The sequence below is a fragment of the Aporhodopirellula rubra genome (assembly GCF_014192335.1).
Classification (GTDB): domain Bacteria; phylum Planctomycetota; class Planctomycetia; order Pirellulales; family Pirellulaceae; genus Rhodopirellula; species Rhodopirellula rubra.
On record NZ_JACHXU010000007.1, the window covers coordinates 1 to 115,343 of the forward strand.

The 115,343-nt window shown below is 57.0% G+C and carries 92 protein-coding genes and 1 tRNA gene (1 of these 93 running past the window's edge); 43 read left to right on the forward strand and 50 right to left on the reverse strand.

What is annotated here, in order from left to right; translation table 11 throughout:
* Positions 1–771: 771 nt before the first annotated feature.
* The 3 genes from FHS27_RS11170 to FHS27_RS11180 all read right to left on the reverse strand — a co-directional run bounded on the left by FHS27_RS11170 (position 772) and on the right by FHS27_RS11180 (position 1,726).
* Positions 772–845: transfer RNA gene (locus FHS27_RS11170), tRNA-Val, on the reverse strand.
* A gap of 105 nt (positions 846–950) precedes the next feature.
* On the reverse strand, positions 951–1,145 hold the full coding sequence (gene rpsU / locus FHS27_RS11175; protein ID WP_044256699.1) for a 30S ribosomal protein S21: 195 nt from the start codon (positions 1,143–1,145) through the stop codon (positions 951–953).
* A gap of 344 nt (positions 1,146–1,489) precedes the next feature.
* Positions 1,490–1,726 carry a hypothetical protein gene (locus FHS27_RS11180; protein WP_009103067.1) on the reverse strand — a complete coding sequence of 79 codons (237 nt, stop codon included), beginning with the start codon at positions 1,724–1,726 and terminating at the stop codon, positions 1,490–1,492.
* On the opposite strand from FHS27_RS11180, the gene FHS27_RS30785 reads away from it, so the two are divergent.
* Positions 1,715–1,966 (forward strand): hypothetical protein, encoded by a 252-nt coding sequence (locus FHS27_RS30785; RefSeq protein WP_009103069.1) that lies wholly within the window; start codon positions 1,715–1,717, stop codon positions 1,964–1,966. The genes FHS27_RS11180 and FHS27_RS30785 overlap by 12 nt on opposite strands.
* Positions 1,967–2,071: 105 nt before the next feature.
* Here the strand turns inward: FHS27_RS30785 and FHS27_RS11190 are convergent, their stop codons facing one another.
* Together FHS27_RS11190 and FHS27_RS11195 are read right to left on the reverse strand one after the other, a co-directional pair.
* Complete coding sequence (locus FHS27_RS11190) at positions 2,072–3,562, reverse strand: hypothetical protein (RefSeq protein WP_184305051.1); 1,491 nt, start codon at positions 3,560–3,562, stop codon at positions 2,072–2,074.
* Between the two features lie 171 nt (positions 3,563–3,733).
* Positions 3,734–4,630 (reverse strand): penicillin-binding protein activator LpoB, encoded by an 897-nt coding sequence (locus tag FHS27_RS11195; RefSeq protein WP_246419546.1) that lies wholly within the window; start codon positions 4,628–4,630, stop codon positions 3,734–3,736.
* A gap of 318 nt (positions 4,631–4,948) precedes the next feature.
* Between FHS27_RS11195 and FHS27_RS11200 the strand changes: the two genes are divergently transcribed.
* Entirely contained in the window at positions 4,949–5,383 is a 435-nt protein-coding gene (locus tag FHS27_RS11200) for a hypothetical protein (protein WP_184305053.1), read from the forward strand.
* A 226-nt stretch (positions 5,384–5,609) separates the two neighbouring features.
* On the opposite strand, the gene FHS27_RS11205 is transcribed toward FHS27_RS11200, so the two are convergent.
* Positions 5,610–6,662, reverse strand: coding sequence for an efflux RND transporter periplasmic adaptor subunit (locus FHS27_RS11205; protein ID WP_184305054.1), 1,053 nt, complete (start codon positions 6,660–6,662; stop codon positions 5,610–5,612).
* 111 nt (positions 6,663–6,773) lie between these two features.
* Between FHS27_RS11205 and FHS27_RS11210 the strand changes: the two genes are divergently transcribed.
* The gene (locus tag FHS27_RS11210; protein WP_184305055.1) at positions 6,774–6,989 is read left to right on the forward strand and encodes a hypothetical protein; all 216 of its coding nucleotides are present in this window, start codon (positions 6,774–6,776) and stop codon (positions 6,987–6,989) included.
* A gap of 355 nt (positions 6,990–7,344) precedes the next feature.
* On the forward strand, positions 7,345–8,571 hold the full coding sequence (locus tag FHS27_RS11215; protein WP_184305056.1) for an Lpg1974 family pore-forming outer membrane protein: 1,227 nt from the start codon (positions 7,345–7,347) through the stop codon (positions 8,569–8,571).
* Between the two features lie 136 nt (positions 8,572–8,707).
* Here the strand turns inward: FHS27_RS11215 and FHS27_RS11220 are convergent, their stop codons facing one another.
* Positions 8,708–12,688, reverse strand: coding sequence for an efflux RND transporter permease subunit (locus FHS27_RS11220; RefSeq protein WP_184305057.1), 3,981 nt, complete (start codon positions 12,686–12,688; stop codon positions 8,708–8,710).
* 455 nt (positions 12,689–13,143) lie between these two features.
* On the opposite strand from FHS27_RS11220, the gene FHS27_RS11225 reads away from it, so the two are divergent.
* From FHS27_RS11225 to FHS27_RS11240, 4 genes are read left to right on the forward strand one after another with little or no spacing between them, the layout of a single operon-like run.
* Positions 13,144–14,994 (forward strand): ABC transporter permease, encoded by a 1,851-nt coding sequence (locus FHS27_RS11225; protein WP_184305058.1) that lies wholly within the window; start codon positions 13,144–13,146, stop codon positions 14,992–14,994.
* Entirely contained in the window at positions 14,991–16,238 is a 1,248-nt protein-coding gene (locus tag FHS27_RS11230) for a CNNM domain-containing protein (RefSeq protein ID WP_184305059.1), read from the forward strand. Before FHS27_RS11225 ends, FHS27_RS11230 begins: the two co-directional genes overlap by 4 nt.
* Entirely contained in the window at positions 16,235–17,173 is a 939-nt protein-coding gene (locus tag FHS27_RS11235; RefSeq protein WP_184305060.1) for a CNNM domain-containing protein, read from the forward strand. Before FHS27_RS11230 ends, FHS27_RS11235 begins: the two co-directional genes overlap by 4 nt.
* Before the next feature lie 50 nt (positions 17,174–17,223).
* Positions 17,224–18,207, forward strand: a complete 984-nt coding sequence (locus FHS27_RS11240; RefSeq protein WP_184305061.1) for an NAD-dependent epimerase/dehydratase family protein — start codon at positions 17,224–17,226, stop codon at positions 18,205–18,207.
* A gap of 62 nt (positions 18,208–18,269) precedes the next feature.
* Here the strand turns inward: FHS27_RS11240 and FHS27_RS11245 are convergent, their stop codons facing one another.
* The 3 genes from FHS27_RS11245 to FHS27_RS11255 form a co-directional block, all read right to left on the reverse strand.
* Entirely contained in the window at positions 18,270–20,264 is a 1,995-nt protein-coding gene (locus tag FHS27_RS11245; RefSeq protein ID WP_184305062.1) for an alpha-amylase family glycosyl hydrolase, read from the reverse strand.
* A 261-nt stretch (positions 20,265–20,525) separates the two neighbouring features.
* The gene (locus FHS27_RS11250) at positions 20,526–22,787 is read right to left on the reverse strand and encodes an HAD family hydrolase (protein WP_184305063.1); all 2,262 of its coding nucleotides are present in this window, start codon (positions 22,785–22,787) and stop codon (positions 20,526–20,528) included.
* A 48-nt stretch (positions 22,788–22,835) separates the two neighbouring features.
* Positions 22,836–23,807 (reverse strand): carbohydrate kinase family protein, encoded by a 972-nt coding sequence (locus FHS27_RS11255; protein WP_184305064.1) that lies wholly within the window; start codon positions 23,805–23,807, stop codon positions 22,836–22,838.
* A gap of 175 nt (positions 23,808–23,982) precedes the next feature.
* On the opposite strand from FHS27_RS11255, the gene FHS27_RS11260 reads away from it, so the two are divergent.
* Positions 23,983–26,784 (forward strand): HAD-IIB family hydrolase, encoded by a 2,802-nt coding sequence (locus FHS27_RS11260; protein ID WP_184305065.1) that lies wholly within the window; start codon positions 23,983–23,985, stop codon positions 26,782–26,784.
* A 181-nt stretch (positions 26,785–26,965) separates the two neighbouring features.
* On the opposite strand, the gene FHS27_RS11265 is transcribed toward FHS27_RS11260, so the two are convergent.
* A complete protein-coding gene (locus FHS27_RS11265) occupies positions 26,966–28,096 on the reverse strand; it encodes a VWA domain-containing protein (protein WP_246419551.1) in 1,131 nt (376 codons plus the stop codon).
* 228 nt (positions 28,097–28,324) lie between these two features.
* On the opposite strand from FHS27_RS11265, the gene metK reads away from it, so the two are divergent.
* Complete coding sequence (gene metK / locus FHS27_RS11270; RefSeq protein WP_184305066.1) at positions 28,325–29,512, forward strand: methionine adenosyltransferase; 1,188 nt, start codon at positions 28,325–28,327, stop codon at positions 29,510–29,512.
* Between the two features lie 170 nt (positions 29,513–29,682).
* Here metK and FHS27_RS11275 read toward each other — a convergent pair whose 3' ends face one another.
* Positions 29,683–29,904 carry a hypothetical protein gene (locus tag FHS27_RS11275; RefSeq protein WP_184305067.1) on the reverse strand — a complete coding sequence of 74 codons (222 nt, stop codon included), beginning with the start codon at positions 29,902–29,904 and terminating at the stop codon, positions 29,683–29,685.
* An 80-nt stretch (positions 29,905–29,984) separates the two neighbouring features.
* Here FHS27_RS11275 and FHS27_RS11280 point away from each other — a divergent pair, with 80 nt between their 5' ends.
* Entirely contained in the window at positions 29,985–30,923 is a 939-nt protein-coding gene (locus FHS27_RS11280) for a metallophosphoesterase family protein (RefSeq protein WP_184305068.1), read from the forward strand.
* A gap of 15 nt (positions 30,924–30,938) precedes the next feature.
* On the opposite strand, the gene ispF is transcribed toward FHS27_RS11280, so the two are convergent.
* From ispF to FHS27_RS11330, 10 genes are all read right to left on the reverse strand, one after another.
* Positions 30,939–31,457: a 2-C-methyl-D-erythritol 2,4-cyclodiphosphate synthase gene (gene ispF / locus FHS27_RS11285; RefSeq protein ID WP_184305069.1), complete on the reverse strand. Its 519-nt coding sequence runs from the start codon at positions 31,455–31,457 to the stop codon at positions 30,939–30,941.
* 257 nt (positions 31,458–31,714) lie between these two features.
* Complete coding sequence (locus FHS27_RS11290) at positions 31,715–31,999, reverse strand: Sec-independent protein translocase subunit TatA/TatB (protein ID WP_009103016.1); 285 nt, start codon at positions 31,997–31,999, stop codon at positions 31,715–31,717.
* A 1-nt stretch (position 32,000) separates the two neighbouring features.
* Positions 32,001–32,225: a twin-arginine translocase TatA/TatE family subunit gene (gene tatA / locus FHS27_RS11295; protein ID WP_009103014.1), complete on the reverse strand. Its 225-nt coding sequence runs from the start codon at positions 32,223–32,225 to the stop codon at positions 32,001–32,003.
* Between the two features lie 441 nt (positions 32,226–32,666).
* Entirely contained in the window at positions 32,667–33,602 is a 936-nt protein-coding gene (locus tag FHS27_RS11300; protein ID WP_009103012.1) for a tetratricopeptide repeat protein, read from the reverse strand.
* A gap of 83 nt (positions 33,603–33,685) precedes the next feature.
* Positions 33,686–35,242 (reverse strand): sulfatase family protein, encoded by a 1,557-nt coding sequence (locus FHS27_RS11305; RefSeq protein WP_184305070.1) that lies wholly within the window; start codon positions 35,240–35,242, stop codon positions 33,686–33,688.
* 238 nt (positions 35,243–35,480) lie between these two features.
* Positions 35,481–35,882, reverse strand: coding sequence for a PaaI family thioesterase (locus FHS27_RS11310; protein ID WP_184305071.1), 402 nt, complete (start codon positions 35,880–35,882; stop codon positions 35,481–35,483).
* A gap of 29 nt (positions 35,883–35,911) precedes the next feature.
* Entirely contained in the window at positions 35,912–36,478 is a 567-nt protein-coding gene (locus tag FHS27_RS11315; RefSeq protein ID WP_184305072.1) for a MaoC family dehydratase, read from the reverse strand.
* Positions 36,479–36,727: 249 nt separating this feature from the next.
* Positions 36,728–37,678: an AAA family ATPase gene (locus FHS27_RS11320; RefSeq protein WP_184305236.1), complete on the reverse strand. Its 951-nt coding sequence runs from the start codon at positions 37,676–37,678 to the stop codon at positions 36,728–36,730.
* An 89-nt stretch (positions 37,679–37,767) separates the two neighbouring features.
* The gene (locus FHS27_RS11325) at positions 37,768–38,448 is read right to left on the reverse strand and encodes a sensor histidine kinase (protein ID WP_184305237.1); all 681 of its coding nucleotides are present in this window, start codon (positions 38,446–38,448) and stop codon (positions 37,768–37,770) included.
* Positions 38,436–38,801, reverse strand: coding sequence for an STAS domain-containing protein (locus FHS27_RS11330; RefSeq protein ID WP_044256683.1), 366 nt, complete (start codon positions 38,799–38,801; stop codon positions 38,436–38,438). Before FHS27_RS11330 ends, FHS27_RS11325 begins: the two co-directional genes overlap by 13 nt.
* A 305-nt stretch (positions 38,802–39,106) precedes the next feature.
* Between FHS27_RS11330 and FHS27_RS11335 the strand changes: the two genes are divergently transcribed.
* A complete protein-coding gene (locus tag FHS27_RS11335; protein ID WP_184305073.1) occupies positions 39,107–41,332 on the forward strand; it encodes a hypothetical protein in 2,226 nt (741 codons plus the stop codon).
* 428 nt (positions 41,333–41,760) lie between these two features.
* On the forward strand, positions 41,761–42,129 hold the full coding sequence (locus tag FHS27_RS11340; protein ID WP_184305074.1) for a DUF2513 domain-containing protein: 369 nt from the start codon (positions 41,761–41,763) through the stop codon (positions 42,127–42,129).
* Between the two features lie 200 nt (positions 42,130–42,329).
* Here the strand turns inward: FHS27_RS11340 and FHS27_RS11345 are convergent, their stop codons facing one another.
* From FHS27_RS11345 to FHS27_RS11370, 6 genes are all read right to left on the reverse strand, one after another.
* Entirely contained in the window at positions 42,330–42,698 is a 369-nt protein-coding gene (locus FHS27_RS11345) for a hypothetical protein (protein WP_044256675.1), read from the reverse strand.
* Positions 42,699–43,012: 314 nt separating this feature from the next.
* Positions 43,013–44,812: a potassium/proton antiporter gene (locus FHS27_RS11350; RefSeq protein WP_184305075.1), complete on the reverse strand. Its 1,800-nt coding sequence runs from the start codon at positions 44,810–44,812 to the stop codon at positions 43,013–43,015.
* A 461-nt stretch (positions 44,813–45,273) separates the two neighbouring features.
* Positions 45,274–45,777, reverse strand: a complete 504-nt coding sequence (locus FHS27_RS11355) for an LptE family protein (protein WP_315854538.1) — start codon at positions 45,775–45,777, stop codon at positions 45,274–45,276.
* A 53-nt stretch (positions 45,778–45,830) separates the two neighbouring features.
* The gene (locus tag FHS27_RS11360) at positions 45,831–47,129 is read right to left on the reverse strand and encodes a tetratricopeptide repeat protein (protein WP_246419553.1); all 1,299 of its coding nucleotides are present in this window, start codon (positions 47,127–47,129) and stop codon (positions 45,831–45,833) included.
* Between the two features lie 42 nt (positions 47,130–47,171).
* Entirely contained in the window at positions 47,172–48,062 is an 891-nt protein-coding gene (gene recO / locus FHS27_RS11365) for a DNA repair protein RecO (protein ID WP_184305077.1), read from the reverse strand.
* Positions 48,059–48,415 carry a hypothetical protein gene (locus tag FHS27_RS11370; RefSeq protein ID WP_009102980.1) on the reverse strand — a complete coding sequence of 119 codons (357 nt, stop codon included), beginning with the start codon at positions 48,413–48,415 and terminating at the stop codon, positions 48,059–48,061. The genes recO and FHS27_RS11370 overlap by 4 nt, the downstream gene beginning before the upstream one ends.
* A 239-nt stretch (positions 48,416–48,654) precedes the next feature.
* Between FHS27_RS11370 and FHS27_RS11375 the strand changes: the two genes are divergently transcribed.
* Both FHS27_RS11375 and FHS27_RS11380 read left to right on the forward strand, forming a co-directional pair.
* On the forward strand, positions 48,655–51,813 hold the full coding sequence (locus FHS27_RS11375) for a hypothetical protein (protein ID WP_246419554.1): 3,159 nt from the start codon (positions 48,655–48,657) through the stop codon (positions 51,811–51,813).
* A gap of 231 nt (positions 51,814–52,044) precedes the next feature.
* The gene (locus tag FHS27_RS11380) at positions 52,045–53,622 is read left to right on the forward strand and encodes a family 16 glycoside hydrolase (protein ID WP_246419560.1); all 1,578 of its coding nucleotides are present in this window, start codon (positions 52,045–52,047) and stop codon (positions 53,620–53,622) included.
* Here FHS27_RS11380 and FHS27_RS11385 read toward each other — a convergent pair.
* The 4 genes from FHS27_RS11385 to FHS27_RS11400 form a co-directional block, all read right to left on the reverse strand.
* On the reverse strand, positions 53,619–54,635 hold the full coding sequence (locus FHS27_RS11385; protein WP_184305078.1) for a transglutaminase-like domain-containing protein: 1,017 nt from the start codon (positions 54,633–54,635) through the stop codon (positions 53,619–53,621). The two genes, FHS27_RS11380 and FHS27_RS11385, sit on opposite strands and share 4 nt — an antisense overlap.
* 677 nt (positions 54,636–55,312) lie before the next feature.
* Positions 55,313–55,765: an IS200/IS605 family transposase gene (gene tnpA / locus FHS27_RS11390; protein WP_184305079.1), complete on the reverse strand. Its 453-nt coding sequence runs from the start codon at positions 55,763–55,765 to the stop codon at positions 55,313–55,315.
* Positions 55,766–56,976: 1,211 nt separating this feature from the next.
* Positions 56,977–58,833, reverse strand: a complete 1,857-nt coding sequence (locus FHS27_RS11395; RefSeq protein WP_184305080.1) for a Gfo/Idh/MocA family protein — start codon at positions 58,831–58,833, stop codon at positions 56,977–56,979.
* Positions 58,834–58,942: 109 nt separating this feature from the next.
* The gene (locus FHS27_RS11400) at positions 58,943–59,893 is read right to left on the reverse strand and encodes a DoxX family protein (RefSeq protein WP_184305081.1); all 951 of its coding nucleotides are present in this window, start codon (positions 59,891–59,893) and stop codon (positions 58,943–58,945) included.
* A gap of 607 nt (positions 59,894–60,500) precedes the next feature.
* Here FHS27_RS11400 and FHS27_RS11405 point away from each other — a divergent pair.
* The 16 genes from FHS27_RS11405 to FHS27_RS11480 all read left to right on the forward strand — a co-directional run bounded on the left by FHS27_RS11405 (position 60,501) and on the right by FHS27_RS11480 (position 77,181).
* Positions 60,501–61,112, forward strand: a complete 612-nt coding sequence (locus FHS27_RS11405; RefSeq protein ID WP_246419563.1) for a gluconolactonase — start codon at positions 60,501–60,503, stop codon at positions 61,110–61,112.
* Positions 61,113–61,123: 11 nt separating this feature from the next.
* A complete protein-coding gene (locus FHS27_RS11410) occupies positions 61,124–62,632 on the forward strand; it encodes a hypothetical protein (protein ID WP_184305082.1) in 1,509 nt (502 codons plus the stop codon).
* A gap of 342 nt (positions 62,633–62,974) precedes the next feature.
* A complete protein-coding gene (locus FHS27_RS11415; protein WP_184305083.1) occupies positions 62,975–64,864 on the forward strand; it encodes a 2-oxoacid:acceptor oxidoreductase subunit alpha in 1,890 nt (629 codons plus the stop codon).
* A 153-nt stretch (positions 64,865–65,017) separates the two neighbouring features.
* Complete coding sequence (locus tag FHS27_RS11420; protein WP_009102952.1) at positions 65,018–66,028, forward strand: 2-oxoacid:ferredoxin oxidoreductase subunit beta; 1,011 nt, start codon at positions 65,018–65,020, stop codon at positions 66,026–66,028.
* A 173-nt stretch (positions 66,029–66,201) separates the two neighbouring features.
* Positions 66,202–67,143, forward strand: coding sequence for a cysteine synthase A (gene cysK, locus FHS27_RS11425; RefSeq protein ID WP_009102950.1), 942 nt, complete (start codon positions 66,202–66,204; stop codon positions 67,141–67,143).
* A 236-nt stretch (positions 67,144–67,379) separates the two neighbouring features.
* Positions 67,380–69,410: a DUF4129 domain-containing protein gene (locus FHS27_RS11430; RefSeq protein ID WP_184305084.1), complete on the forward strand. Its 2,031-nt coding sequence runs from the start codon at positions 67,380–67,382 to the stop codon at positions 69,408–69,410.
* Positions 69,411–69,428: 18 nt separating this feature from the next.
* The gene (locus tag FHS27_RS11435) at positions 69,429–70,151 is read left to right on the forward strand and encodes an SOS response-associated peptidase family protein (protein WP_184305085.1); all 723 of its coding nucleotides are present in this window, start codon (positions 69,429–69,431) and stop codon (positions 70,149–70,151) included.
* A gap of 210 nt (positions 70,152–70,361) precedes the next feature.
* Positions 70,362–71,201, forward strand: a complete 840-nt coding sequence (locus tag FHS27_RS11440) for a hypothetical protein (RefSeq protein ID WP_184305086.1) — start codon at positions 70,362–70,364, stop codon at positions 71,199–71,201.
* Between the two features lie 34 nt (positions 71,202–71,235).
* Positions 71,236–71,643 (forward strand): hypothetical protein, encoded by a 408-nt coding sequence (locus FHS27_RS11445; RefSeq protein ID WP_315854529.1) that lies wholly within the window; start codon positions 71,236–71,238, stop codon positions 71,641–71,643.
* Entirely contained in the window at positions 71,636–73,225 is a 1,590-nt protein-coding gene (locus FHS27_RS11450) for a HEAT repeat domain-containing protein (RefSeq protein WP_246419566.1), read from the forward strand. Before FHS27_RS11445 ends, FHS27_RS11450 begins: the two co-directional genes overlap by 8 nt.
* Before the next feature lie 6 nt (positions 73,226–73,231).
* Positions 73,232–73,486, forward strand: coding sequence for a hypothetical protein (locus FHS27_RS11455; RefSeq protein WP_184305088.1), 255 nt, complete (start codon positions 73,232–73,234; stop codon positions 73,484–73,486).
* A 313-nt stretch (positions 73,487–73,799) separates the two neighbouring features.
* A complete protein-coding gene (locus FHS27_RS11460) occupies positions 73,800–73,970 on the forward strand; it encodes a hypothetical protein (RefSeq protein WP_184305089.1) in 171 nt (56 codons plus the stop codon).
* Between the two features lie 79 nt (positions 73,971–74,049).
* Positions 74,050–74,538 carry a hypothetical protein gene (locus tag FHS27_RS11465; protein ID WP_184305090.1) on the forward strand — a complete coding sequence of 163 codons (489 nt, stop codon included), beginning with the start codon at positions 74,050–74,052 and terminating at the stop codon, positions 74,536–74,538.
* Between the two features lie 193 nt (positions 74,539–74,731).
* Complete coding sequence (locus FHS27_RS11470) at positions 74,732–75,832, forward strand: BPSS1187 family protein (protein WP_246419663.1); 1,101 nt, start codon at positions 74,732–74,734, stop codon at positions 75,830–75,832.
* A gap of 179 nt (positions 75,833–76,011) precedes the next feature.
* Complete coding sequence (locus tag FHS27_RS11475; protein ID WP_184305091.1) at positions 76,012–76,305, forward strand: hypothetical protein; 294 nt, start codon at positions 76,012–76,014, stop codon at positions 76,303–76,305.
* 102 nt (positions 76,306–76,407) lie between these two features.
* Positions 76,408–77,181, forward strand: a complete 774-nt coding sequence (locus FHS27_RS11480) for an ADP-ribosylglycohydrolase family protein (RefSeq protein WP_184305092.1) — start codon at positions 76,408–76,410, stop codon at positions 77,179–77,181.
* A gap of 29 nt (positions 77,182–77,210) precedes the next feature.
* Here FHS27_RS11480 and FHS27_RS11485 read toward each other — a convergent pair whose 3' ends face one another.
* Both FHS27_RS11485 and FHS27_RS11490 read right to left on the reverse strand, forming a co-directional pair.
* The gene (locus FHS27_RS11485) at positions 77,211–78,461 is read right to left on the reverse strand and encodes an FHA domain-containing serine/threonine-protein kinase (RefSeq protein ID WP_184305093.1); all 1,251 of its coding nucleotides are present in this window, start codon (positions 78,459–78,461) and stop codon (positions 77,211–77,213) included.
* A 13-nt stretch (positions 78,462–78,474) separates the two neighbouring features.
* Positions 78,475–80,115: a serine/threonine-protein kinase gene (locus FHS27_RS11490; RefSeq protein WP_184305094.1), complete on the reverse strand. Its 1,641-nt coding sequence runs from the start codon at positions 80,113–80,115 to the stop codon at positions 78,475–78,477.
* Positions 80,116–80,778: 663 nt separating this feature from the next.
* On the opposite strand from FHS27_RS11490, the gene FHS27_RS11495 reads away from it, so the two are divergent.
* The 4 genes from FHS27_RS11495 to FHS27_RS11510 all read left to right on the forward strand — a co-directional run bounded on the left by FHS27_RS11495 (position 80,779) and on the right by FHS27_RS11510 (position 84,588).
* The gene (locus FHS27_RS11495) at positions 80,779–82,485 is read left to right on the forward strand and encodes an FMN-binding protein (RefSeq protein WP_221225036.1); all 1,707 of its coding nucleotides are present in this window, start codon (positions 80,779–80,781) and stop codon (positions 82,483–82,485) included.
* Complete coding sequence (locus FHS27_RS11500) at positions 82,482–83,099, forward strand: metallophosphoesterase family protein (RefSeq protein ID WP_184305095.1); 618 nt, start codon at positions 82,482–82,484, stop codon at positions 83,097–83,099. The genes FHS27_RS11495 and FHS27_RS11500 overlap by 4 nt, the downstream gene beginning before the upstream one ends.
* Positions 83,100–83,131: 32 nt before the next feature.
* The gene (gene yaaA, locus FHS27_RS11505; RefSeq protein ID WP_184305096.1) at positions 83,132–83,899 is read left to right on the forward strand and encodes a peroxide stress protein YaaA; all 768 of its coding nucleotides are present in this window, start codon (positions 83,132–83,134) and stop codon (positions 83,897–83,899) included.
* Positions 83,900–84,084: 185 nt separating this feature from the next.
* Positions 84,085–84,588, forward strand: coding sequence for a 6-pyruvoyl trahydropterin synthase family protein (locus FHS27_RS11510; RefSeq protein ID WP_184305097.1), 504 nt, complete (start codon positions 84,085–84,087; stop codon positions 84,586–84,588).
* A gap of 125 nt (positions 84,589–84,713) precedes the next feature.
* Here FHS27_RS11510 and FHS27_RS11515 read toward each other — a convergent pair whose 3' ends face one another.
* The 6 genes from FHS27_RS11515 to FHS27_RS11540 all read right to left on the reverse strand — a co-directional run bounded on the left by FHS27_RS11515 (position 84,714) and on the right by FHS27_RS11540 (position 90,736).
* Positions 84,714–86,327 carry a serine/threonine-protein kinase gene (locus tag FHS27_RS11515; RefSeq protein ID WP_184305098.1) on the reverse strand — a complete coding sequence of 538 codons (1,614 nt, stop codon included), beginning with the start codon at positions 86,325–86,327 and terminating at the stop codon, positions 84,714–84,716.
* Positions 86,324–87,181, reverse strand: coding sequence for an ATP-dependent sacrificial sulfur transferase LarE (gene larE, locus FHS27_RS11520; protein ID WP_184305099.1), 858 nt, complete (start codon positions 87,179–87,181; stop codon positions 86,324–86,326). The genes FHS27_RS11515 and larE overlap by 4 nt, the downstream gene beginning before the upstream one ends.
* Positions 87,178–88,221, reverse strand: a complete 1,044-nt coding sequence (locus FHS27_RS11525; protein WP_184305100.1) for a Gfo/Idh/MocA family protein — start codon at positions 88,219–88,221, stop codon at positions 87,178–87,180. The genes larE and FHS27_RS11525 overlap by 4 nt, the downstream gene beginning before the upstream one ends.
* Positions 88,222–88,223: 2 nt before the next feature.
* Positions 88,224–88,919, reverse strand: a complete 696-nt coding sequence (locus FHS27_RS11530; RefSeq protein WP_184305101.1) for a class I SAM-dependent methyltransferase — start codon at positions 88,917–88,919, stop codon at positions 88,224–88,226.
* A complete protein-coding gene (gene hemB, locus FHS27_RS11535) occupies positions 88,916–89,878 on the reverse strand; it encodes a porphobilinogen synthase (RefSeq protein ID WP_184305245.1) in 963 nt (320 codons plus the stop codon). Before hemB ends, FHS27_RS11530 begins: the two co-directional genes overlap by 4 nt.
* A 147-nt stretch (positions 89,879–90,025) precedes the next feature.
* Positions 90,026–90,736 (reverse strand): hypothetical protein, encoded by a 711-nt coding sequence (locus FHS27_RS11540; RefSeq protein ID WP_221225037.1) that lies wholly within the window; start codon positions 90,734–90,736, stop codon positions 90,026–90,028.
* A 234-nt stretch (positions 90,737–90,970) separates the two neighbouring features.
* Here FHS27_RS11540 and FHS27_RS11545 point away from each other — a divergent pair, with 234 nt between their 5' ends.
* Positions 90,971–91,309 carry a hypothetical protein gene (locus FHS27_RS11545; protein ID WP_246419568.1) on the forward strand — a complete coding sequence of 113 codons (339 nt, stop codon included), beginning with the start codon at positions 90,971–90,973 and terminating at the stop codon, positions 91,307–91,309.
* A gap of 49 nt (positions 91,310–91,358) precedes the next feature.
* On the opposite strand, the gene mdoH is transcribed toward FHS27_RS11545, so the two are convergent.
* Positions 91,359–93,404 carry a glucans biosynthesis glucosyltransferase MdoH gene (gene mdoH, locus FHS27_RS11550; protein ID WP_184305103.1) on the reverse strand — a complete coding sequence of 682 codons (2,046 nt, stop codon included), beginning with the start codon at positions 93,402–93,404 and terminating at the stop codon, positions 91,359–91,361.
* Positions 93,405–94,587: 1,183 nt separating this feature from the next.
* On the opposite strand from mdoH, the gene FHS27_RS11555 reads away from it, so the two are divergent.
* From FHS27_RS11555 to FHS27_RS11580, 6 genes are all read left to right on the forward strand, one after another.
* Positions 94,588–95,907: a glucoamylase family protein gene (locus tag FHS27_RS11555; protein ID WP_184305104.1), complete on the forward strand. Its 1,320-nt coding sequence runs from the start codon at positions 94,588–94,590 to the stop codon at positions 95,905–95,907.
* Between the two features lie 280 nt (positions 95,908–96,187).
* Positions 96,188–97,900, forward strand: a complete 1,713-nt coding sequence (locus FHS27_RS11560; RefSeq protein ID WP_184305105.1) for a glucan biosynthesis protein — start codon at positions 96,188–96,190, stop codon at positions 97,898–97,900.
* A 14-nt stretch (positions 97,901–97,914) separates the two neighbouring features.
* Positions 97,915–99,732, forward strand: coding sequence for a serine/threonine-protein kinase (locus FHS27_RS11565; RefSeq protein ID WP_184305106.1), 1,818 nt, complete (start codon positions 97,915–97,917; stop codon positions 99,730–99,732).
* A gap of 154 nt (positions 99,733–99,886) precedes the next feature.
* Positions 99,887–101,206, forward strand: a complete 1,320-nt coding sequence (locus FHS27_RS11570; protein WP_009094315.1) for a CpaF family protein — start codon at positions 99,887–99,889, stop codon at positions 101,204–101,206.
* A gap of 103 nt (positions 101,207–101,309) precedes the next feature.
* Positions 101,310–102,275 (forward strand): type II secretion system F family protein, encoded by a 966-nt coding sequence (locus FHS27_RS11575; protein ID WP_184305107.1) that lies wholly within the window; start codon positions 101,310–101,312, stop codon positions 102,273–102,275.
* Between the two features lie 56 nt (positions 102,276–102,331).
* A complete protein-coding gene (locus tag FHS27_RS11580; protein WP_184305108.1) occupies positions 102,332–103,321 on the forward strand; it encodes a type II secretion system F family protein in 990 nt (329 codons plus the stop codon).
* Positions 103,322–103,414: 93 nt separating this feature from the next.
* Here the strand turns inward: FHS27_RS11580 and FHS27_RS11585 are convergent, their stop codons facing one another.
* The 9 genes from FHS27_RS11585 to FHS27_RS11630 form a co-directional block, all read right to left on the reverse strand.
* Positions 103,415–103,774: a nucleotide pyrophosphohydrolase gene (locus FHS27_RS11585; protein ID WP_184305109.1), complete on the reverse strand. Its 360-nt coding sequence runs from the start codon at positions 103,772–103,774 to the stop codon at positions 103,415–103,417.
* Positions 103,771–104,988, reverse strand: coding sequence for an FG-GAP repeat domain-containing protein (locus tag FHS27_RS11590; RefSeq protein WP_246419571.1), 1,218 nt, complete (start codon positions 104,986–104,988; stop codon positions 103,771–103,773). Before FHS27_RS11590 ends, FHS27_RS11585 begins: the two co-directional genes overlap by 4 nt.
* 1 nt (position 104,989) lies before the next feature.
* Entirely contained in the window at positions 104,990–106,291 is a 1,302-nt protein-coding gene (locus FHS27_RS11595; protein WP_390853344.1) for a redoxin domain-containing protein, read from the reverse strand.
* Between the two features lie 122 nt (positions 106,292–106,413).
* A complete protein-coding gene (locus tag FHS27_RS11600; protein WP_184305110.1) occupies positions 106,414–107,421 on the reverse strand; it encodes a sugar phosphate isomerase/epimerase family protein in 1,008 nt (335 codons plus the stop codon).
* Between the two features lie 8 nt (positions 107,422–107,429).
* Entirely contained in the window at positions 107,430–108,410 is a 981-nt protein-coding gene (locus FHS27_RS11605) for a rhomboid family intramembrane serine protease (RefSeq protein WP_184305111.1), read from the reverse strand.
* Positions 108,411–108,893: 483 nt separating this feature from the next.
* Positions 108,894–111,146: a polyribonucleotide nucleotidyltransferase gene (gene pnp, locus FHS27_RS11610; RefSeq protein WP_184305112.1), complete on the reverse strand. Its 2,253-nt coding sequence runs from the start codon at positions 111,144–111,146 to the stop codon at positions 108,894–108,896.
* Positions 111,147–111,674: 528 nt separating this feature from the next.
* On the reverse strand, positions 111,675–111,944 hold the full coding sequence (rpsO, locus tag FHS27_RS11620; protein WP_008688445.1) for a 30S ribosomal protein S15: 270 nt from the start codon (positions 111,942–111,944) through the stop codon (positions 111,675–111,677).
* A gap of 341 nt (positions 111,945–112,285) precedes the next feature.
* The gene (cysC, locus tag FHS27_RS11625; protein WP_184305114.1) at positions 112,286–113,038 is read right to left on the reverse strand and encodes an adenylyl-sulfate kinase; all 753 of its coding nucleotides are present in this window, start codon (positions 113,036–113,038) and stop codon (positions 112,286–112,288) included.
* Positions 113,039–113,107: 69 nt separating this feature from the next.
* Positions 113,108–114,646 carry an SMI1/KNR4 family protein gene (locus FHS27_RS11630; protein WP_184305115.1) on the reverse strand — a complete coding sequence of 513 codons (1,539 nt, stop codon included), beginning with the start codon at positions 114,644–114,646 and terminating at the stop codon, positions 113,108–113,110.
* Between the two features lie 273 nt (positions 114,647–114,919).
* Here FHS27_RS11630 and FHS27_RS11635 point away from each other — a divergent pair, with 273 nt between their 5' ends.
* Positions 114,920–115,343 carry the beginning of a glucuronyl esterase domain-containing protein gene (locus FHS27_RS11635; RefSeq protein ID WP_184305116.1) on the forward strand. Its footprint extends 881 nt past the window's final position, so 424 of the gene's 1,305 nt are visible here — the first part of the coding sequence; its start codon is at positions 114,920–114,922; its stop codon lies beyond the right edge, outside the window.

Here is a 115,343-nt window from a genome sequence, read left to right on the forward strand (position 1 = left end):
GACCATCTGGCGAGGACTGCGGCGAATGGAAGCCTACCGCGAAGCCTACACCGTCTTCGGAACTAGCTAATAAGATGTGGGCTATAAAGAGGGTTGGCACCACCGGCATTGGTTGTGTCGGCCTTTCAGGCCTGGAGTGTTTGCGGGAGGTTGCGGGGACAAATTGGCGGAGCAATTTGGCGACTATGGTGGCGGGAGACTTGTGTCGGCCCTTCAGGCCTTGGGACTCTTTTTGGGAGACGCCACCGGTGGTTGCCACCACCGGCATTGGGTGTATCGGCCTTTCAGGCCTGGAGTGTTTGCGGGAGGTTGCGGGGACAAATTGGCGGAGCAATTTGGCGACTATGGTTGCGGGAGACTTGTGTCGGCCCTTCAGGCCTTGGGACTCTTTTTGAAGAGACGCCACCGGTGGTTGGCACCACCGGCATTGGGTGTGTCGGCCTTTCAGGCCTGGAGTGTTTGCGGGAGGTTGCGGGGACAAATTGACGGAGCAATTTGGCGACTATGGTGGCGGGGATTTGTGTCGGCCCTTCAGGCCTGAGGTGTTCGTGGGAGGCTGGGTGACTCTGGTGGAGCGGAATGCTGGCTCAGTTTTGATTGCGGTGAAGCTCCCGAATCTTGAAGGGTGGCTCCGCCTGACTGAGATTGATCCACCGTCTGGTCACGGTGGCTGCCGAAAAAGGCAAATACTCCCAAACGAAAAAAGCCCCGCTTTCGCTAGGAAAACGGGGCTTTCGATAGATTAAGATAGTGTGGGGAACGACTATCTAATGGGCGTTGAGGGACTCGAACCCCCGACCCTCTCGGTGTAAACGAGATGCTCTAGCCAACTGAGCTAAACGCCCTGGAGAAGCTGTTCGCGGGATCGCGGTTAGCTTCTTGTGTTTGGGAAGTCGGTTTTCTGGCTGCTTGCGAATTTGGCTTTTTGGCTGGCAGCGGGAATTTGACTTCTAGCGGGCCAGCAGTTGGGTGCGTTTGTTGCGGCGTTCAGCTCGCAGACGGGCGCGACGGTTGGTTTCACTCGGCTTTTCGTAGAATTCGCGGCGACGCATTTCTTTCTTGATACCGCTACGTTCCACTAACTTTCGGAATCGTCGTACTGCCTCTTGAATCGTTTCCCGATCTCGCACCAATAACTTTACCATATCCGCTTCGTAAACCCTTCGTTTTGAATTCGTTGCATTTGAAAATCTCCTCTGTTTGAGGACTATTTGATTGGGAGTCTTGGCGTACACGGGCGTGTGTTCAACGCACCTCGGGCCGAAATCCCCCTCGTGGGAAGCGGAATCATAGCGTCCGAAGTGGAATGTCGACAACCGAGGAAGCGACGAAAACCTGGAATTTTCGATTCTCATCTTGAATTTTCGACGCCTTGTTGCTCTCGAGGGCCGTCGTGGCGACTCGAGAAGGCGGAGCGATGAGTTTGAGAGTATGTTTCGCGAGTTCGGAGTCTCGCGAGATCGGCTCGTTCGCGGGTGTGGTGTTGCGGTTAGCGGAGTTGGTCCCAGCGGACGGTTTCGCGGCGAACCCCGTCGCTGCCGTAGAAGACCATCGAGCGGGTTTTGAAGTCTGCGATGGCGGTGAGCTTCACGCTCCGAGGCCCGTGGAGGCAAAAGTAGATGGCACAGGTTTTACCTCGACGGACGACTTCTCGCTGGGTTAATGGGAACTCGCGGGGTTCGAGCGATCCGAGTTCACAGAGTTTGGATTCGACTTGAAGCCTCATCGTGGGCAAATCAAGCGATTGGAGGGAAAATCCGATCATCGACAACTTTCGGGAAAGAACCAACGGCAAGAGGAGGTTGCCGTTTTGAAGATGCTGCCCCACTGGCCTCATGCCGGTGCGGGGTCGGTTAGCGATTTCGACTCGGCGACAGATCCGCTCGATGGGAATCGATTGGCATCACCGGTCGAAGTCGAGTGCCCGACAGCGTTGGGTATCGGCGCGAACGAAGAGCTGCGCTGAGTCTGCGGTGCACTCCGGTCAGACTTAGCCCCGACAGTCGACCGGTCGCGATGACTTCATGCGAAGAGCGCTGTCGTACCGTTTGTACCGGGGGGGCCGATCCATTCATTTCGTATTTTGCGTGGAATGACTGAAGTCGCCCGGCAATGACGCCCCATGGCGACGCGGCTGCACCACGTGGACGTGATGCGTGGGCGCAACGACGACCAGATAAGTGTTGCGGCCATTGTCGATACGTACGGAGGTCTGTGAATCGGCACCGATGGAGAAGCCGTCAGGCCCGACAGGAGCGAGACGGATCGCGTGATCACCGACGGGCAGTTCGGCACGGAGCACTTGAATCTCGCGTGGCAGCAGTCCCCAACACCGTGTGTCGGCGGTCTCTGATGCCGTCCAGGCGGACGAGGCGGCGAATTGGAAGACGGTCCCGAGCCCACCGGTTAGACCGAGTCCCTCGCGGACTTTGCCGACCGCCATTTCTTTGCCCGCCTGCCGCAGAAAACTGCGAGCGATCGTCCAGGGTCGCTCCGCGTCGGCTTGGGTCTGCACCAACGCTCCGATATCAGTAAGTGACTGAGTCGCACCGAGAAGTTGAAACGCATACGTTGGCGATGTTTCGGCGACCGGGGCCCCCGCCACCGTGATCGCGGCGATCGGCGAAGGAGGAATGACCACGGTCGGAATCTTCACGCTGGTGATTTTGGGAAGACGCGTGATGTCGTCGTCCTCTTCGTCATCGTGTAGCAACAGAGCGGATGCAATTGAAACAGCCGCCGACGTCACGGGAGCGTCCGTCGGGACGAGCACCGGCCCACGTCCGACCATCGCAAACACATACAGAGCGCCATGGCCCGGACGGCTGTGGTTGCCGATGGTTGCGCGTTCGAGGTCATCGAACGCGGGGCGAAAGTCGGGGCGGATCGAGCTGACGAGACGATAGTTTCGTTGAGCGTCGTCGAAGTCGCGATGGGTGGCTTCGCGGAGCACACCGCGTAGATAAGGAGCGAGGGCCAATTCCTGATGCGGCGTGGTATCAACGAATTCCGGGAGAATCGACTTGCGACGCTCCTCCGCGACCGTTCGCAATTTCGCTTGGTGCATCGCGGCCTGATTGATATAGCTCTCCGCGTCGGCGCCGTCGTCCGCGAGCGAACACATCGCCAACATGGTGCGGATCATGACTTCTTCATAACCGGCGGGTTTGAAAACGCGGGCGGTGTCATCGGACACCATCGAAAGGGCATCGCCGCCGGCTGATTTCACACCGGTTAGCAATCCACCGCCTGCACCACCGATTGCGCTGGCTTCACTGGTTTCGTCGAACCGGTCGCGAAGAACGCGAAGACGTGAGGACGCGGCACCGACATTGCCGGCGGCGAGCTGAACGACGGCCAAATCGAGTTGTGCCGGGCCCGAAAAACGTCCCCGCGACTCGGCCACTTCCGTGAGCATCGACTCCGCCGTGGAAAGGTCGCCGGTAACAAACGCGTCGCGGGCGGTGTCGATCGAAGCGAGCTTGGTCGCGCAGCCGCCCATCGCCACGATGAGCAACGCGGCGGCGACAACCGGCGGGAGATGCGATTTCAGGTCTCGCAAAACGACATGACTTCCAATTGTCGGGTTCCAAGTTGCCGGGGACCAAATTTGTTTGAGCGGGCGGCTGGTTACCGCGACTATTCACAGTCGCTGATTCAATTTTTCGAGGCGTCGGTAGCTTGCTCGCTCCATCGAAACTCAGCCAGCGTTGCCATCTCGCAACCCAGCGTCTCAACCGTCGGCTTGATCAAACACCCCAAAGTTCCACCACTTGCCGCCGCGAGTTTTGTGATAGCCCTTGCGGATTTTTGCTGACTCTTTGATGTAATCGCCTGAGTGCAGGTTGACCATTTCGAGCGTCAACACATAGTCGCGTTGGGTGGACTTGTTTCGATCGGTTGTTCCCGAGGTGATCGTTGCGTAGAGCAGGTAGTCGACTGGTGTTCCCTGGCGACCGAGTGCGGCGGCAAACGCGGCTCGGTTGGCGGGCAGGAACAACGAATCGGGACGGAGCCGGGTTTCGATCAGCGCGGCATCGACCATCCGGCGGCTGATGCTGCGGAACGCCTCGCCAGCGTTGACCTGGGAATCGATACGTTCGTAGAGCTGATCCTTGAAATCGACCAATTCCTCGGCGCTTTTGTTTTCGATTCCGATGAAACAAACGCGAGCGGGCCCGGTGGCGAGCTGCGGAGGACAACTCGGGTCGATCGCTCCGGTTGTCCCAGGGGCACCGGGCATCACCACCGAGGGATCGTTCAATTGCATTTCGCCGGGCAATTGGTTCCCGGCCAATTGATGGCTGGCCATCATTGCGGGCGTTCCGACGTCAGCGCCGAATTGCCCTCCAAAGGGCAAGGGCTGAGGCGGCGGGCAGCGGCCCAACAATTGGGCGACCGAAGAATCGACCAACGGATTCCACGTCGCGGCTCCGGCTTCGTGGCTACCGACGAGATCTTTATCGTCATTAGCCACGATATGCCCGTATCGGTGGGCACATCCGCCCAAAACCGCGACCGACAAACCGAAAACGGCAAGAAATCGCGTCATGGCGACAAAGCCGCAGGCGATTCCCCCGTTGGGGTGCGTCGAAGCGGCGGTGTTGCGGGTCGAAAACTCACCATCCATGGCAATGCGATCTCTCAAATGATGAAAATGCCAGAATTCCGGCGCGGGGCGGCTTGTGATGATTGCATCAGTTAGCAAAATGATCGGCACAACGTCGAGATGAGGCACTGAAAAGCCGCGCCAGGCAAAAAAGGCTCGGCAGACGGCCATCTTTCGCTGAACGCCCCATTTTGCCAGATCGCGGGATCTGTTCGAAATTCCCGTGATCTGTTCCATTATCGATCTGCCCGTAGCGATCCGAATTCCGCCGACTACGGTGGCACGTCTCTGCTTTTCTCTTCTCGCTCCACCTTCTGCCCCTGTGCTGATTGACCGTACATGACTGTCACGTTCCCACCGACTGCTTTTGAATCCGAATCCAACTCGTCCGTCGCGACCCTGGAGCCGACCGAATCGAAGTCACCACTGACGATTCCCGCTCCGACGATGGCCGACGACGACGATGATGATGATGACGTCGACGACAGCGATGATGATGATGCGTCTACATCGGACGACGATGACGATGCGTCGCCTGGTTTCGGCGATGATCTGGACGACACAGAAGATGACATCGATGAGTTCGACGACATCGACGAAGACGATTTCGATGACGACTTTGACGATGACTTTGAAGAGGAACTCGACGACGACTACGAAATCGAAATCGATGACGAAATCAGCGCTGAGTTCGGACTCAACACCGCAGGTGATGATCTCGACGAAGAAGACGACGACCTGGATGACTTCGACGACTTCGACAACATCGACTGATCTGAAAAGGCCCCGCTAGAGCATTTCAATTTGGGCGTGCGTTTCGAAAGTCGCGGGATTCACCGAAATGGCGTCCCACGATGCTTGAGCGAGTTTGGATACATCTTTTTAAGAGAATGCTTTTTAGATAACGCTCGCGAGCACCTTGGCAAGCGAGGTGGGCGTTGATCGCTAGTGATGTTCGGTGGGAACAGGCGACTGGCTTTGCGAATCTTTCCGCAATCGCTCAATCGATTTTCAGTTTCCCACGCATGCCGGGTCGCGCCTGATTGCGGGAATTTTCGACTGTCGCCCAAACCCGGACCTGCGACGTCACCGGATTGAGTTCGGGCGAGATGAACGTGACGACGCCGTAGAGCACAATGGCTTCGTCGACGCCTTGCTCGAAGTCATCTTCGGGTTCGTCATCGGACGCGTCAGCCGCAACGCCACTGGGAATCGAATTTCGCTCGCGAATGGTGCCCGAACTGTTCGCCTTTGTTGCGGACGGCTGATCGGGTCGATCGATTTCGAACCGCACGCGTCGGCCCACGAGCGAGCTGTCGTGGTGTCGGCCGTCGACGAAACCACTGACGCGGATCGGGTCGAGAGAAATCAGCCTGGCGATCGGTTCACCGGCTTCGACCCACTGCCCGTTCTGCACGAAGACCTCCGCGGCGCGTCCGGGGATGGTTGAGGCGATGGCGTGCTCTTGGATCCGCAGTCGAGCCAACTCGCAGGCGGCTTCTTTCTCAGCCACGGCCGCTTCGGCGACGGCGCGTTCTTGCTCGGATTGCTCGACGGACAATTCCGCTTGATCGATCACCAAACGCAGCCGATCGATCTCGGTCGCCGTGACCGATCCGGCGTAGCGTTGATTGGCTTCGTCGCTTTGCTGAAGTTCACGCTCACGAACCTCGAGCGTTCGCTCGGCATATCGAGTGTTGACACTGTTTTCGGCCTGAATCATCGCGGCTCGCAGCGACGCCTGAGCGGCCTCGTATTCCGCACGCGCACGGCGATCATCCAACCTGACGATGACTTGGTCCACTTGCACGCGGTCACCTTCGGAAATCTCGACCGCACGAATTCGTCCGGGGATGGACGTCGCGAGCGTCGTGTTTTGGATCAAAAGCACCTGAGCTTGATCGATCACGACCGGTTCTTCAGCCGAACTGTTCTTCGGGAAAATCGCCCAGGCGATCATGACGAGCAGAGCGAGGACGGCGATTCGATCGAGCCGACGGTTCGCGAAACCGGATGTTCGCGAAGACGCTTCTGGGGAGTGCGATGGGCACATCGTTTCGACTATCTTAGGAAGGGGACACGAGGACCGACCCCTTCAGGCTAGTCGCGTGCCCCGAAAGAGCAAACTTATCCCCGTTTTCCCCGTTCAAGGCGGTTCCCGCGCGTGCAACAAGTCAAACTTTTTAAAGGCGTCGACAACGATTTGCCCGAGCTCGAACGACAAATCAATCGTTGGATTCGTAAAACTGGCGTGAAGGTGCTGTCGATTTCGGGCAATCTCTCCAGCCAACCTGGTGCCGCGTCGGGACCGATGAGCAGTTTCGCCGCCGGCGATGTGCTGGTGATCGTGCAAGTGGAAACCGAGAAACCGCTGGGTTAGATCAACGGATCACTCGGCATCGCACGCCACTGGGCCGCGAACGCGTTTGCTCGATGGCAAATGGCTTGATCGCAATTGGCTTGACGAAAACTGGCCCGATGAAAACGCCAGGATTAAAAACCGCGTTGAATGAGCCACGGCGGATGCGTCACGAGCGTTTCACCGGAGCGTTCGACTTTAACGATTAGGCAATTAAGCCGCCTGTACTTTTTGTTCTTAATATTCTGAAAGTTCATTTGCCGATCATCACCGGTAGAGGGGATATCGATCGGGTCATTTGGATTGAATCGATCGAAGGGGTCCCAATCTGAATTAATCACTCTCCGAATATCGATTGAACTCAAGGGCGGTCATCATGTCCACAAAATGGACTCATCGTTTTCTACGGCGTTTAATCGCCGGTGGTCTCGTAATCTGTGGCGGTGTTGCTCCAGTCACGTTCTCTCGTGCGGCCGACACCGACGGCGTACCGCTCGAATTGGTGACGGGTCTCTACGAAGAGGCCGAAGCGGTCCACGGAGTCGAAACGATTCCGACGATGGACGAAGTTGCGGCCAGTGATTCGTTGCAACTGTGTGCGTCAGAGAGCGGTTGCCTTTCGATGATGGGCTCCGGGGGAATCCTCGAAGGAGCGTTGCTCGCCAACCGAGGCAAAACGGCCAAGTGCCCTCAACCATGGTGGGCTCACCGCAGCGGCGTGTATGGCGAGTACCTGTTTCTCACCGCAGGCAGCAGCGACCTGATCTACGCGGTCGAAGGAACCGATCCGGATCCGGCCGCGGGCACGCCAACCGGCCCGATCGGGATTGCCCAAATGGAAGGCTCTTCAGGTTTCCGTACCGGGTTTGCACTCGCATCGAGCCCATGCAGTAGCCTGAACGTGGGATACAGTTTCTGGCAGGGCAGTACATTTGACGTGATCAACGCCGATGACGGTGCCGGTTACGTACTGAACTCGCAGTTGCTGCACCCTTCGCTCGACAACACCGGCGTCAGCAGCTTGCAGTCCAACGCGGACCACGAAATCTCATTCCAAACTGTGGATGTGAACTACCGCCACCTTTGGAAGCAGGCCGGTGCACTGGCCGTCAACTGGACCGCTGGTCTTCGCTACAGCAACCTCGAGCAAACGATGCGAAGTCAGCAAACGTACCAAGTCGCCAACGGCTTGACGGACGTGACCACCGACATCGACTTCAACGGTTTCGGACTGACCGGCGGTTTGGATCTGAAGCGATACAGTTGCGAGACCGGCCTGTACATCTACGGCCAAGGCATGGCGAGTCTTCTCGCCGGTGACTGGAAAGCCGACTACCGCCAAGCCAACCAATTTGACGGTGGCGAAGCCCGCAATTCGTACGAAGACTTCCACGCGACACCAATCCTCGAAGGCGAAATCGGACTGGGTTGGCAAAGCCCGACTGGATGCGTGAAGCTGCAGAGCGGCTACACGATGGCCGGTTGGTACTCCGCCGTCACGACGCGTGGCTACATCGACGCGGTTCGCAACAGCGACCTGATCGACATCGGCGAAACGATCACGTTCAGTGGTCTGACCTCACGCTTGACCGTGCAATTCTAAAACGCCGCGACTTTAAATTGTCGGGCATCCACGCCCGCCAGAGACAACAACGCGCCTCGTGAATCCTCGTTACCGGACATGCTCACCGGTAAACGGATTCCGGCCGTTGATCACCGCCCCCGACAACCCGAACGCATTATTTGCGTTTGGGTTGATTCGTGTTTGAACGTGACGGCGGCGTGTGAACCTTCAGCACCGGGATGTCTTCCGATGCGACTAAGGAACCGGTGCCCGTCGCGGTGACCTCCGACATGCCTGTTTCGGCGACGTCGGTTTGCCATGCGGTGACGGGTTCGGATTCAACATTCTGGCCGTCGCGTGAACCGTCGGGCTGGATCAGAAACCCCAAGCGTGGCTTGAAACATTTGCCCAACGGACTGATCAGCAAAGCGGGAAGCAGAACCAAGTCGCCTATCAACGCGGCGGCGAGCATGACGAGCATGAGCGTGCCGAATCGCTGCGTTGGCGTGAACGTAGAAAGTGCGAAGACGAACAGTCCGAGCCCTCCCACGATGGTCGTCTGAGTCATGGCTGGGCCGACCTTACGATACGTCTCGATCACGGCGTCGTATCGCGACTTGCCGGCCTCCAGGAATTGCCGGTACCACGACAAGAAGTGAATCGTGTCGTCGACCGCGACCCCCATGGCAACCGACGCGGTCATCATGGTGCCGATATCGACCGCGATTCCCGCGAGCCCCATCAATCCAAACACCAATAACACGGGGAAGAGGTTCGGAATCATCGACACGGCACCGGCCGCGCACCCATCGAGCAGGTTCCGAGGTGCCAACCACTGCGACGGGAAACTGCCGGGATTGAGCAGCACGACCATCACCAGACCGATCAACACGAACGCCATCATGATGGATTCGAGCAGACTGCCCAGCAACGTCCGCTGCGCTTTGTAGACGACCGGAACGACACCGGTGAAGACGACCTGCGGTGAGACGGCTTGGGCAACGTCGAAAACGGGGACGCGCCGATCACCTTTGCTAATCCGGATCGCGTTCGGGTTGTTCAAATGAACGCTCGACGCGGGGATCGTGACAATTTCTTTACCAATCGGGTGAGCGGCGATCTCGTCGGCATGAATGACGATCTTTGCCGATGCCAACCATTCCGATGCCTGCGAAGCGGGGCCGAGATGCAGATGCTCCGATCCCACACGTTGATTGACGAGCGACTCTTCAATCCCGTCGACCCAGATCACGGCATCGACGGCTGCGATGAGTTGTTCCCATTTCGGATCGCCCGGTTTGACTTTGCTGTCCGGGTCGTTCGGATCGATCCAGATCGGACGTCGGATCCGCTCATTGCCCAGCAGCTCATGCAGCGTGCTGAGGTAAACGGCCGAAACGTCGGCGGAACCGTCATCTTTGACCAGGGTCGCGTTGGCAAGGTCTTGCACGCGGTCGCTGCCGACGATCAAGACGCGTTGCTTTCCGGTCATTCCGCCTTCGGCTTGACTGAGCGATTGCAACAGAGCAGCCCGCGTGCGGTAGGCTTCCAGGACGGGCGACACGACATCACGGAGGTCATTGATAAACAAACCGTAATCGTTGTCCGACAACGCGCTGACACGCAAACTCAATCGCCACATTTCGCTTCCGGCGAGCGGTCCGTTCTGTTCAATCTTGACGAAGTCACTCTCGAGCAACTCATCCTTCACCGCCCCGATTCGTCGATTCATTTGGCTTCGCACGACATCGTAACCGTTGCTCACGCCAGGCAATGCTGGCAGGAACGTGTCCATGCTCGATGCCTGACCGACTTCGCCGGTGCCCTCTTCACCGAGGGTCCGCGTGACGGCGATTCGAATCCGCGAGACCGCTTCGATCCGCTCAAGAAGCGTGAGCGAAACTGGGTCATCGGACGCGCCATCGTCGACAGCATCCGAACCACGGTTCACGACGTTCGTTGATGCCACGACGGTATCATCGGGAGTGATGTAATCGCGTTGCATTTCTCGCGGCATGCGTACCACGATTTCCATCGGGACGAGCTTGCCAAAGTTCTCTTCGAGCCATGCGTAGTCTCGAAGGATTCGAGCATTGGAATCAAACAGCTTGAGAAGCTGGACCGACGTCGTGATCCGGAACAGTCCCGTCGACGCGATCGCGAGCCCGATCAAACAGGTGATCGCAACGACTCGATGGTTACCCGTGATGAAACGTCCAAACGCAGCCCACCATGCGGACAACTCCATGTCCATCGCGACCGGGAAAGCCGCCGAGGGATCGGGTTGACCGCCATCTTTGTGTTGCCGGTCCGCCTTCGTTTTCTTGGCCTTCTTCTTGTCCACGAACTTCGGTGCGAAGACTTCGAGAGCGGCGGGCAAGTACGAGAACAAAATAGCCAGCGTCGCGATCACACCGATTGCGGAATACAGACCGAAGTTACTGATCGGTTTGAGGTTACTCGTGTAGAGCGAGCCGAGACCGATGGCGGTGGTGACGGCGGCGAGCGTGCACGGCAACAATGCGTGACGAAGAGCCCGTCCTGCGGCGCCTCGTTGGCCTCCCATACGGACTTCATCGCGGTAGTAATTGATCACGTGAATCGCACCCGAGAGACCGAGCACGTAGACCAGCGATGGCATGCTCAACAGAATCGCGTCGACGCGTCCGCCGGTCCATCCGACCATCGCCATCGATAACATCGCGGCGGCACCACCGACGACGAATAGCATCAGCGTGGTCTTCAAACTGCGAAAGCAGACGTACGACAATCCGACACCGATCAGGATGCAGTAACCGATCAAACGGACCAACGTCACCGTGCCTTCTTCATCGATCGCGATGTTGTCGATCGGTGGGCCCCCCATACGCAGCGGAGGCATTCCGCCCACGGTTTCGGGTGGCTCACGATTGAACGGTGGCGGGGCGGTGGACGGTGGCGACGGTGGATGCACGCCACTTTGTTCGGCGAGGGCGAGCAGGCGACCTTGCGGGCTACCCAACGTTCCACGGCCGATCGCGTAGGCCAAATTGTCTTTCGCCAAATCAGTCAGCGTGACCAACAGACACGTCAAGCGCGCGGGGGCTTCGACTTCCAACGCGTCAAAAACCTCATACCACGCTTCGGTTTGGACGGACGTGATCGCGGTCGGGATCGCGTCAACGTCTCCGTCAAATCGTTGGTCAGCAAAGTGCTGCAATGTGGACGTGACTCGAAACTCATAATCGCTCGGCAATTGCTCGCGACGTTCGGGCGACAGCACGTCCGCAAAATTTTCGGCCGTCCACTCAAACCCCGGTGGAACGGCGGGCGCGAACAGACTGCCAGTGAGTCGTTCCATCGCGCGACGGCGGGCCACGATCGGACGCAGTTCCGGTGCGGTGGTATCAACCGGCCACAGGGCGCCGCCTTCGGACGCCAATTCGTTGACGATGGTAGAACCCGTTTGGACCGTCTGGAACAAAGGGGCACACAATAATGTCGGGTCGTTGTAGAACTCGTTGATCTTTTCCTGCGTCGACGGTTCGCCGAGGGCGGTAACGAGTTTGCCCTTGAGTTCGTAACTCCCGGTCGCTTTCTTGATCGAGCGCAATAAACCCGCGGGACCGTTGCTGGCTTCTTCCCAACGATAGAACCGCCCGTCGGGAGTGATGAAGTACCACGTCCCGTCGGCCGAGGCGACCCACTTCTCATCGAGTCCGCCCCAATTATCGAGATCTTGCCCCGGAGGCAATAACTTCAGCTCCTCGCCCAGGGCTCGTGCGCGTACACGTGTTCGACGTTCGGCGAGCGACAACCCGCTCGCCACATCGGCTTCTTCGGCGAGCAATTGTTTGCGGAAGTCGGCAGACTCATGCAGCAGTTTGTTTTCGAGCAGGTGCAAACGCTGATCGCCGACCGTGCAACCGGGCCACGTCGCCAGCACAAAGCTTTCACCCGCAAAATGCTCCGCGAACCAGTCCAGCTCGGCGGTTTCGGGAAAATCACTCGGCAGCCAATCCTTGATGTCATTTTCTTTGTTCTGCAACCCCATGCGGGCCCCGCGAAATGCGGACGGCAGAATGAAGAAGAAGCCCATCAAAACCAGCAATGCCATGCTGGTCCCTAACGGGCCGGGCCGCTCTAGAAACGAACGCGAGGTGGAAGACGAGCTCATACGCGGAATGCGATGGGTGGAGAGGCGTGGGGATGCGAATTGCTGTGAAAAGAGACTTAACCACGCAAGCCGCCAGATTTTCGGATCGATACGGCTGGTTTGTCAAACCACACAGGCTAACGAGAACACGTCCGCAAAACCATTGCTATCTGAACCATCCCACCCGATTTATGGGCCGATACCGACGGGTGGGGAGGGTGAGCGAAGCTGGTCGGTCTGCAAAAGGATGGAGGACTGAGTCGAGGCGACCGTTCAGGCCAATTCCCGGCGAACCACGAAGACATCCCGCGACCGATTAACGGCATGGTTCCGCAAACCCTTTTGCCGACCAAAAGCCGCCTGTGATCCCATTCCGGGGGTCGTTGGAGACGCTGGTAATGCCTAGAGAGCGACCGGCTAGGGCAGTTGCGGACCGCCCGTTGCGAAATGGTTCGCTCGGCGATTAACATAATGTCATGCTAGGACCTGTATTTAACCGAGAAGCGTCTGTCGCCCCCAAGCGTTCGTCAACCTATTTGGCTCGCGGAATTTATCTGTTGACGCTGTTCCTGCTGCTGTGCACCGGGTATCTGGTGCTCGATGGCTCGAGGTCGCTGTTCGCGAACTCAGATGCCGCCAAATTCGGCGGCTGGATGTTTCGCTTGCTGGCCCCATTGGAACTTGTGATCCTCTCAGCACTCGCAGCAATTGGTGCTGCCAGTAACGTGGCCCAGGAAAAAGACCGCCGCACCTTGTTGCTGCTCTTGATGACTCGATTGTCGGGTTTCGAGATTGTCGCCGGCAAAACAGCCTCGGCGTTGCTCACTCCCCTGAGTCTGCTGATCGTTTCGTTGCCGCTGTTCCTCACCTTGCCTCTACTCGGAGGCGTCGCACCGAGTCAGGTATTCGCGGTGTTCCTTGTGATCGCTGTCAGCGTCGTCGTCTCCGCCGCCGTCGGTACGGTTGTCGCATTGTGGCGAGAAAAGACGTTCCAATCGATCGCGTTGACGTTCCTCGTGTTGCTGCTGTTGGTCGCCGCCGGAGAAATCCTGGCCAGCACATCGCTGACCGATGCGGCTTGGGCGACATCGATCAGTCCACCGCGTGCACTGATCGCCGCCACGAACACAACCTCGAACGTGTTGACGATGTTGCGGTCGGGTGAGGGATGGTTCGTCATCTTCGGCAGCCTTGTGTCCGTCATTGTGCTGGCAATCGGGATTGCCAAAGTCCGGGTGTGGAACCCTTCACGCGAAGTCCGACTGAAGGCTCCCGAACCGGAAACCAGCGAGGAGTATCTTCGGGACATTTCGGCCGCCGAGAGACCTGCGGAATTGGCGGGCGAAAACACCATGGCAGCGAACCTTGCGAGCAAGCCCGCCGAAGGGCCCATGTCCTGGAAAGTTCGCCAACCACGTCACGTTTGGGACAACCCGATTTTGTGGCGTGAGGTGAGGACCTGGGCGTACGGAAGAAAAATCATCTTGATTCGCGCAGTCTTCGTTTTGATTTTTGCAATCATCACGGGTGCGATCGCGTACCAAATCCAAAGTGGCGTGGCGATGGAACCGTCGGGCCGAATCGGGCGAGCCTTTCCTGCGGTGACGATTCCAATGGCAGCGTTGGGCGTGATCAGCCTCGTGTTGGTCAACGCATTGGCGGTCACGTCGATCACCGGGGAACGTGACGGTTTGGCGCTGGACCTGTTGTTGGTCACGGACCTGCGACCGCGCGAGTTCATCTTTGGCAAATTGTTAGGTGTGATGTACGCGGCCAAAGAGTTGATCCTGTTGCCGATGGCTCTGATTGTGTACCTCGGTATCGCCGGCGTGATGACGTTCGAGAACATGCAGTACGCAATTTTGGCCGCGATCGGGCTTTATGTCTTCGTCACAATGTTGGGCATCCACTCGGGACTCAATTATGTGTCCGGACGGACGGCGACGCTCGCGAGTCTCGGAACGGTCTTCTTTCTATGTGTCGGGATTGCGATTTGCATGACGATCATGGTCAGTTTCCGTGGTGCGTTCCAATTACAACTGGCCCCTTTCCTGGTCATGATCCTCGGCGGTGGTGCGGCATTGTTCGCGGCGTTGGGTTGGCGTAACCCATCATCGGCGATCTTCACAGCCGCGTTCGCGCTGCCGCTGATCACGTTCTATGCGATCACCCAGTTCCTGTTACAAACCGACCACCTTTACGTGGCAGCGGCGCTGATCTTTGGGTACGGGTTCACAACGGCCGCAATGATGATTCCGGCATTGAGCGAATTTGACGTTCCGCTCGAAGTCGAACCGTCCGAAACACCTGCGGAGCCATCCGCTTGAGCGAATTGGCGGCGCAGTGGCCTTTTCTCTTGGCAATGTTCGTGTTGATCGGTGCCAGCGGTCTGTTCAGCGGTAGCGAGGCGGCTTTGTTCTCGATCCGAGACCGTGAACGCAAGAAACTCCAGCGGAGTGGTGCGGCGGGTCGCGTCGTCAACCACTTGCTCGACATGCCCGATCAACTGCTCGCGGCGATCCTGTTCTGGAACCTGTTGATCAACATGATCTACTTCGCGCTCGTCGCGATGGTATCAGCCGACATGTCTCGCCCGGGCGTGTTCACGTTCGCCGCTCTAGTCACAATCATCTTTTTCAGCGAAATGCTGCCCAAGAGCGTCGCCGTGATGACGCCGGTGCAAATCGCATTGGTTGTCGGCGTTCCGATCAAAGCAGCCGTCACCATGGTCGGGCCGGTACTGCCCGTGGTTCAGTGGGCAAACGAAGCGGCCGCGAGATTGCTGTGGCCATCATTCCAAAGCGAACCGGCAATCGACTTGGCCGACATCGAACGAGCGATCGATCTCGGAACCGACGACGCGTTGCTGATCCGACGTGAACGTGCCGCCTTGCAGGCTCTCGTTTCGATGGCGGAAACGCGAGCAGACGAAATGATGCGTCCGCGAAGCCGTTTGCTGGTTGCGACACCTCCCCTCGACCAATCGCTGCTGCACGCCGGTTCGCCTCCAGGTGGCTACATGATGGTGGCCGACCCGCGCGACGAAACCGGCGAAACGTGGGTCGGATCGGTCGCGGTCAGGTTGCTGCGACCTCAACAATTTAGTGACCTCGCCGCAGCTGTTGATCCCGTGCTGTTTGTGCCATGGACCGCTCGTGTGTCACGTGTTTATGACGAATTGGAACGGCAAGACCTCAGCGTTGCGGTCGTGGTCAATGAGTTCGGTGAAGTCATCGGCGCCCTCTCGATCGACGACATTCTTCGCGGTGTGTTAGCGAACAAGGGACAACGCGACGCCGCCGAAGATCAGATCAAACGTGTCGGTGGCGACCACTATCGCATGGCGGGCATGACGAGTTTGCGGGCACTCGCTCGCACCCTTTCGATCGACGTCCCCGAAGAGCGTGCCGCGACGGTTTCCGGTTATGTCCAGCGGCACAACGAACGCGTGCCACGGGTCGGTGATGTCGCATCGCTACCTCCGTATGAATTGGTCGTCACGGACGAGGACGAAGACGACATCTGGATCGAGGCGTGGCGTGGTCCCGAAACGTCAGGAGAATCGACATGATCCTAGCGATACTTCTCTTTGCCATCGGCCTGACCTTAAGTGCGTTCTTCAGCGGAACCGAAACGGGCTTGTATCGTGTCTCTCGGACGCGGCTCGTGCTCGACGGCCTAAGCGGTTCGTGGGCGGGACGTGGATTGGTGTGGTTGCTGAATCATCCCGCGATCTTCGTCGCCACAACCCTGGTCGGCAACAACCTCGCAAACTACATGACCAGCTTCGCGATCGTGATGTTTGTGGGCGTTGCGTTTTCCGGTGGAGCGGGCGTGGAGTTGGGCCTGACGGTGATGATGACTCCGGTGGTGTTCGTGTTCGGTGAATTGCTACCGAAGCACTTGTTCTTCCAAGCCCCCTATCGACTGCTGACGTCAACGCGATGGGTCTTGCTGACGGCAACGATTTTGTTCTCCCCGGCGTCGAGCCTGCTCGCGCTGCTCGGCAACGCGTTGCAAGCGATGACGGGACAGACGCCGTTTCGCCTGAGCCTATCGATGGCGCGCGGAGACCTAAACCGGGTTCTCCAAGACGGACACGAAGCGGGCATTTTGACCACGAGCCAACGATCCCTGGCGCAGAACATCTTTGAAATCGGCAATCAAACCGCAGTTCAATTCGGGGTCCGCCCGGATCGATTGGCGGTTGTGAACTCGCCCGTTGATTTGGCGACCGCCCGCCATCAAGCTCGCCGGTGCAACCATCCGATTATCCTGGTCCGTCGTCGCGGGCGGATCATCGGTTTTTACCGATTCTCTGACCTGATCGGCAAAGAAACCGTCCCCGAACCGCTGCCGATCGTTCGCGGTTCGCTGACCGACCGGCACCTCGGCGTCTTGCTCCGTCTCTACGATGCGAACAGCGACGTCGCCGTGCTCTACGACGCGACCGGCAACCTAGCCGGCGTGGTCACGCGCCGGCAACTGCTGCAGCCATTGATGTAGGCTCCGGCCGTCAACCGCAAGACAGCTCAACGACACCGAGACGTTCAACGATGCGAATTTTTGTAACCGGAGGCTCCGGCCTCTTGGGTAACACGATCCTTCGACAATTAGCGGTAACCCCGCACTCGTCGGCGTACATGATACGACGTGGAACCGGTGACGAAGTCTTCGAGGGCATCGATGCGGACGCGTTTCATGGTGACCTGAGCGATTGCGACCTGATCGATCAAGCGACGCAGTGGGCCGATGTCGTCATTCATTCGGCCGGCCTCATCCATCTCGGATGGAAACGGATGGAAGAGTCGATGCGCGTCAACGCCGAAGGCACCCGAAACCTAGTCAACGCATGCTTGAAAAATGGTTGTCGATTGCTGCTGATCGGCACCGTCAATACGCTCGCGGTGGGCAGTCGCGATCAGGCAGCCGATGAAACCACACCACTGAACCATGCCGGCGGCCAAGTCGAATGCAGTTACGTCGTCAGTAAACGCGCCGGCGTGGCCGAGGTTGAAGAGGGCATCAAACAGGGCCTCCAGGCCGTACTGCTGCACCCTGGATTCATGCTCGGGCCGTGGGATTGGAAACCGAGCAGCGGACGGATGATGCTGGAGGTCGGACGAAGCTGGAAACCGATCGCCCCGCGTGGCGGATGCAGTGTTTGCGATTCTCGCGATGTGGCGGACGCAATCATTTCTGCCATTGACGCAGAGATCCCCAACGGCAGGTCCTATGTGTTGGCCGGTCACAACGTGACCTACTACCAGTTGTGGACCGAGATGGGGCAACGGTTCGGACGCACGAAACCGATCATGCCCGCCGGCCCGCTGCAGCGAGTGCTGGGCGCGACAGCCGGCGACTTCATTTCGAGATTTTCACGAGGCGAACCCGACATCAACAGCGCCTCGGTCGCAATGAGCAGCCAATTCCATTGGTACGACTCCACGCGAGCCCAAACGGAATTGGGCTATCGGAATCGACCGATGTCCGAAACGCTCGACGATGCCGCTGACTGGATTCGAAGCCGTTTCCATTGACACGCGTTTCTTTCGCAATCCGCCGAAAAACACGCGAGAACAAGAAACGTAATAGCCGGCCGCTACACCCGGTGGAGCCACAGGAACTGATACGGCTCTAACTGCACGTCCTTCGCCGTCGTGATCGTCTCGCCGGTATACAGGTCTTCAAAAAACCGCCCCATGCCGGCCGTCCGCAGACGGTTGCTGTCGATCGTTTGCGGATACTCACTGAAGTTCGAAACGACGATCACACGATTGGCCGCTTGAGCTCGAACGTACGCGAGCAACTGACTCGATTCGGTCGCGATCAATTCCATTTCGAGCCCCGCGAAGGCAGGCGTCTTTTTACGGATCGCGATCAGCTTCTGCAGCGACGTGAAGATGCGTGCGCGGATCGAACCGTCATCGCCGAGTTCGTCTAAGAACGTCCACTGCATTTTGGGACGGTGCACCCAACGCGTGTCTCCCGCTTTGGCCGGATCTTTGACGAAATCATAGTCATTCAACGCTCCCCACTCTTCGCCGAGATAGATCAGTGGAATGCCACCGACGCTGAGCATGGAGGCGTTGAGTAAGAGGATACGCCGGATCGCGAGTTCCTTAAGATCTTCCCGGTCTTGCTCAATCGCTTGTTCGAGCCCCGCGAGAGACGCGAGCGTGCCACTGATCCGCATGTCGCCGGTATCGACGTTGTGTTGAAACGGAACACCTCGCGCGAACGAACCTTCGAATTGACCGGTGTAAAACGCATTGAGAAAATGCCGGTGATGGTAGGCGTTGATTCCCACCGCCGCAGCGTCTTCATCATCAAACGTCCAACCGATATCGTCATGGCAACGCAGGTAATTCACCCACGTGGTGCGCTGCGGCAGTTTGTGCCGACGGGCGAGCGATCGCTGCAGCAACTTCGTATCTCGCGTCGCCAGAGATTCCCACAACAACGCCATCAGTGTCGGGTTGTACGACGTTTGACACTCGTCTTCACCGACGTATCGAACGACTTCGTCCGGATGCACGATCGCCTCACTCTTGAAGACGAGCCCCGGCGCCGCAATTCGCGAACATGCGTTAAATGCCTGGATGATTTTGTGTGCTTCGGGCAAATTCTCGCACATCGTCCCCATCTGTTTCCAAATGAACGCGACCGCATCGAGCCGCAGGATGTCAACGCCCGTGTTCGCGATGAACAGCATCTCCGCCAACATCGCCCGGAAGACTTCGGGATTTCGATAATTCAAATCCCACTGGAAACTGTTGAACGTTGTCCATATCCAACGTTGCATTCCGTCATGCCACGTGAAGCTGCCACGCCGCACCGTCGGAAAGATTTCGCGAAGCGTCCGTTCATACTGATCCGGCATCGTCCGGTCAGCAAAGATGAAGTAATAGTCCGCAAACTCCTCGCTGCCCGATTGAGCCTGTTGAGCCCAGTAGTGATCATCCGCGGTATGGTTGAAGACGAAATCGAGCACCAAGAGGATGCCGGCTTCGCGAAGTGACTCAGCGAGTTGTTTGAGATCCTCGATCGTTCCCACCCGTGGATCGACGCTGCGATAGTTACTGATCGCATAACCGCCGTCATTGTTACCGGGCCGAACTGCGAACAGTGGCATTAGGTGCAGGTAGGTCAGACCGAGCTTTTGAAAGTAAGGAATCTGATCACGTAGACGACCAAGGTTCTCGCTGAACAGGTCCACATAAAGCGCGCCACCGACCAGTTTTTCGGACGTGTACCATCCGGGGTTGTTCATTCGATGTCGGTCGGTCTCACGGAGCGACTCGTCTCGCATCCGCCATCCGCGAACCATCGTCATGAGGATCTGTTCGAGGTGATAGAAAAAATCCCACTTGTCCCCATATAGCTCAACGAGCAGCCCGAAGAGACGGGGCCAATGCCGCTGCAAACGTTCCATTACCTCATCGATCTCGGCCTGCTCTGCACCTTCGGACTCCCAGAACGCTTCGAGCGCAGGCAGCATCCGTTGCAATGCGACAAACGCGCGAGAGTCACCCCCTCGTTTGGCAACATCTCCGGTCGTGGCGTTCTTGGTGGAATCGAGTTTCAGGGCAATCATGTCAAGTCAGGTGGATATCGCATGTTGGCGGGCTTCAATCATCTCGATCGACGCGTCCGGACGACCATTCATGGCCGCGAATCGAACGGATCGTGGTTTTGCGTGGGGAAGTTTTCCGTGACAGGATCTATCGAACGGGGAACCGAACGACACAACAGGAAGTCTCTTTTGCCCAACGGGGCCCCAACCTCATGGGCGCAGTCAACCAAAAGGATATACGTCGTGGCTGACCACTTGTCACGCGTCTAGGACAGAATCGGGTCAACTCGCCGATTGTGCGGCAGCATCGTTCGCGATTTGCGGCTGATTCTGATCCGTCGGGTTGGTGTCCTCTTTCGAGGAATCGGCTTCGACGCGGTCGTTGGGGATCCGAATGTGATTGAGGAAATCGTAGTATTCGATCCCCTCGAGAACACCTCTAGCGTGGTGCCCCTCGGCAAAATAGATTCGAGGAAGCCGACGGAGCTTCTCCAACTCAGGACTGTAATTTCCAACCACAACCCCGAGGGTAGCGCCCTTGAGCATCCCCTCATCGTTGCCACAATCTCCCGCCACGAGCATGTGCTCCGGTTCAAACCCCCACCGGTAGGCGAGGTGCCGCAACGAAAGCTCGCTGCCGCCTCGAATCGGGATGATGTCCAAGAACGATCCGAGTGACAAAATCGCGTTCACTCGCAGCCCCGCTTCACGCAGCGCCCGCCGGATCTGATCGACCGAGGGAATCACCTCGGGATCGATTCGATAGCTGATTTTGAACTCCGTTTGGTCCTTGTCTTTCTGCAAGAAAAGGCCCGGCATGTCGTCGAGAACTTCATGAACCAGTTTACGGTTCCAATGATGGGCGATCTGTTGATGCCACGATCGGTCCGGCGTGAGATCGCGACCGTAATACAACTCCGTTCCGACCGCTGCGGACAAAACATCCGGACGCGGCAATCCGAGTTCGTTAATCAAACTCATTGCCTCGCTGAGAGACCGCCCGGTGTCGATTCCAAACCCGACGTCCTTCCCGGCATGCTTCATCAGATCAACGAATTCGTTCAACGCTTCCTCGTCACCGGTTAGCGTGTTGTCCAAGTCCGTCATGATGATTCGGTCGAACTCCGGTAATCGCTTCGACGTTCGGCTGTCGGCCTGCGACAGCGCGGGCGGGGCCGACGTGTCCACGATTTCCGAAACATCACGCAGATATCGATCCACGTGATTTTTCCAACTGTAGTGTTCACGTGAACCATCGATACCTGCCTTGGACCAGGTTTCCCACTGTTCCGGTTCGGTCAAACAACGCATGATGGCGTGGTCGATCGAGTCGGGATCAAACGGATCGATCAACAAACCGTTCTGGCAGTTGGCGATGATATCGCGAGGTCCGCCGTCATTCGTTGCCACGATCGGAACCCCCGACGCTGCCGCTTCGAGCAACGTCAAACCGAACGGTTCGGTCATCGCCGGATTGACGAACACACCCTTTTGACGCGCGACGAGCCGATACAAATCGGGAACATCTGTCGGTCGGTGCGATTTCGGATACGCGACTTTGCCATACAAGTCGTACACGTCGATCAATTGCAGAACGTTCGTGATCACCTTCCGCTGCGACGGAGCGAGTTGACGCAAATCATCTCGCCCACCCATGACGAGAACAAGGTTAGCCGCCTCCTGCATTTGAGCGTTCTCGCCATACACTCGAACCAGCATTTCAAGGTTCTTTCGCTCGTCCGGCCGAGCCATCGCTAACACGATCGGCTTGTCAGGTTCCCGGAGGAACGGCACCAATTTGTCGTAGATAGGTGGCAACGGTTCCGACGGATCATCCGGGTAAAAATGAGTCAGATCGACTCCCGGTGGAATCACTTCCATCCGATCCGGTTGATAGTGATGGTAGATCGAGTACTGCTGTTCGACTTCTTGGCCGGTGCTCGTGATCACCAACGCCGCGGTTTCCAGAGCCGTTTCTTCCGCTTCCTCACGCCGCTTGAACTTGAACTTCTTCTCGAGATCCTCAGGGTTCTTCTTGGATTTCGACTTAGATGCCAAGAGCCGTTCGCGTTTAACACGACCGAGAGAGTGCCCGGTGAACGCGTAGGGGATATGCAACAAGCGAGCGAGTTGGGCGCCGGCGTAACCTGCGTCGGCGTAGTGCCCATGGATCAAATCAGGTAATCCCGTGCGACGATAGTGCCCGAGCATCTGATCGATGAACGTTTCCAAATACGGCCACAGCGCCTCTTTGCGCAGATAGCGACGCGGACCAAAAGGGACACGGATGATCTTCGCCTTGTCGCACAACACCTCTTCGACTTGGGCATAGTCCGGACCGACTCGGTCATCAAGAAGTTGACGGGTGACTAACTCGACCGACGCGACGTCGTCACGGGTAGCGAGTTCGCGAGCGAGTTCGAGTACGTATTTGATCTGGCCGCCGGTATCGGCGTCACGCCCCAATTCGGGGTCGTGCCCGCGAACAAGACCATGAAGGCTGAGTAAAGTGATTCGGAGCCCGTCGTTGTCAGGCGATTGCATATCTGATTTTAGGGGTTAACGAGTCAAAGGTTCGAAACGGTCAAAGATTCAAGTAGTCGAGGATGGCAAACGATAGAAGTGCGGATCGTCACACGTCGCTCCCTTGAGGGAGCAAACTTTCGACGCAAACGCGACCGCATCATGCAGCGAATTGGTGAAGGGACGCCCGGTCAAAATGCCATGCATCACGACGGCGGCGAACGCGTCACCCGCACCAACCGGATCTTCCATCTTCTCCGGTTCCGGTGATCGGACACACAACGGCTCGCCACAACCGGGCGTGTAACAAAGAGCGCCTTCGGCTCCGAGGGTTACGAGCAACCCCGATAACGCGACCTGATCGTTGTCTTTTTCAAATGCACGGCCCGCGGCCATCGTTCGCTCGACCGGATCGCCGCTGCCCTCCCGTCCGAGTTCGCTCAATTCATCGAGATTCAGTTTGATAAACGAAGCCGACTTCCGGAGTTCGTCGAGGATTGTTGATTCGTAGTGCGGGGCTCGCAAATTAACGTCGAAAAACGCACTTGCACGAATGGGATCGTGCAAGATCGAGTCACGCATCTTTGTCAGGGTCGACCGGGAACGTTCGTCACGAAACGCGAGCGAACCGTGATACAACAGCGCGGGTAAGTCCGCACGATGAGCCGCCGCCATGCGATCGCTAATCATTTCAGACAGTTTGTGGGAAGGCATCGGGATTTGGTCCCACGCCACATCGCGAACAATATCGTAGCTGGGCTCACCGTCATTCATCGTCACTTGGACGGTCCCCGTTACGACACCCGGCAAGACCGCAACACCTCGGGTTTCCATTCCGAAGCTCTTCATGCGAGCGATTATTTCGTGGCCGAGTTCGTCGTCGCCGACGGCACTGATGAACAACGGATCAACGCCGAAACCTGCAAGGTTCCAAGCGACATTCAATGGTGCCCCACCAAGAATCCGTCTACCGCCATCTTGCTCTGAAAAACAATCCCACAATACTTCCCCTACGATGATGGCGGCGGGCGAATCAGACATGGTCGTATGGGTATCCTTCGTTGTAGTAGCCGGATCAGACGACGCCGCGTGCGTGGAAACGCATCCCAACGTGAACGCCTCCGTCGCCCGCGATGAACCACCATCATAACGCCCCGGAAGTGCTCAGCGAACCACTCGGATCCGAACCAAACAACCTGAACTAATTAGTAAAATTATGATTTCAACCAAGCGGCCACGTGTTTTCGCAACCGATCTCGATGGCACTTTCATCCCGCTCGACGGCGACAACGAATCCAAAGTGGCTCTGGAGCAAATCCGAGGCCAATTGGCGACCGGCGATGTTCCGTTCGCTTACGTTTCCGGTCGACACCTCGAATACATCTTTGAGGGAATCATCGAGTACGGCCTCCCAATTCCTGATTACATTTTGTGTGACGTCGGAACCAGCGTCTACGAAAACACCGCTAAGGATTTGAACCGCCGGGACGGTTTGAACAACGCCCCGACGCAGGAAACACTCGCAGCGAGTTTTCGCCGAAGCGACAATTTCGATGCCAGGTTGGACCGAATCATCGGCGACACCGACATCGAACGTGTGCGCCGCGAGATCGGTGATTTGCCGAAATTTCGGCTGCAAGAAAAATTCAAACAGGGCCGACATAAACTCAGTTACTACGTCCCCGCCGAATCGCTCGACGAATGCACGGCAAACGTTCGAACGTATCTCGACGAGCGGTCGCTGCCCTACGGCATCATCAGTAGCGTTGACCCTTTTAACGGAGACGGCCTCGTTGACGTCCTTCCTAAGGATGTCTCAAAAGCCTTTGCGTTGAATTGGTGGGGCGAATCACAAAACTACCAAAACGATGAAATCGTATTTTGTGGCGATTCAGGCAACGACTATGCCGCACTCGTCGCGGGATACCGGGCCGTCGTGGTCGGCAACGCGAGCCGCACTCTCGCCGCGAGCGTGCTTGACGCTCACGAAAAAGCGAACTGGAACGATCGACTCTATCTCGCCGACCGATCGAGTACCGCGGGTGTGCTCGATGGGCTCCGGTGGTTCGGATTGGTAGACGCCGACAACGACGACAACGCCGCTGGCGAAACCGAGCAATCACTCACACGGCACTGGGGAGCCGTCCCTACCGGTTTCCAAAGCACTCGTTTTTCGGTGTTCGCGCCGGCTCATGAAAAACTTTCACTTGAACTCTTCGACAACAACTCTTCCCAATCTCGATCGCCGGATGCGGGTGCCTCACGTTGCATCGAGATGAATCGGGACAGCGATGGTTTCTTCACTGCAAATGTGACGCCCTGCCACGTCGGCACACAGTACCGCATTGCATTTGACTCCTCATCGACCGACCTGGCACCTGAGCCACCATCGATTCCCGATCCTGCGTCGCGATACCAACCCGAAGGCGTCAACGGCGTGTCCGAAGTAGTCAGCAATCAATTCGCGTGGCGGCATGACGATCAGCGCCGCGCCGACCGCGTCGAGGAAATGATCATCTACGAACTGCACCTCGGTGCGTTCACCGCAGAGGGCACCTACTTGAGCGCCATCGACCGACTCGACGAGTTGGTGGACTTAGGTGTGACGGCAATTGAGCTGATGCCGATCGCGCAGTGCCCAGGACGATGGAATTGGGGATACGACGCAACGTACTGGTTTGCTCCGATGAGTTCCCTGGGCACACCGGATGATCTACGCCGCTTCGTCGATGCAGCGCACGCCCGCGGCTTGCACGTGTTCCTGGACGTTGTCTACAACCACCTCGGCCCCGAAGGAAACTACTGGTCAATGCTGGGCAACTATCTTTCGGATCGACACGGCACGCCTTGGGGCGCCGCTCCCAATTTCGACGATGGGCCCGAAGCCGCCGCGATCCGCCGGTTCGTCATCGACAACGCGATCTATTGGCTCGACGAGTTTCATCTGGACGGACTTCGCGTGGACGCGATTCACTGCATGAAAGACGACAGTGAGGAGCACATCACGCGACAATTCGGACGCGAAGTTCGCCAGTGGTCTCATGCCAACAATCGACGGATCTGGCTCATCGCGGAAACTAACGTTTACGACGCGTCGATGACGGCGCCGCTTGAGGAAGACGGTTGCGGGTTCGACGCGCAGTGGGGCGACGATTTTGCTCACGCGTTGTTGGCATGCGTTCGTGCCCACGACCAGTTAACGGTCCGCCGGTACCAACCCCACGTGGACCTGGCCCGCGCCCTGCACCGTGGATTTGTATTCCAAGGCGATGTCCGTGGCGACCGCGGGCGAGAGGAGATCTCGGTCGCCACCGCCAAACGCGTTGACACGTCGAGTGTCGTGTACTGCATCCAAAACCACGACTTCATTGGCAATCACCCCCTGGGGCAACGGTTTCACCAAATCACTGCACCGGAGACACAAGCCTCCGCCGCCGCGTTGCTGATCTTGTCGCCCGCAATCCCGATGCTGTTCATGGGTGAAGAGTTCGCGTGCGAGCACCCGTTTTCCTTCTTCGTGGATTTCGGCGACGAATCGCTGCGTCAGGCCGTCGTCGAAGGCAGGCAACGAGAGTACCCGCAACATGACTGGTCAGGCGGAATGCTTCCCACCGAAGAAGTCGCGTTCGACTCCGCGAGGATCGGCCATGCCGAAGACGGCAACCGCGCTATGCGAAACTGGTACCGTGACATCATTCGCATTCGCAAACAACACGTCGACTCGGGCCTGCTCTGCGTCGATCACTGCACGACGGTGACGGACGGTGACCGCGGCGTCTACGCTCTAAAGTTCAGCCGTGACGACGAGCATCTGTTTGTCGTCAGCCGACTCGCCGAAGCCACCTCGGGGTCTCGTCCCCAGGACGATGCGATGCACGAACACGAGTTGGCCGAACTACTCGGCGTGACGGGTGGACTGCCGCCTCGCATCCTCGACAGCCGGAAGGCCGTTGACGAATCATCCGATGACGCGTTCCGATTGCATCCAAATCACGCCGTCGTTTTTGCCTCGACGTAAAGACTGAAACGCTTCGTCAGGCGTGCTGTTGCCTCATTAGTAATGGACGCGGATTGGCGAGTGCGGGAGCGGGCGAGCGGAGCATCGGAGCGGGCGGAACATCCGGCGGCCGGAGCATTTGGTGATGCGGTGCGTGCGTTCGTTTCGTTGATGCTGGCTGGCAGCCTGCACTACGGGGAGGTTAGGGGAGCGTCGTAACGTCGACGTATCGATAGCCGCCGCCGTTGCGACGGACGAGCCGTTCGAGAAACGTCCCCGACGTTGGCGGACCGGTTCCGAACTGGATCGCGTGGATGGTCGTCCCTGCATTTTCGGCCCGGCGGGTAATGTCATCGAGTTGCCGTTCGGACATCGTCTGGATTTTGGCGTCGGTGAGAAAGAAGATCACGTCGGGCGCCATCCGCAATGCCATCCGCAGTGCCGCCTCGTGTTCAGTTCCGCCGATCGCCGTGGTCCGCCGCACGAAATCTTTCGCTCGCTCGATCGTGGCCTCCTCGCCAAGAACCAGCCCCACCCGATCGCCATGGCTGCGGAAGACCTCCGCGGAATCGTTGTAGAAAATAATCTGAAACTGCTGCCTCTCGGTTAACGTGTCGAGGCTCCGAATCAGCTCAGCCTTCGAGGCCCGTAGCGGAGCGGATCCGCCGGCCCGCATGCTTTCACTGCGGTCAAAGACATAGACAAACGTACTGCCTGTCCCGGAAACACCGAACACCTGAGTTGTCATTTTGCCGGCTCCTCGCCCCGACTTCGCCACGCCGGGAACGAGCTCGTGATCCCCGAGCTGATCGACCGAACGCCCATCAGCGAGACGAATTCGGCCGTGAACGAGCGAACGAGGCCCACCTGCGGCGTCTCCGGATTCGGAACCGTTTTCCGTGCCGCTCGCATTCCCGACCCCCGTCATTTCCGCCAAAATCTTAGACAGATCGATCGGCGGTTTGATCCCCGTGGCTCTAGCCGATCGTGCCGATCCACCCGTCGATGTCGAGGATCGATCGCTCCGAACCGCGTCGGCATCGGCATCCGAATCGGATTGAGGTGCGGCCGGCGCGACTGCCGCGGCGGCGTCTTCGTTCGTCGCGAGCGTTTCGGTTTTTTCCTCGGATTCAGTGACATAGCGGGTCCGATCCGGCATCCGATGGGCGATCGCCATCCCGACGCTGCGGACGTCCGGTTCGGGCGTGGTTCCCAATCGAGGGCGAGATGAAATGAGCCAAACCATTGCCAACAAGACCACCGCATGCACGCCCAACGATGCGAGCATCGCAGGCCAACGGGGGCGGGTGTCGTGAGGCAGATGTTTGGGCATCGGAAATCAACGCGTTGACGGGACCGGACAATCCCGAAAAACCGTCATTGACGTCGGTTTTCAGAACCTCCTCCGCCGATTATTGTACACGTTGCCAAGGTTTCCGGCGGCGCGACGATTTTTCCCGCATGTGCGGGTTCACGCGATTCGCGGCAACCTCCTTTTGACTTTTCTGGCCTCTCGCGTGACAAGAAATCGCTCGGGGCCAATACCGCGGAGTTTTCAGTAGTGAGTAATCAGTCAGGTCGATACCTCTTCACCAGCGAATCGGTCAGCATGGGGCACCCCGATAAGCTGGCCGATCGTATTTCCGACAGCATCCTGGACGCGTTGCTCGCGCAGGACCCGATGAGCCGTGTCGCATGCGAAACACTCGTCAACACAAACCTTGCCGTAATCGCGGGTGAAATCACCACCAAAGCCGACGTCGACTACGAAAAGATCGTCCGCGACACCATCCTCTCGGTCGGATACGACAATGCCGATACCGGCATCGACGGTGCAACGTGCGAAGTCCAAGTGCGCCTCGACGCTCAAAGCCCAGACATCGCACAAGGCGTGAACTCGGACGAAGCACATAACAAAGAAATCGGCGCTGGTGACCAGGGACTGATGTTCGGCTACGCCTGCACCGACACCCCGGAACTCATGCCGTTGCCGATCGCATTGTCGCATCGCATCATCAACCGCATCACCGAAGCACGCTTCAACAAAGAAGCCAGCTGGTTGCGTCCGGACAACAAGAGCCAAGTTACCGTCGAGTATGAAGGCAACAAACCAGTTCGCATCGACACCGTCGTCGTCAGCGCCCAGCACGCTCCCGGTGTGACCAACGAAGAAATTCGTTCGTTCATCATTGAGAACGTGATCAAACCGTCGATCCCTGCTGAACTGGACAAGGGCGACATTACCTATCACATCAACCCAACCGGCAAGTTCGAAATCGGTGGCCCGCACGGCGACTGTGGTTTGACCGGACGGAAAATCATCGTTGACACCTACGGCGGCTGGGGCCGTCACGGTGGCGGAGCATTCAGTGGCAAGGACTCGACCAAGGTCGACCGCAGTGCCGCCTACATGGCACGATACGTTGCCAAGAACATCGTTGCCTCCGGATTGGCAGAGCGTTGCGAAGTTCAATTGGCATACGCGATCGGCGTCACCGAACCGGTTAGCGTTCACGTTGACACCGAAGGCACTGGCAAGATCGACGACTCGAAATTGTGCGAACTCGTTCGCAAGCATTTCGACCTGAAACCAGGTCAAATCATAGAGCACCTGCAACTGCGTCGCCCGGTATTCACCGCGACCACCGCAGGCGGTCACTTCGGTCGCGAAGGCGATGCCTTCACTTGGGAAAAGACCGACAAGGCAGAAGCACTCGCCGAAGCCGCAGGCTTGGTCGCCACCGCCTAAGCAGCCCGATGCATCGAGTTTTCGGACCGTCGTCGTTTGGTGGCGGTTCCGAAGACTCCAGCGACGGCTGCCATTTGCAAATCTACGTGACGAGCAATTCAGATACGTCATCCAAACACGGTCACTCACACGAAGCGGCCGTAATGCCGAAATCGCCGCAGAGAGAGAACCTATCTTTCGCGGCGAATCTGGCGAGAGAGCAATGCATCAACGAACACCGACGCGGTTTCGGAGCATTGATTTGACCAGGGATCAAAATGCGTGATCGATCCCATCTCCCGAGCGACGATTCGGCAGTCACGCTCGCCTTCTTCGCTCAATTCGAAAGAATGAAATCGCAGCGACTCCAATGGTGAGTCGTTCCCCCAGCCCGCGTCGCGATTGCGGAGCATTGCCGATCTCGGCAACCATTTTGGTTGCTGCCTCGCGGTGAACTCACCGAACTCCCCATTCACCCCAACAGTCTATCGCATTGTTACGCCGCATCGAATCCGCTGAGCCAACCAAGACGGACGCCTCGACTGAGACCGGTACCACCGCAATAGAAAAACGTGGCGGCGATACGTCGCGTCCGAAACTCGCGTGGATTACCGATCCGCATTTCGATCACGCAAAGCTAGAAACGTGGCGACTGTGGGCCGATGAATTGATCGCCTATTCTCCCGACGCGTTAGTCGTCACCGGTGATCTCTCAGAAGGCGATGATGTCGCCTACCAACTCCGGTGCATGGCCGATACGTTCGATCGCCCAATCTACTTTGTTCTCGGCAACCATGATTTCTACGGCAAATCGATTAACGAGACGCGGCGACAAATCATCGATCTAACGCGCGAGGTCGAACACCTGCACTACCTCACCGACAGTGCACCAATCAGTATCGCAGACGACGCGGTACTGCTCGGCGACGACGGATGGGGCGACGCCACCGTGGGCGACTACGCCAACACCACTGTTCGATTGCACGATTTTGAACTGATCAACGATTTCCGCGATAGCCCCTCGGAAACTTGGCAGGCAACACTGCAGCGTGAAGGGCGTGACAGCGGCGATCGTCTGAGCATTAAACTTCAATCGTTGCCGACGACAATCAAACACGCGTTGATCGCCACGCACGTTCCGCCATTCCGCGAATCGTGCTGGTACGAAGGCAGAACCACCGACGAAAACTGGGCACCGTTTTTCGTCTGCGGCGGTGTCGGCGCGGCGTTACGCAAAGCAGCACAAGCCAACCCTCATCGCATGTACACCGTCCTGTGTGGACACACGCATCATGACGGTGACGCCGAAATTCTACCCAATCTGATCGTCCATACCGGATACTCCCGATACGGGACACTGGATATCGAATCGATTATTGAACTCACGGACGACGGCTTCCATGTGCCGCGAACATTCGCGTCGTCGACTTAATCCCGCGACCGCGCCTTAGCGTCGAATCAACATCACGATGACCCGCGCAGCGATCGCCTCGCTGCGACCGACGGCATCGACACCTTCACCCGTTTTTGCTTTCAGCCCCACGGCGCTGAGCGGGCATGACAACATCGCCGCGATGGTGGTTCTCATGCTATCAATATGAGGCGCCATCTTGGGACGCTGCGCAAGAATCACCGCATCCACGTTTCCGATCGTGTAGCCCACCTCACGCACCTTCTCAATCGCAGCGGCAACGAAATCTTTGCTATCGCGATCACGATTCACCTCGGCGTCATCGGGAAACAACCGACCGATGTCCTCCGCCGCGATTCCACCCAACAGTGCGTCAGTCAACGCGTGCAGTAGAACATCCGCATCGCTGTGACCGATCGCATGCACACCATCGGCTGACTCGTCGATGTCGACACCACCAATCCGCAGCGGCCCGCCTGCGCCCAATCGATGAGAATCGTATCCCAGCCCCACACGAAACGGCGGTGCGGTGTCAGACGGTGTGGTGTCAGGCATAGATCAATGCGTCCGGATTGCGATCGATTCCATCTCAACGCTGCGCGGACGACGTTGGCAGCCCGGCGCAAGGTGGATCGGGTACGTTACGGGTGAGTGAGCGTATTGATACGTCACGAAACAAAAATTGAGCCGCGCTGAAAAAGACGGCACGCACTGGACCATGTTGCTCGGACGAAATCGCGACCTCGCCCACGAAAATCAATTCCAACACGTAACGGCCAGATCGAGCGTTGGCATTCTCGATACCGCTTCGTTCAACTCGGTGGTTTGAACTTGGGTGCAGAAGGTTCGGGCGTGTCTTCCGGTTCGTCCTCATAGAGCGACGCGTCTGACTTGCTTGACACGCTGTCATCAATCGTCATCGCACGATCGACCTCACGTTGAGCTTCGCGAAATTGCTGCTGCACTTCCTGCAAGCTTCGCCGCAATTGACTGTACGTGCTGCCAAATTTACGCGCCACCTCGGGGAGGTTGCCGCCGAACAGCACCACCGCAATGATCCCGATCACGGACATTTCAAAGAAACTCAGTCCGAACATCTCAGAACTTTTCCTTGAGTTTTTCCGTCTCGTCGGTGTCGTCGGCAGTTTCAGCCATGCCGCGTTTGAACTCGTTGGCACTCTTGCCGAGGTTACGCATCAGGGTTGGCAATTTGGCACCACCGAACAGCAACAGTGCAAGAAAAAGAACGATCAACAGTTCGGGAGCGCCAGGCATCCCGATGAATCCGAGTGCCGCACCGATGGATGTAGTCGTCACAATCATGTCTAGATTCCCGCTAAAGGCGATTGGTTTAAAAAACGTGGGGGTGGGTGTTTTTACAGAATGACCGACCTCGGTAATTCTGGATGCAGTCCCTTTTGAATATGGACGCAGCCCGCCGTCGACCCGTTCGGTCAGGTATGAGCAAGCGATGACTGGAACCCCAGTCGCTGATATTCAATGGACAACCTCGGCGAAAGCGGGTAGATCGAGTGCGTTTTGAGAGAAATAAATTCCTCCCTCGTCGCAAACATCTCCGGGACCGAAGAAGCACAGGCGGGCGACGCCAAATATTAGCGGCGACGCTCGTCAGAAATTGATTATAGACCGAGACAGATCAACCGTCAAAGGGCAACGATCGCGAGCGAAACGGGCGATATCGCGTCAGAGCCGCGATCAGCGTGTTTTCGGCCCCACAGAGTTGCACCAGAACCGTAAGCGATCTCAATACCGAGTCGAGCCGAATGCCGGCGACGCGATCTGCGTGCCGCCTGCGTTGAGACGAGCGTCGTTGGCGGAATTGATTTGACGGCTCAGTGCCGCAACCCGTTCGGTCGCCAGCGCCGAACTGCCACCCATCGCACCGCCACCGAGGGCGAGAACGCGTTGATAGTTCTGCAACGCCTGAACGGGATCGCCGCCGTTTTCTCGAAGGCGAGCGAGTGCCAGCCATGCTCGTGGATTGTTCGCGTCGGTCTGAACCGCGTCCTCGAGATACTTCAACGCGGTTTGTGGTTCGCCATGTTCTTCGTAAAGCCGCGCCAATTCGATTCGCGGTTCGGCCAACGCCGGATTCTGTGCGGCCCAGTTCTTGAGCAACGTGAACGCCCGGTCGGGACGTCCTGAATCAACCAGCAACACGGCTAGGCCACGGTGACAATCGACGTGGTTCGGGTCGTGGTCAAGGCATTGGTTGTAGAGAGCTTCGCTTTGACGGATCAGGTTGGGATCCTGGCGTTGGTTGCCCAATCGATGCGTCGTCGCGGCGAGGTTGTAGTATCCGTCGGGATCTTTCGGGTTCGATGCGATCGCTTTTTGAAATTGCTCCATCGCGCCGGTGTACTGGCCCTGGTTGTACATTGCAGCGCCCTGGCTGTTCTGGCTCGCCGAAGCCCAATGACAACCTGCGAGCGTCGTCAGCGTGATCCCCAAGATCAGGGACGCAACCAAATAGGACCAGGTCATCCAAGGCCGCCGAACGCCAATCGCGTTTCGATCACCGAGCGGGACGATCTCGGCGGACGAGATGTCGGAATCAGGGGCGCTATCAGGACGCACCAACCGCAACCGTGGAGTTTCCGGCCGTGGTTCGGTTGATGGTGACTGTGTGGCGGGCGAACCGGCTGCGGTGACCGGTTGGCGTAATGCTGGAATGGGCATCGGCTTTTTTTCGGAAAAAGGAGGACGCGTCTAAAGTCTTGTTAACGTTTCTCCCGAACCGGCCGCAAGCCGAACTCCCAATATCAATTCGCCTGCTTGTTCAGCGGCTCCTCGACGATCATCGCCGCGGGGAAATCCGACGCCTGATCACCGCCACGTTTTTCCCAACGTTTGTTGTTAATGCCGCCTGAGGGCTGGTTCATCGGGATGTCCATTCCTCCCTTCTCCGCCAACATCGCATAGAGCCGATCTTCCATTTCCTTCGCGATTCTCTTGTAGTCAGGGTCGTAGATCAGGTTTTTCGTTTCGGTCGGATCGACGGTCAGATCATACAATTCGTCAGTATCCCACAACCCGTAATACGTGATGTATTTAAACCGGTCACCACGCAATGCGAACTGAGTCGGCGTCTGAGGGAAGTTCTTTTCCCAGTAGTAAACGTAGAGAAAGTAATCCCGCCACGGCATATCGCGATTCGTCGGCATCTCGAGAAAACTCTCGCCATCCATGTAATCCGGTTTCTCGAGCCCCGCGGCGTGCAGAATCGTCGGCGCGACATCAATGTTTCCGATCACGTTCTCGAGCGGTTTCCCACCGGAGAACAGCTCCGGACACTGCATCAACATGGGAACACGAATGGACTCTTCGTAGGAGACACGCTTGTCGATCAAACCGTGTTCGCCCCACATGAATCCGTTGTCTCCCATGTAGATCACTAACGTTTCATCATGGATCCCCATCTCCTTTAATTTCCCCATCACCCGACCGACACTGTCGTCGACCGCTAACACCGACTCACAATAGCGGCGATAGAGATACTCGAGCCCGCGGTCACTGTGATACGAGAAATCAATGCCGTGCCAACTGTTCCGCTGATCACGAACCCAACGAGGCGTGTTGTTCTCAGCCTTGATGTCGTCGCCGCGAGGCAGAAAACTTAGATCCACGTCCGCGTATCGCCCTTCATGTCGCTCGGCGGGAGTGAAGTTTGAGTGTACCGCCTTGTGCGAGAGATACAGAAAAAACGGCTCATCGGATGATTTCCGTTCGTCCAGCCAATCGATCGCGTAGTCCGTCAATTCGTCTGTGATGTAGCCCTTTTGTTTGACGCGTTCGCCGTTGACATTGAGCGTGTATCTCGGACCGGGCGGCAGATAATTGCCCTGCCCGCGAAAGCTCACCCAGTGGTCAAAACCGGGACGCGGGTCATCATGATGCCCGCCCATATGCCACTTGCCGATGAACGCCGTTTCATAACCGGCACGCTGGAGATACTCAGGGAAAAAACGCGTGCCCGCGGGAACAGGCCGGTTGTTATCGATGACGCCATGCTTGTGCGTGTACAGCCCTGTCAAAATCGAAGCGCGACTCGGCGAGCACAGGCTCGTCGTTACGAACGCGTTCTTGACGTAAACACCGTTCTGCGCGATGGCATCAAGGTTTGGGGTTTCGAGGAACGGATGCCCAGCACATCCCATCGCATCATAGCGATGGTCGTCAGTCAAAATGAAAACGACGTTGCGAGGCGTCACCCCGTCACGATTCGCAGTCGCGGGCAAATCCTGAGCATCAGCAGCTGAGTAATTCGCGAGGGCGGCGCTGACGATCCAAAGCAAACAATAAACGGGCGTGAGTCTCATCTCGATTCAATACCAGTGTGGGGAAGGCAACCGTGACGCGAGCAAACACGGGGGAGCGAGCACGATGCATTATCCGATTGTAAACACAATCAAACCGCCCGTGGTTGGAGCCACTACCCGCAGAACACTCGGCAGCAGCAGCGATCTCGCAAAAGAGCCCCTCCTCCCATGACTTCACACGCACTGCCGTTTTCTACGGCCCCGCTTCCGAACGGAACTCGCCGCTGACGCGCAAACGTCAGCTCGACAGAACAGTGCACGTCGACGAGGCGGTCGCAACGATTTTCCCACGTTGGTCGGTGATTCGGCAGTCGACAAAGCCGATCCTGAGGCCACGCTGAATCACGACCGCATTGGCCTTTAACGTGCCAACACGGATCGGTCGAATGAAACTGACTTTCATTTCGACCGTCGAGAAGTCTTCGCTTTCGAGCAAAGTTCGCCCGAATGCGATCCCCATCGCGGCATCGGCGAGTGCCGAGATCAATCCACCGTGAACCCGTCCCATCGGATTGTGATGCTGAGGCCCACAATCGATTTCGACGACCGCTTCGCCAAGCTGATCGGCATCAGAATTTGCGGAATGCACGCGAAACCCCACTAAACGGGAAATCGGTGCTTCGGCAAAGCGTTCGCTCACTTCGTTGTAGCTCGAATGATCAAAAGTTATTAACGAGGCTGCCGGGGAGCCGCACTGGAATTTGCGAAACCGCTTCGCCGATTCGACGCAACCAAGGTCACAAATCGCCCCTGCTGCAACAGCCGACCATCGCTCGAAATCAATTTACGCAACCATGTGATCCGGCCGGCACGACGACCGTGCGGTGCCACCGTTTCGACTTCGGTGACCACGTGCACGATTTCGCCAAAAAAGATCGGATTCTCGAACTGCCAGTCGGTAATTCCGACCAACGCGAGAGTGGCTGCCCGAGGATACTCCGTCGACAACCCCGCTAGGACGCTAAGCCCGAGCAAGCCGTGGGCGACGGGACGACCGAACGGCGAATTCGCTTCCGTTTCCATCGACTCGTCATCGCCATCAGCAGAATGCAGAGGATCGAAGTCACCGGTCAGCGCCGAAAACGCCCGAACGTCTTCCAACGAGATCGGACGCGACGGGCTCGTCCAACTCTGTCCGACCTGGAGGTCTTCGTAGAAGAGTGTTGCAGTTCCCGATTCTGGGTTTGTGGTCGATGCGTTTTCGGGGGTTTCAGACGTGTAGGTCACGGTCGCCATGAAAAACGTACCTGCTAATTGGGGGAGGCGTCACTAACACTCATAATTCTGCACGAAAAATGGTGTCATGTTCGCATTTTCCCAGTAATGAACCGCTAAATGCCTTCAGAATGATTCAGTTTAGCTGGGCGAGGATGGATAGGTAGGGGATTCTGAGGGTTGTACTAAATTTCAGGTAACCGTTTGAAAACGATTCACCGTCGCGGCCGTTAAAACCGGAATACACCGCCTAATCCCATTCGGCCACACTCAACCGCCAAGCGGAATCTCCGTCTGGGAAACGATCGAGGCGATCACCTGGCCGGTTTCATCCATCGCGTGAGAAGCGTGTCGTGAACTGACGCGGTGCCCGAGCGTCGCGGTCGCGAGATGCTGCACATCGTCGGGCAGGACGTAATCCCGACCGGACAGCCCCGCGTGAGCCTGTGCCGCCCGGAGCAACATTTTGCAGCCTCGTGGGCTGCACCCCACCCGCAACCGACCGTCGTGCCGTGTCGCGGTCGCGAGTGCAACGATGTAGGAGGCAACCTTCCGATCGACGCGAATCGATCGTGTCCAACGCTGCAAAATCTCCAATTCGTCCACATGCATGACCGCCTTCAGATCTCGCACGGGCTCGTGCTCGGACTGCTCGACCAGCAAATCGACCTCACTGACCGGATCCGGATAATCCATTTTCAAGCGAAACAAGAATCGGTCGAGCTGAGATTCAGGCAGGGGAAATGTCCCCTCAAACCCCGCAGGGTTCTGCGTTGCGATGACGATGAACGGGTGCTTGAGGTCATAGCGTTGCCCCTCGATCGTGACCTGAGTCTCGGCCATTGCCTCGAGCAAGGCACTCTGCGTTCGAGGCGACGCACGGTTAATTTCGTCAGCCACCAACAGATTGCAAAACACGGGGCCGGGCCGGAATTCAAACTCGCCCACCGCGGGTCGATAAATCGAGCCACCGAGGATATCACCCGGCAGCAAATCAGGCGTGCACTGGATCCGTTGATACTCCATGTCGATCAACAACGCGACTGATTTTGCAAGCGTGGTTTTGCCGACTCCGGGAACGTCTTCGAGCAAAATCGACCCCTCGGCCAACAACGCCGTCAGCACCAATTCAACGACGTCGTCTTTGCCACGAATCACACTACGGAGCTCAGTGGCAACCTCCTGCAGTTTTTCCCATGCCGCGAGAACCTCGGCGGGCATCGTTTCCGACGCCCCTTTCGATGCCCCGTCCACGGCGTTTTTAACCGTTGGAAACGGGCCGGCTCCTGATTCAATATCGGCGAGTCTATTCACAAATTAACCTTCATTGTCACGCGGGTTCCTTTGGAAATCGTGCTCTCGCGCTGTTTGCACGAATCGATCTCCAATTCAACTCCCCCCGATTCGGCGCGATGCCGGGCTAGAGTCAGCCCGTGAACCTGATCGGAAGAAACGGCATCGAGATCGTACCCGGTCCCATCGTCTTGGACGCAAATCTGAACGCCCTGATTCCAATCTTTCACGGAAACTTCAATCAACCGAGCCTCCGCGTGCCGAACCGCATTACGCACAAACTCGATCGTCAGTCGATAGATCGCGATCGCCGCTTCGCGAGGGATAGATTGCGTCCCGCCGCTCGCGGGCTCGATCGACCAAACAACTCTAGGAGGATGGGGAGTGTTCGCGAGATCCAAGACGTCGTCAAGGAATTCCTTCGCCGCACCGACCGGATCCTCCAGCGCAGCGGGGGGATAAGTGATCCCGTTCATTAATTGGCGGGCGACGTTCCGGGATTCATCTATCCACCAGGCGACGTCCTCCAATCGAGACTCCAGTGGGCCACCCATCACCTCTTTGGATCGGCGGATCGCTGACACCTTTGCCGCCGCTGCGAAAAGGTAGGGTAGTAGGCCGTCGTGAATTTCAGCCGCAATCGCCGCTCGCTCGGCCTCGATGATGGCCTGAATTTCCTGCGAACTCAGCTGAACCAGCCCTTCTTATCAAAGCTGGCCAGAGCCCGCTCTTCACCGTCTTGGATGTCGAACAATTTGTTCAATTTGGTGATTTTGAAAACCTCCATCACGTTCGGCGAAACTTCGCAAAACTTCAACGCAACGCCTTGCGCTTTGCAGCGTTTGTTGAGCATCACGAGCTTGGTAATCATCGCCGATGACATGAAAGAGACACCACGAAAATTCAGCAACAGTCGCTTGTGGATCGCCTCATCAACAGCATCCTGTAACTCGCGGCCGACGGCTTCGATTTTCTGGCTATCGAGAATCTTGGTATCGGTAAATCCGAGCACCAAGATTTCTCCTTGCATTTGGTTAGTTATAGACGGCATGCGAGCGTTCCAAGGGAATCCGAGTTGGGGCCGTGGGTTGAACCGGTGCAGTCGACGAACTCGCCCGCCGGTTTAGTCTACCCCCTTAACAAGAGTCTACCTAGTCCGTCCACCGGGACAACACACCCGAAATTTTTTGTCCGTCGGGACAGGCATTGGACTGGACAACCGTGAGGTGAAATTGATACAGCCCAGGATTGTTGCGGTATAGCCGCATGAATGCCCGAGAATCGGTTCGCCTTTTTCCATCCACGAAAACGGCGTGCCTCCTGGCCTCAGGATGAGGCCTGCTAGCGGAGTCTCTGATGAGCACTTGGATTGGAATCCCGTTTTTATCTGCCTTCCTGTTCGTAATGGGAGGGATCCTGGTAGGGCACCTGCTCTGGTATCGCGACCGCAGTCGGGACATGCAAGCGATCAAGGAAGCGGAATCGAAATACAATAAGGCCAAAGCTGCCGCACGTGACCGCAAACACCAATTCATCGAACTGTCGCGAAACTCGCAATCATTCGAGCAACAGTGCGAAGACTATCGAAACGAAATCGATTCGCTCCGGCAAGCTCTCGCCAGCCAGAAGCAACATTCCGAATCGCTCGAAACCGAAATGGGCAAACTGCAAGCCGAACACAGTCGGTTCGAACTCGCCTGCCGTGACGCTCAACAACAACGCGACGCCGCTCTCGATCAAGCCGAAGACAACGCCACCGAACTCGATAAAGTTCGTGCCCTTCTCAAAGACACCGAAGCCAAATTCGAAGCCTCGGCAACCCAAATGGGCGAACTCGCCTCCACGGCCACTGCTGCAGGAACGCAAATCAACGACTTGCAAACCCGCTGCGATCAACTCAGTCACAAGAACGAACAACTCGAACAAGAAATCCGCACGCTCAGCGGGCAACTCGAAGCCTCGCAGCAACGACACACAACGTCGGAAGAAGAACGCGATCAGCTGGCTTCACAACGCGACGAAAAAGTTGCTGAACTCGAACAAGCCACGATTCGCGGCGAACAACTCGACGAAGAAATCGCGTCACTCCGCGAGCAACTCGAGAACGCCCGAACTCAACGCGACAAACTAGAAGAAGAACGCGACCTCCTCGTCAGACAACGCGACCTCAGCGAAAAGGAGATCGGCCAGGTTTCCTCACGAGGCGAAGAACTCGAACAGGAACTCACCTCGCTGCGAGAACAACTCGAGGCCGCCGACGCGCAACGCGTGTCCCTCGAAGAAGCACGCGACGCCCTGACCGAGCAACGCGACTTGCTGATTCAACAACGCGATGACAACGCACGCGAATATGGTGCGATCACCAACCGCTGCGAAACACTCGCGGCCGAAATCGAAGAACTGCGTGAACGTTGTGACGACCTCACCATTCAGCGGGATGAAGCCGCCGAGCAACGAGATCACGCAATCATGCAACGCGATCAGTTCGCGACTGAACGGAACGAACTCGCCAACCAACACACCGAAACCACCACGTTGGCATCCGAAACGGACGAGAAGTACACCGAACTGCAAAAGGAATACGCAACACTGCGAGACCAGTACGAAGTTGCGATCCAGACCAATCAACAACGTCTCGAACAGGCCGACAGCCACGAAGCCAATGTCAAACGGCTTGAGAAGGAATTGCAATCCACCACGCTTCAGGTGCAAACGCTGCAGAGCGAACACGACGACCTGCTGGAACAACTCGACGAACGCACGGCAAGAATCCAAGCGGCAATCGACGGACGCGTGACGGCCGAAACCGCACTGAGCCAAATGGAAGCGCAAATCGAATCGTTGGAAGAGGAACTGACTCAATCGGGCCGTCTTCGCAGCGAACACGAACAGAAACTCCAAGAGATCCACGCGTCCACCGAAGAGATGCGTGTCCAGGCTCACGAACTCAGCGAGAAATTGTCAGGCAAAGACAAACGCATCGAAGAGTTGCAAGCACGAATCGGCGAACAAGAAGAAGCCATCAATCGGCACCGTGCCGAAATCCAACGGCTGCATTCGTTCCGCCCCGAGTTCGAAAAACTCAAAGAGAATGTCGCGCAGAAATCAGCCGCGTTGGCGAAAGCGGGAGCTGAATTGCAAACCCGCCGCAGCGTCGAGGCTCAACTGAAAAACGAACTCGAACAGCGAGACGAACGGATCACCGTTTTCACCGTCGAACAACAAACCGTTCGCCAGCAAATCGCCGAACAAACCGAAGTCATCGGCAAACTCCGGCGTGAACTGCATGACGCGACCGCAAAGCTCGAAACCGCAAAGCAGTACCAACCACAGGCTGTCGCGTTGCAGAAAAAAGCCGAGACCTTACAAGTGGTCGAAAGCGATCTGCGGAAACAACTGCAAAACGTTTCCTCGGAACTCGATGCCAGCCTCGACGCGAATGCCTCGATGCAAGATCGCATCCGACAAATCGAATCGCAACTTCACGAAAACGCAGTCGCGATGCGAGACCTCCGGCGTAAACGTGCGAACGTTCCCGCTCTCGGTGCCGCGTCACAGAACGAGCAACGCAAAGCAGCCTAAACGGACCGACGGTTCGCTCCACACAGCTCTTAGCAGGCGTTCTTGCCCAACTCTCAAGCCACGCGATCATTACGCGACCATCGGTCGGAAAAGAACCGGCAGAACGTGTCATCGGTTATTAACAACCGAGCACGCGACTCTGCCGAATCACCCCCATTCGGGCGTCGCGTGGCACGGAGCTCACGCCACCTCTGCGGCACTCGTCAATCCCCGCGTTGCTACCTGCTACCAACAGTGTTCCGGCGTCATGAGTCCGCCGCGCGAATGAGTGAACCGAAACTGCATTCGGCGACCAAACGCGATGTTAAATTTCGCGAATCGTTTACTTCGCAAATGCCGACGCCCCTCTCTTTCTGCATTCCGCACCGCCGCGGTCCCGATGCAGTCCCCGCACCCAAACCGAGCGAGCAACGAAGATGATACGCGACATGGATTTAATTCGAGCCATTGTGCTCGCGATTCGCAATCATGAAGCTCGCCCATCGGCGAGTGAAATCCAACAAGCCATCGGCGATGTCGACGATGGAGTTTTCCTCTACCACATCGAAATGGTGACCCAAGGAGCCTTGGTGTCGGGAATCGACACAGGCCCCCGCAAGGATCGCTACGGCAAAGCAAACTTGGCTCTGACCTGGGAGGGCCAAGAATTCGCCGACAACATCCTCAACGACTCCGTCTGGGCGAGCGCAAAAAAGACGCTCGATGATGCCAATCTCGAATCAGCGTCGTTCGAAGTCTGGTCGCGAATCGCGATCGCCAAAATCACCGAACTCTGCACCCCCGCGACCGACCGCTGACGCGGAAGATCGCGATGGGGCAGCGTTGAAACATCAGTGGAATCGGATCACTCGCGTGACTCCGCGAGTTTTCCCAGCGAAAGCATGCGAATTGTCGGAGTCGGCTCACCTAACAAAGCCCCCATCCGACAACGTGTTAGTTCTTGAGCGCCGTTTCGAACCGAGCCGCAGCCAAGACTGCAACCGGCAAACGCGGTCGACTACTTTCGTTTTTTGCGACGCTTCTTCGTCCCGAGTTCCTTCCAAACTTGTTTGGCACAACTTCGGTCCAACAGAACGAGTTGGCGTCGCCTGGTGTCGATCGTGACGACGTTTCCGAGTCGGTCTTTCGCATAAACAAACGGCAAACAGACGCGGAGGACTTTCAGTGGTTTCCCCGCGTCATGCGGCATGTAGCGAAACCGGATCGGTTCTTCGGGGGCAATTGAGATCGAAGAGCAGTCCCACAGGAACGAGGGCAACTCAACAACTTCGTTTAGACCAGTGACGTAGTCACCACGCCGGATGTCCTCGCCCGCGATGCGAGAGGCGACGGTGGTGCCCGACTGTTTATCGGATGCAACTTTCATGATGGATTCTTTGAACAAATGAGGATAATGCGGTGTGCCTTACGACGCGAAGATTGCGCAAGCGGAAACAACGTTCTCGGCTGCAAACTACGAATTGGCTTTGATTGACACACGCATTTTTGTTCAGAACACGAAAATTGAATCGGAAGTGGCGGAACCGTTCATCGAACGTGATCGTTCGCGTGCACCGCCAGATGCTGAATTGAGAGATCGAAATCTGCTCTCAATGGAAGAGCCTTCCCACCCGCACGGGTTCGCAAAAAACTCTCTTTTTCCAAAGTCCGTTTCCGACGAAGTGAATCCGCGAACGGATGCTAGGACGCTTCTTCTGCTTCTTCTGAAACGACAACACCCTCGGACGACTCAACCGACTCCGTCGACGATACCACCGGTTCAGGCTGCGGCAGCAACGTCATGCCGACGTTTTCAATCGTTCCATCTTCCCCGAGTTCACGGACATGGAAAGCGATTTGTTCACGGCGAACGGTGGCGCCTGATTTAACGTCGTCTTGCGATAGCTGATCGTGCATCCATTGGGACAGCGTCGCATGAGGGTCTCCGCCGAGTTCCAGATCATAACACTGTTCGAGATCACTCACGCGAATGGAACCCCGCAAAGGGAATTCCATCTGCTCGGGCAACGTTTTGATCGGCACGTCATCACAGGAAAACACCCGGTCGACCATCGCTCGCACCTGAGGACGCAGCACCACGATCACGTGATCGTCGACCTGTAACCGGGTTCGGCCTTGCGGCAGAATGGTCTGCTCGTCTCGCACGAGCAAAGCAATCACCACACCTTCCGGGAGTGCAAGGTTTCGAATCAGACAACCGGCCGCGCGACAGGTTTTGTCGACGTAATAATCGACGATGTCTCCGTCGACGTTTCGCAGTGAACTGATTTCGAGAGTAACCGGCGGAGGGCGTCGCGTTGGCACATCGACTTTCAAATACCGGGCCACCGCCGGTAACGTCCATCCCTGCAACAACGCGGAGACCAATACGACGAAGAATACCGTGTCAAACATGACCGCCGCGCCGGGCAAACCCGCTAACATCGGGAACGTTGCCAACGTGATCGGAACCGCCCCCTTGAGTCCCACCCACGACAGGAACGTCAACTCACGTCTCGCAAATCGAAACGGTGCCGCACAGACGAACACGGCGAGCGGACGTGCGATAAGAATCAACACGAGTGAAATCATCAACGCGGGCATCGCGACGGCGACGAGTCGACTCGGGAACGACAAAATCCCCAACGCCGTGAACATCAGAATCTGACAGATCCACGCGACCGCGTCGTGGAACAACAGAATGCCTCGATGGAACACAGGCCGACGATTCCCGATGACGATCCCCGTCAGGTAAACCGCCAAGAACCCGCTGCCGCCAAACGCCGCGGAAAATCCGAAAGAGAACAGCCCCAACGCCGTGGCCATGACCGGGTAAAGGCCCGCTGCTTCCAACCGAATGTGTTTGAGCGTCCATGAACCGACCCAACCAACCAGCAATCCGACGATGGTGCCGACGACGATTTGATTCAAGAAGAGCAGGATCAACCCCGCTCCCATGGGAACTTCACCGGTCAAAACTTGGATCAAACCGATGGTCAGAAAAATGGCCATCGGATCGTTCGATCCACTCTCCACCTCCAGCGTGTTCGCCAATCGAGGGCGAATGTGAACCCCGCCGCCCCGGAGCACCGAGAACACAACCGAGGCATCCGTCGATCCAACGATGCTGCCGAGCAGCAGCCCCTGCAAAACCGTGAGTCCTAAAATCCAGGACGCAGCCAAACCCGTCACGACTGCGGTGATGAACACGCCAATCGTGGCCAGAACACTAGCCGGTTTCCACGCCGATCGGATCGAGTTGTACGGCGTCCGCACTCCACCGTCGAATAGGATCAAACAGAGCGCAACGGTCCCGATGCCATAAGCGATCGAGTAGTCTTCAAACTCGATCCCGCCAATGCCCTCGGATCCCGCCAGCATTCCGACGACCAAGAAGACAAACAGGACGGGCACCCCCATCCGCGAAGAAAATTTATTCGACGCGATTCCGAGCAACAACAAAATGCCCGTAATCAGAATCAGTGTTTCGATACTTAGCATCGGATGGTCGTCTCGCTCATGAACACAAACAGTCCATCATCGGACAATCAAAACGTGTTACCGCCAGGCAATCGATTCGTCATCAGAATAAAGAACTTTGGCACCGACGCAATTCAGCGCGACACCAATCGACATAATAGCCTTACGCAAAAGAGCGTACCGACGTGACAAGGGCGAATCGTGCTATCGCCATGAGAGCATTTTCAGAACCGTGGTGGACGATCCCGCTGGACTTCGCAGAACTTCATTCTGACGAATCCGGCTTGCGTGAACGGGCATGCCCTCATTTGAAAGGCGCGAATCGATGTGACCGCAACGACGTTGTCCACAAACGATAGACAACGGCGCAGCGACCACCGCCGGCTCATTTCATTTCGCAACACTTTATCCGGCCCAGCACACTTCGTCGCCAATCAATCTGGCTGACTTCATTGAACCGATTTACCCTACCCCCGTGGCGTCTACCAGCGTGTTTCCATCTGGCTGACGATGCGTCCGGCGAGATCTTCGATGGCTTTTTGCATCGCCATATCGACGCTCTGTCCGGCTTCGGGAACGAACCGCTCATCTTGGCTAAACAGGATGGTCAAATCATCTGTTGGAACGATTGAATTGTTGAGCAACAACCGTCCGGCGCGATCCGTCCATGACGCACGCACCTGAATCGCCGCATCGAGTGCCCGAGGGTAGTCCGAATCGGTCTCGGTCAGCACGCGTTTCGTTTCTCCGATCACTTCACACTTCAGCGTCGTGTCGGCAAACGGGTCAGCGGTGACTTTATACGGTGTCCGCAATTCGATTTCACGGATCAACGCTTCGGTCAACTGCAGTCCCAGATCATGCCGGAACGTCGCATCGCGAATGATGGGAACGTGAACGGTCTGGATTCCGGGAGGAAACAAAGCCGCGTTGCCGAATCGATAGGGAGCGCATCCCGTTGCGAGAACGAACGCGAGCAGCACCATCGGCACCACGCTCCCAATTCCGATCCGCACGCGTATTGAATTCGCCATGCGGATCACCGGAGCATCGTCTCGCTTTTATCACCCGACTGCGATTCGAATTTGGTCACCAATGGCGGTGATCTTTTCGAGTCGGGGAAGACGGCCTTGAGCCAACTCAATCGTTGACGAGGCACGGGTGGACGGGTGGACGTTTTCTCCAGACGCTCGCGTGCCTTGTCGGCAATCGGCGTGCTCGGATAGTCGTCGAGAATCTTTTGGTAGTATTCCGACGCGGCGCGATTCTCGCCCTTTTTCTCGCGGTACTGGGCCCGTGCAAACAAATGCTCCGAACGGCGGTAGGCGACCTCAGCGGCGGCGCGGGCGATCATGTCCGCGGTCTCCTGATCTCGCATCTTGTCAGGAAAACGTTGGCGGGTTTGGTTGACGAGCTTTTCCGCTTCTTCGAGCATCAATCCGCTGTACTCCGGTCCGGCGTACACCTCGAGTTTGGCTCGAATTCCTAACAAGTGAGCCAAGAAAAAGTGCTCGCTGTCGGGGAAGGTTTCGCGAAGGTCCGTGAGGAACTCGTCCGCCATCTCGTACTTACCTTGGCGAATGTACTCTGCCGCAGCGGCCATCGTCGCATCGTCTGCCAGACGCCCGGTCGGGTCGTCATAGCGAATTTGGTCGAGCACGCGAACCGCATGGCCGTCCACGTCGAGACGAGGACGCGTGGGGTCGAACAGATTGAGCGACCACCAACTTCGTGCGTTGGCTTTTTCGGTATCGATCCAGTACTGCGAAATTTCAAACAGGCGAGCGGCAACGCGGTCGTTATGCCGGTTCCGTGGATAGTCTTTTTGCAATTTCTGATAAACGTCGCTGGCCGCAGTTAGTTTGTCGGCGAAGAACAAACTCTCCGCTTGCATGAACATCGCGTCTTGCGAGAGTGCCGATCCCGGTTCCGCATCGGCTGCCCGGCCGAAGATCTTTGCGGCGCGAGCGAACTCGGATTTCTCGCGTCCCTCGGTCTCGCCGTCACGGGCAATCGTTCCGACTTCGGCCGCCGCTGATCGAAAAATGGTGTCGGCTTGCTGGTACAGCTCGCGAGCGCGCACCGCGTCGGCTTGTTCCCGACCGGTAATGAATCGCGTGACGCTGTCGGCGGTTTTCTGAGTGGATTTCCAGAGCGATTCGTCTTCCTGGGCCGCTAACGAGGAGACCGAAACGAGAGAGATCAGACCGGTAAAAAATACGGCCAGGTGCCGTCCCCTGCTCGTCGAGCAGAACGGGTTCGCTGCATCGAAACGGTTCTCCGTTTGAAAAAGGGGAGACGTCGCAATCATCGCAGGAGGGGTGTTCGGATCAGGCATCGATGTTCCATCATCATTGTCGAGTCGTCAGCACGCGGTGATTTACCTCCCCCGAATCGCTCCGGGAAGGAACGCTTGCATCCGGAGAGATCGACCGAGCAAGGTTTGCATGTACCGACTGATTAAACCACGCAGTTCGGGATACGAAGTTTCGCTCACCCGTGGCAACAGTGAACGCAATGGAAAAACGCTTTCTCTTTCAATCGGTCCTTCCATAGACGCGATACGCGTATCTTCATCGGCATCATGTTCGGGTGCCTGCAACAAACCATCGAGACATTCGAGCGTCGCGGCGGAAATCAACACGAGCGATGATTGCCGGGGCCGGCATGTTTCACAGACGATGCCGCCACCGTCGAGTGAAAACGCGACCTTCGGTTTTCGTCGCGGTCGGCCGTTTTTGAAGGTTTCCGCTGGCGCATCCGGGGAATCGAGTTTCACGCCACATGCGGTGCAGCCGCGGGTCGCCGGGGCATGGCCGAGCAAACGCAAACACTGGCAATCGTACGCCAACAACGTTTCCGCCACCGGCCCTTCGCCATCGATCAAACCAAGCGTCGCCAGCGTCAGATCGAACAATTCCTCGTGACGTTCGGCATCGTCAAGCCACCAACGCAACGTTTCGGCAACGTAATACCCCGCGTACGTCCGAGTGAGCGAGCGTTCCCCCCCTCGGAACCGACGACGAAGCTTCGATTCGGTCAACAGGTCGAGCGTGTCGCTGGATTTCGCAATCAAAGTGATGCGGCAAACCGAGAGCAGATCGAGCGAGCCTTCGAACGGCCCTTTCAATCGTCGAGCCCCCTTAGCGAGCGCCGAAATACGCCCGAGGTCGCGGGTCAACAACGTCACCACCAGGCTGGTTTCACTGAATTCGACTAACCGCAGGACAATGGCGGTCGTCGAATGATGTTGAGTGGCGATGTTTTTCAAAGATCGTCGTCTTCGTCCGATTCGTTATCCGAGCTTTCTCCCAAACTCCCGATCGAGGCGAGCAGTTCGCTCATTTCAGCGGCCGCGTGCGAATTGCCCTGTCGACGTGCCTCCTCGATTCCGTCTCGCAGCATGGTCCGCGCCTCATTGACACGTCCCAATTCCACGAGCTGTTGTCCCGCCATAAAAAACGCGGGCACGTACGGTTCCGAATCACGGGTCAACTCGCCGAGCTTCACCAGACTCTGTTCCTGGTTTCCTTCGCTGCGAAATTCCATCGCGAGCGAATATCGCAAGAACGTGTCCGTGGGATCGTCCAATAGCATCGCTTCAATTTTTTCGCGTCGAGACATTTGCGTACAGGAAAGGCTGGTGGTTTTGGAACGCAGGAAGGCCGAATTGGCGAGTCGATTTCGTGGATAACGATGCCGCCTCGGAGCCGCACCAGTGAGGTTATGTACCACTTTTGGTGGCATCACAACCGGGTTTCTCGACCAAATCCGTACAGTCCGCAAGATTCATTCAAAATCGATGATCGATTCGACCGATACCACGATGGAACTACCCTTTCGTGCCTCGAGGCGAGAATCCAATGAACCGCAACGCCCTTTTATCTTTTCTGAGCCCGCCAAGGCGATCGCGTGGTATGGCCGCGTTGCTCGCCGCCGCGGTCGTAACCAGTTCCGTTGGTTTAGGCAACGCGAGCACCGCGTCCGCACAAACGTTTGAGAACTCTCCTGAGATTAAGCAGGTCGTCGGCAAACAGCTGAGCCAATCTCGCCGCTCAGGCAGTTCCAATTATTCTCGCGCGGGCGGATTGCTCAGCAATCTGTTCGGCGGCAGCTCGTCCAGTAGCAGCAGCAGCAAGAGCAACGAGCCGTATCGCCACGCAACCCCGGTACCGAGCGACCGCGACGTCGACTGGAGCGGCATCCCGTATCACAGCCCCACCGGCGAGCAAACCGCGACGAACCAGCCCGCTCCGATTCGCGACCCCGGTGCCAGCAGCCGACAACTCGCACAACCGAGTCGCACGCCATCGTCGAGCGCCACTGCCACGCGCAGCACCCGTTCTTCGATCCCGACGCCGCCACCAATCGCACAAACAACGCCACGTCGGCTGAGCAGCCCGAGCGCCGAACCGTCCGCGACGACCAGCAATCGTCCGGCACCGTTGTCGGTATCACGCAGCAGCCGTCGTCCTGTCAGTCTGCAGCCGACCACGTCGCAGCCAACCCGCATCGATACCACGACGCCCGCGTTGGTCAAGAAAGCGACCCCGAGCGCCGTCACGCCCCCCAGCCAAAGCGACAGCATCGAATTGGTGCCTCGCGTGAGCCGCAGGATCGTGAAGAGCACCGCTCCTGCAGCGACTCCGGCGCCCGCTAAAGTCGAAGCCGAACCGGCAAAAGAATCCACTGCCAAGAGCGAGCCGACATCGTCTCGTCGCCCTTCGGCTCCCGAATCAACGCCTAAGAAAATCGAAACGCCCAAAGCGGAAGCTCCCCGCGTTGCTAGCCAAGAAGTTGCTCGCCGCGAACCCGCACCGAGCGTTGCCACCGCGCCGGTCGTCACCAAGCCGACCGCTGAACCAGCGCAACCAGCACCTGCACCGGAACCGGCCGTCGCTACGAAACCCACCGTTGTGGAACCCAAAGTAGCCGCCGCACCCGCTCCCGCTCCCGCACCCGCTACCACTCCGACCAAGGTGTCATCGATGGCGTTGGGTGCAGCACGCCAAGCGGAAATCGCGTCGACCAACCCGCCAGCATCGCTCGGAACGCCGACCACGGCGAACAACAGCCCATCGGCAATGAGCCTGCCAGCGGATGCCGCGCCGGCACCGAGTCGCTTGCAAACGCCAACGGCCGCAGCAACCGCCGCGACCAGTGCTCCCAAATACAACCGAATGAACACGTTCGGAAACAACCAAGACGGCGGCCGCTCCGCCGGATCGTTGTCGGGAACCGGTGCCGCCGACGTGGCACTGCATCCGATCAGTGACCGTTTGCCAATCGAAGGTCAAAACGAATCACCCGAAGCCATGCAAGCTGAGCACGATTCGCAGTTCGCATCGCACAACGACGCCTTCGCACCGCGTTCGCGTCCTGTTGCCGGGCCAACCACTCCGAACTACCACAACGCAGGCTTCGGCCAGAACTCTGGCTTTGGTCAGAGCACCGGTTACGGCCAAGGCAACGCCGCGTTCGCACCACAAACGACAATCGCCCAGCATCCTAACGCGATGCGTGATCAACACGGAGCTCCGGCCAGCAACGCAGTTGCCGCACCGCAAACTCCCGCGATCAACGTCACCCCGAACTCCAACATGACGTCGACAGAGTTGCCCGTCATTCGCATCCTGACCGCCGGCCCACGCCGCGTCATGATTCGTCAGACGCACCCCTATGAGATCCGTGTTGAAAACCGTGGTTCCGTCGACGCCGAAGGTCTGGTTGTCCGTGCCCACATTCCTGATTGGGCCGACGTTGTTGGTCAACAGGTCACACGTGGTGACGTGCAAGCCGCCACGGAAGCACAAATCCGCAACCTGAACTGGCGTATCGAGAAACTCGGTGCCGGCGAAAGCGAAACCATGTACGTTCGCTTGAAAGCCGCACGTTCGGGAACCCACGACCTCGACGTCGACTGGACACTCGCGCCGCAGAAGAAGATCGTTCAGGTCATCGTCCAGGAGCCACAACTCGCGTTGACGATCGACGGTCCCGATGAGGTCATCTATGGCCAATCGAAGACCTACCAAATCCGCGTGCTCAACCCCGGCGACGGGATCGCACCAGCAGTCGTCTTCACGCTCAGCCCCGAGTCCAGCTCGCCGCAAAGCCAACGCATCGGCGATATCCCTGCGGGCAAGGAAGCTCAATTCGAAGTCGAGCTGACCGCACAGGATCTTGGCGAACTGAAGATTCACGGTCTCGCCGTCGGAGACCTCGAACTCCGTGCCGAAGCCGGTAAGAACGTTCGCGTCCTCGCCGCTGACCTCGAAGCAATCTTGAGCGGACCGGAAGTGAAGTACCAAGGTTCCGACGCGACCTATCAATTGGAACTGACCAACCACGGCACCACCGCGAGTGAAGACGTGATCGCCAACCTGCAACTACCAATGGGCGTTGCCTACCAAGGCGGCATGGAAGGTGCCACGATGATCGACAACCAACTGCGTTGGAAGATCGCATCGTTGACACCGGGTGCGGTTCGCAAATACCAATTCCAGTGCCGCATGGACTCCACCGGAACGCATCAATTCGCCTTCGACTGCAAAGGCAGCGCAGCCGGACAAACCAGCGTGAGCCTGGACACCAACGTCGAAGCGATCGCTGACCTCGTGCTGTCGATCGTCGATCCATCGGCGCCAGCTCCGATCGGTGAAGACGTCTCGTACGAAATCGTGATCCGCAACCGAGGCAGCAAACCAGCTCACGAAGTGAAAGCGGTTGCTCAGTTCAGCCACGGCATCGAGCCGAAACAGATCAGCGGCCACGTCGGCAAAGTCATCACCGGCCAGGTCTTGATCGACCCGATCCCACGGATCGACGCCGGTGAAGAAGTTCGCATGACGATCGTCGCACGGGCGGAAACCGGTGGACACCATCGCTTCCGCACCGAAGTTCGCAGCGGCGACACTGTCCTGGTCGCGGAAGAGGCAACGCACTACCTGGCACCGAAGAACGACCGTATCACGCGTCGCAGCGGCCCAGGCGGCAACGAATTCTCGCTGCCACTGCGTTAATTTCCTCGCCGGCCGCGAACACCGGTCGGACGAAGAACTCGCTGAGAGAATGCATCAAGCGACTTGCCCCTCGCACTGGAAAAATCCGGTCGAGGCGGCAAGTCGCTTTTTTCGTTGGTCGGATTTCTGATAGATTAGTGGGCCTTGAATCCACACCGGCATCGTCTTGCATGCTACGAAGCGTCAAGCGGACTTGCCCCCCCTCCCCGCCCCAAAAGTGATCCCCTCCCAATGCGCCACACCCAGTTGCTCACACCATTGACTCATTTCCTTTTCGCAGGATTGATACTCATTGGAGGATTGGCTCCAAACGCTAATTCTCGCGTTGCCGCCGCCGAACCTGCCACACCACCATTGAAGGCCCTCCTCATTGATGGGCAAAACAACCATCAATGGAAAGAGACCACACCCCTAATTGTTGAGATTCTCGAATCCGGCAATTTCGCCGACGTGACGATCGCGACCACCCCCGGAAAAGGCGGCGACCTCTCGACGTTTTCGCCGAATTTCTCCGACTACGATGTCGTCGTTTCAAACTACAACGGCGAACCCTGGAGTGCGGAAACCCAACAGGCGTTTGAAAAATACATGACCGAGGGCGGCGGATTCGTCAGCGTCCACGCCGCCGATAATTCGTTCCCCGCGTGGGAAGCCTACAACCGCATGATCGGTGTCGGTGGATGGGGCGGGCGCAACGAAAAAGACGGCCCATACGTTCGATGGAAAGAAGACATACAAAAGTTCACTCGTGACATGTCCAAGGGTGGCGGCGGAACACACGGCAGCCGAGTCCCGTTCCAAATCGTCGTGCGTAACGCTGACCATCCGATCACCCAAGGGCTGCCCCGATCGTTCATGCAAGTCGTTGACGAATTGTACGGACGGCTCCGCGGCCCGGCCGAAAACATGGAAGTCCTCGCGACCGCGTACAGCGATCCCGCCACACGCGGAACCGGCGAACACGAACCGATTCTGATGACGATTCAATTCGGTCAGGGACGCGTCTTTCATAGCACACTCGGACACGATGTCGCCGCGATGAACGGGCTCGCCTTTCAAACGACACTCCGCCGGGGCACCGCCTGGGCCGCAACGGGCGAAGTCAACCTTCCCGCCGTTGATGGCCAAGTGCTGACGTCGAACGAAGCTGCCTCGGGCGACCCCGCCGCGGCATCCGACGTCGAATCGAAACCCTCGGCGGTCGCCGCCTCAGCCGCTCTCGATGCCCCGCCAAAACTCGATGGCGACGGATGGAAATCGCTCTTCGACGGCAAATCACTAACAGGTTGGACACAGAAAAACGGCACCGCGTCCTACCGTGTTGAAGAAGGCGTGATTGTAGGAAAGACCGCCGTGGGCAGCCCGAACTCGTTCCTGTGCTCAGACGAAAACTACAAAGACTTCGAATTGACCTTTGAAGTGAACGTGGACGATGGGCTCAACAGCGGTGTCCAAATTCGCTCGCAAACACGTGACGAAGGTGGACGCGTTTACGGACCGCAAGTCGAAATCGAATCGGCACCGGGCGAGTCGGGTTACATCTACGGCGAAGCCACCGGACGCGGCTGGATCACGAAAGAACAGCCGATCAAAGACGCCTATCAAAATGGCGAATTTAATCGTTACCGCGTGCGTGCGATCGGTGACCGCATTCAAACCTGGATCAACGACACAAAGATCGCCGACATCGTCGATCCTGAATCATCCAGCGAAGGGTTCATCGGCCTGCAGGTCCACGGAATCGGAAAGAACCAAGGTCCGTTCGAAGTCCGATGGCGCGACATTCGCGTTCGTCCGATTCAGAATTAGGACTTTAGTTCACGCACGAAGTCAAACCTCGGCGATCCTTTGCCGAGGCGATCACAGCGGAAGAACTCGGCCACGTAACGCACGATCTTCCGCTGTTCAGGGACCTTGAAACGATCGCCCTTCTGCAACACCGGACGGTCTTCCTGCATCTCACCGAATTGCTCCGTCCCTGCCGCTTGGCAGGGATACCAACACCCTGAATCGTTACCTCCGCCGTCGCGTTCGAGATAAAACTCGGGGTAACAGTGCCCGGGGATCCAAACCATTCTCGCGGGGATCTTCGCGTTCCGACACAACGCGACGAACAGACTCGTCATGTCTTCGCAGTCGCCCTTGCCATCCTTCAACGCATCCGATGCGTTCCGGATCGGCCCCTCGGTGTACGTCACCTCTTCGCGAACACGATCGTAGATCCGGCGAACGGTGACCCACGCGGATTCGCCTTCCTGCGTTTCGGTAGCGAGCTGCCGAGAGAGAGCACGGATCTGTCCGTTCGTCGTATCGATCATCGGACTGCTGCCCATGTACGACCGCATCTCACGCCCGACACGAGGCGGGATGACGAGTGAATCCGTTTCCGCCGGCGCGATGATGTTCCGTTTATCAATGCGGTAGTTCAACAACACGTTGAGCGAACTGTTGGCCGTCATCCGGGCGATCCCCACGACGACCTGACGGGCGCCGCCAGGCAGATCACGGACCTGCATCTGCGAGATTTGACCCGACACATCTCGCGTGCCGATCGTGACCGTTTGCTCGGGCCAATCCATCGGGATCGGGAACGTGGCGAGCCCGTTAGTGAACGTGACCGGCGTGTCTAATTTGATTCCGAACTGCCAATCAAATGACTTCGACTCACTGTACGTCGGCTCGTGCGGTTTTTGGTCCGTTTCCGCCTCGGCGGCCGCCGAGCCGGTTTGTGCGAGCACTCCGTTTGGATTCAGCAAAGCAGCAACCATCGTGCCTCCGGATGCCGCGAGCCATTGGCGACGAGAAAACGATGCAGCAACCATACGAGCGAACTCCCCTGAAAGAACCACACCTTCGAAAAGGCGAAACTGGATTCGATAGTGCAAACCAACATCGAGCTTAGTCAGCCGGTTTGCACCGGTCCAGAAAACGCGACACCAGCCCCCACGCGAACACGTCGCCCCTAACGATTGTAGGAGTCAGAACACTCCTACTCCTCCAAACCCCCGATTCACAAGTCCCACCCAAAGAACGAGTCGGGAAAACGAGCCCCCATCGAACAAACGTCCGCACATCCCCATCCATCCGGCATCGACCGCGAAGCGGTCCAACAACAAAGCCCGGGGGCGCGCAGCGCACCCCGGAAAACGAACACGAATCACGCGTGAACCCCAACGGGGTTCAACATCAGCGCGAATGATGCCGGCGGTCGATGTTCAACCCCGTTGGGCTTGGTTGACGATTACGACGAGAAACCCAGGGAGCGCTGCGCGACCCTGGGCTGTGTTGATACACGCCTTCGGCGTGCCTGTATCGTCGTCTTCCTTTTCACGTTGCCTGAAACGGCCTCTGCCCAACCGCTGGAGGGCGTCGCCGTGGACGGCAACGGAAATGAAATCGGAACGACCGCGAAACGGTCCAACAACAAAACCCGGGGGGTCGCGCAGCGCCCCCCGGGAAACGGTCACGAATCACGCGTGAACCCCAACGGGGTTCAACATCAGTCCCAAACATACCGCTCGTCAATTTCAACACCATACTTCGCACACAAACGGCGAAACTCAATCTGAAAGGATTCCTTCCGATGATGTTCGCCTTGGTTTTCAATGTACTTCGTCAATGCGGCGATATGCGAAGGACTCACCGAAAATGCTCCGTAACCAGTTTGCCAGTAAAAGTTTTTGATCGACAAGTCCTTCTTAACCCATTCTGACGAATCGGACTTCAGATTGCGGGCCAGCTTCGCAATCTCAATCGTCTTTCCAAGTCGACAAAGCAGATGAACATGATCCTCCACACCACCGATCACGATCGCCGGAGAGTTTTGATTCTTGCAAATCCCCGACAAGTACGCATGCAGACGTTCGCGTTGGACGTCTGATTTTAAAAACGGTTTTCGGCCTTTGGTCGAAAACACAATGTGAACGTATATCTGAACAAGAGATTGTCCCATGAATGCATCCCCAGTGTGTTCCGGAAGGGTTCAACCCCGCTGGGGTTGGCGTGTATTGTTACACCTTCTACCCAGGGTGCGCTACGCGACCCCTGGGCTTTGTTGTGAAACGCCTTCAGCGTCGGTTGTTCGACGACCGCAACGCGGTTCAACATCAAAACCTGGGGTCGCACAGCGAACCCCAGAACACCTCGAAGACCGCAACGCGGTCTAACATCATAGCCTGGAGTCGCCAAGCGAACCCCAGGACACCGATCCCAATCACGCGCGAACCCCAACGGGGTTCAACAATCATGGTATCGATCGCGTCGGTTGCTCGACGACCGCAACGCGGTCCAACATCATAGCCTGGGGTCGCGAAGCGAACCCCAGGACACAAATCCCAACCACGTGCGAACCCCAACGGGGTTCAACAATCATGATATCGATCGCGTCAGTTGCTCGACGACCGCAACGCGGTCCAACATCACAGCCTGGGGTCGCAAAGCGAACCCCAGGACACCAATCCCAACCACGCGCGAACCCCAACCGGGTTCAACAATCATGATATCGATCTCGTCGGATGTTCGACGACCGCAACGCGGTCCAACATCATAGCCTGGGGTCGCGAAGCGAACCCCAGGACACCAATCCCAACCACGCGCGAACCCCAACGGGGTTCAACAATCATGGTATCGATCGCGTCGGATGTTCGACGACCGCAACGCGGTCCAACATCAAAACCTGGGGTCGCAAAGCGAACCCCAGAACACCAATCCCAATCACGCGCGAACCCCAACGGGGTTCAACAATCATGATATCGATCGCGTCGGATGTTCGACGACCGCAACGCGGTCCAACATCACAGCCTGGGGTCGCAAAGCGAACCCCAGGACACCAATCCCAACCACGCGTGAACCCCAACGGGGTTCAACAAACATGATATCGATCGCATTGGATGTTCGCCCCCATTAAGGTCGGTGAATGACGACGGACCGATAACCGAAATGCGCTGCGTGTGTCGCCTCAACCGCGACATTCCCTCAACCACGTTGCAACGAAAAACCGCACCTCGTCGCTGGCAAACCTTCGGTTTCCCTCGTGTTCTTTGAGATCGAGCGTCTTATTCGGCGAGCAAATAAACATCGTTCGTGACACTCCGTACGTACCAATGCAAAACGGCGTTCCTTGATCGGGAACGCCGTGGATGCTTTGGCTGGAAACCGTGAGTCTTAGGCGACCGGTTTTTTCATGAATTTCGTTTCGGCAGCGATGTCGCTGTCGTCCGGGGTTGCGTCGCTGTCGACGTCGAACCATTCCTCTTCGAACTTCATGAATCCACTCTCACCCCGGTTCGCTCGCTTAAGCGCGACGTTGGTTCCCAGTGCGATCACTGCATCGCCCATGGCGACGGCGGGGTAACAACGTGGTTTGTTCTCGCCATCCGGGTTACGGATGCAGTAGGCCCAGTGCTCGATCTCTTCTTGGTACCCGCGACTGACAGGTCCCGACGATGCGGCCTGAGCAACCGGTGCGGAGAAGTCGCCCGATGCGGACGTATCCAACGCGTAACCACCTGCCTTCTTGGCAACGCCTGCTTTACTGCTCGTGTCGCTGCCGCGGTAGAGATAAACGTCGGTTTCCTTGTCCATGACGAGGGTCCCCTTGGATCCCATCACGACTTCGCCCCAACCGCCAAACCCGTTGCCGTTGATCGACGAGTAGGTCACAACGACCTTCTTGTTCGGGTCGGTTTCGTAACCGGCGACCGGATCGATTTGCTCATAACCGCCTTTGACCTTCTTCGACTTCGGATAGTTCTCAACCCGGTCGTAGTAGCCGACGTCGAACGACGGTGCGTACTCAGGGCCAGGGAACTCATACATGCAGTAGACGTGATCGCCGACTTCGCGATCCACGGGCATGATGTGGCGTCCACCGACCGCATGCACGGTGAGTGGGTGTACCTTTTTGCCGTCATCCCGCAGCGAGCTGAGGAAAATACTGACAGCGTCGAGTTGGTGCGAACCGAGTTCCGCCATCAGCCCCGCTCCGGTGCGTTGGAACAGGCGCCAGCGGTGCAGTTCCTCTGCGGCGGTAAACAATTTGTCGCCGACGGAGAAGTCAGTGTATCCGAATTCTTTCGGATCGATGCTCTTGTCCGAGTCCCACGCTTGCCACAACGCAATCTCGTTCTTGAGGCGGGTTTGCTCAACGGGATCGCGAGTTTCCTTCAACGCTCTCTTGCGATACTCGATGTCTTTGGCGATTCGGTCAAATCGCTCGGAACCGATCATCTCTCCGCCGGGAATCGGCATCGACCAACTGTCGCCACCGGGCAAGTTTCCGCGGTGCCACTGAGCACGAATGTGGTGCAATTGGCCGAGCAGTCCCCAACGGATCAGGTTGACGGCGTTTTCATACTTCACGTTGTAGTGACGCTGGTGCCCCGTCGCCAAATGGATCGGGTTCCCGTTCTTGTCCTTCAGTTCACCTGCCATTCGCGCCATGACTTTGCACTGGGCCACGTTGTGGGCCATCAGTTTCTCAGTCAGCACGTGCAGACCACGTTCCATCGCGAGCGCGGCAACCGGGGCGTGCAACCACAACGGCAACGCGATAATGACCGCTTCGATATCGGGATGATCGAGGCATTCCATGATGCCGCCGTTGCTGCCGTCGTAAACCTTGACGTTACGACGTGCTTCGGCTTCGTCTTTGTATCCGGCAACACTGATCAGACCGGGGCGACGCTTCAACGCCGATGAACTCGACCAATCGCCATGGAAGGCGCGGTGTTGGCTGTAGGGGCGGATGTCGCAGATTGCTTTGACGTCGACGTACTCGGGATTGCAACCGCCGATCAACACGTTGCCCTCGTCACCGGTACCAATGACCGCCACGCGGACGGGATCATTGACTTTGCCGTACCCGAAGTAGGCGGCCCCGACGCCTGCACCACCGGCGGCTCCGGCAGCGACAACGCCACGCAGGAAGTCACGTCGATTGACATCGTAATAGCTGCCGACGGCGTTGTAGTAGTTTGATTCGCCAACGTCACGTTGGTCTTTGGAGAGTTTATCAACCATCGCAGTGAGATTCCCGTCGGGGGTGATGCTTAGAGGTGAGTGAGTTTTTTGAAGAAAGAGTCGAGCCGGAACAGTTGCCCAAAACTCAACCGGTGAGCCAGACGAACGCTTAACGCGTCACTTCGTCGGAACCGCAGACTTTTCGAACAATCAGATGGAGAAAGAAGTCCAGCCCCGCGAAACGTCCCGCGCCGGTCGCGGCCAGAACGAAGCAAGCCAAACTTTCAATCAACTGATAATTCGACGAACCAGGCCCGGTCGTTGGTGGGAACTGACTCAAAAATACCGAAAACAGGAACACGCCCAGGGCGAGCGATGCCACCGAAGTGAACAGCCCAAGGATCAAGCACCACCCCAAGGCGATATCGAAATAAGGGATGATCACATCGATCAGACTGGTGTCCATCATCGCAAGGCGAGGCCGCACCAGTCGGTACGGAGGATGACGGGCAATCTGTTCGTCCGTGGCGATCTGATTTTGAGCGGTCTCGTAATTTTCCCAAATCATGTCGATCTGGTCCAACGTCGGCGAGATCAGTTTTGTGAGTTCGCGGCGAACGGTTTCCCGCTGACCACCGAGGGAACTCACGCCGTCGCGGACGGGGTCGGAGTCGAGTTTCTCGACGCGGCCGACACCGAGTTGAAACTCTTCGATCTCGTTCGCGTTGAGTTCGGTGACGTATTCGTATTGCTCGACGGCCTCGGCGTAATTTCGCTGCGCCTCAGCGTTCTGCTCTTCACTGAAACCATAATGTTCGCCGATCGCGTCCCGGTACGTCGCCCAGACGACCTGCGTTTGTTTCATGTCCAAACGCATCGCACCGTCGTAGTCCCACACCATCTTGCGAAATTCACCCGCAAAAGGCCCGGTTGCGTTGGCGAAAAAGGGTTTCGCGGTCCAATCGCCTTGATGATATTTTTCAGTCCCTTCGCTGAGGAAGTGATAACCAATCGTGATCCGCAGGATCACCAGCATGACGATTGCGATGTGCCCAAGAATTCTTGGCGACAGCCCGTAACCGACAGCCAAACGAAGCGGGAGAAGCAGAATTTTGGCCACTAAGAAGGGCTCCAGAAGTGGTTGAGGCGGGATCAGTTGCTGCTGCAGTGACGCGGAATAGTATGGCAGGTGACTTTCCGTTCGCCAACCGTCGTCGAAGAAAAACCATCGACCTGCGACAATTCACCAAATCGTCGCTCGCTGCACGACGCGAAACGTCAAAATTCGCGGCCCACGGAAACCGCGAAACGCATTTCGCAAATGATTAACATCTGACGCACGAACGGCCATCATAATTACCGTCCCCGGACCCGTGCGTTTAGGCGTCCGTTTCAGGATCAAATTCAAGACTCAGCCCGCGAGAAAATTCGACACGCGATCCAACCCGGGAGCAACGCATCGCGAGATCGCCGAGTGAGAAGCAGGTGCCCCAGATGGCGAGGCAGCAGATTGACGCGATCGACGGTCGCGGGATGCGGGCCGATTCCTGCTGGCCAAATCCGCGTCAACCAGCGCGAACCGGACCGATGTGTTCCGTATAACTTGTCCACATGCGAGATACGCTAGAAAAGGCAGACACGAGAGTAGCCCCCTCATCTTGACAGCTATCAAACAGTATCGTGTGCCTATGTTGCCCGAATTGTCCCCCATGCCTGAGGTAATTCCTATGAAATTCGCTCCAATGCGACCACTTTCGATCCTACTCGCGTCGGCTTGCCTTTTCGCGGTGCCAACGATCGTGGTCGGTGACGAAACCGCCACGGCCGAGCCTGCCACCGATGCCAAGTCGGAGACGATCAACGTCTTCGATTCGGGAACGCTCGTCGTGCCAGCGGAATTTAAACGCGCCCCCAAAGCGAACAACATCATCGAGCACGAATTCCAGGCGAGTGCCGGCGAAGGCGATGAAGCCGAAACCGCGCGGCTCACCATGATGCCCGCCAGCGGCGGCGTCAAAGCGAACATCGATCGCTGGATCGGCCAATTCAGTGGCTCGGACCGAAAAACCGTCGGTCCGAAAGAAACCCAGAGTGGCGGCTGGACCGTTCACGTCGTCGAGGTTTCAGGACAATACGCAACACGTATGGGTGGCGGCCCCTTTGCCGGTGGACGCATGGTTCGTAACGATGGGTACGCCATGCTGGGTGCGATCTTGGTCGAACCCGAAGGCGACTCACCTCGCCGCCGTCAATACTTCGTCAAGATGATCGGCCCGGAGTCGGTGATCAAAGCCAATGGCGAATCGTTTAAGAAAATGGTCACTTCCGTCGGTCAGTAACGTCAGCTCGCGTGAATACTCAAACCTTTTTAGAACACCACGGCATCGTTCGGAATCCTTTCGCAGAGGAAGACGCACAGACCGACCCGGTGTTCAAACAACACTGCATCCGGAACGCCTACCATCCCGCGTGGGACAAGGTTTACGGTGACCCGACTGAACCGGCGACCGCAATCATCTTTGGGCCCAAGGGCTCAGGGAAAACCGCGATGCGCCTGCAAGTCGACCGGCACCTGATCCAGTTCAACGAACAGAATCCGGACAAACGCGTCTACATCCTGCGTTACGACGACTTCAACCCGTTCCTCGATCACTTCTGTGAACGATTGGGCAAACGAGCGGCACGCAAGCCGGAGAAAGCACTCGACGCGTGGCGACTATGGGATCACATGGATTCGATCATGTGCATCGGCGTGACCGAACTGGTTGATCAAGTCTTAGCCGACGACGTCGATTTCCGCCCACGCAACGACGACGGAAATCGCATTGATCCGGAGCGAATCTCCAAACTCGATCGAAACGACGCCCGCGACTTGCTGTTGCTCGCGGCGTGTTACGACCAATCCACGTCATCGACCTTCACCGGCCGTTTCGCGCAACTGCGACAACGGCTCAGCTACCACAATTGGACCGCGTCGCTCGACTTCTATTTTGCGATCGTTTGGGCAATCGTGGTGACCGGCGTGATCGGATGGCTGTTTTTGAATTCGGCGGACGAAGACGGCGTGCGGACCTGGAATCTGTTGTGGCTGATTCCGATCCTCGTCTTTTTTGGCAAACTGCCGTATCTGATCCGTTGGGTCAAAAATCAATTCGCCGCCGCCGGCATTCACCGGCACATGCGAGTCGGAAAACGAGAAACCGGCGCCGTTCGCAAGGTCCTCATGCAGTTCCCATCGAAGGAACTCGAGAGCCAGCCGATGCCACGATACGACCGAACCGACGACCGCTACGAGTTGTTGCGGAAGTTCCAGGGCGTGCTCTCACGACTCGGCTTCGACGGGATGATCGTCCTAATGGACCGCGTTGACGAACCGCATATGACCGGGGGCAAACCGGAATTGATGCGCCGATTCGTTTGGCCGATGCTCGACAACAAATTGCTCAAACATCCCGGTCTGGGCTTCAAGATGATGTTGCCTGAGGAACTGTACCGCGACACCGAACGCGAAACGCGAGAATTCCACGAACGGGCTCGACTGGACAAACAGAACGTGATTCCCGCGTTTCAGTGGACAGGCGAATCGCTCTACGACCTCACTCGGGCTCGGATGCAGGCGTGTGCGGCGGACGGAAAATCGCCGGAACCGAAAGACCTGTTTGACGACTCGTTATCGTACGAAAAGATGCTCGTCAATTTTGAATCGCTGCGTGTTCCCCGGCATTTATTCCGGTTTCTCTACCGCGTGGTGTCTGAACACTGCAACCATTTCACCGACTCCGCACCGCAATTCAAAATCGACAAATCGACTTTTGAGACATCCCTCGCGGTCTACGTCCGGGAAATGAGCAGGGAATGAACAATAACCATTCCCGCAAATTATTAAAAAAGATACGATTAGGGTAATTTTGACGGTCACCAACGCTCGATAAAATCCCTCGAGTCCCTACAATCGCGCCCGATGGCGGTTTTGGGGCTTTGTAACCCCTGTGAAACGGGTTTCCGATGACTTCCGGTGACCGACGGACCCCGAATCTCCCCATCCATTAACCGGCGGTGGGATTCCACGAAACGCCGTAGTGTCGCGCTCGAACCGATCTGACTGCGAAACTCGCCTCACGGGCGAATCGCGTCCATCATCAACCCATTCGACGACCTCTGCACCTCCGCCGCTTACTCTACAGCCCTCTCCGCTCTTTCCATGATTGATACCAGCACTCCTCCTGCCACTTCCAAGACTGTCGAAACCGTCGCTGGCATCACCGTGCGTTTGTGCGGCGACTCGGGCGACGGGATGCAATTGCTCGGCACTCAGTTGACGAACACTTCGGCACTCGCCGGAAATGACGTGGCGACTTTCCCCGACTTCCCTGCGGAAATTCGGGCACCACGCGGAACCCGGGCCGGCGTTTCAGGTTTCCAAGTTCAATTCGCGAGCACTGAGATCTTCACCCCCGGTGACACCCTCGACGCGCTCGTGGTCATGAACCCGGCGGCGATGGTGACGAACATCAGCGACCTTCGCAAAGGCGGCATCCTGATCGCCAACGAAGACGGCTTCAACGAGAAAGAATACAAGCTTGCGAAAGTGGAAAGCAATCCACTCGACGCGGACGTGATCGAGCAATCCTACCGCGTCGTCCGAGTCAACATGACTCAAATGACACGTGACGCAGTGAGCGAATTCGGCTTGAGCACCAAGTTCGCCGATCGCTGCAAGAACTTCTTCGCGATGGGTCTCGTTTATTGGTTGTTTGGTCGCTCGCTCGATCCAACGTTGCGGTTCATCGAAGAGAAGTTCTCGAAGAAACCGGACATCATGAATGCCAATATCGCGGCACTCCGTTCGGGATGGGCATATGGCGAAACCACCGAAGTATTCGGTGAAAGCTACCAAGTCGAAGCGGCGAAATTAGAACCGGGAACCTACCGCAACATCATGGGCAACCAAGCCCTCGCGTGGGGCCTGATCGCCGCATCGCAGGTCAGCAACAAAGACCTGTTCTACGGCACTTACCCGATCACACCTGCCTCGGACATTTTGCACGAACTGACCAAGTACAAACAGTTCGGTGTTCGCACGTTCCAAGCCGAAGACGAGATCGCCGCTGTCTGCGCCACAATCGGCGCCGCATTCGGTGGCACCATGGCGGTCACCGCGAGCAGCGGCCCCGGCATCGCACTCAAGGGCGAAGCGATGGGCCTCGGCGTGATGCTCGAACTGCCGATGATCATCATCAACGTCCAACGTGGCGGACCGAGCACCGGGTTGCCAACCAAGACTGAACAGAGCGACCTTTTGCAGGTGATGTTCGGTCGTAACGGCGAAGCACCGATGCCCGTGCTCGCACCGCGTTCACCCGGCGACTGTTTCGCGATGGCCGTCGAAGCATGGCGAATCGCGACCGAGTGCATGGTCCCCGTGATGCTGTTGTCGGACGGTTACATCGCCAACGGTAGCGAACCGTGGAAAATTCCTGAGATGAAGGATTTGCCCGAAATCAAATGCTCACACCCTGTGGCGAGCGAATCGGGTGAACCGTTCTTGCCGTACTCCCGCGATGAAAACCTAGCTCGGCCTTGGGCGATTCCCGGTACTCCCGAATTGATGCACCGCCTCGGCGGCCTCGAAAAGGAAGACGGAACCGGAAACGTTTCCTACGATCCGGACAACCACCAACACATGGTCGAAACCCGTGCGGCGAAAGTCGCCAAGATTGCCGAACGGATTCCGGAACAGGACGTCTTCGGCGCGACCTCCGGCGACGTGCTCGTCGTTTCGTGGGGCGGAACTTACGGTGCCTGCCTGACCGCGGTCGCACGGTGCCGTGACGCCGGACACGATGTCAGCCACGCTCACATCCGTTACATGAACCCGATGCCATCGAACATCGGCACGCTGCTTCGATCGTTCCGGACGGTGATCGTTCCCGAACTCAACACCGGGCAACTTCGCATGCTCTTGCGTGCAGAATACCTCGTGGACTGTATCGGGATTAACAAAGTCCAAGGCAAGCCGTTCGCGGTTACCGAGTTGGTCGACGCGATCACGCATCACGCCACGACTCTTCGTCAAACCAAAGCAGGATGATGTGAGGCCGGAAACAACGCACCCGCTCGATACCCGAGCCCGTGCGTTTGAGCCGAGCCCATTCGACGATTGTCGATGCGGCGGCCAATGTTTCCTCCCTGAACGTCACCAATTTCCCTTCACCCATCGTCCTCAGCCCTCAGTTCTCACCTCATGAATCTTCCTGTCCTGAAAGCTGCTGATTTCGCTTCCGATCAAGACGTCCGCTGGTGCCCCGGCTGCGGCGACTACTCGATTCTCGCACAGATGAAAAAGGTATTGCCCGAACTGGGCTTTCCTCGCGAGAAGACCGTCTTCATCAGCGGCATCGGTTGCAGCAGCCGATTCCCGTACTACATGAACACCTACGGGATGCACAGCATACACGGCCGAGCACCGACTTTCGCGACGGGTCTGAAATCGACCCGTCCGGAACTGATGGTGTGGGTCATCACCGGCGACGGCGACGCCCTGTCGATCGGTGGAAACCACTTCATCCACTGCCTGCGACGGAACCTGGACGTCAACATCGTTCTGTTTAACAACCGCATCTATGGTTTGACCAAAGGTCAGTACAGTCCGACGAGCGTCGAGGGTCAGATCACCAAGAGCACGCCGATGGGTGCAATCGATCACCCACTCAGCCCACTGTCGGTGGCACTCGCTGCGGAAGCCACGTTTGTCGCCCGCAGCATCGACGCCCACGTCAAACACCTCGGCGAAACGTTGAAAGCCGCTGCGGCCCACAAGGGCACCTCGCTCGTTGAGGTTTATCAGAACTGCAACGTGTTCAACGACGGCGCGATGGCGTACGCCCAAGAGAAAAAACAACGTGTCGAAAACGTTGTCGAACTCGAACACGGCAAGCCGTTGATCTTCGGCGCCAAAGGCGAGAAAGCGATCCGCCTGACCGGCAACCACCTCGAGGTCGTCAACACCGCCGACGTTCCTGCCGACGACTTGTTGATCCACGATGCTCACGATCCGAACCCCGCGATCCAAATGATGCTCGCGAGAATGCGGTATCCCGAAATGCCCGAACCGATCGGCGTGTTGCGTGCCGTCGAGGGTGTGGCCACGTACAACGATCAGATCAACGAACAGGTCACTGCCGCCAAGGCGAAAAAAGGCGAAGGGGACCTGATGGCACTCTTCAACTCTGGCGACACCTGGCAGGTTGCCTGAAGCCGCCGTGAGTGACGAGCGGTTCGTTCGGAGCAATAGCCTCGCTACCGCGCCCGGACCGCCAGACGACTCTAACGTTATCACCAACGCATATCCCCATCCAAGCAAGAAGCTATCGCTGGCAAGCTAGAAGCGAATCGCTGGCAAGCTCAGTGCTCACTAGGAGAAATCTCATGGCTCGTGGAACGACCTTCAACAACATCACTCGCACGATCGGTGACACGCCGATGGTGCAAATCAATCGCCTCGTCCCCGCCGGCGGCGCGACCGTGTTTGCGAAGTGTGAGTTCTTCCAACCGCTCAACAGCGTCAAGGACCGGATCGGCGTCGCCATGATCGAAGCCGGTGAGCGTGACGGGCACATCAACGCCAACACCCACATCATCGAACCGACCAGCGGAAATACAGGGATCGCATTGGCATTCGTTTGTGCCGCCAAAGGCTACAAGCTCACGCTGACAATGCCCGAATCCATGTCGGTCGAACGACGTGCGTTGCTGCGAGCGATGGGCGCGAACCTCGTCCTGACGCCCGCCGGTGACGGCATGAAAGGCGCCATCGATACCGCGCAGAACCTGGTCGACAAAACCGACAACGCGTTCATGCCGCAACAGTTCGAAAACCCTGCCAACCCAGCCATTCACGAAGCCACCACCGGGCCTGAGATTTGGGCCGACAGCGACCACAAGATCGACGCCATCGTTGCCGGAGTCGGAACCGGCGGCACGATCACCGGAACCGCTCGCTTCCTCAAGAAGCAAAATCCGGACTTCAAAGCGTTCGCCGTTGAACCAACGCACTCACCCGTCATCAGCGGCGGATCGCCCGGCAAGCACCGTATCCAGGGCATCGGAGCCGGGTTCATCCCCGGAAACCTGGACACGTCCATCATCGACGACGTCGTTCAAATCGATGACGAAGACGCCTTCACCTGGGGCCGTCGACTGGCCAAAGAAGAAGGCATCGTCGCGGGGATCAGCAGCGGAGCCAACATGTGCGCGGCCGCTCAAATCGCCGCACGCCCCGAAATGAAGGGCAAACGGATCGTCACCATCATGTGCAGCCTCGGCGAACGATACCTCAGCACCCCGCTGTTCGGCGACCTCGGCCTGTAAGCGAACTCGGCCTGTAGGCGACCTAGCGGCCTGCAATCACACCCAGCCCGCGGACAATTTTCCCGGGCTAATGAACAGCCTCCCGGGTGAATCTCCCCCCGGTCCTTAGGCGTGATTCAGACGCCAGCGATCTGGCTCATGCACGCGGCCCATTCGCCGGCGCGCGGTCGTGTTAGAATAGCGGTTCACCCCGCTGACTTTCCGAACCTGCTGGCTCGCCTGATTAGGCTGCACTCTTGAACCGTCGATACCAAACCCTCGCCGACTATGTTGCGATCGGGCTGGCGCCGCTGCTCATCTTTTGGATGCTGAACAGCCTCGCCGGTTTCCTGATGCTGGTGCTCTACCAAGGCAACTATCCACAACGGGTGATGTGGACCTTGTTTTGGTACACGATGGGCGCTACCGCGCTCGCCCGTGTCACGATCGAAGAAAGTCGCAGCTACTCGTCCGTTTACGCGACGGCATTGGGCGCGGCCACGTTCTTCGTCATGCTGCGGTTCCTGGGAGATCCCATTTTCTCCGCCGCCGTGATCATGACGATCGGCTATCTCGCGGACCGCATCGTTCATGACTGCACGATCGTCGATGACGGTGTCGACAGCAGCGGACAGGGCCTCGTCGATAGCGCACGGAAATGGTTCGAGCGTCTACGTTCGCCTCGTGACAATCAGGCGTCGCCTCCCCAAACAAAAACAGACGCACCTAAAAAGCAGATCGGCCTGCAGGGACACCAACCCGGGCGCACCGTCTTGTACCTCGCCCTCGGTGCGTTGCCGCTGTTTGGGATCGGCCAGTTTTTCCTGCGTGACAACCCCGGTTCGTGGGACAGCGCCCGTTGGCAACTCGCGTCGTATCTGTTTGCCAGCCTTTCGCTGTTGGTGGTGACGTCGTTCCTCAATCTTCGCCGCTATCTTCGCCAACGAAACACAGAAATGCCTGGCCAAGTGACGGCCGCGTGGCTTCTCGGCGGGATCGGTTTGATCTTGCTCGTTTTAATGCTCGCGATCTTGGCTCCGCTGCCAGGCCAAGCGATCGTCTCCTTCCAAATGCCCGATTTCCTAACCAGCTCGAACCCGACCTCGGCGAGCCGATTCGGGTGGGGCGACGAAGGTGCGGACCAACCCGGAGAAGGAGGCGAAGCCAAAGCCGCGCCGCGACCGGACGCCAAAACACCATCCGATGCACCGGAGTCGGCGACGCGAACACAAGCCGGCGCGCCTCCCGGAGGCGATTCGGGCAAACGCGATGACGGCCCCGTCGGCAAAGAGTCCGGAGGAAAGAAGGCGAGCGAAAAGTCCAACGACGAGTCCGGAAAAACAAAATCAGACGGCTCCCAACCAAAGGACAATGGCGACGGAAAGAAGAGCGACGGGCAGAAGCCGAACACAGAGAACAACGGCTCAAAGTCCCCTGACGCTAAACCACCGGAGAACCAAGCACCGAAATCAGAGCCCTCCGCCCCCCAATCACCCGATCGCCCAAACCCCGACAACAACCAATCACCCAAACGTGATCCGCCTCCGTCCGGTGAATCCGACTCGCAACAAAACCAGCCGGATCAAACCGAGCAATCTCAACCAGAGTCTGGCGAGCAAGACGAGCGTTCATCCGAGCAAAATGACGACACGTCATCCGACGCAAACGACAAAAAACCGGAGTCGCAGGAAGCACCTCCCAACCAGTCTCCTGCCGAAAACAGCCCGCCCCCATCGGATGAATCCGCCGAGTCACCTTCACAAGCACCGGCCCCCGAGCCCGCCTCCTCAACCGATTGGTCGGGATTACTCGCGGGATTTACCGGGCTGATGAAATTCTTAATCATCGCAGCGTTATTCGCCATCGTTGCGGTCTACGTTTACCTCAATCGCGACGCGTTGATGGCTTGGTTCAACAACCTGTTCGGTGCCTCCGATTCAACGACGGGCACAACACCGACTCGCGCGCCGACGAAAGAACCGCCTCAACCGCGAAGACCGTTTTCGTCTTTTGAAAATCCGGTCGGCAACGCCGATGCGGGACAAGTCGTGGTGCTGACCTTCCAAGCCCTCGAAGCGTGGGGCCGCGAACAAGGCGTCTCCCGAACCGAAGACGAAACACCGAGCGAATACACCCGACGGCTGGTGTCCCAATTTCCGAATCTTCAGCAATCCGCGATCCGTGTCGTCGACGCTTACAATCGTGTCGTCTACGGCCGGGCGATGGCGGGGCGTGATGACGTGACGGCGGCATCGTCGGTTTGGCAGATCATGCGTCCTCAATTGTGATCCGAGACAAGCGTAATCATGTGCAACCGTTTCCATGTCCGCACCAACTTGCATGACATCTGCAGCCATCTCGATGCTCAGGCAAAATTTGATTTCGATGTCCCCGAAGAAGTCTTCCCACTCGCGAAGGCACCCGTGTTGGCGATCAATCGTGACGGCATGAGAGAGGTCCGGCCGATGACGTTCGGCATGGGAGGTGAATCGGGTAAAGGCGGCGGAGCGAAATACATGCTCAACAACACCCGCATCGAATCACGAACCAAGTGGCCCTGGAAAACACCGTTTGAGAAGTATCGATGCGTTGTACCGATGACCTCATTCCGCGAACCGTGCTATTGGGGTGAAACGGCGGGCACCGAATCGAGCTTTCTACCCACCGACGACAAACTGCTTCTCGCAGCGGCGATCTTCTCATTCAAGCAAGCCGAAAACGAAGAACCGGAACTCTCGATGAGCCTAATCATGCGACCGGCACTCCCCTACGTGATGGAACACGGTCATCACCGTTCGCCGTTTTTCCTGCATCGCGACGGACTCGACGAATGGATGGACCGCAAACCTCGTCCCGCTGACCAGTCGCTCGCGGTGCTGCGTGAATTCGCCTATGAACCGTCGCTCACTCACCAGGTCGATCGCGAGATGGCCGCCTCATGGGTGAAACGCAAAAACGCCAACCTAAAGAAACGTGACGAACAACTCGCGGACATCGAAAAGACCGGGCCGCTCGGGTTTGAGACTTAAATGCGCGAACTCCAGCAGTTCGCGACTGAGTCCACCCCGCGACTGAATCCACGACGCGACTGAATCCCTGCCGCGACGGGGGCCCCGTAATCGGCACGTCCGTAACGCGTTGGAATCGCTCACCGCCGGGGGGCTGGTTGGCGAAAGAGGCCAGAAAGTGCTACTTTCTTGGCTGATTCATTTCCCGCCCGATACGCGAACGATTCTTACATGGCTAACTCCCACCCCTCCGGCAAAAAGAAAACAACGGTCGCCGGTGTGGTGATCGCGCTGTTGATCGGCGGCTACACGGTACTACGTCCGGCGATCAACGATGCCACCGGTTGGAACTTGCCGTCGATCGCCGAGCAAGATAACGCCGGTGCGTCACGCGATAACGTAGCCGCGAAACCGTCACCTCAATCGGACACGCCCGCCTCGTCTGCGCGAACGGCCCCAACAGACGCATCTGCTCGCAACACGACATCGTCGTCCGCGTCCGACACGTCCACTGCCGAGCGTCCCAAAAGTGATCCAAGTAGCCGCGATACGGCCGAGTCGAAAACAACGACGACGAAACGCGGACCGCTCGCCGATCGGATGTCGTCGTCCAAGTCGACAGCCACAGCGAAGACCGACACAAACAACTCGTCTGCTACCGATTCCGAATCCGATTCGTCGCTGAAGTACGGATTGTTGCGAGAAGTCGGGCGAGAACGCTACATCTCTCCCGCCGGGTTGATGTACACGCCCGGAAGTGCGGAAGGCCATCGCCTCGAACACTTGCGCCGACACACCGCCGACCAACCAGGACGACCGGGCAAACACGGTGTGTTCGATGGTGGAATGGAAGGTGCTTTGAAGACGATCGACAAAGCCTACGAGAACGCCAAAATAGGCAAACGGACCACCCAAAAAACAGACAAGGGACGAACGATCTATACCGTCGACATGGGCAAACGCGTCGGCTTCGTCGGTGGACGCGAAGGCAATCAGCGACGAAAGCCGATGGCCCGACGCGTTCAATTGGTCCTCGAGGGTAACCGCGTGATCACGGCCTATCCGCTTTAAGACATCGACACATTCCGCAATGGGTAACAACGACGTGACACGAATCGAACCTGAATCGCATGATTCCCTATCCGACCCGCCCGCTGCTGCTTCGCGTAGTGGCGGCGAAGGGCTGCGTTACAGCGTCGGGCAATGCCCGATCTGCGGTGGCGGGCTATGCAGCATCCGCGCCTACTTCGACGATGAAAACGGCGGCGAGAAACTCACACATGGACTCGTTGTTTGTGACGAATGCGAAGCCATCTGGTTGCAACCCGACACGAAAGGCGTTCACGTCTACGCGGACTCCGAATCGCCGTTGTGCCCGGTGAGCGGCAAACCTCTCTACGCCCCACAATACAGCCGGTGGGCCAATGCGGATGACGTCGCCGCTCTGAATTGGTCCGACGCCGTCGACTCTTCGTTAACCTATGACCCTCGCGGTGACCAATCCGATGCCTGACTCGAACGAACCCAACCAAGACGTCAGCCATCTGTCTGATCCGGGTGAATTACTCGACGTCATCCTCACGCCCAACGTCGACCCCGTGCAGGCCGGCCTGGCGCTGAAGAAGCTAGCCGACGACAATCTACTCGGTGGCGATACGTTGATCTCCATGTTGGCCGAAGCCTCCGATCGTTTGCCCGATGCGGATCCGGCCGTCATGGGCGGAATGTTACGATTGATTCACCTCCGATGCCTCCAAGCTCAAGCGAGTGGGGACGAAGAAGCCGTTCGCGGGTTACAGGTCGATTGGCTCGCGCGTGTCGTCACTGCCTTGTCGCCGGAGGTCGCGAACCGACACCTTCTGATGCACCTGCTGGCAATGATCAGGACGTCCGAATCGCTCACGTCGCTCGTACAAACGCTCAAAGACTCGCCTCCACGAGGATGGATGGCCGCCGGCCAAATCCTCAGTCCATTGATGCAGCACAGTGACTGGCCCACCGATTCGTTGTTCCCCGGTTTGCTGGACTGCCTTGCTGAACCCTCCCTCGCCGCGCCGATCCTCGATCTCGCGGGCCATCTCGTTCGCAGCGGTCGCGTAGAAGAACATCCGGCGAAAGATCGCATCAATGCACTCAACACGTTGCTCCGGCAGGTGTCCCAGCGGCTCGCGAAATTCGAGGAAGACCCACGGAGTTTCGGCACCGACGTGGAACAAGTTCAGGCGATCTTGGGTGAGGCCGTCGCGCTCGCCGTTTCGCTGTGCGACGCCGTCGGATTGATCGGCGAAGATAGCTCGATTGCCGAGCTCAACAAGGCCGCCGAACTTCGGCACCGACGAGTGCAATGCGAAGCCACCGGAGCTCTCGCTCGGTTCGGAAACGAAGCCGGTAAGGCACAATTGATCGCGCTGGCCGCTGAACCGTCCGCTCGTCTTCGGGCAATCGCCTACGCCGACGAACTCGACATCGGTGAAGAAATCGACGAGGAATTCCGCACCCCGTCGGCGACCGCGGAAGCCGAAATCGCGTTATGGTTATCGCAACCTCAACAAATGGGTGTCCCTCCGACATCGGTCGAAGTGGTCGATTCCCGACGCATGCTGTGGCCGAGTTACCACGATCCGGTCGACGTGTTCCTGGTCCGATTCCAGTATGAATTTGGCGATCGCAGTTACAGCAACATCGGCATCTCGGGCCCCACCGTGTTCGCTCTCAATGCGGACGTTGCCGATTTGCCGCCCGAAGACATCTACGCGGTCTATGCGGGCTGGCACGCCGAGCACGAGGACATCTTCACCGTTCCGGCCGCGGAGTTTAACGAAGCCCAGCGGCGGTTAATTGAACCGTTGCAAACCTACCTCGAGCGAAACGAGTACGAGGACGTGAAACCCGCCCTACTCGGTTTCTTCCTCGAGGAGACCGCTGCGGTGTTCACAGCCACACGCGGCGGCACCCAGTGCGTCGTCGTCACCGACGGGCTCGAAACCATGGACCTGCCCACCGCTGGTCGGATGCGTCCGGCCGGCCCCGCCGACATGTTTCACTTGTACAAGGGTCGAAAGATGCTGCGTACGTTCAATCCGCAGGGGATCTAAACTCCGATGCGACCGTTTCCACTCGGCCCGCTCTACGAAAGCCAAACCCGTGTCCGGCAGGAGTTCTTGGACTTCGCCGAGCAGTGGCAACGCACACGCGAGGGCTGGCGTGACGAACCCGCTCGCAAGTTTGAGCAGGAAGCTCTTAGCGACTTGGCACCGACTCTGACCCGCGTTGCCGCGGCCATGCAAACCTTCGCCGACGCGTGTCGTCAGTCCGATCAATTGTTGGTTGACCCAGAACTGAACGACGGTGCATGAATTTCAGGCAGTTAGCTAGCAAAGTCGCAGCACTGCGCATCAACGTCGCAGTTCGAGCGCGAACGGTGTCTCTCGGAACATAATTGAACAACAAACGGAATGCGGTCCATTCCCCCATTGTGACATCGTGAAGACGACAGCGGCAACATTGGCCCGGGGTAATCGCTACAACCCGAATCGCCTGTACTTCATTTCAGAGAACCTCTGGCATCGAAATTGCGATGCGTCAAATGAAACGTCGAAACAATCGTTTATGACGTACGCTTCGTTAACTATCACGCTGTTACAGACCAATTTTCGCGAGACCGTTACCATGTTCGCTCCAATCAACGCGCCCATCATTATCCAAACCGTCCACGGCTTGACTTACAAAGTCGCGGCAACGTCCAATCGAGAAGACAACGAGGATCCGCAACTGTCGCGCAAATCCAATCGTCTCGAATCGAAACCCAAATCGGACAAAGACGATTCTCGCGTCGCATAGACGCAGTCGATCATTGTAACGACGCCGTACCGATCCATCGGTCCGGCTGGATTTCTGGAACGGATGACATCAACAACGCATGGCTCGTGAAGAAGCTAACCGGGAAGACCTCCTCGCCGAAGGAGTGAATTTACCCGAACGCGGTAGAGTTATTGATCCAGAAGACGACCGAGAATTTGTGCTCGGATGGCGAAACCAAACCGCACTGAGCATGTTCGATGGTGCCGACCCTGTGTTTCAATTCAACACGAACGGGCAGTTAAGGAGAGTCTACCTCGACGGCCATAAACTAGCCGCCGATGCCGGACGCCTCTCGCAACTGACTCGAATGGCGATGCCCAACGGCCAGATCAAACTACAACCACACCCGCTTACCGACGAGCAGCAACGTCAGGTGTGTGACCGCTTAGCAGAAAGCAAAGCTGCACTCTCACAAACCCTCGACAACAGCCTTGGTCGCATCGAGACGATTGGGTTGGAGCCCGACGAGTTTCTCCGCCGAGTCCGTCGCTGGTGCGAAGACTCCACCTCCGTGACAATCGCCGACAGTCCTCACGTGGACGGATAATCACGTGCCTTGAGACGCGGCCCCAGATCGTTTCTTTGCAGAGACGTTCTCGGCTAGAGCACTCCGGGGAGGCTCAGGTACCGCTCGCGGAGACGCAAACGGCCATCCCGATCGGCTATCATGGCAGGGTTTCACCGATCCATAGACACACCGATCGGCCGCCTCCCCCCCCTGCCTCCTTCTCCCTGTGCCGATGATCTTCACCGTTTGCCACCCCCGCCTTCCGTTCATTGCCATCTCACTCATCGCGACGTTGGTAGCGTCCCCGCTAATCACCGCTGCCGAACCGAACCCGCAGGTTGACGCGAAAGTCAAAAACGCCGAAATCAAAAAACGACTCGAAATCAGTGTCCGCGCCAGCACGATTGACCCTCGCGTCCGTGCCTATCCGGAAATCGATTTCTCAATCGATGACGCTAAAGGCAAACCGGCCGACATGCAGCAAGCCTGGTTTGATCCCAATGTGCCCGCACGTGGCCGAGTGGTGATTTGGTTGATGGCACACAACTCAGCTCTTTTCGAACGACTTACCGGTTACGGGTTGCACGCCGTTCGCGTCCATTACGCCAATCGATGGTTCTCGAAATGCTGCCAAGAGAAGCCCGTCGATCCAGAATGCCGTGGAAACTTGCGTCTCGAAGCCGCCACGGGATTGGACGCCAGCGACGAGGTTGCGATCGCGAAACCAGACGCAATGGCCGAGCGTGCGTACCGGCTCATCAAATGGCTCGTCGATCAAAACGCCGAAGGCAATTGGGGACAATTCCTCAACGCCAACGGAACGGATCTCGATTGGGAAAAAGTCATCGTCGCGGGAAGCTCACACGGATCAACAACAGCATCGCGATTCGCTAAACACCAAAAGGTGGCTCGCGTCGTTGCCTTATGCGGCCCCCGAGACCAGCACCAATCGTGGCAATCGCTGCCCTCGGCGACACCGCCCAACCGATACTTCGCGTTCTCTCATGTGCTCGACCAGGGCTGGGTCGAAGATCACTATTGCCGCAGTTGGGAAATGCTCGGCCTGAACAACTACGGCCCCATCGTCAACGTCGATCAGTCAGAACCACCGTATTCAAACACACGTCGCTTGGTTACCGACGCCGACGTTGGCGGCAATCCGGGGCGGGCGCATAGCGCCGTCCAACCAGGACGAAGCGCCGTGAAAGATCCCGCGACAGGCCTGCTTCGCCACGAGCCCGTTTGGGAATATCTCTTCACACACCCCGTGGACCAGGTCGGTTCCGCGGTACCACGCGACCCTCACTGCGATCACGAACAAGCGTCCAACTAGAGCATCTTCAAAAAAGGTCGCCTGACTTCGAGGAACTGAACTCTGGCAGCGTCCCGCTACGATGCACAAGCACGCCATCATTTGAATCGCTCGAAAAGAAGCCTGAGGTGACTGCCTCAGATTCAAACGCTCCTCCAACCGAGCCATCTCAAAAACTGCCCCCAACCTAAAGCCGAAGAATGCGTCCCTCAAAAAAGATCACGATTCGATTCAACGTGATGCTGATACTTTTTTCGGCATGTTACGGCATATTCAACTTTGCATTGTCCGATGCCGCAAAAGGCATTTCACTCGAAGGGATCATCCTGACATCGCTCGTGGACATGGTACGTTTCCTCGTCGTGATGTTTCTGGTCGCCTATTTCGTTCGCGAGTTTTGGAACCGTTTGATCGCAGACATCTTTGCCATCCGAATGCTTGATTACCGAGAGGCCATCGCGATCGTGGTTGTGATGGGAATCATTGCTTCATAGAAACGATCTCATCATTTCAAGCCTTCCTGAACCTTCGCGGGGCATTCGCAACGAGTGTACGCAACTTGACTTCGTTGTACTTCAGACCGGGAAAACACTCACATGATTGGTGCGATCGTTGGCGATGTGATCGGTTCCTATTACGAGCACTTTCCCACAAAGTATGCGGACTTCGAACTCTACTCGGAGAACTCATTCTTTACCGACGATACCGTACTCACGGTGGCGGTCGCCGACTGGATCCTCCACGGCGGCGATCTACACAACTACTTTCATGATTACGTCGATCGGTACCCTGGAGCCGGTTACGGGGGAACGTTCCTGAATTGGGCGAGATGCCGCGACACGGAACCCTATGGCAGTTGGGGCAACGGATCGGCGATGCGTGTTTCGCCCGTCGCTTACGCGCGCGATACGCTACCCGAAGTTTTGTCACTTGCCGAACAAACAGCAGCAGTGTCACACAATCACCCCGAGGGAATTCTCGGTGCAGCGGCGGTCGCGGGATGCGTGTTCGTTGCCCGTACCGGTGGTTCCAAAGACGACATCCGACGGTTTGTCGACGCGGAAATCGGATACGACCTCTCGCGAAACCTCGACTCAATACGCCCGTTCTACACGTTCGATGTGTCTTGCGCCGGTTCCGTTCCCGAAGCAACCACGGCGTTCCTAGAATCAACATCGGTCGAACACGCTATTCGGCTCGCCGTCTCGCTCGGCGGTGATTCCGACACAATGGCCTGCATCGCAGGCGCGATCGCCGAACCCTTCTACGGCAGAGTTCCCGAAGACCTCTGGACACCGGCACGCGACCGCCTGGATCCGCATCTCATCGAGACCGTCGATGCCTTCCGCCGCCGATTTGAAATAGCCTAGACGATTGGGCAATTCAGTCATCGCGTTTTTCAGACCTTCATCCCGCCTAACATCCCAATGCGTTTGAGTTCCTCGAGCAACTCAGTCGAACTGTCATACCGGTCGTTGGGATCGATCGAGATCATTTTCATCACCATTGAACTGAACCGTTCGTCGACTCCAAATTGAACCGACTTTGGTTCAGGCGGACGATCGCCTTGCAACAACGAGATGAGTTGAGGCAGATTGGTCGCGGGGTAGGGTGGTTGGCCGGCCAGTAGAGCATACATGGTCGCACCAAGACCAAATTGGTCGGAACGTCCATCGACCTCGTCCACTCTCATCACACGCTCGGGTGCCATGTATCCGAGATCGCCAATCACTTCACCGGGTCTCGTTAACCTCGCCGCATCGGTTTGATCGAGTGCCCGGGCAAAAATCAAATCGGATAACAAAAACACCTTATCGCTCGATCGTCGTAAAAGATTCGCGGGTGTAACGTTGCGGTGCACGACCTGATGATGATGTGCTTCCTCCAATGCCTGCCCAATGTCGATCCCCACCCTCCAAACCTGCTTCCAATCGAGCATTCCGGAGATGCCGATCGCTTCAATCAGTTGCGACACGCTCTTGCCCTCAACCCAATCGGTAACGCACCAACAATGCGATCCGCTTCGTCCCGCCATCCTCAATCGGACAATATTAGGATGCTTGATCGGCATCACGGTTTTCATCGCCCTGATGAAACGTTCTCGTTGATTTTCGGACGACGCGAGCTGTGGCCGCAGCACCTTGATAGCGACAGCACGGTCGTGTTTCGTGTCCGTACCGCGAAACACCACACTGGTGGGACTTGTGGCAACGATCTCTTCCATTTGAAAACGATCTTGAAAAGACTTTCCTATGAGTTCTCTCAGCGCAGCCCCGACCGCCTTGCTCGCCGATTCAGCTGACGGCCCGGCGGCTGCACAAAGCGGTGATGCCATCGTTGCCGCATCGAGAGAATCATCCGCCTCCAACCTCAAACGAGTGTCGCCGATCTGAAACACCGTCCCAATGCTTATCGCGATCGAGTCTGAAATCGTTTTACCGTTCACGTTGACTCCACCGACACCTCCACGATCGACCAACACGCAGCGACCGTTTTCATGTCGTATTTCACAGTGAATACGGCTGAGTCGTGGGTCGCGAATTTTCGTGTCGCTATCGCTGCCACGCCCAATAACCAATGGGCTGCTATCGGGGACAATGAACTTTCTGCCGGGATCGGGGCCGGCGATGATCGTTACTTGATGCGGCATAGAAATAGAAACCTCAAGGCGTTGGGGGCGTCTGATTCGGAGTCGATACGGGAATCGCAACTGCTGGTTCTTCGACGCTGCGCAAACCGAACAGGGTTCGCTCCGCCGCCGACATCGGTTGCACAACTTGCTTCCACGCGAGCGTGATTCGTTCCTCGAGCGTCAAGGCAACCTCCAAGTGCGTCTCGCCGGACGTGGTCCCATCAGGAGAGGTCACCTCAATGAGTCGCGACTCAAGCTCGTGAGGCAAGGGAATGTGGTGCTCGATAGAAAACTGTGCAGCTTCGATCGCCAACTGCAATGCGAGATCCGGCGTTGAGTCCACAACCTGCAAGTACGCTCCTGCCAAACGATCCATCTCATACTGTGCGATTATCGATGCACGACTATCAGTGTCATTCGCACTGGAGCGTTGCCGGAGAAATCGAGAGGTCACGGTCCGCTCGTTGTTCAACTGCATTCGAGTCTGCTCGAGTTCGACTTCGACGGTTGCCAACTGATCCCGCGTACGGATGTAGGAAACAAACACAAAGGCCATTAATGCTAGAAGCGCCAATACCGCCGTACCAGACACACTCGCAAAGAACACGTGTCGCTGAAGGAAAAGATGGACGCGGTCATACAAACTCGGTGGGCGAGCTTGGATCGGATGCCCATTGAGATAGCGATCAAGGTCCGAGGCCAATTCACCGGCGTCACGATAGCGTTGGTTCGGTTTCTTGCGGAGACACTTCATCGTGATCACTGACAACTCAACCGGAACGGTTGCATTGAGTGCCCGCGGTGAGACCGGTTCTTGCGTCAACACTTGAGCGACAACATCAATCGGAGTCGCGGCCAAAAACGGCGGCCGTCCGGTTAACATCGCAAACAGCACGGCGCCAATACTGTAGACGTCCGCTGCCGGCCCGAGAGGCACATCACTCGCGCCCGCTTGTTCAGGTGGCATGTAATGCGGTGTACCAACCAGCTCACCAGCAGTCGTTAATTGAGACGACGAGCTGAGGTCTTTGCAAACTCCAAAGTCCGTAATGTGTGGATGACCGTCGGTATCAATCAGGATATTCGCCGGCTTCAAGTCACGGTGAATAATGCGACGTCCGTGCGCGTGTGACATCGCGTTGGCGATATCACGCGACATCCGCGCGGCCTGGGTTGGCGTCATCGGACCGCCGCGAAGTCGTTCCAGTAGGCTCTCGCCGTCGACGTAGGCCATCGCGAAGTAGGGATAACCGTTCCATCGCCCCGTCTCGAACAACGCAACGATCCCCGGATGATCCAACGTGGCCGCGGCTTTCGCCTCGGCGTCAAAACGTTCGTGAACACCGGCCCCCACTGCATCGGGATCGAGGATCATCTTGATCGCCGCGAGTCGACCGAGCGTTTGGTGACGGGCACGGTAAACCACACCCATTGCACCGCGTGCAATCTCGCCTAAGAGTTCATAATTCCCAACGATCGAACCGTTCGCGGCAATCCCAATGTTCAGATTGCCGTCATCATTCTCCTGAGCCGTGTCAGACGAAGGCCCGACAAAGGTCGGCTGATCGAGCAGATCATCCGTCTTGTCGGAGTTGGGTTCGCGTGCGTGGGATTCCAAATTCGTTTTGTTGTCCACGGTCGCCTTCAATAAATGTCGAATCGGAGCAGTCATCGCTCCGAGCGGCCTTCAATGTATCGAGTCTGATGCCCAGTGATGGACCGATGAACGACTTTGCTAACAGAGAATCCCTCTTTTTAGCAGTTTCTTCACGTCGAGCCCCATTCGCCTCCCCCGCCTAGTAGGGTACCGATATCCGAATGGTCTATACGTCATTGGACCTGCAATATCCAGCAAAAGTGCTCCATTCACCGAGCGTTGCCGAAGTCCCCGAGAATGGACGCACTTGACTGCGGGAGATAGAATTAACCACTTCACCACTCGCAGATGGCGATCGTGTTCGACCGACATTTCGACGTGCTTCTTATCGTCAAATACATCTCTTCGAGACGGTTTACATCCCATCGTACGCCAGTCGCGGCATTTCAGATTCGATCCAACATGCGGCCCAATTTGTCGAACATGCCGCATTTCGCTGAACGTGAAGCTTTCAGGAGTTGTGAGAAACGGCTGGGCAGGCACGACCGTGCGGAGCTACGGTGTTGCGAATCCGCCGTCGACAATAATGTCAAATTGAGTTCGAGATGGTGACCGCGTTTGAATAAGCCACCGCTACCTGTTGTCGAATCATCAAACACGGCATCCGTCACTGCGCCGTTCCCAAGCACACGCAAACGTCCACGGGCGGCCCTTTTTGCACATGCCGCACGGGTGATAATGGTCGCAATCCTGCTCGGATTGCTGCCCTCACCTCACTCTTCTAACACCACGGGAAGCGTCGATGGCGAGGGAAGTTCGCCACCGTCGATCGACGCGGTGCGAAACCTAATTCCTGATGCCACCGCGAGAGAGGAGATCGCGAACGAGAAAGGCCTTTGGGCGGTGCAACGAAGTGACAATTCGCAACCACTGTGGATAGCGAGAACCATGCCGAACGCTGCCAAGGCGTTGGGCTATCGAGGACCGACCGAGGCGATTCTCGCAATGGACTCCGATGATATTATCACTCGAGTCGATGTTCTTCAAAGCCACGACACGGACGAACACGTTGCGGCAGTTGAAACCGACAAGGACTTCTTAGCGCAATTCATCGGGTTGTCCTGGAACGCACAGGACAGCAATGGAGACACACCCACAATCGACGGCGTCAGCGGCGCGACCTTGACCAGTCTCGCGATGGCCGAAGGAATCTTAGCTCGCCTGGGCGCATCATCGACATCGCTATTATTCAACAAACCGCTCCGCGATAGCGAGATTGGAGACGTTTCCGATTCAGCCACGCTCACTATCTCCGACCCGGTGGCCACCATCCAGAGCCCATCGGGAGTGCTTGAATCAATTGTCATCCGCACCGGACCGTTTTCTGATGAAGTCATTGGTTATCAGGGACCGACGGAATTGATTTTGTCATTCGATAACGAGGCGAAACTCCGAAACATACGAATCCGTGAATCGCTCGACAACGAACCCTACGTCACCTACGTTCGAGATGAAGACTACTTCTGGAATTCAATCCAAGGCAAAACACTGAGCGAACTTGCGTCATGGAACCCGGTGGACGAAGGCGTCGAAGGGGTCTCGGGCGCGACGATGACCAGCCTCGCGATCGCAGACTCAATACCGCAGATTGCAGCCAAGATCGAAACATCTGGCGGACTCGAGCGATGGACTCTCCTTCCTCCATCACCCTGGTCGTGGGCGTGGGCACGGGAGTCGCTCGCCGAGACAAATTCCGACATTCGATTCTCGACTCGCGACACCGCCGTGATCTGCTTGCTCGTCTTGCTGGGCTTGATGACTAAAATGGGATGGATGCGTCAACGCAGGTTGCGACTCGCATGGTTGGCACTGACCGTGATTGTGATCGGTTTTTGGACCGGCAATTTGATTTCGTTGTCATTGATCATGGGTTGGGCGTCCTCGGGCATCTGTTGGACACTCGCGATAGGACTCGTTGCGATCGCCGCAACGGCGTTAGCGTCCCCACCTTTGACGCGAGGCAATCCGTATTGCAATCATCTCTGCCCCCACGGCGCGATCCAACAACTCGTTCGACCTTCGACCAAATCCCGTCGGCATCAAACGCTTTCACCCCGTTGGGCAAAAAGGCTTTCCGTCATCGCTCCATTGACACTCGTCGTGGCCTATCTCGTGCTGCTGTTTTGGCCGACGACGGATGTCTCCGGTGTCGAACCCTTTCACGCCTATCTGTGGCCAATGGCGGCTGCTTCGAGTGTGGTGTTGTGCGTCGTGACGCTACTTGTTTCACTACGTGTGCCGATGGCATATTGCCGGATGGGTTGCCCGACCGGTTTCCTGCTGGGCTATCTCCGTCGCACGTCAGCGAGTCAACGGATCACCCGTTATGACGTGGGCCTCGTCTCGCTTCTCGCAGTATCACTTATCAAGGTTTGGATCTCATGAAAGTACTCTGTTTCAGCGACCTGCATCGCGACCAGGATGCCGCACGCGAATTGGTCAAAATGTCAGCTCAAGCGGATCTCGTCATTGGTGCCGGGGATTTCGCGAACCAACACCAAGGTCTTGCCGACACCCTCGATATTCTCAGCGACATTCAATTGCCTACTTGCTTGGTGCCAGGCAATGGAGAGACGTTTGAAGAGCTTCGTGACGCCGCCAGCGGTTGGCTTTCCGCGGTCGTGATGCATGGCGACGGCCAAACGATGAAAACGACCGCCGGCAGCATCGAGATTTGGGGCGTGGGAGGCGGGATCCCCGTGACTCCCTTTGGTGCTTGGAGTTACGATTTCGACGAAGAACGCGCCGCAGAGATGTTGGCGGATTGTCCGCTTGGTGGGATACTCGTCGTCCATTCACCCCCAATCGACACCGTCGATCACGACAGCAGCGGCCGAATCCGCGGCAGCCAGAGCATTCGCGATTGTGTCGAACGGTGCGTGCCGAAACTCGTCGTCTGCGGTCACATCCACAGCGACTGGGGCAAACAAGTGCGAGTCGGAAACTCATTGGTCGTCAACGCGGGACCTCGCGGAACGATCATTGACGTCGATGGATGACCTCGCATCGCAACTAACTCTACAATAACACCATGCTAATTCTGCTATCCCCTGCCAAAACACTCGATTTCGAGTCGCCTTCAAAAGTCAAAACGTCGACGAATCCAGAGTTCATCAAAGACAGTGTCGAGATTGCGGGGCTGATGAAACAGCAGACACCTGCGTCTCTCCGGGATCTGATGGGGATCAGCGAATCCCTCGCGGAACTCAATCACGCACGGTTCCAAGATTGGATGGCACCGCATCCCAAGGAAGGTTCCAAACAAGCGATCTTTGCCTTCCAAGGCGATGTGTACCAAGGCCTTCAAGCCGAAAAGTTGACGGCCAAACAACTCGACGTCGCTCAAGAGCAATTACGAACCCTGTCGGGGCTGTACGGAATCCTGCGCCCCCTCGATCGGATTTTGCCGTATCGCTTGGAAATGGGAACACCACTGCCCAATTCCCACGGCAAGGACCTGTACGCGTTCTGGCGTGACCGCGTCACGGATTCCGTTGCAAAGCAGATGCAGGTCAACGGGTCCCGATTCCTGCTCAATCTGGCATCAAACGAATACTTTCGATGCGTGGACGCGAAAGCATTACCCGCCCCCGTCGTGGCCCCCGCGTTCAAAGAACTAAAAAACGGCAAGTACAAGATCATCAGCTTCTTCGCCAAAAAGGCCCGAGGCACGATGGCCGCATGGGTCATTCGCAATCGAGTCAAAACCACCACCAAACTGACTCAATTCGCCGAAGACGACTACACCTACCACCCCGACTTATCCACTGAAAAAGTCCCCGTATTCGTTAGAGGGTGATCGCCCATGCGAACTGACACTCTGCAATCAACAACGCAAGCGATGTCATTCACCTCATCAACCTTGCATTCCCTACCATGCATGCGCATCACTCGCAGTCCACGCACGACGATGGTGTGGGATTAGTTCACCAAGGGCGAGAACGCGTCACCAATCAACCATCCATTATCTAACAGAATGATTTCATGACCCAACCTACGTTTCGTGTTGATGTTTGTAAGGAACAATTTGTTTTCTCGGCGGCTCACTTTATTACGTTTGCCGGTGACATTTGTGAGCGGATTCATGGGCATAATTATGGCGTTCGTGTAAGTGTCGAAGGCCCGCTCGATGAGAACCGGTATGTCGTGGATTTCATTGCACTTCGCGACGCTGTGCTCGTGCAAACCCAAGCGTTGGATCATCATGTAATCTTGCCACGTGATCATCGCGAAATTCTGGTGTCACAGGACGATAAGGAGACGACGGTTCGGTTTCGCGAACGCCGATGGGTTTTCCCCAACGAGGACGCGATCATCATGCCCGTGGTGAACACGACCGCCGAAGAGATCGCTCGCGTGATCGCGGAGCGAGTGCGGGAACAAACCATGGAACAGTTCGGTCACGCACTGTCGTTCATCGAAGTTGCGGTCGACGAAAATTGCGGGCAATGGGGAGTTTGCCGATTGCCTTGGAAACTCAGCGAGTAGATGTATGACGATCGGTGCGGCAGGTTGCCAACGCAGTTTCGACAAATACGCAGGTCCGGTTTTGATCAGACCTCATCGTTTTGCCGGGCAGTAACAGGTGGTCCCGGATAACAGCGTCGCCACTCTCAGGAACTGACCAACCCGATGGCCAGCCGCTCGGATTCGGGAACGATCCGATTGAACAGCTGCGCCGCGGCGGGTTTATCGACCGAGAGTTCGCTCAACTTATCGGCGATTTGCGTTTTCAGTCGGGAGGCTTCTCGCGTGTTGTTGGTCGCCATGGCGATTGCATGCCGATGAACCATCGCAAGAATCAGATACAGACGGTCAACTGAAGACGAACCTTCGAGTTCGTTTAGCAACCGAGTCGCATCGTCATATTCCTGTTGCTCGATTAACAATCTCGCCAACTGCAACGTCGCTTTCTCGTGATAGTCCTCCTGAGGCGATCCCGGTTCGGCGGGATATTCCAAGACCGCACGCCACGCCGGCACGTCGTTGCGTGTCAGTGCGGTCAGGTATTGATGCTCGATCGTTTTCGCGGTCGCGACCATCGGGCCTCGCAATTCTCTGCTCAACGAATCAGGACGTGACGCGCGAGCGGCGACCCAACCCGCAACTCCGAAAACCATCGTCGACAGAACAATCGCCATTCGATACGCCATTGATCGACGATTGCGGCGACGCTCAGAGGCGCGTGCGAGATCTGTCGCACGCTGCAACTGCAACGTCGCCGAACTGACACCGATGTCGGGCGTCGTGAGGCTCAACTCGGCTTTGATCTTTTTCTTACCACTCGCCGCACTGCCGGACGTTGCACCGGATGGTTGATGACTGAGTCCTGATGAAACTGCGGTCTCCGAAACGACAGTCCGCGACGAACCGGACGCATTGGTCGCAGGTGCGTGGGCGTCGATAGCTTCCAACAGGGCTTCGGCGGATTCAAAGCGAGCATCAGGAGACTTCTGCAAGCAGCGCATCACGAGCGAAACCAGCCACGCCGGTAAATCAGCACTGCCCCGGACATGATCCATCGGTCGCGGCATGTCGTGCAAGTGCTTAATCGCAAGCGCGAGCGGTTCGTCTGCTTCATAAGGCGGCGAACCGGTTAGAAGGTGATACATGGTCACACCGAGCGAATACAAATCGCTGCGAGCATCGACCGTCTGCCCTTGGATCTGCTCGGGGCTCATGTAGCGAGGCGTCCCCAGCGTTAACCCCGCCCGCGTGAGGTTGGCCGTGCTCGAGTCGACCTGCGTCAGCATGCGGGCCAATCCGAAATCGGTCACTTTAATCGTGTTCAGGTTCCCTCGCATGATGTTCTCCGGTTTGATATCCCGGTGAGTCACACCACTTTGATGAGCGAGTTCGAGAGCACTGGCTACACTTCGCAGCACTTCAACCGCTTGCTCAGCGCTGAACGGCCCCTCTCGGTCGAGTGCCTGTTTAAGATTGATCCCGTCAACTAACTCCTGCGAGATGTAATGCACATCGTCGACTTCGCCGAACTCATAAATCTGAACGATCGACGGATGGTTGAGCCGCGCCGCCGCTTGCGCTTCCCGTCGGAATCGCTTGAGATGATCATCATCGTTTTGCGTCACCGATTTGAGTACTTTAAGCGCCACATCGCGCTGCAGCGTTAACTGCCGCGCTGCATACACATCGGCCATGCCGCCGCTGCCCAGACGACGGAGCACTTGATAATCACCAATCCGACAACCAATCAAATCACTCATTCGGGCGTCACCGATAGCGTAACCAAACCTTCATTCAGGCTTCCACTGCGGAGCCCTCGCAAGTCCAACGTGACATTCGAAAATCCCATCGTGGCAAATTCTTCCGTCAATGATTCACTTTGTTGCAGTTCGATGATCCGTGAAAACTGCTCCGGCGGAACTTCGATCCTCGCCAGTTCGCCGGCGTGCAACCGAACTCGTAGATCGCCAATTCCGTGAGCACGCAGCCAGGATTCGGCAGCGTCAATACGTGCCAATCGCTCCGGCGTGACCTCCACACCGTACGCGATCCGACTCGACAGACACGGCGATGCGGGTAAGTCTGCGTTACTCAGCCCGAACGATAACGCGATCGCGCGAACCGTTTGCTTGTCGATCCCGAGATCCGCCAGCGGAGTCTGCACGGACGCGTCATTGCCCGCTCGAATGCCAGGCCGATGATCACCAAGGTCGTCGGCATTGGTGCCCGACAGAATCACCGCGTTTCGCTGCCGAGCGATCGGCTGAAGGAATTCGTAGAGCGTCTGTTTGCAATAGAAACATCGATCGGAATGGTTTCGCACATAACCCGGACGATCGATTTCGTCCGTCTCGACAAACTGATGTTCGATACCAATTTCGGATGCAACCCTGCGTGAAAGCTCGGCTTGCCAACTCGCCAGCGAAGGCGAGCGAGCGGTGACCGCGATGCAGGCCCCCGAACGATCACGGTCAACCGCAGCAAGGGCCGCGGCCGCCACCACGCTACTATCGACGCCACCGGAAAACGCGACCACGAGATTATCAAAGCTTCCGATCCGTTGGAGCAGTTTCGCTTTGATCGACTCGAGCGATGATGAAACGTGGACACTCATTCCGTGATCACCACCGAGTCGTGTGCGGATGGCTCGTGAGTGGCAGGCATCTGCATCTCGCAGATTCTCAACGCATCCGTTGCCAGAACCGGATCCAAAGTCGGTGGAACGGCGCCACCGGCAACAACACGTGCCGCCGAATCCACCTCCGCTACAAACGCATCGATCGGATCGCCACCGGCAAGGTCTGGCCGTTCGATTCGACCGTCGTTATGCAACACCGTCAACGGAATCGTGTCCGACGAGCCATCTGAATATGCCGCGAACTCGAAACGCAAAGTCGCGTTTTCAAACGACACTTCATATCCATGCGTGAACGGCCGGGCAGACGAATCAATCACCCCACCGGCAACCGAAACGACGCGTCCTTCATAGTTCAAGACCGTTTCATAACGTTTGGGAACCCCTTCGATCAAATGCGAAACCGTGTGAGCCCCCGCAGGCATCCCAAACAACATTCGGATCAAGTGAGCATCATGAACCTGCAAGTCCAAAAGCGGTCCGCCGACTCGTGATCGGTCATAAAAGTCGGGCACCCAATCGGGAGGCCCGATCGTGCGTTGGAAACGACCACTGAGTATCTTCCCATATCGCTGGTTCTCGTTCGCTTCGGCGAGAAAGGTGAACTCGGGCATGAAAGGAAGAATATGGCCAACCATCAACTGCCCGGGCTCTGCCATCGCGGTCAAACGTTCCGCATCGTCAGCGGAGAGAGCGAGAGGTTTTTCACAGAGAACCTTCTTGCCCGCGGCGAGCGACCGGCTGACCGTTTCGACGTGCAAATGCGGTGGCAAACAAATATCGATCAGATCGATGGAGTCGTCGGCGAGCAACCCATCGAGGTCCTCGCAAACGATCATCTCGGAGACATCAATCTGCTCACTCAGTGGCCCGAAGTTACCCTGGATGCCACACCAATCCCCAGCTCGTTTTGCGGAACTACGGCTAGCGAATCCAACCATCTCGGCGACCTCGCTGCGGCGATATGCCAGCGAATGAATCCACCCCATAAAACCGACACCGAGGATCGCAGCACGCATGATTAGGCTCTCCGGGTCAAACGCATGATTCGGATTGGATGTTCGGGATCGTCCTCGAGCACAACCGACTCCTCGTGATAATCCCATGCAGGATAATCCGCGATCCATTCGCGGAATTCATTGCCGATGACTCGGTTAGGGTCGCTCAGGAGAAGCTGCCCGCCATCGGCCAAATGCTCCTCCGCAGAGGCCAGGAGCGCCGGCCATAGTTCACGCAGGTAAGTGACATCACTGCCGAGAATGAAAGGGAATTTTTCGCCTTCCAATTTATCTTCACCGAGACGGAACACACGCACGTTCGCTTTCAAACCCAAACGTGACAAACTCAAACGAACCAGGTGCAGCGGATCGGCGACCCCGTCGGTCATCGTGACTTCGGCGCCGCGCAAGATCGCCGCGATCCCGGCATGCCCGGTTCCACAGCCGACTTCGAGCACCCGCTTGCCATGGATATCGACACGATCGAGGAAACGATCGAGCCCCGAGGCGGCTCGCCACGTCGTCGCCCAAAAGGGGTCAATCACACCTTCTTCGCCTTCGTCTTGTCGTCGACAGGCATCAAGCAACATCCCGTCGGGGTCGGACGCGGCAGCGAGTGGACGCACACGACCGGCAATCAGCGTATCTTCCCAGTGCCAGGGAAACGCCAAGGGTGAATGGGTGTCAGGAGTGGATTCGCCGGATGCGTTTGAAGTCATTGCAATTTCTCTGCTGCGGTGTCGGCGAAGTATGTGAGAATGCCGTCGGCACCGGCGCGTTTGAATGCCAACAAGCTTTCCATCATGACGGCGTCACGGTCGAGCCATCCGGCATCCGCGGCAGCCCGTAACATCGCGTACTCACCGCTGACCTGATACGCGTAGGTAGGCACACCGAATGACTGCTTTACGCGAGCGACCACATCCAAATAGGGCATCCCTGGTTTGACCATGACGCAGTCGGCGCCTTCGGCCAAATCCAATGCCACCTCATGGATCGCCTCATCCGATTGCGAAGGAGACTGTTGATACGTTTTCTTATCCGCGGCACCGAGACTGGCAGCCGACCCCACCGCGTCGCGAAAGGGTCCGTAGAATGCGCTGGCGTACTTTGCTGCGTACGACATGATCTGGACTTCCTCATAGCCGGACGCGTCGAGGGCTTCGCGAATCCGACCAATCCGCCCATCCATCATGTCGCTCGGGGCAATGATGTCGCAGCCCGCGCCAGCCTGCACGACGCTTTGTTGACACAGCATCTCGACCGTTTCGTCGTTGATGACGCGTCCATCGCGAACCAATCCGTCTTGACCGTGGCTGCTATACGGATCCAGCGCGACATCGAGAATCACGCCTAGCGCGTCGCCGACGGCGGATTTGATTTCCCGCGTCACTCGACAAACCAGGTTGTTGACGTTGATCGCTTCGCGGGCGTCTTCCGTTTTCAGCTTCGGATCCGTCGCGGGGAACAACGCGATCGCCGGAATCCCCAAATCAACGGCACGCCGAACCGCATCGAGTGTTTGCCGCACATCCAATCGCGAAACGCCCGGCAAACTCTTGATCGGCTGAGCCCCCTGTCCGTCATGAACGAATAAAGGCCAAATGAGATCGTCAACACTGAGGGAGTTTTCGCGGGTCAGTCGGCGAGCCCAATCATGGGCCCGCACGCGACGCATGCGGGTGGCAGGAAACGGTGCGCGGGCGGGGTAGGGCACGGATTCAACAAATCACAAAAGGGGGTAGAAACGCTGTCCGCCACGTACGACAAAACAGCATCACACAAAAGGAAGAGCATACCCCGAGTCGTCAATTAACGACACACCCTAGCGGGCTCGCACGACCACATCGTCGAACTCATTCATGTCATCGAACGAACCGATTCCGACGCGTCCTTTCGTGAACGTTTTGTCGATCACGTGCAGATGAGGAGTCTCCATGTCGTCGAAATAGATATCGATCGCGCCGGTAGACACCGTTCGCACGACTCGAACTTGGTGCCACTTGTCGTCCCACGGGGTCCGATTCTCATTCGCGGTCAGCGCCAATCGAGGCGCCTCGTTAACGATCATGATCTGACCACTATGCGGATCGGGTTTCGCCCCGAGGTGGACATAATAAAAGTGTTGGTCATCCATGTAGTTAAAGAACACGCAGCAATCTCGGTGATTACCGGTGTCCAACGTACTCCGAACTCGAAACGAGATTTCGACGCTTTCGAGCTCCAGATCCTTGATCAGAGCGACGTGAAACGGACTGCGGACCGGCGGCACGTATTCGGATTTACGGGCGGTGATTGCAAGGGTGTGATTGCCGTCGAGCTCCTTGAGCTCCCAGGTTTTCGGATCGAGCAATTCCCAAGCACCGAGGCCGGACTCGAAATCTTCCTGAAAAACGATTTTGGAATCAGTAACAACGGCCTCAGATCCCGAAGTTTCGTCTCCACGAACTCGATCGGGAATCGTCAGGACAGCGAAGAGGGCAATGGCAGCGACGCACGAGGCCGCAAACTGGGGTTTAATCGAAGTGAATAGCATGGTGGGGAAGCGAAAGGGGAGGGGACAATCGGAGGGAGATACGCTCGCGACATTGTAGAGTATCATGTGCCAAAAAGCAGGCATTTGATGTCTGCCGACCGAATTTCCCACGTGGCAAAAACTGCCTGACCTCGATCGTTCACCCCTATGGCCAAAAAACAAAGAATCCCCCACAAATTCCAACCCTGGATCGACGCTCGACGAAAATTCCATCTCTCCCACAAACATATTCAGATGGCCCGAGAGTTGGGATTGAGCCCCAAGAAATTCGGCAGCTACGCGAACCGTGACAAGCAGCCCTGGAAACTACCACTCGTCGAATTCATCGAGTTTCTCTACGAACGACAATTCGGCGTCAAAGAACCCGAACACGTGCAAACGATGGAAGAAATCGCGGCCGCGCACGTAGCCAAACGGGCTGAGCGAAAGATGAAGAAAATGTCCGGAGAGTCTGGTGATGATTCCTCTGAATCATCCGACTCCGACGAGAACACCGACGACGCCAGCGATGCTTCGCCGGAGAACATCGAGACTTCTGCGGTAGACAACGAGTCACCCGAAAAAGACGCGTAGCCCCGCCGTGATCCCGGGGGCGTTCTCGTCGCCGATTGCGTTTCGTTGTTTATTGCGTGGGCGAGCCTGCGCCGATCTTCTCCACCCACTCATCGTCACACAACAAACGTCGCCGGGCGGGTTTCTCGATCTCCTCGGCGCTAACGTTGGATTTGCAGCGTTCTCCCCACTCCGGCGCATCCGCTGGTACTCGCCGGTCATTGGCAGCTGCACGAAGGATCTCAATGTGCTGGTCGCGAAACTTCGGATCGTGAAAGAGTTTTTCGAACAAACTTTCATGCTCTCGTTCGGAACGCATCGCTTTGATTTCGCAAATCCAATACTGATGGCGTGATAGGATAGGCTCGGGCAGTCGCTCCGATGAAATACGTAACAATCCGGCCTTGGCCAATTTCCGGCCCACCAACCGGCTCCCCATCACAACCGCGATCGGAATGGATAGCGTCCATCCGATTAACAGCGGCGAAAACCAAATCAGCCAACCGGGTTCGACCAGACCGAGTCCGACAGTCGTGGCCAATCCAAGCAACGTCAACGGCCACATCTGAGCGGTCGCTTCGGACCAAGACACACCTGTCTCCGAACGCTGCTGCGCGTTCCACTTCACATTGTGCCCGGTCAATACAGATAGCACGCACCGCGCGTGATAAACCGCGATCAACGGCGCGAGGATTGTTGAGAGCACAGTCTCAAACGCCGCACTGATAACGATCGGCAGGACGCCACCGAGTCTCCGCCGTTTTTCTCCGTTCAGGCACAACGTCGCAACGGAGAGAGCTTTCGGAAGCAGCAGCAACCCCATCGACCCGACAAACAGGGCGACACACATCGATCGTGTATCAACAGCGATCGACCCGTCACTTGATTGCGCGTTGATGATCGCAGCAACAACTGTGGTCGTTAGGAACAGCAACCACAGCGGCGCCGCGACATACGAAAGGATTCCGCTGAGGAAATGCATCCGTGAAATCGGATGAATTCGTTCCGCCAACATGACTTGCCAATGCTGCAAATTACCCTGACACCAGCGATGATCTCGTTTGACAAAATCCAACAACGTCGTCGGACACTCTTCGTAGCTGCCGCCGAGGTCATTTGCAAGTTTGACCTTCCATCCCGCTCGAACCATCAACGCCGCTTCTACGAAGTCGTGGCTCAGGATTTCACCACCGAGTGGAGGCAAACCGTTGAGAATCGGCAGGCTGCAATGCCGCATGAAGGCGCTCGTCCGAATGATCGCGTTATGCCCCCAGTAGTTTCCGCGGTCGCCCGCAAATCGGTCAAAACCTTCGGCGAACATCGGACCGTAAACCGCCGCCGCAAACTGTTGCAAGCGAGCGAAAAGGGATTGCCGCCCGACCGGCACCGGAGGCACCTGCAGGATCCCGAGCGCGTTATCCCCATCCATCCGACGCACCATTTCATCGATCGTTGATGCCGAAATGAGACTATCCGCATCGAGAACGATCATGTAGCGATATTGCACACCCCAATGCTCACAAAAATCCGCAACGTTGCCCGCCTTGCGAGCCGTGTTCTCCGAGCGATGGCGATAGTAGATGCCAATTTGGTCTGATGACGGATCGGCGTCACCATTGACATCACCGAGCCGGTCGACGAGTTCCGACCAACACCATTCCTCCTCAAGCCAAATGTCCGAATCGGTTGAATCGCTGAGGACGAAGAAATCATACTTCCCGATTCGCGGGGTCTCCAACAACTGCTCCCGCATCGCAGCGATCGCGGCAAAAACTCGCGTCGGGGACTCATTATAGATCGGCATCAGGATCGCGGTGCGATGGGACGACGCTTCGGGTAGTTTCTCCAGCGTCGGTGGCGAGACTCGCCGTGAACGCAATGTCCCCCAAAAGCCTTCCATTGCCAACGAGAATGAAAACGCGATCCATCCGAAAAGAACGCAAAACAGAAGCATGCTCAATGCTTCAAAAAAGCGGATCGAATTATCGGCGATCATGATGACGTAAAACGTCACGCAGCCGATCAACCAAATCAAAAGCGACGCCGCCAACACACGCGTTCGCACGAAAGTGATGTTGGGCGATGACTCATGAACGACAGGTTCAATGGCGGCCATAGGAAAGCAGTTAATTGAAAGAAGAGAGAAAAGCGATCGCACACAACGGCGTGATGTCGATCAGCGCAGCGTGGCGGATGACAATAAGTGATGACGCTACTGATCGCGATGAACTGCCTACGACAGTCAAACGCGACGATCATTGACCGTGAGCACCCGGTGCGTCGGACGCAGCCTTGCAGCGACGTGGATCAACATGCAAGGCTGACGCCAACGCGGGTGTCTCGAGACGATGGAAAGACCGCGTCCGCCAACCGACTTGGCGGCAGCCGATCGGTGGAGCGGTGTATTCCACCGTCTGTGTTTCACACGGTCGTGGTGTTAGCGACCACGACGTGTCGAATCGTTTGCAACTCGAAACGATCCATGTTGCGGCACAAACAGGAACCGCATCAATATTTGAGAGCTTTCAGCGATCGAACGAGACCACCAGTCCCATCGCAACGGGCCTGCCATCCGGATTGGCTCCGGATGATTCATCGAACGAAGCATGATTGGCGGCACGCTTCTCCTGCTCGTTGACATGGTTGATGGTGATACGCTCGATCCTTCGGCGTTTTTTACTTCGTTATTCGTGTCCATCACAAATACCCTTTGTGTAAGAAGAGGATCGGGACATTGAAAAGACCTTGGCGTCCCGGTAATCGGTTAAACCCGATGCTTTGTGAGTAACTTCAAAGCGTGTGCCAAAGATGTCGGCATGTATCGGCGGTTTCTTACAACCGAAATCAGCTCGTCTTAGTGAGCGACCTCGAGACGTTGGCTACTGTGGAAGTGGCCCACATTAGGGACGCCCCGAGGTTGATGTCAGCAACCATGACACCGGCAATCGTTAAAGTCACCGTTTTGCGCTTCCGCCACAGAAAAAGAATGCTATTTCAATAGTGGAGACTATCGGGCGAATCGAACGCTTCGGCGTGATCGCAAAATGACCAAGATGTCTTCCACTTTGTTAAGCGTTTGGCGGAAGATGCTCCAAAATTGAGCACTCAAATGTCGGCCAGGTGAACGGAACTCCTCTTCCCGTCGTATCAAACACGACTACCGGTGCCGATCCCCACTTTAAAGCCACAGCTAAGACGGATTGACGCCTCTTGTGCCGCTTCAGTATTCTCTGAAACCCCGGCGCAGGCCACTCGTCGCCCGCCGCCCCACCTGCCTTACGCCCACCTCGAAACTTGCTATGTCGCATCTTTCCAGTGCATTGACCCGTCGCGGATTCATTTCTAGCGTTGTGGCTGCGACCGCCCCTCTGATGTGCGGGACGAACCTCGGCGAGGCCTCTGTGGTGTCCAACGACGATTTCCTGACCGATCTGCGCAGACGTTGCTACCAATACTTCATTGATGCGGCAGATCCGGTCACCGGATTGGTCAGCGACCGGGGCATGCGAAACGGCGGTGGATTCAGTGAACACGCCAGTTCGGCGAGTTGTGGGTTCGCGTTGGCTTCCTATGCGATCGCGCCGAACTCGGGACTCGAGAACTTTGACAGTGCACGCGAACGCACCCGTTTGACGCTTCGTTCGCTCGTTGAAATCGCCCAACACCACAACGGTTTTGTTTATCACTTTATCGGGCGTAGTGACGGTGGCCGCAGGATGAATTGCGAGGCCTCCACTGTCGACACGGCTCTTATGTTGGCGGGTGTGATCTGCAGCGAAACGACCTTCGGAGACGACATCGAGATCAAAAGCCTTTGCCGGGAGTTGATTGGCCGAACGAACTGGCAATCGATGCTCGGTGACGGTAACTGCTTGCACATGGGCTGGTCACCCGAACACGGCTTGTTGCCGTATCAATGGGACCGTTTCAGCGAATTGACCATTCTCGTGCTGATGGCCATCGGTGCCCCAAACCACGCCATTGACCCGTCCGCGTGGAACGCCTGGAAGCGCGACCGGATACTGAACTATCGCGGCGAAAGCTTCTTGAGCTATCCGCCGCTGTTCGTTCATCAATACCCGATGGCGTTCTTTGACTTTCGCGCCGTACGCAGCCCGAGTGGACGAAGCTACTGGAAGAACTCGGTCACGGCGCACCACGCACAAATCGAATTCCTCTCCCGGCTCGCCGAACGCTTCCCCGAAGAATTGGGACATTACAACGAACAGCTTTGGGGCATCACGAGCAGCGACTCGGTGTCGGGATATCGCGACTGGGGCGGCCCCTACGAAGACGACCGCTTCGAACCAGATCGTGGCATCGACGGCACGGTCGTTCCGAGCGCTTCCGCCGGTGGGCTCGCCGTTGTTCCCGAACAGGCGATCGCGACGCTGCAGTACCAACGTAATCAGTTTGGCGATCAGATCTACGGACGATACGGTTTTGCCAACGCATTCAATCCGGCAACCGGATGGGTCAGCCGCGACGTGATCGGAATCGATACGGGCATCTCGTTGTTGATGGCTGAAAATTTACGCAGCGGTGGGGTATGGAGCACTTTCATGCAGCATCCGCTGCCACAGCGAGCATTCCGATTGGCTGGTTTCACACCAGTCTAGACAAACATACGTTGGCGTCATCAAGTACCGGGTACGCGTCCAAACATGCGGCGAGGAGTCGGACGCCATCTCTACGGCTGGCATGCCACCCTCGCGACCGCATCACGAAAGGATGAACGCCGTTGAATCCGGCGGTGCCTCGGTGCTCGCAAAACGACCCGCGAGTCACGGGATTGGATGATTTTTGAGTGCGTTGGATAGCGTCATTTCGGCGCATGATTCGCACTCTCGGATGGACGAGGCTTCTCTTCTCGTACCATCCCTCAATCTCTTCTATCGCATGATCACTCGCCATCTATCCATCGTATTGGTTGTGCTCGCCGCTGTTCACGTGAATCAACCGATTCGAGCTGAACGCCCCGAATCGAACACGACCGAGCAAACTTCGCTCACATCAGTCAGACGTGCTAGTAAACCGGAGCTGCATGTATCTGACTTTGAAGATCTGAAAGCACTCGCTCGGCAAACCGCAGCGACGGCTTACGTGCCAGAACCGCCGTTGATTCCCGTGCTGGCGCAGATGAACTACGAACAGTATCGCGAGATTCAATTCCGACACGACCAAGGCGTGTGGAATGACTCGAGGCATCCGTTCTGGCTGGAGTTTTTCCATCGCGGTTTTGTTCAACAAGACCGAGTTGATGTTTACCAAGTGAATCATGATTCACGGTCCGGTGCTGCGAAACAGATCCAATACTATCCTGATCAGTTTCACTTTGGCGGAGCGGCGGCAGATCTTAACGTTCCGCCGTCGGTCGGTTACGCCGGGATCAAAATTGCCGGACGCTTTGAACCCGAAGGCGACCCGCAGGAACTGTTGACGTTTCTCGGCTCCAGCTATTTTCGCTCGCGCACTGCCGATACGGTTTATGGGACTTCCGCGCGTGGTCTCGCGGTCAATATCGGAATGAACCAAGACGAGGAGTTTCCAGATTTTCGATCGTTCTGGGTTCAGGAACCGAGTCCGAGCGACCGCACGGTTCGAGTGCTCGCGTTGTTAGACAGTCCGACTCTCGCCGGTGCGTATGAATTTGCATTCGATCCTGGCGCGACAGTTTCGCAAATGGATGTGCGTGCCACTCTCTATTTTCGAGAAGCCCCCGACAAGCTTGCAATCGCACCTCTGACCAGCATGTGGATTTGGGGTGATGGGCTCCAAGGACCACCGCTCGACGAGCGTCCATCGGTTCACGATTGCGATGGGCTGTTGATACACGAAGGCGACGATTGGACGTGGCGAGGACTCGCGAGGTTACCGTACCCGTCCGTCACCAGCACCGCCGTGAGGGACGTTCAAGGCTTTGGACTCCTGCAGCGGGACCGCGACTTCGAGCACTATCGTGACTCCAACGCTCGCTATCACGAACGACCGAGTGTTTGGGTACGCCCCAATGATTCGTGGGGTCAAGGACGTATCGAACTGCTAGAGATCCCCGGGGCTCACGAGGGGATCGACAACATCGGCGCGTACTTCGTCAGCGACACGCCCGTCGATGGGAACCACCCCATGGAACTGAACTACACCGTGTTTTTCTTTTCCGACGAAGCCGCGTTACGTTCGGCCGTTATCCCCATCGACGAGTCGGGATCCCAATTGCTGACTTGCCGAGCGTTTGATGTTAAGCGTAACGATGAACGGATCATGCTGGAGTTGGAATTCGGGCAGCCTGATCCTGACGACGGGGACTCGATCGCGAGCGTAGACGATTTCACCGAAGCAGTCGACGCGCACGGCATTACCGACCACACGCCCGGCTTTGTCGATGCTGCAGCTCAGTTGATTCGAGGCAAGCTGATCGATCAATCCGTTGAGCGAACCGCGACTGGATATTCGGTGATGATCGAAATGGAGGCGACCGAGGACGCGGCGATCGAAATTGAACTAACGCTCAAAGACGACAAGGGGAACCGGATGAGCGAAACGTTTCGATACCTTTGTCCCCACGAGACGCCAACTTTCACTTACCCGGCCGTTTATACGCGACAAGAGTAAGCTAGAATCGGGGGATGAAAGACGCCTCCGATCCCAACCGCCAATCATCAAGTGTCAAAGACGCGGATTGCGATCCGGCGGTTGAGGAAACGTTGTGCGATCCCGTGCCGCTGCCATCAGACGCGACACTCGAATCCGTTTTGGCGTATTTCATCGAGCGTCACGAAAACGGAACACCGGTTCGGCTCGACCAGATCGCGGATCGATATCCACAATACTCCGAACCTCTGCGAAGCTTCTTTGCAAATCAACAGTGGCTCGCCCCGGGGACCCAGCCAGCCTCAATTTCGCTGATTGGTGAATTGCTCGATGATTTCCTGCTCAAACGCGAGATCGCGCGTGGGGGAATGGGAACGGTCTATGAAGCAACACAGCAGAGCCTCCGGCGGGATGTTGCGGTGAAACTGATCAGCGACGGACTACTCGCCGACGACGAACTCAAGATGCGGTTCCGGATCGAAGCGGAGGCCGCCGCGACGCTCTCTCATCCGAACATCCTTCCGATCCACGCGGTCGGATGCTGGCGCGGGATGGATTACTTCGTCATGCCGTTGGTCAGCGGCCGATCCTTGCAGGCTCAGGTCAACGAGCGGAACGCACAACTCGAGGCCAATCCGGGTAATCCGCGATTGTCAGGTTGCGAAACGAGTGAACGCGAAGTGGTTCGGGGATCGATCGAAACGGCGAGAGACATCGCCCGCGCGGTCGCGTACGCACATCGTCGTGGAATCATCCATCGCGATTTGAAACCGGACAACGTTCTCATCGACGACGAGGGTCGTCCCAAAATCGTGGATTTCGGATTGGCGAAATGGCACCGCGACGAACCGGGGGTCACACTTGACGGGCAAATCCTCGGCACACCGCATTACATGAGCCCCGAACAGGCTCGAGGTGAATCGGATGTCACGGCGGCAACGGATATCTATTCCATCGGCGGAATCTTGTTCGCGCTCTTAACAGGCCGTCCTCCTCATCATGGCGAGTCCACCGCCGAAGTTCTCGCGAGCGTGCTCAGCGACGACGCCCCTTCGTTGCGGATGACCTGGCCGGGAGGGATGCCGCGGCTCTCCGAATTGACCGACCTGGAACACGTACTCGATCGCGCGATGTCGCCTCACAGAGCCGACCGATATCGATGGGCGGATGATTTTGCCGACGACTTAGATCGAATTCTCGTCGGCGAACCGCCCATGGCGGGGAAAGACGGCATCGTGTCGAAAGTCACACGGGAACTCAGTCGAGACCAACACCACGCCACGTTCGCCAATTGGGGACGAGCGTTGATGCGAATCGGCGTCGTCGTCTTGGTAGCCCACGTGTCGATGTTCGTGATCCAAGAATCCATGACTCCGGACGTCCGCGAGTCCATGCGTGTGTCTGCGTTGAGCAGCAGTTCGTTGCTCGGATACTTCGTACCTCGGTTGCTAATGCTGGCAGGAATCGCCTGGACGATTCATCGGGCGCGTGACGGTGAGTGGATGCCGCGTGGCATTGCCGAGCGGCCGGTGTGGTCGATCTGGCTCGGCTATCTGGCCACATTGACAATGGTCAACCTCCTGTGGGCATGGGGCTATTTTGATCATTCCGATGTGATGGTCCTGGCCGGAGTCATCAGTGGGTTTGGCTTCCTCGCGATGGCCGGACACTTATGGGGCGGAAACGCTATTTCGGGGCTAATATTCTTTGCGATCGCGGGCGGCAGTGCCGTGTGGCCGCGGTTCAGTCCCTTGCTGTTAGGGGCGGGTTGGATGATCGCGATGTGGGTGCTCGGCACTCGCTACGCGGCACCGCGAGTGGGCTCCGATTCGCGGGTACAAAACGGCGAGTGAATCGTCGCGGTCCGCACAATCGCTACGGACGACCTGATCGAACAGGTTTCTCTGATACAAACGCACTGCGCGGTTTGCCAATCGAGGGTGTGTCACAAAACCCGTCGTACATTTGCGTGAGTCGATTTAGACATCTCGCAAAGGACAGCACTCAATGCGCACGAACACAGCTACGGCACGACCAGAAACCAGTCGTCAAGAACAATTCGAAGAAATCAAACGCCGCATCCACGGCAAGTTGGTCGACAAACTCGACCTTTCTCGCGTGGGTGACCTCCAAGGTGACACGCTCAAACGTGAAATCCGCATGGTCGTCGAGCATCTCTGCGATGCAGAAGACACGTTGCTGAACCGCCAAGAACGCGAACGCATCGTCGACGAAGTTCTCGATGAAACGTTCGGGCTCGGCCCTCTCGAGCTGATTTTGAAGGACCCCAAAGTCAGCGATATTTTGATCAATGGCCCCAAGAACATTTATGTTGAAAAGGGCGGCCAGATGCAGAAGACCGACGTGGAATTCCGCGACGGTAAACACCTGCTTCAAATCATCGACCGGATCGTCAGCAAGGTGGGACGCCGGGTTGATGAAACCTGCCCGATGGTGGACGCTCGACTCGAAGACGGTTCTCGGGTCAACGCGATCATCCCACCGTTGGCACTCGACGGTGCCGCCGTTTCGATTCGTCGTTTCGGTAGCAACCCCCTCAAACTCGAAGACTTGTTGAACTACCGTGCCTTCACGCCGGAAATGGTGATGTTGCTCGAGGGTTGCATCAAGGCTCGATTGAACATGATCATCGCCGGCGGTACGGGTTCGGGTAAAACGACGCTGCTCAACACTCTCTCGTCCTTTATCGGCCACGAAGACCGAATCGTGACAATCGAAGACGCGGCCGAATTGCAACTGCAGCAGGATCACGTCGTTCGATTGGAAACACGCCCACCGAACATCGAAGGCTCCGGTGCTGTCACGGCAACCGACCTCGTTAAGAACGCCCTGCGGATGCGGCCCGAACGAATCATCATCGGGGAATGCCGCGGTGGTGAAACGTTGGACATGCTGCAGGCCATGAACACCGGTCACGACGGGTCGCTCACGACGATTCACGCTAACACGCCTCGTGACGCTGTCGCCCGACTCGAAACCCTTGTCATGATGGCTGGGTTTGAATTGCCGGTCAAAGCGATTCGCCAACAACTCTCCGGTGCGGTCGACGTTCTGATCCAAGCAAACCGGTTGCAAGGTGGCCCACGACGCGTGACGGCCATCACCGAAGTTGTTGGGATGGAACAAGACACCATCGTGCTGCAAGACATCTATCGATACCGGCAAATCGGAATCAACGAAGAAGGCAAAGCTCACGGCGTGTTCGAATGCCCCGGTGTTCGTCCCGGATTCATGAGCAAGCTCGAGTCGGCGGGCGTCCGTTTGCCTAGCAGTGCTTTCCGTGAACGAATCATGATGGAAGCCTAACGAGTACCGGAGGCGTCGACGGAGGTTGGACTTGATCCGGCCTCACGTCGTCATCCCTCGTTTATCTGACCTCACACCCTCGTCCTCAGACCTTAGTTCTCACATGTCCTCGCTCATAATCATTGCTGCCGTTGGAGTTTTTGTTGCCGCGATGGTGGCGTTCACCGCTTCCGTGTTGATGCCGTCCGAAGAGACGACTGCAACCGAAGATCGACTCGCAGCGTTGGCAACCAACAACCGAGGCGGTACGACCGAGAAAAAGCAGTCGCTGTTGTTAGTCGACGACATGGATAAGGCAGCATCCCTGCTCGAACGGATCATGAATCATGTTCCGGCCGTTCACAAATACATCGAACAGGCCGACATGAAGATCACTATGGTCCAATTCATGGGGATGTGCGGTGCGTGTTTCCTCGCCGGCGTCGTCATTTGCGTGGTTTCGCCCGTGCCGGTTCTCCTGGGACCGATTCTCGGTTTGGTGATGTCGACGCTGCCGCTCTGCGTCGTGCTGTTTAAACGCAAAAAACGACTAGCGAAATTCGGGCAACAAATCCCGGAAGCACTCGAACTGCTCGGCCGCTCGCTGCGTGCGGGACACTCGTTGCAAGCCGGTTTCGGGCTCGTCGGCGAAGAGATGGACGCTCCTCTCGCAACCGAGTTCAAACGCTGCTACGAAGAACAAAAGTTTGGCATCCCGTTGGACGAATCGATCGAAGACATGGCAGAGCGGATTCCCAACATGGACATCCGGTTCTTTGCCACCGCAGTGATCCTGCAACGGCAAACAGGCGGTGACTTGAGCGAGATCCTCGACAAGATCGGACACCTCGTCCGGGAGCGATTGCAAATCCTTGGAACGATCCAGGCACTCACCGGGGAAGGCCGAATGAGCGGTGCGGTGCTGTTGGCGTTACCACCTGTGCTGTTCCTCACGATGTTACGACTCAACTACGACTACATCATGATGCTGTTCACCGATGACCTCGGGCGATACGCACTCGGTGCCGCGATCGTGTCTCAAATCATCGGTGCATTGGTGATCAAAAAGATTATCACGATCAAGGTTTAGATCGAACCTTCCGCACGGTCCCACTCACTTCTTTCATTCAATACATCGTCACTCCCATGTTTACTTTCCTCGCTGAAAACGCCGCTCCGGGCTTCATCAACCCGATGCTTCTGACCACCGTCGCGATCTTCTTGGGCGTCGCTTCGATCTCGTGGTTGGTCATCAACAAAATCAACGGTTCGGATCAAGAACCCGCCGAGTCGCGACTCGACCGGATGAAGCAAGCCAAACGTGGCATCCGAAATATCGAAGCCGACGAAAAAGCACGTAGCAAGAATGAAGCGTTGACCGCAGCCCTCGAAAAGGCCGCCAATCCGATCGCGAATTCGGTCTCCGGCAACGAAGAAGAAATGGGCAAGCTGCGAGAGAAACTCGTCAACGCGGGCTTCCGGCGTGAGAGTTCTCCCATCGTTTTCAAGATGATCCAGCTCGTCTGCACCGGTGTCGGCTTGTTTTTCGGCGGTGTGCTGGGGATGCTCGTCGACGGAATGACCCAAGGTCTCTTGATCAAACTCTTTGGAGGAATGATTCTCGGCTTCGGCATTCCTCAATTAGCCCTCGGATTCCTTGCAAGCAAACGCAAAGAATCGATTTTCCTCGGCCTGCCCGACGCTCTCGACTTGATGGTCGTCTGCGTGGAAGCCGGTTTGGGAATGGACCAAGCGTTGCGTAAGGTCGCCGAAGAGATGGGCAAAAGCCACAAAAACATCGGTGAAGAATTCAACATCGCCAACTCGCAATTGCAATTCGGCCGACCGCGAAGCGAAGTGCTGCAAGCGCTTGGATACCGCAGCGGCGTGGACGATTTGAAGCAACTCGCGTCGATCCTGATTCAGGCCGACAAGTTCGGCTCGAGCGTCGCGACGGCACTGCGCGTGCAAAGTGAATCGATGCGAACCAAACGTCGTCAAATCGCGGAAGAGAAAGCAGCCAAGACGGCCGTGAAGATGATTTTCCCGCTCGTTCTGTTCATCTTCCCAGGTATCTTCGTGGTGCTCGTCGGACCTGCCGCGATCAACATGTACCGGCAAATGCTCGCCAAATAAGTTTCGGCCGCGTTTTCAAAACGCGTCGGGCAAGTCAACAAACGTCGCCAACATCACACACATCGTCGTGTGGTGTTGTGCGGCATCGGAACCTCACTGCAACTTTTCGTTGTCGCGGTGACGGTTTCGATCACGGTCAGTTTTCTTAATCAGATTCTTGCGTAACGCCTCGGTCAGATCGATACCGGATTGGTTGGCGAGACAAATCACAACGAACATCACGTCGGCGAGTTCGTCTGACAACTCCCCGGGACTTTCGCCCGGCTTGCTGGATTGCTCGCCATGACTGCGTGACAAAATTCGAGCAACCTCGCCGACCTCTTCGACCAACTGTGCCAGGTTCGTCATCTCGTGGAAGTACCGAACACCGATCGTTTGGATCCACTCGTCGACACGCCGTTGAGCTTCACCGATGGTCAGCGGATCGGACGACTTTTCAATAACGTCCGTCATGGTTTGGCGATCAGCAGATAGGTCCCACTTTTTCCCGCTACCGCGATGTCCATACGATCATCCTGGTTGAAGTCCTCGACCACAATCTGCAGCCCGGTACCAACACGACCTTCATCAATGGTGTGACGAGTGAATGATTTGGTATCGGGATTCCATGAATACCAATACAAACACGGCACGTCCTGCCCTCCGGGATCACCACCGTTATGGGCATAGTAGCGTTTACCGGTAATCAGATCCTCATTGCCGTCTCCATCGAGGTCCTTCCACAACAACGAGTGAGGCTGTGAAAAGCTACGGTCGATAGTGTGTTCAGCCCAACGGATCTTCCCGGTCTCCGAATCTTCGAGCCCCTGGTTCTCCCACCACTGCAGGCCAAAGTCGTGGCCGTTTCCAAAGATTAAGTCGTTGTCGCCATCCTTATCAAGATCCGTGACCACCATTGGTAGGCTCGAATGCAAGTCCCAATCCGCGCGATACAACCACTCTTCTTTCCACGGTTCATCGGCGGGCTGCTCGTACCATCCATTTCCGACCAAGATATCTTTGCGACCATCTCCACTGATGTCGCCAATCGCGATCCCGTGGCCGTTCGCATTCGCCCCGACCAAATGACGCTTCACGTCGTAGGCAGGAACGCCTGAGTTATCCTTGGCATTTTTCTCGCCATCGGTTTTTGGAACCAATCGCCAGATAACCATCGGCGAATCAGCCTTCCAACTGTTAACGATCCATTCGACATTGCCGTCACCATCGATGTCCTCGAGCAATTGGCCTTCGTTGGAGGACGCGCCCGTATCGACGAGCAGATTCGCCTCCCACTGCTTGCCGAGCCTGAGAGCCTCCTCACCCGGATTGCGAAACCACTGGACCTGCGTCGGCAAGAACGAACCGGCGATCACGTCGAGTCGACCGTCATTGTCGACGTCAAATAAGTAATCGCCGTTGCTTTGGACGTAGCCGTTCCAGTCATCTACATTTCGCAGCGGACGCGGCGTCCACTCTCCGCCGCGATACCAGTTTCGTCCCGCAACGAGGTCCAACAGGCCATCGTTATCGACGTCACCCGCGGCAATCCCCTCATTCGCATCAACCGTCAGCAACTTAATATCGAACTGCAACGGTTCAGACGCATTGCTGCGTGACAGATCGACGCCGAACCACGCCGCGAACGCCAGACAGATCACCAAAGACTTCTCACTCAATCGGGGCATACTATTTTTCCTTCGCGGTTTCTGATGTCGCGATCCGACCACCCTTGGTGAGCACATCGAGTTCATCTTTAAATTGTTTTCGTAACGCATCTTTCCCCGGATAACCAACGTGCACCGCCTCGACGAGACCGGTCGAAGCGATCACCAAAGTCAGCGGAATCTTCTTCGCAGCAAAGACGTCAATCATCGTGCCTTTCGGATCGACCGCGACGTCAACGCCCCAATCCTGCTCGCCGGCGAATCCGTTAACCAGCGATGCATTCTCGGCAACGTTGACCGCATAGAACACAACGTCTTTATCGTCATATTCATCGACGGCAGCTTTAATCACGGGCATCGCTTGCAAACAGGGAGTGCACCATGTCGCCCAGAAGTCCAACACGACCACCTTTCCTTCGAGATCCTTCGAGGAGACTTCAGTCCCATCGAGCAAGGTGAGCGTATAGTCAGGAACCTTTTTACCCAGCAAGGGATGGCTGCCGATTTTGCTGGCGATCGTTTTCTGATAGTGGACCAGCGAATCATATTTTGTCGCGTCAGCGGGTGCGACGAATCGGAACAACTTGTCGTCGACTTCACCCGTCACACGCCATGATACGAAGTCGTAACGCAGCGATAGTTCATAACCTTGAGGGACGCGGACTTGGCCGGTCGCGATCAACATCGGGGTCAAGTTGACGAGCAGGCGAAGCGGTCGCGGTTGTTTTTCATCCGTGATCCATAAATCCCAAACCACGCCGTCATCTTGTTCACCTTGAACATGAATCGACTCGGTGCGTCCGCGAAATTTCGTTTTCCCGAGCACCGTGACCGAATTCATCCCGCCGAGAAAAGTCACCGAAGGATCCACTCCCGCGACCGTCAACGCCAACATGGGTTCGGGATAAGGACCTAAGCTCAGTGGCGTTCGCGTGACGAGCGTTTGGTTATTCAGAGCGTCAGGCAACTCATAGTAGGAAGTCGGGTCCATCGCCACGGTACTTACCTTCCCGTCGGCGTAGAGCCGTTTTCGCTCCTCGTCAGACTTGTGATAGATCGTGTACTTATTCGGATACTTCGACGCGATTTGAAACGTTGATTTTTCATTCGAGAGGATTTCGCCGTGCATCACGGTTTCCACCGACAACTCAACCTTCGCTCGTGAAACATCCGCATCTGCGATCGCGGTAAACAGCGGCAACAGAGTCGACGTGACCTGCGGACTCGGCGTGAACGTGTTCGTTTTCTCGCTCGGCGCAGTCGCAGAATCCCCACGTGCCCTGGCGTCATCACCCAAGACATTCCGCACACCGACGACGCACATCAATATGCAAACAGAGCAAAAGAACAAGACACTGCACCGGAAAGACCAGGCAGACATCGGAGATGAACGATAATTCGTCACAGGGGTATTCATCTGGTGCGCGTCGTGGAAGTCGAGAAAGGCTATTTGGTTGACAAAAATTGATAGCTCTGAACGATACTCTCTAGCGGAGCCGGAGACTGATCTTGCTCAACATGACATTCGTCGACACCGATCTCCTTTGCCAATCGCATCACCGCGGGGATATCGATTGTTCCGTCACCGAGTTCCTGGAAGGCGTCCGCAGGAACTTTGGATTCGTCTGTGATAACTGGGGTTCCCGACAACAGGTCTTTCAGGTGAATTTGGCTAATCCGGCCGGCCAATCGCCGCATCATCGCGAGAGGATCGTGGCCACCGATTTTCGCCCAGAACACATCGAGCTCAAACTCCATTTGATGGGGATCGAACCGTTCGGTGAAGATATCGTACGCGGTCAAAGGCTTCGCATCATTCTCCTTACCTGAGTCGACCGCGAAGGGTTGAAACTCGAATGAATGATTGTGATAGCACATCCGCATTCCTGCTTCGCGAGTTTTGTCGGCCGCCGCGTTAGCGGAATCCGCGATCGCGCGGCATTTGTCAGCGGTGTCTCGCTGGTCCTTCGCGATGTAACCGAACACGACGTGCCGCAGACCGATCCGTTCGGCGATCTCGAGCATGCTCGGGAGCGACGCGACGCCTTCTCGTTTGGGATCAGTAATGATATTAAAGTCCAGAAACCCGCTGTGCACGGCGAGCCCATGGTCGCGGGCGATCGCGGCGAGTTTGATCGCCTCTTCATCGATGTTCATCAACTCAACTTGCCAATAACCGGCCGCGGCGACCGCAGCGAGTGTCGCCTCGGGGTCCTCGGCCATCTGATTCCGCAGTGTGTATAGCTGCAGACCGATGCGATCGAGGTAGGGCAACGAGGTTGCGGTCGTGGCCACCTTCGGCGACGCATCTTCCGATGCCGGCTCGGCGGAGGGGGCATCCGGAGAAGGTTCGTCGGCGAGTGCGGCCAAGGGTCGAGCAATCCAGGAGGTGAGGGCGGCTGCGGCGGTCAGCCGTGTTGCGGAGCGGCGGCTGATTCGGGGGTCGCTGGACATCGTTTTCGCTAGTTTTCGCGTGATTGACGTTTTCGTCGGCTGTATCGTTCGAGAGTCCGGCGTTCGCGAGAGGTCAAACTCGATTCGCCGGACTGATGAATTTTAGCCAAAATCCGGTCCGCTTCCCGTTCTTCTTCCCGAATTTTCTTTTCGGGATCGTGCAACTTCAATTTCGCACGCCGGGATCGCTGCCGAAGAGTCCCCGGAATGTCCGCGAGGCTGGTCAGATCGAGCCAACGGAAATCCCATCCCTGCTTCACATACAAGAAACCAAACAACGCACCGGCAAGGTGCACTTCGTACGCAGTTGCGCGTCCTGACAGACCGGCCGCGCCGTACAGATCCATCAGCACAACGAGGCAGGCCAGCACCCATGCCTTCATCGGGAAAACAAACATGAACAGCAATTCTTGGTGAGGGAAGAAGCACGCAAAAATCACGATCATCGCGACCACACCACCGCTGGCTCCCATCGTCATCGGGCACTCCACACCGGTCGGCATAAAGCTCCAGTGAATGAGAGACGCCACCATCGCCACAATTCCGCCGAAAATGATCGCAGCCAGATAAGTCTTCAGAAACTCCTGCCCACCAAGTCGCTGTTCAATTGGCTTTCCAAACACGTACAGGATGAACATGTTGAAGACGAGGTGGAAGATGTTCCCCGTGTTGTGCAAAAACCCATATGTGAGGGTCTGAAACCACAACCATGGACGTACCAATGAAGTGCCCCGGACCGCAAAGATATCGTCGATGTGGCTTCGCTTTTCGGTGTACTGCAATTCGATGGCAGCGCGATCGCTCGCGGCAAGCTCGATCGCATCGATTCCTGCAGGCAGTTCCTGCTGAACGTCGTACGTGAAAAGCAATTGCACGACAAAAACGATGACATTGATCACGATCAAAATGATCAACATGCTGCGTGGGTTTTCGATGCGATCCCACGGCGTTCGTTCGGAGCGACCATAGTCGCGATCGTAGATCCCCATCGTCAGCTAATCCCCGTCCAGGATGATGCCAGTTTTAAAAGATTGAAAAATCCATCATGAACCGCCTGAGGGTTTGAGCCGCCACGACGTTCAGGACCGATCTATTTTCAATTCACCGCGATCGCTTTTCAATCGGGTTGATCACAAAAGCGAACGTTCCACTGAATAAAAAACGGCGGCAAAAGGAAAATCCCAAGAGCCGCCGTTGAGTCTTACTGAATAGGTGGAGCATTTCGAATCCAATCCTGGTTGAACAGGAAAGGGACGCGAGCAACACGGTGTCGCCGGGTTGAGCAAAAGCCGTGCTGGCCTGCGTATCCATATGCCCGCTTCGTCGCCATCTCGTGAAAGGTGTTTAGACCATCGATCGCGAGTCCGAGAATGGAATGGCGCTCGTCACTCAATGATGGACCAAGCGTTGATCCGCCAAAGATGAATTCATCACCGGGAACGCGTTCCCGGCAACGACTTCGTTTCTTGGAATCAGTCGCGTGAGCGTCCGCCGCCATCACGGCGAGGACCACGTCCGCCACCACCGCCGCCGCCACGTCGACGACGAGGACGTTCTTCGCCGTCTCCGTCACCACCGCGATCACCGCCACCGTTCTCTTCGAGTTCCGCAGCCAACGGATCTTCGAGGCCGAGCTCTTCGAGAGCGCGACGACGACTGAGTTTGACGCGGTCATGCTCATCGACGTCGATGACCAGAACCTTCATCTCGTCACCAACGGCAACGACACGGTCGAGGCTGCTGATGTATCCGCCACTCATTTCACTGATGTGAACGAGTCCGTCACGGCCTGGCAGGATCTCAACGAAAGCACCGAATTCCTTGATGCTGCTGACGATGCCGTCGTAGATCTTGCCGATCTGCACGGTCGCCGTGCAGGCTTCGACTTGCTTCATCGCTTCCATTGCAGACTCTTTGTTGCTGCTGGCGACGAGCACGGTACCGTCATCATCGACTTCGATCACGGCGCCGGTTGTTTCCTGGATACCACGGATGTTCTTACCACCGGGTCCGATCAGGGCACCGATCTTATCGGGCGAGATCTTCGTGCGGAGCAATCGTGGTGCTGTTGGCGAGATTTCGCGACGAGGACGTGGGATCGTCGTGAGCATCTTCTTCAGGATTTCGATCCGAGCTTCACGCGACTGCTTCAGCGTCGCACGGATGATGTCTTCACCAACACCAGTGACCTTGAGGTCGAGCTGGATACCGGTGATACCGTTTTGAGTTCCGGCGATCTTGAAGTCCATGTCGCCGAAGTGATCTTCGGTTCCGAGGATGTCAGTCAGCAGGTGCCAATCGTCGGGTGAGTTCTGAACCAAACCGATCGAGATACCGGCAACCGGGTTGCTGATCGGAACGCCCGAAGCCATCAAACCGAGAGTCGCACCACAAACCGAAGCCATCGACGAGCTACCGTTCGATTCGGTGATATCGCTGATCACGCGGATCGTGTACGGGAATGCATCGGCAGGTGGCAGAACAGGAGCAACACTTCGTTCGGCGAGCGAGCCGTGTCCGATTTCCCGACGTCCTGGTCCCCGGATCGGACGGCATTCGCCAACCGAGTACGAAGGGAAGTTGTAATCGAGCATGAACTTCTTGCTGTACTCGTCTTGCAAGCCGTCAACGCGTTGTTCGTCGCGGCTCGTTCCCAGAGCGATTGTCACCAACGCTTGGGTTTCACCACGTTGGAACAAAGCCGAACCGTGCACGCACGGCAACAGGTCCGTTTCACAGTGGATCGCACGCAACGAGTTACGGTCACGTCCGTCAGGACGCGTTCCCGCGCTGATCAAATCGCGAACGACCTTTTCTTCGAGGTCGTGCCAAACTTTCTTGAAACGGTTGACGCAGATGGCGCCTTCCGCATTCGGGTCAGGAATGACTTCGCCCATAGCGCGGTCACGCAGAGCACGAGTGGCATCGGCGCGAGCCTGCTTGCCGGAGGTTTGCTGTGCGCTACGGAACTCGTCGTAGTACGCATCGTTGAGGCGACCGAACAGACCATCGTCAGCCGGTGCTTCGTAAGGAACCTTGACCGGGTTGACCTTTTGATACAGTTCTTCTTGAAGTTCGATGACTTCACGGATGACACCGTGAGCGAACTGAATCGCTTCCATCATCTCGTCTTCAGGCATTTCATTGGCGAAGCCTTCGATCATGGCGACCATTTCACGGCTACCGCTCACGATCATGTCGAGTTCCGATTCTTCGAGTTGATCGAAGGTTGGGAACGCGACCAATTTGCCGTCGACCTTACCGACTCGCACGCTGGCGACGGGGCCTAAGAATGGCAACGGGCTGATGTGCAGAGCGGCACCGGCACCGTTCATCGCCAACACGTCACCGTCATTTTGCAAATCGCTGGCGATCACCATCGCTTGGATCTGAACTTCGTCCATGTACCCTTCGGGGAACAACGGACGGATCGGGCGGTCCATCAGACGCGAGCTCAAGATTTCCTTGGTGCTCGGACGTCCTTCTCGCTTCAAGAATCCGCCTGGGAATTTACCAGCAGCGGCGAGCCGCTCGCGGTAGTCGCACATCAGCGGGAAGAAGTCGATGCCTGGACGAGGGGTTCCCGAAGCAGCGGCCACGAGGACCACCGTGTCACCGTACTGCACCAGCACACTGCCGGCGGCCTGTTTAGCGACGTGCCCCGTTTCAAAGGACATGACCGAATCGCCGATTTTTCGCTCGACGCGAATTTTGTGAATACTCACCGCAACCTCTATTTTCTTTCTTTTCCTACAAACTACAAAACGGCGGCATACGACCGCCAACAACCCCGATACGTTCGATCGATTCCGCGACATCGCTCGAAGAAACCAGCCCAATTGCGGGCGAGGGAATCGACGATGGAACAGGCGGCAATCGATGGGAAGCAATGAATGTCGGCGGCGTCGTTCAGACGCACCCTACCGACTCGCACATCACCGCAACACGGCTCGAGAAACACCGTGCCGCTTTCACGTGCGTGGATTCGATCAGTTGATCGTCGAAACCACGCGTGAATGGACATATAAGAAATGTTCGCCTGGGGCGAACCGTCCGCTTGGATCTGCAACGAACGACTCAATTTTGAGTCGCTCGAGTCCGAAACGACTGCCGCAGAAACAGGGTTTCCGTCAGCAGTCCATCGCAGCAGCAGAGAGAGTGAAGGCACTCGTTAACAACCAATCCGGGGTTTTCCCCCGATGGCCGACCCAAACACGGTCGAAGGACCGCGCCGACGACCGATCTGACAAGAACTACTTGCGGATACCGAGCTTACCAATGACATCCAGGTATCGCTGAGGATCCTGAGCCCGGACGTAGTCGAGCAAACGCCGACGACGGCTAACCAACCCGAGCAAACCGCGACGTGAGGCGTAATCCTTACGGTGCGTTCGCATGTGTTCGGTCAATCCGTTGATCCGTTCGGTCAGAATCGCGATCTGAACTTCGGGGGAACCGGTATCGTTTGCGGTCGAACCGTGCTCGGTGACCACTTCTTTCTTACGTTCTTTCGAGATCGTCATACGGAGAACTGTTTCCTAGATGAATCCAATACGGAGGTCACATGCCATCCGCGTCAGACCCAAGTTTAAGTAAATGATTTTCCCGCGAAGTCTAACGTGCCCCCCTGCGAACGCAACGTCAAATCGGGCCTGGCGGGTGTAATTTTGGATTTTGACCGAGCCTTCAACTAGGCCTTAGCGAGCCCATTCGCACGCTACCCTCTCGGTGCACACCCGTCACCGCGAAAAAGCCGCCCGGCACGCCGCCGGACTTGCTGAATCGGCCAAACCGAATGCCTGATCAGATAAATGTGCTACAGCCCGCCGACCGCGACGTCAGTTCGACACCGGCTCGGAAAACTCTAGGATCGGCTCTGAAACACCCCTCGGTCCACCATCGCCTGCAGAATTTCCACAGCCGCGTCGGCAGGAGTCATCCCTTCGCGAAATCTCAAATGAATTTCGGGAGACTCCGGTGCCTCGTACGGGTCGCTGATTCCCGTGAAATTCGCGATTTCTCCGGCGATCGCTTTCTTGTACAGCCCCTTGGGATCGCGTTGCTTGCAGACCTCCAGCGGCGTGTCGACGAACACCTCCAAAAAGTCACCTGGACGCCCATCGGCCTCGACCATCCGGCGAACCCGATCGCGGTCGCGGCGATACGGGCTCACGAAAGCCGCCAACGTGATCAAACCCGCGTTAGCCATCAGCGATGAAACCGCACCGATCCGGCGAATATTCTCTTCTCGATCGACGGCGGAAAATCCGAGCCCGAACCGCGCCGCAAATTCGTCACCGTGCTCCTCGGCGAGCCCCGAGGGCGGTGAACAGAGCCCGTGACGCACATTGTCTCCGTCGAGCAACGTCGACGCCGCCCCGCGACCGATCAACAGCCGATCCAACTCATTGGCGATCGTCGATTTCCCGCAGCCACTCAGTCCCGTGAACCAAACCACCGTGCCACGCTGAGTCAGATTGGATTCCCGCGCCACACGGTCCACGGTCGTCTCATGCCAAACGATGTTTTGCGAGATGCCCTCCGATGCCGGAGGTGACAATTCCGACGAAGACGAGGCCTGAGTTGATTGCGAAGACGGCCCGGTAGGTTGATTCATGGTTCAATGCAATGGTGTTGTTCGTGCAAGTTCATTCGATCGAGAATCGGCAGATCACAGATCGGAAAATCAGAGGTTGTATCGAGCCTTCAGCCCGTCGCGGTGCACCCCGGCGAGCCGTTCATGGCTGCCCCAACCCGCCGCTCGGCAGGCCAAAATGTATTGATCGAGAAGTTCGCCGTATCGTCGCAGTGGTTCCGCACCGAGATCCCATCCGGCCGCGTACAAAAGCCGAGCGGATGTCTGGGGTGACGACGCGGACAAGGATTGATCGATCAGCATTTGGGAATACTGCGTGCGAATGGAACCCGATCCGTCGGCAGGGCATCGCCCGCAATACTGTAGCAATTGCTCGTCACCGATCACCCCGGGCAGGCGACCAAGTTGATCGGGAAGCGGAGTGAAAGATTGACCGTCGTGATTGGCACCTGGACTCACGGTGCCGCCGATTTCGTCCAAGAACCGAGCCGAGAATTTAGCGACGCCGTCCGAGGATGTGGCCCAGTGAGTTCGCAGCCGAACGCTTTGATCGGTAAACACGCTGCACCTCAATGCATTGGTAAACGCCTGAGTCGCCCCAATCGTGTCACCGCCGGACCACTTAACGTACCCGAGCAAATCGTGGCCCCACGACAAATCACGGTTCGACGCACAAATCACCGACGCATGATGGGCTACCTCGTCCCATCGCTGCTGAGCGGGATCGAAAGCCGACGCGGGCATGCGCAGTGCCTGCTGCAAGCACGCGGCGATTTCGCCCGGCATCGTTCGCAAATCGAACGACCAACGCATCAGATCGTTCCACACCAATTCTAAATCGTGAGCGATCTTAGGACTAAGGTGCCCGGCCAACTCACTTGAAAGTGCATCAATCACCAACTGGCATCGTACGGGAGTCTCACAGAGCCCGTTACTCAAAAAATCATTCGCTAGCCGCGACGGATCGCCCGGCCCTTGCCAATCGATCGCGTCGATCGCGGGCAAGCAATCGCTCACCCATTGTCCCCACGGATGAGAACGCCAATCCTGCGGCCCACTCGGTGCACCACTTTCGATAACCATCTCCGCGTCGGCCTCGAATGCGGGCTCGGCGTGCCGCCGATCCGGCTGAGGCAAACGAGCCAGCGACCAATCAAACAGAAACGCTTCCGCCAATCGGCTGCCCCATGGCAACCAATCGCCTCCGCCGTGATACCACTGGCAAATGTCGGTCGAGATCCCCGTTTGTTTCGCCAGCTCCGGATCGAGCAAACGAAGGCACAGCCAATCCCCGGCCCCATTACCCACCAATGGCAGAAAGTTCGGCGGCATCAACGGCGGCCAGAACGGGTCCGGCACCGTCGACAACAGCGTCTGCGGCGTGGCCGAATAACGAAACTCACCCCAATTCAGATTCTGTGCTCCGGGCTGCGAGCCCGTTCCGTGGGAACAGAGCTCGTCCCACCAATGACACAATTCATCGTCAAAATCGATACCGAATCGCTCGGACAGACGCGAAGACCAACGATCCGGACCGCTGCTGCCGGCGGCCGCAGATGGGATCGAACTCGCCGCATCTTCCTTTTTGGCCACAGAGTCGTCGTCGGTAGTCGAATGCGGAATGGTCACGTTCTATGATGAGGGGCCAGAGTGGCCTTCCGGTCAGACAATTGCGAAGAAAAGGAGCGTAATCGGCGCGAACGCCGTTTATCGCTCGCCAGCGTAGCGGTCTGATCCTACTAAACGCAAGACAAACGGTTTTCGATGAGATCGCCCCTACCTACAAGTTCCCATTGTACCGAAAAGTTTCGCTTCACACCCGGGGCGGCACCCGCGAACGGGTTTCGACGCGTTTTGCTCGTGGCGGCCCCCCTCCTTTTCGTGTTCCCGACGCTGAACCCCATGAACGCATCTTCACAGGAGTTCCAGCCGAATTATGACGAATCGAAGATCCCACCCTATGTTCTTCCCGATCCGCTTTTGACAGCCTCGGGCGATCGCGTGACGTCCCCCGAACAATGGGCGGCCCGGCGTGCCGAAACGATCGAATTGTTCGAAAACCACGTTTTCGGTCGAATGCCGGCAGAAAGGAACGTCGACGCCAAAGTCGTCCGCCGCGATCCGACCATCAACGATGGCAACACGATCCGGTACGAACTGACCGTGACGATCCACCCGCTCAAGGCTTCCACGACGACCGAACCGAAATCGCTGGAAATCCACGTCCTCGCCGATGTCCCTAAACAGCCGGACTCCGGCGGTGACGAGGGCCAAATCTCGAGCGGCCCGTATCCCGCCTTCCTCGGCCTTAACTTTCACGGCAATC

Excerpts from the sequence above, each read along its gene's own strand:
- FHS27_RS11260 (WP_184305065.1), top strand. The coding sequence starts at position 23,983 with ATGATTTCAACCAAGCGGCCACGTGTTTTCGCAACCGATCTCGATGGC.
- FHS27_RS11570 (WP_009094315.1), top strand. The coding sequence starts at position 99,887 with ATGCGCACGAACACAGCTACGGCACGACCAGAAACCAGTCGTCAAGAA.
- FHS27_RS11370 (WP_009102980.1), bottom strand. The coding sequence starts at position 48,415 with ATGTCTCGACGCGAAAAAATTGAAGCGATGCTATTGGACGATCCCACG.
- hemB (WP_184305245.1), bottom strand. The coding sequence starts at position 89,878 with ATGCGTCGCGTGCGGGCCCATGATTGGGCTCGCCGACTGACCCGCGAA.
- FHS27_RS11345 (WP_044256675.1), bottom strand. The coding sequence starts at position 42,698 with ATGAAAGTTGCATCCGATAAACAGTCGGGCACCACCGTCGCCTCTCGC.
- FHS27_RS11305 (WP_184305070.1), bottom strand. The coding sequence starts at position 35,242 with ATGAGACTCACGCCCGTTTATTGTTTGCTTTGGATCGTCAGCGCCGCC.
- FHS27_RS11240 (WP_184305061.1), top strand. The coding sequence starts at position 17,224 with ATGCGAATTTTTGTAACCGGAGGCTCCGGCCTCTTGGGTAACACGATC.
- FHS27_RS11495 (WP_221225036.1), top strand. The coding sequence starts at position 80,779 with ATGGTCGCAATCCTGCTCGGATTGCTGCCCTCACCTCACTCTTCTAAC.
- FHS27_RS11485 (WP_184305093.1), bottom strand. The coding sequence starts at position 78,461 with ATGCCGCATCAAGTAACGATCATCGCCGGCCCCGATCCCGGCAGAAAG.
- FHS27_RS11315 (WP_184305072.1), bottom strand. The coding sequence starts at position 36,478 with ATGGCGACCGTGACCTACACGTCTGAAACCCCCGAAAACGCATCGACC.
- FHS27_RS11510 (WP_184305097.1), top strand. The coding sequence starts at position 84,085 with ATGACCCAACCTACGTTTCGTGTTGATGTTTGTAAGGAACAATTTGTT.
- FHS27_RS11460 (WP_184305089.1), top strand. The coding sequence starts at position 73,800 with ATGTTCGCTCCAATCAACGCGCCCATCATTATCCAAACCGTCCACGGC.
- rpsU (WP_044256699.1), bottom strand. The coding sequence starts at position 1,145 with ATGGTAAAGTTATTGGTGCGAGATCGGGAAACGATTCAAGAGGCAGTA.
- FHS27_RS11405 (WP_246419563.1), top strand. The coding sequence starts at position 60,501 with ATGAAATTCGCTCCAATGCGACCACTTTCGATCCTACTCGCGTCGGCT.
- FHS27_RS11205 (WP_184305054.1), bottom strand. The coding sequence starts at position 6,662 with ATGTGCCCATCGCACTCCCCAGAAGCGTCTTCGCGAACATCCGGTTTC.
- FHS27_RS11595 (WP_390853344.1), bottom strand. The coding sequence starts at position 106,291 with ATGTGCGTCGTCGGTGTGCGGAATGTCTTGGGTGATGACGCCAGGGCA.
- FHS27_RS11540 (WP_221225037.1), bottom strand. The coding sequence starts at position 90,736 with ATGCTATTCACTTCGATTAAACCCCAGTTTGCGGCCTCGTGCGTCGCT.
- FHS27_RS11440 (WP_184305086.1), top strand. The coding sequence starts at position 70,362 with ATGGCTAACTCCCACCCCTCCGGCAAAAAGAAAACAACGGTCGCCGGT.
- FHS27_RS11590 (WP_246419571.1), bottom strand. The coding sequence starts at position 104,988 with ATGCCCCGATTGAGTGAGAAGTCTTTGGTGATCTGTCTGGCGTTCGCG.
- FHS27_RS11415 (WP_184305083.1), top strand. The coding sequence starts at position 62,975 with ATGATTGATACCAGCACTCCTCCTGCCACTTCCAAGACTGTCGAAACC.
- FHS27_RS11375 (WP_246419554.1), top strand. The coding sequence starts at position 48,655 with ATGAACCGCAACGCCCTTTTATCTTTTCTGAGCCCGCCAAGGCGATCG.
- larE (WP_184305099.1), bottom strand. The coding sequence starts at position 87,181 with ATGAGTGTCCACGTTTCATCATCGCTCGAGTCGATCAAAGCGAAACTG.
- ispF (WP_184305069.1), bottom strand. The coding sequence starts at position 31,457 with ATGCCTGACACCACACCGTCTGACACCGCACCGCCGTTTCGTGTGGGG.
- FHS27_RS11300 (WP_009103012.1), bottom strand. The coding sequence starts at position 33,602 with ATGCCCATTCCAGCATTACGCCAACCGGTCACCGCAGCCGGTTCGCCC.
- FHS27_RS11585 (WP_184305109.1), bottom strand. The coding sequence starts at position 103,774 with ATGACGGACGTTATTGAAAAGTCGTCCGATCCGCTGACCATCGGTGAA.
- FHS27_RS11215 (WP_184305056.1), top strand. The coding sequence starts at position 7,345 with ATGTCCACAAAATGGACTCATCGTTTTCTACGGCGTTTAATCGCCGGT.
- FHS27_RS11530 (WP_184305101.1), bottom strand. The coding sequence starts at position 88,919 with ATGACTTCAAACGCATCCGGCGAATCCACTCCTGACACCCATTCACCC.
- FHS27_RS11575 (WP_184305107.1), top strand. The coding sequence starts at position 101,310 with ATGTCCTCGCTCATAATCATTGCTGCCGTTGGAGTTTTTGTTGCCGCG.
- FHS27_RS11350 (WP_184305075.1), bottom strand. The coding sequence starts at position 44,812 with ATGCTAAGTATCGAAACACTGATTCTGATTACGGGCATTTTGTTGTTG.
- FHS27_RS11335 (WP_184305073.1), top strand. The coding sequence starts at position 39,107 with ATGAGCACTTGGATTGGAATCCCGTTTTTATCTGCCTTCCTGTTCGTA.
- FHS27_RS11195 (WP_246419546.1), bottom strand. The coding sequence starts at position 4,630 with ATGGATGGTGAGTTTTCGACCCGCAACACCGCCGCTTCGACGCACCCC.
- FHS27_RS11470 (WP_246419663.1), top strand. The coding sequence starts at position 74,732 with ATGATCTTCACCGTTTGCCACCCCCGCCTTCCGTTCATTGCCATCTCA.
- FHS27_RS11360 (WP_246419553.1), bottom strand. The coding sequence starts at position 47,129 with ATGCCTGATCCGAACACCCCTCCTGCGATGATTGCGACGTCTCCCCTT.
- FHS27_RS11435 (WP_184305085.1), top strand. The coding sequence starts at position 69,429 with ATGTGCAACCGTTTCCATGTCCGCACCAACTTGCATGACATCTGCAGC.
- tatA (WP_009103014.1), bottom strand. The coding sequence starts at position 32,225 with ATGATTGTGACGACTACATCCATCGGTGCGGCACTCGGATTCATCGGG.
- FHS27_RS11605 (WP_184305111.1), bottom strand. The coding sequence starts at position 108,410 with ATGGGGATCTACGATCGCGACTATGGTCGCTCCGAACGAACGCCGTGG.
- FHS27_RS11480 (WP_184305092.1), top strand. The coding sequence starts at position 76,408 with ATGATTGGTGCGATCGTTGGCGATGTGATCGGTTCCTATTACGAGCAC.
- FHS27_RS11265 (WP_246419551.1), bottom strand. The coding sequence starts at position 28,096 with ATGCCCAAACATCTGCCTCACGACACCCGCCCCCGTTGGCCTGCGATG.
- FHS27_RS11250 (WP_184305063.1), bottom strand. The coding sequence starts at position 22,787 with ATGCAATCGCCTGACAACGACGGGCTCCGAATCACTTTACTCAGCCTT.
- FHS27_RS11385 (WP_184305078.1), bottom strand. The coding sequence starts at position 54,635 with ATGGTTGCTGCATCGTTTTCTCGTCGCCAATGGCTCGCGGCATCCGGA.
- FHS27_RS11255 (WP_184305064.1), bottom strand. The coding sequence starts at position 23,807 with ATGTCTGATTCGCCCGCCGCCATCATCGTAGGGGAAGTATTGTGGGAT.
- FHS27_RS11330 (WP_044256683.1), bottom strand. The coding sequence starts at position 38,801 with ATGCCGTCTATAACTAACCAAATGCAAGGAGAAATCTTGGTGCTCGGA.
- FHS27_RS11420 (WP_009102952.1), top strand. The coding sequence starts at position 65,018 with ATGAATCTTCCTGTCCTGAAAGCTGCTGATTTCGCTTCCGATCAAGAC.
- FHS27_RS11320 (WP_184305236.1), bottom strand. The coding sequence starts at position 37,678 with ATGCCCGCCGAGGTTCTCGCGGCATGGGAAAAACTGCAGGAGGTTGCC.
- FHS27_RS11560 (WP_184305105.1), top strand. The coding sequence starts at position 96,188 with ATGATCACTCGCCATCTATCCATCGTATTGGTTGTGCTCGCCGCTGTT.
- FHS27_RS11545 (WP_246419568.1), top strand. The coding sequence starts at position 90,971 with ATGGCCCGAGAGTTGGGATTGAGCCCCAAGAAATTCGGCAGCTACGCG.
- FHS27_RS11580 (WP_184305108.1), top strand. The coding sequence starts at position 102,332 with ATGTTTACTTTCCTCGCTGAAAACGCCGCTCCGGGCTTCATCAACCCG.
- FHS27_RS11450 (WP_246419566.1), top strand. The coding sequence starts at position 71,636 with ATGCCTGACTCGAACGAACCCAACCAAGACGTCAGCCATCTGTCTGAT.
- cysK (WP_009102950.1), top strand. The coding sequence starts at position 66,202 with ATGGCTCGTGGAACGACCTTCAACAACATCACTCGCACGATCGGTGAC.
- FHS27_RS11380 (WP_246419560.1), top strand. The coding sequence starts at position 52,045 with ATGCGCCACACCCAGTTGCTCACACCATTGACTCATTTCCTTTTCGCA.
- tnpA (WP_184305079.1), bottom strand. The coding sequence starts at position 55,765 with ATGGGACAATCTCTTGTTCAGATATACGTTCACATTGTGTTTTCGACC.
- FHS27_RS11395 (WP_184305080.1), bottom strand. The coding sequence starts at position 58,833 with ATGGTTGATAAACTCTCCAAAGACCAACGTGACGTTGGCGAATCAAAC.
- FHS27_RS11225 (WP_184305058.1), top strand. The coding sequence starts at position 13,144 with ATGCTAGGACCTGTATTTAACCGAGAAGCGTCTGTCGCCCCCAAGCGT.
- FHS27_RS11275 (WP_184305067.1), bottom strand. The coding sequence starts at position 29,904 with ATGCTCCGCAATCGCGACGCGGGCTGGGGGAACGACTCACCATTGGAG.
- FHS27_RS11565 (WP_184305106.1), top strand. The coding sequence starts at position 97,915 with ATGAAAGACGCCTCCGATCCCAACCGCCAATCATCAAGTGTCAAAGAC.
- FHS27_RS11220 (WP_184305057.1), bottom strand. The coding sequence starts at position 12,688 with ATGAGCTCGTCTTCCACCTCGCGTTCGTTTCTAGAGCGGCCCGGCCCG.
- yaaA (WP_184305096.1), top strand. The coding sequence starts at position 83,132 with ATGCTAATTCTGCTATCCCCTGCCAAAACACTCGATTTCGAGTCGCCT.
- FHS27_RS11555 (WP_184305104.1), top strand. The coding sequence starts at position 94,588 with ATGTCGCATCTTTCCAGTGCATTGACCCGTCGCGGATTCATTTCTAGC.
- FHS27_RS11500 (WP_184305095.1), top strand. The coding sequence starts at position 82,482 with ATGAAAGTACTCTGTTTCAGCGACCTGCATCGCGACCAGGATGCCGCA.
- FHS27_RS11180 (WP_009103067.1), bottom strand. The coding sequence starts at position 1,726 with ATGAGGCTTCAAGTCGAATCCAAACTCTGTGAACTCGGATCGCTCGAA.
- FHS27_RS11455 (WP_184305088.1), top strand. The coding sequence starts at position 73,232 with ATGCGACCGTTTCCACTCGGCCCGCTCTACGAAAGCCAAACCCGTGTC.
- FHS27_RS11245 (WP_184305062.1), bottom strand. The coding sequence starts at position 20,264 with ATGATTGCCCTGAAACTCGATTCCACCAAGAACGCCACGACCGGAGAT.
- FHS27_RS11200 (WP_184305053.1), top strand. The coding sequence starts at position 4,949 with ATGACTGTCACGTTCCCACCGACTGCTTTTGAATCCGAATCCAACTCG.
- cysC (WP_184305114.1), bottom strand. The coding sequence starts at position 113,038 with ATGAATCAACCTACCGGGCCGTCTTCGCAATCAACTCAGGCCTCGTCT.
- rpsO (WP_008688445.1), bottom strand. The coding sequence starts at position 111,944 with ATGACGATCTCGAAAGAACGTAAGAAAGAAGTGGTCACCGAGCACGGT.
- FHS27_RS11235 (WP_184305060.1), top strand. The coding sequence starts at position 16,235 with ATGATCCTAGCGATACTTCTCTTTGCCATCGGCCTGACCTTAAGTGCG.
- mdoH (WP_184305103.1), bottom strand. The coding sequence starts at position 93,404 with ATGGCCGCCATTGAACCTGTCGTTCATGAGTCATCGCCCAACATCACT.
- FHS27_RS11465 (WP_184305090.1), top strand. The coding sequence starts at position 74,050 with ATGGCTCGTGAAGAAGCTAACCGGGAAGACCTCCTCGCCGAAGGAGTG.
- FHS27_RS11490 (WP_184305094.1), bottom strand. The coding sequence starts at position 80,115 with ATGACTGCTCCGATTCGACATTTATTGAAGGCGACCGTGGACAACAAA.
- FHS27_RS11355 (WP_315854538.1), bottom strand. The coding sequence starts at position 45,777 with ATGGTGCTGCTCGCGTTCGTTCTCGCAACGGGATGCGCTCCCTATCGA.
- FHS27_RS11600 (WP_184305110.1), bottom strand. The coding sequence starts at position 107,421 with ATGTCCAGCGACCCCCGAATCAGCCGCCGCTCCGCAACACGGCTGACC.
- FHS27_RS11525 (WP_184305100.1), bottom strand. The coding sequence starts at position 88,221 with ATGCGTGCTGCGATCCTCGGTGTCGGTTTTATGGGGTGGATTCATTCG.
- FHS27_RS11340 (WP_184305074.1), top strand. The coding sequence starts at position 41,761 with ATGGATTTAATTCGAGCCATTGTGCTCGCGATTCGCAATCATGAAGCT.
- FHS27_RS11475 (WP_184305091.1), top strand. The coding sequence starts at position 76,012 with ATGCGTCCCTCAAAAAAGATCACGATTCGATTCAACGTGATGCTGATA.
- FHS27_RS11290 (WP_009103016.1), bottom strand. The coding sequence starts at position 31,999 with ATGTTCGGACTGAGTTTCTTTGAAATGTCCGTGATCGGGATCATTGCG.
- FHS27_RS11515 (WP_184305098.1), bottom strand. The coding sequence starts at position 86,327 with ATGAGTGATTTGATTGGTTGTCGGATTGGTGATTATCAAGTGCTCCGT.